This window comes from Faecalibacterium sp. 3 (assembly GCF_048323735.1).
In the GTDB taxonomy this organism is placed as follows: Bacteria; Bacillota; Clostridia; order Oscillospirales; family Ruminococcaceae; genus Faecalibacterium; species Faecalibacterium wellingii.
In genome coordinates this window covers 1-114,164 of record NZ_JBLWFN010000001.1, presented here as the reverse complement: position 1 = coordinate 114,164, position 114,164 = coordinate 1, and the positions used below count along the sequence as shown (strand labels likewise).

103 protein-coding genes, 2 tRNA genes and 1 riboswitch (1 of these 106 running past the window's edge) are annotated in these 114,164 nt (G+C 57.4%); of the genes, 71 read left to right on the top strand and 34 right to left on the bottom strand.

All coding sequences use genetic code 11. The annotated features are described in order from the left end of the window. From glp to ACNSPV_RS00485, 9 genes are all read left to right on the top strand, one after another. On the top strand, window positions 1–1,100 hold the 3' portion of the coding sequence (gene glp / locus ACNSPV_RS00525; RefSeq protein ID WP_348584970.1) for a gephyrin-like molybdotransferase Glp. It extends 139 nt beyond the left edge of the window; only the last 1,100 of its 1,239 coding nucleotides appear in the window; its start codon lies beyond the left edge, outside the window; its stop codon occupies window positions 1,098–1,100. Further along, window positions 1,090–1,608: a molybdopterin-guanine dinucleotide biosynthesis protein B gene (gene mobB, locus ACNSPV_RS00520; RefSeq protein WP_348584971.1), complete on the top strand. Its 519-nt coding sequence runs from the start codon at window positions 1,090–1,092 to the stop codon at window positions 1,606–1,608. Before glp ends, mobB begins: the two co-directional genes overlap by 11 nt. A gap of 12 nt (window positions 1,609–1,620) precedes the next feature. Then, window positions 1,621–2,640 (top strand): molybdopterin-binding protein, encoded by a 1,020-nt coding sequence (locus tag ACNSPV_RS00515; RefSeq protein ID WP_348584972.1) that lies wholly within the window; start codon window positions 1,621–1,623, stop codon window positions 2,638–2,640. 72 nt (window positions 2,641–2,712) lie between these two features. Further along, window positions 2,713–3,210 carry a cyclic pyranopterin monophosphate synthase MoaC gene (gene moaC / locus ACNSPV_RS00510; RefSeq protein WP_339395792.1) on the top strand — a complete coding sequence of 166 codons (498 nt, stop codon included), beginning with the start codon at window positions 2,713–2,715 and terminating at the stop codon, window positions 3,208–3,210. Beyond that, a complete protein-coding gene (gene moaA / locus ACNSPV_RS00505) occupies window positions 3,203–4,171 on the top strand; it encodes a GTP 3',8-cyclase MoaA (protein WP_348584973.1) in 969 nt (322 codons plus the stop codon). Before moaC ends, moaA begins: the two co-directional genes overlap by 8 nt. A gap of 6 nt (window positions 4,172–4,177) precedes the next feature. Next, window positions 4,178–5,110, top strand: a complete 933-nt coding sequence (locus ACNSPV_RS00500) for a molybdopterin-binding protein (RefSeq protein ID WP_348584974.1) — start codon at window positions 4,178–4,180, stop codon at window positions 5,108–5,110. Window positions 5,111–5,183: 73 nt separating this feature from the next. Continuing rightward, window positions 5,184–6,068 carry a molybdate ABC transporter substrate-binding protein gene (gene modA, locus ACNSPV_RS00495; RefSeq protein ID WP_348584975.1) on the top strand — a complete coding sequence of 295 codons (885 nt, stop codon included), beginning with the start codon at window positions 5,184–5,186 and terminating at the stop codon, window positions 6,066–6,068. A 10-nt stretch (window positions 6,069–6,078) separates the two neighbouring features. Next, the gene (gene modB, locus ACNSPV_RS00490) at window positions 6,079–6,750 is read left to right on the top strand and encodes a molybdate ABC transporter permease subunit (protein WP_348584976.1); all 672 of its coding nucleotides are present in this window, start codon (window positions 6,079–6,081) and stop codon (window positions 6,748–6,750) included. Continuing rightward, window positions 6,747–7,793: a sulfate/molybdate ABC transporter ATP-binding protein gene (locus ACNSPV_RS00485; protein ID WP_348584977.1), complete on the top strand. Its 1,047-nt coding sequence runs from the start codon at window positions 6,747–6,749 to the stop codon at window positions 7,791–7,793. The genes modB and ACNSPV_RS00485 overlap by 4 nt, the downstream gene beginning before the upstream one ends. A 716-nt stretch (window positions 7,794–8,509) precedes the next feature. Here the strand turns inward: ACNSPV_RS00485 and ACNSPV_RS00480 are convergent. Then, window positions 8,510–8,594: transfer RNA gene (locus tag ACNSPV_RS00480), tRNA-Tyr, on the bottom strand. 256 nt (window positions 8,595–8,850) lie between these two features. Next, a riboswitch (cobalamin riboswitch) is annotated at window positions 8,851–9,062 on the top strand. 164 nt (window positions 9,063–9,226) lie between these two features. On the opposite strand from ACNSPV_RS00480, the gene ACNSPV_RS00475 reads away from it, so the two are divergent. From ACNSPV_RS00475 to ACNSPV_RS00375, 21 genes are all read left to right on the top strand, one after another. Next, the gene (locus ACNSPV_RS00475; protein WP_348584978.1) at window positions 9,227–10,459 is read left to right on the top strand and encodes a sirohydrochlorin cobaltochelatase; all 1,233 of its coding nucleotides are present in this window, start codon (window positions 9,227–9,229) and stop codon (window positions 10,457–10,459) included. A gap of 117 nt (window positions 10,460–10,576) precedes the next feature. Then, a complete protein-coding gene (locus ACNSPV_RS00470; RefSeq protein WP_348584979.1) occupies window positions 10,577–11,425 on the top strand; it encodes an iron transporter in 849 nt (282 codons plus the stop codon). A 107-nt stretch (window positions 11,426–11,532) separates the two neighbouring features. After that, a complete protein-coding gene (locus ACNSPV_RS00465; protein WP_348584980.1) occupies window positions 11,533–12,672 on the top strand; it encodes an ABC transporter substrate-binding protein in 1,140 nt (379 codons plus the stop codon). Window positions 12,673–12,702: 30 nt separating this feature from the next. Next, window positions 12,703–13,719: a FecCD family ABC transporter permease gene (locus ACNSPV_RS00460; protein WP_249237285.1), complete on the top strand. Its 1,017-nt coding sequence runs from the start codon at window positions 12,703–12,705 to the stop codon at window positions 13,717–13,719. After that, entirely contained in the window at window positions 13,716–15,665 is a 1,950-nt protein-coding gene (cbiD, locus tag ACNSPV_RS00455; RefSeq protein ID WP_348584981.1) for a cobalt-precorrin-5B (C(1))-methyltransferase CbiD, read from the top strand. The genes ACNSPV_RS00460 and cbiD overlap by 4 nt, the downstream gene beginning before the upstream one ends. Further along, window positions 15,653–16,357, top strand: coding sequence for a precorrin-2 C(20)-methyltransferase (cobI, locus tag ACNSPV_RS00450; RefSeq protein ID WP_348584982.1), 705 nt, complete (start codon window positions 15,653–15,655; stop codon window positions 16,355–16,357). Before cbiD ends, cobI begins: the two co-directional genes overlap by 13 nt. 4 nt (window positions 16,358–16,361) lie before the next feature. Next, on the top strand, window positions 16,362–17,123 hold the full coding sequence (gene cobM / locus ACNSPV_RS00445; protein WP_249237282.1) for a precorrin-4 C(11)-methyltransferase: 762 nt from the start codon (window positions 16,362–16,364) through the stop codon (window positions 17,121–17,123). Beyond that, a complete protein-coding gene (locus ACNSPV_RS00440) occupies window positions 17,120–18,118 on the top strand; it encodes a cobalt-precorrin 5A hydrolase (protein WP_348584983.1) in 999 nt (332 codons plus the stop codon). Before cobM ends, ACNSPV_RS00440 begins: the two co-directional genes overlap by 4 nt. Beyond that, window positions 18,111–18,878 (top strand): precorrin-3B C(17)-methyltransferase, encoded by a 768-nt coding sequence (gene cobJ, locus ACNSPV_RS00435; RefSeq protein ID WP_339395779.1) that lies wholly within the window; start codon window positions 18,111–18,113, stop codon window positions 18,876–18,878. The genes ACNSPV_RS00440 and cobJ overlap by 8 nt, the downstream gene beginning before the upstream one ends. Continuing rightward, window positions 18,875–19,621, top strand: coding sequence for a precorrin-6A reductase (gene cobK, locus ACNSPV_RS00430; RefSeq protein ID WP_348584984.1), 747 nt, complete (start codon window positions 18,875–18,877; stop codon window positions 19,619–19,621). Before cobJ ends, cobK begins: the two co-directional genes overlap by 4 nt. Further along, window positions 19,609–20,805, top strand: coding sequence for a precorrin-6y C5,15-methyltransferase (decarboxylating) subunit CbiE (gene cbiE / locus ACNSPV_RS00425; RefSeq protein ID WP_348584985.1), 1,197 nt, complete (start codon window positions 19,609–19,611; stop codon window positions 20,803–20,805). Before cobK ends, cbiE begins: the two co-directional genes overlap by 13 nt. Beyond that, on the top strand, window positions 20,802–22,157 hold the full coding sequence (locus ACNSPV_RS00420; protein ID WP_348584986.1) for a cobyrinate a,c-diamide synthase: 1,356 nt from the start codon (window positions 20,802–20,804) through the stop codon (window positions 22,155–22,157). The genes cbiE and ACNSPV_RS00420 overlap by 4 nt, the downstream gene beginning before the upstream one ends. After that, window positions 22,154–23,218 (top strand): nicotinate-nucleotide--dimethylbenzimidazole phosphoribosyltransferase, encoded by a 1,065-nt coding sequence (cobT, locus tag ACNSPV_RS00415; protein ID WP_348584987.1) that lies wholly within the window; start codon window positions 22,154–22,156, stop codon window positions 23,216–23,218. The genes ACNSPV_RS00420 and cobT overlap by 4 nt, the downstream gene beginning before the upstream one ends. After that, window positions 23,212–23,733 carry a bifunctional adenosylcobinamide kinase/adenosylcobinamide-phosphate guanylyltransferase gene (locus ACNSPV_RS00410; RefSeq protein WP_348584988.1) on the top strand — a complete coding sequence of 174 codons (522 nt, stop codon included), beginning with the start codon at window positions 23,212–23,214 and terminating at the stop codon, window positions 23,731–23,733. Before cobT ends, ACNSPV_RS00410 begins: the two co-directional genes overlap by 7 nt. Next, window positions 23,730–24,482 carry an adenosylcobinamide-GDP ribazoletransferase gene (locus ACNSPV_RS00405; RefSeq protein ID WP_348584989.1) on the top strand — a complete coding sequence of 251 codons (753 nt, stop codon included), beginning with the start codon at window positions 23,730–23,732 and terminating at the stop codon, window positions 24,480–24,482. The genes ACNSPV_RS00410 and ACNSPV_RS00405 overlap by 4 nt, the downstream gene beginning before the upstream one ends. Continuing rightward, entirely contained in the window at window positions 24,479–24,799 is a 321-nt protein-coding gene (locus ACNSPV_RS00400) for a bifunctional adenosylcobinamide kinase/adenosylcobinamide-phosphate guanylyltransferase (protein WP_348584990.1), read from the top strand. Before ACNSPV_RS00405 ends, ACNSPV_RS00400 begins: the two co-directional genes overlap by 4 nt. Further along, on the top strand, window positions 24,793–25,392 hold the full coding sequence (locus ACNSPV_RS00395; RefSeq protein ID WP_348584991.1) for a histidine phosphatase family protein: 600 nt from the start codon (window positions 24,793–24,795) through the stop codon (window positions 25,390–25,392). Before ACNSPV_RS00400 ends, ACNSPV_RS00395 begins: the two co-directional genes overlap by 7 nt. Continuing rightward, window positions 25,389–26,360 (top strand): adenosylcobinamide-phosphate synthase CbiB, encoded by a 972-nt coding sequence (gene cbiB, locus ACNSPV_RS00390; RefSeq protein WP_348584992.1) that lies wholly within the window; start codon window positions 25,389–25,391, stop codon window positions 26,358–26,360. Before ACNSPV_RS00395 ends, cbiB begins: the two co-directional genes overlap by 4 nt. 180 nt (window positions 26,361–26,540) lie before the next feature. After that, on the top strand, window positions 26,541–27,608 hold the full coding sequence (locus ACNSPV_RS00385) for a pyridoxal phosphate-dependent aminotransferase (RefSeq protein WP_348584993.1): 1,068 nt from the start codon (window positions 26,541–26,543) through the stop codon (window positions 27,606–27,608). After that, entirely contained in the window at window positions 27,605–29,107 is a 1,503-nt protein-coding gene (locus tag ACNSPV_RS00380) for a cobyric acid synthase (protein ID WP_348584994.1), read from the top strand. The genes ACNSPV_RS00385 and ACNSPV_RS00380 overlap by 4 nt, the downstream gene beginning before the upstream one ends. After that, window positions 29,104–29,778 (top strand): precorrin-8X methylmutase, encoded by a 675-nt coding sequence (locus tag ACNSPV_RS00375; RefSeq protein ID WP_348584995.1) that lies wholly within the window; start codon window positions 29,104–29,106, stop codon window positions 29,776–29,778. Before ACNSPV_RS00380 ends, ACNSPV_RS00375 begins: the two co-directional genes overlap by 4 nt. A 173-nt stretch (window positions 29,779–29,951) precedes the next feature. On the opposite strand, the gene ACNSPV_RS00370 is transcribed toward ACNSPV_RS00375, so the two are convergent. Then, window positions 29,952–32,213, bottom strand: a complete 2,262-nt coding sequence (locus ACNSPV_RS00370; protein ID WP_348584996.1) for a glycogen/starch/alpha-glucan phosphorylase — start codon at window positions 32,211–32,213, stop codon at window positions 29,952–29,954. A 293-nt stretch (window positions 32,214–32,506) separates the two neighbouring features. Here ACNSPV_RS00370 and ACNSPV_RS00365 point away from each other — a divergent pair, with 293 nt between their 5' ends. Then, on the top strand, window positions 32,507–33,364 hold the full coding sequence (locus tag ACNSPV_RS00365) for an AraC family transcriptional regulator (protein WP_348584997.1): 858 nt from the start codon (window positions 32,507–32,509) through the stop codon (window positions 33,362–33,364). A 60-nt stretch (window positions 33,365–33,424) separates the two neighbouring features. Here the strand turns inward: ACNSPV_RS00365 and ACNSPV_RS00360 are convergent, their stop codons facing one another. Continuing rightward, window positions 33,425–34,450, bottom strand: coding sequence for a LacI family DNA-binding transcriptional regulator (locus ACNSPV_RS00360; RefSeq protein ID WP_348584998.1), 1,026 nt, complete (start codon window positions 34,448–34,450; stop codon window positions 33,425–33,427). A 583-nt stretch (window positions 34,451–35,033) separates the two neighbouring features. Here ACNSPV_RS00360 and ACNSPV_RS00355 point away from each other — a divergent pair. The 3 genes from ACNSPV_RS00355 to malQ are packed head-to-tail and all read left to right on the top strand — an operon-like array spanning window position 35,034 to window position 39,060. Next, on the top strand, window positions 35,034–36,716 hold the full coding sequence (locus tag ACNSPV_RS00355; RefSeq protein WP_348584999.1) for a PTS transporter subunit IIBC: 1,683 nt from the start codon (window positions 35,034–35,036) through the stop codon (window positions 36,714–36,716). A gap of 6 nt (window positions 36,717–36,722) precedes the next feature. Then, the gene (locus ACNSPV_RS00350) at window positions 36,723–37,541 is read left to right on the top strand and encodes an endonuclease/exonuclease/phosphatase family protein (RefSeq protein WP_348585000.1); all 819 of its coding nucleotides are present in this window, start codon (window positions 36,723–36,725) and stop codon (window positions 37,539–37,541) included. A gap of 16 nt (window positions 37,542–37,557) precedes the next feature. Then, window positions 37,558–39,060 carry a 4-alpha-glucanotransferase gene (gene malQ, locus ACNSPV_RS00345; protein ID WP_348585002.1) on the top strand — a complete coding sequence of 501 codons (1,503 nt, stop codon included), beginning with the start codon at window positions 37,558–37,560 and terminating at the stop codon, window positions 39,058–39,060. 708 nt (window positions 39,061–39,768) lie between these two features. On the opposite strand, the gene ACNSPV_RS00340 is transcribed toward malQ, so the two are convergent. Further along, complete coding sequence (locus ACNSPV_RS00340) at window positions 39,769–40,272, bottom strand: CarD family transcriptional regulator (RefSeq protein ID WP_348585003.1); 504 nt, start codon at window positions 40,270–40,272, stop codon at window positions 39,769–39,771. Window positions 40,273–40,577: 305 nt separating this feature from the next. On the opposite strand from ACNSPV_RS00340, the gene ACNSPV_RS00335 reads away from it, so the two are divergent. Next, window positions 40,578–41,978: an MATE family efflux transporter gene (locus tag ACNSPV_RS00335; RefSeq protein WP_348585004.1), complete on the top strand. Its 1,401-nt coding sequence runs from the start codon at window positions 40,578–40,580 to the stop codon at window positions 41,976–41,978. Then, the gene (locus ACNSPV_RS00330) at window positions 41,978–42,556 is read left to right on the top strand and encodes a cytidylate kinase-like family protein (RefSeq protein WP_348585006.1); all 579 of its coding nucleotides are present in this window, start codon (window positions 41,978–41,980) and stop codon (window positions 42,554–42,556) included. Before ACNSPV_RS00335 ends, ACNSPV_RS00330 begins: the two co-directional genes overlap by 1 nt. A gap of 285 nt (window positions 42,557–42,841) precedes the next feature. Here ACNSPV_RS00330 and ACNSPV_RS00325 read toward each other — a convergent pair whose 3' ends face one another. The 9 genes from ACNSPV_RS00325 to ACNSPV_RS00285 form a co-directional block, all read right to left on the bottom strand. Beyond that, entirely contained in the window at window positions 42,842–44,533 is a 1,692-nt protein-coding gene (locus tag ACNSPV_RS00325; RefSeq protein ID WP_348585007.1) for a recombinase family protein, read from the bottom strand. Between the two features lie 198 nt (window positions 44,534–44,731). Continuing rightward, the gene (locus tag ACNSPV_RS00320; protein WP_223387800.1) at window positions 44,732–45,469 is read right to left on the bottom strand and encodes a DUF3658 domain-containing protein; all 738 of its coding nucleotides are present in this window, start codon (window positions 45,467–45,469) and stop codon (window positions 44,732–44,734) included. Window positions 45,470–45,481: 12 nt separating this feature from the next. Then, complete coding sequence (locus ACNSPV_RS00315) at window positions 45,482–46,048, bottom strand: hypothetical protein (protein WP_005934531.1); 567 nt, start codon at window positions 46,046–46,048, stop codon at window positions 45,482–45,484. A gap of 203 nt (window positions 46,049–46,251) precedes the next feature. Further along, complete coding sequence (locus ACNSPV_RS00310; RefSeq protein WP_005943373.1) at window positions 46,252–46,533, bottom strand: hypothetical protein; 282 nt, start codon at window positions 46,531–46,533, stop codon at window positions 46,252–46,254. A 2-nt stretch (window positions 46,534–46,535) separates the two neighbouring features. Beyond that, window positions 46,536–47,300, bottom strand: a complete 765-nt coding sequence (locus tag ACNSPV_RS00305; protein WP_005934532.1) for a hypothetical protein — start codon at window positions 47,298–47,300, stop codon at window positions 46,536–46,538. Between the two features lie 47 nt (window positions 47,301–47,347). Then, window positions 47,348–47,494: a cyclic lactone autoinducer peptide gene (locus ACNSPV_RS00300; protein WP_081027705.1), complete on the bottom strand. Its 147-nt coding sequence runs from the start codon at window positions 47,492–47,494 to the stop codon at window positions 47,348–47,350. Between the two features lie 13 nt (window positions 47,495–47,507). Further along, entirely contained in the window at window positions 47,508–48,038 is a 531-nt protein-coding gene (locus ACNSPV_RS00295; RefSeq protein ID WP_005934533.1) for a DUF5626 family protein, read from the bottom strand. An 18-nt stretch (window positions 48,039–48,056) separates the two neighbouring features. After that, a complete protein-coding gene (locus tag ACNSPV_RS00290) occupies window positions 48,057–48,227 on the bottom strand; it encodes a hypothetical protein (protein ID WP_005924488.1) in 171 nt (56 codons plus the stop codon). Window positions 48,228–48,239: 12 nt separating this feature from the next. Next, on the bottom strand, window positions 48,240–48,827 hold the full coding sequence (locus ACNSPV_RS00285) for an accessory gene regulator B family protein (protein WP_005924490.1): 588 nt from the start codon (window positions 48,825–48,827) through the stop codon (window positions 48,240–48,242). Window positions 48,828–49,006: 179 nt separating this feature from the next. Between ACNSPV_RS00285 and ACNSPV_RS00280 the strand changes: the two genes are divergently transcribed. The 5 genes from ACNSPV_RS00280 (at window position 49,007) to ACNSPV_RS00260 (ending at window position 54,562) form a co-directional block, all read left to right on the top strand. Further along, window positions 49,007–49,705 (top strand): LytTR family DNA-binding domain-containing protein, encoded by a 699-nt coding sequence (locus ACNSPV_RS00280; protein WP_348585008.1) that lies wholly within the window; start codon window positions 49,007–49,009, stop codon window positions 49,703–49,705. Then, the gene (locus ACNSPV_RS00275; RefSeq protein WP_348585009.1) at window positions 49,702–50,970 is read left to right on the top strand and encodes a GHKL domain-containing protein; all 1,269 of its coding nucleotides are present in this window, start codon (window positions 49,702–49,704) and stop codon (window positions 50,968–50,970) included. Before ACNSPV_RS00280 ends, ACNSPV_RS00275 begins: the two co-directional genes overlap by 4 nt. Window positions 50,971–51,654: 684 nt before the next feature. After that, entirely contained in the window at window positions 51,655–52,089 is a 435-nt protein-coding gene (locus tag ACNSPV_RS00270) for a plasmid mobilization protein (protein ID WP_348585010.1), read from the top strand. After that, on the top strand, window positions 52,061–53,611 hold the full coding sequence (locus tag ACNSPV_RS00265) for a relaxase/mobilization nuclease domain-containing protein (protein ID WP_348585011.1): 1,551 nt from the start codon (window positions 52,061–52,063) through the stop codon (window positions 53,609–53,611). Before ACNSPV_RS00270 ends, ACNSPV_RS00265 begins: the two co-directional genes overlap by 29 nt. 12 nt (window positions 53,612–53,623) lie before the next feature. Beyond that, window positions 53,624–54,562, top strand: a complete 939-nt coding sequence (locus ACNSPV_RS00260; protein WP_005922692.1) for a hypothetical protein — start codon at window positions 53,624–53,626, stop codon at window positions 54,560–54,562. A 310-nt stretch (window positions 54,563–54,872) separates the two neighbouring features. On the opposite strand, the gene ACNSPV_RS00255 is transcribed toward ACNSPV_RS00260, so the two are convergent. Next, window positions 54,873–55,124, bottom strand: coding sequence for a DUF6061 family protein (locus ACNSPV_RS00255; RefSeq protein ID WP_005922694.1), 252 nt, complete (start codon window positions 55,122–55,124; stop codon window positions 54,873–54,875). Between the two features lie 179 nt (window positions 55,125–55,303). Then, window positions 55,304–55,390, bottom strand: a tRNA-Leu gene (locus ACNSPV_RS00250). Between the two features lie 340 nt (window positions 55,391–55,730). Between ACNSPV_RS00250 and ACNSPV_RS00245 the strand changes: the two genes are divergently transcribed. Both ACNSPV_RS00245 and ACNSPV_RS00240 read left to right on the top strand, forming a co-directional pair. Then, complete coding sequence (locus ACNSPV_RS00245) at window positions 55,731–56,105, top strand: DUF3592 domain-containing protein (protein ID WP_348585012.1); 375 nt, start codon at window positions 55,731–55,733, stop codon at window positions 56,103–56,105. A gap of 15 nt (window positions 56,106–56,120) precedes the next feature. Next, a complete protein-coding gene (locus tag ACNSPV_RS00240) occupies window positions 56,121–57,074 on the top strand; it encodes an FKBP-type peptidylprolyl isomerase (protein ID WP_348585013.1) in 954 nt (317 codons plus the stop codon). A 57-nt stretch (window positions 57,075–57,131) separates the two neighbouring features. Here ACNSPV_RS00240 and ACNSPV_RS00235 read toward each other — a convergent pair whose 3' ends face one another. Beyond that, window positions 57,132–58,907, bottom strand: coding sequence for an ABC transporter ATP-binding protein (locus ACNSPV_RS00235; RefSeq protein WP_348585014.1), 1,776 nt, complete (start codon window positions 58,905–58,907; stop codon window positions 57,132–57,134). Next, window positions 58,904–60,643 carry an ABC transporter ATP-binding protein gene (locus ACNSPV_RS00230; protein ID WP_348585015.1) on the bottom strand — a complete coding sequence of 580 codons (1,740 nt, stop codon included), beginning with the start codon at window positions 60,641–60,643 and terminating at the stop codon, window positions 58,904–58,906. Before ACNSPV_RS00230 ends, ACNSPV_RS00235 begins: the two co-directional genes overlap by 4 nt. 278 nt (window positions 60,644–60,921) lie before the next feature. Here ACNSPV_RS00230 and ACNSPV_RS00225 point away from each other — a divergent pair, with 278 nt between their 5' ends. Next, entirely contained in the window at window positions 60,922–62,022 is a 1,101-nt protein-coding gene (locus tag ACNSPV_RS00225; RefSeq protein ID WP_348585016.1) for an SseB family protein, read from the top strand. Between the two features lie 84 nt (window positions 62,023–62,106). Then, window positions 62,107–63,924, top strand: a complete 1,818-nt coding sequence (dnaK, locus tag ACNSPV_RS00220; RefSeq protein WP_348585017.1) for a molecular chaperone DnaK — start codon at window positions 62,107–62,109, stop codon at window positions 63,922–63,924. 202 nt (window positions 63,925–64,126) lie between these two features. On the opposite strand, the gene ACNSPV_RS00215 is transcribed toward dnaK, so the two are convergent. The 4 genes from ACNSPV_RS00215 to ACNSPV_RS00200 all read right to left on the bottom strand — a co-directional run bounded on the left by ACNSPV_RS00215 (window position 64,127) and on the right by ACNSPV_RS00200 (window position 67,469). After that, on the bottom strand, window positions 64,127–64,891 hold the full coding sequence (locus tag ACNSPV_RS00215; RefSeq protein ID WP_316543517.1) for an amino acid ABC transporter ATP-binding protein: 765 nt from the start codon (window positions 64,889–64,891) through the stop codon (window positions 64,127–64,129). Next, window positions 64,881–65,645 (bottom strand): amino acid ABC transporter permease, encoded by a 765-nt coding sequence (locus ACNSPV_RS00210; RefSeq protein WP_348585018.1) that lies wholly within the window; start codon window positions 65,643–65,645, stop codon window positions 64,881–64,883. The genes ACNSPV_RS00215 and ACNSPV_RS00210 overlap by 11 nt, the downstream gene beginning before the upstream one ends. A 119-nt stretch (window positions 65,646–65,764) precedes the next feature. Beyond that, window positions 65,765–66,601, bottom strand: coding sequence for an amino acid ABC transporter substrate-binding protein (locus ACNSPV_RS00205; RefSeq protein ID WP_348585019.1), 837 nt, complete (start codon window positions 66,599–66,601; stop codon window positions 65,765–65,767). A gap of 292 nt (window positions 66,602–66,893) precedes the next feature. Further along, on the bottom strand, window positions 66,894–67,469 hold the full coding sequence (locus ACNSPV_RS00200; protein WP_348585020.1) for a nitroreductase family protein: 576 nt from the start codon (window positions 67,467–67,469) through the stop codon (window positions 66,894–66,896). A gap of 200 nt (window positions 67,470–67,669) precedes the next feature. Between ACNSPV_RS00200 and ACNSPV_RS00195 the strand changes: the two genes are divergently transcribed. The 3 genes from ACNSPV_RS00195 (at window position 67,670) to ACNSPV_RS00185 (ending at window position 69,111) form a co-directional block, all read left to right on the top strand. Then, window positions 67,670–67,795, top strand: coding sequence for a hypothetical protein (locus ACNSPV_RS00195; protein ID WP_348585021.1), 126 nt, complete (start codon window positions 67,670–67,672; stop codon window positions 67,793–67,795). A gap of 187 nt (window positions 67,796–67,982) precedes the next feature. Next, window positions 67,983–68,339 (top strand): twin-arginine translocation signal domain-containing protein, encoded by a 357-nt coding sequence (locus tag ACNSPV_RS00190; RefSeq protein ID WP_339395744.1) that lies wholly within the window; start codon window positions 67,983–67,985, stop codon window positions 68,337–68,339. Window positions 68,340–68,529: 190 nt separating this feature from the next. After that, window positions 68,530–69,111 carry a twin-arginine translocation signal domain-containing protein gene (locus ACNSPV_RS00185; protein WP_339395743.1) on the top strand — a complete coding sequence of 194 codons (582 nt, stop codon included), beginning with the start codon at window positions 68,530–68,532 and terminating at the stop codon, window positions 69,109–69,111. 182 nt (window positions 69,112–69,293) lie between these two features. Here ACNSPV_RS00185 and ACNSPV_RS00180 read toward each other — a convergent pair whose 3' ends face one another. Further along, the gene (locus tag ACNSPV_RS00180) at window positions 69,294–69,752 is read right to left on the bottom strand and encodes a threonine/serine exporter family protein (protein WP_348585022.1); all 459 of its coding nucleotides are present in this window, start codon (window positions 69,750–69,752) and stop codon (window positions 69,294–69,296) included. Beyond that, a complete protein-coding gene (locus ACNSPV_RS00175) occupies window positions 69,749–70,540 on the bottom strand; it encodes a threonine/serine exporter family protein (RefSeq protein WP_348585023.1) in 792 nt (263 codons plus the stop codon). Before ACNSPV_RS00175 ends, ACNSPV_RS00180 begins: the two co-directional genes overlap by 4 nt. Before the next feature lie 535 nt (window positions 70,541–71,075). On the opposite strand from ACNSPV_RS00175, the gene ACNSPV_RS00170 reads away from it, so the two are divergent. The 5 genes from ACNSPV_RS00170 (at window position 71,076) to metA (ending at window position 76,528) form a co-directional block, all read left to right on the top strand. Next, complete coding sequence (locus ACNSPV_RS00170) at window positions 71,076–71,996, top strand: MetQ/NlpA family ABC transporter substrate-binding protein (RefSeq protein ID WP_249237238.1); 921 nt, start codon at window positions 71,076–71,078, stop codon at window positions 71,994–71,996. Window positions 71,997–72,184: 188 nt separating this feature from the next. Further along, window positions 72,185–73,198 (top strand): methionine ABC transporter ATP-binding protein, encoded by a 1,014-nt coding sequence (locus tag ACNSPV_RS00165; protein WP_249237237.1) that lies wholly within the window; start codon window positions 72,185–72,187, stop codon window positions 73,196–73,198. Next, window positions 73,195–73,851, top strand: a complete 657-nt coding sequence (locus ACNSPV_RS00160; protein ID WP_249237236.1) for a methionine ABC transporter permease — start codon at window positions 73,195–73,197, stop codon at window positions 73,849–73,851. The genes ACNSPV_RS00165 and ACNSPV_RS00160 overlap by 4 nt, the downstream gene beginning before the upstream one ends. A gap of 254 nt (window positions 73,852–74,105) precedes the next feature. Next, entirely contained in the window at window positions 74,106–75,380 is a 1,275-nt protein-coding gene (locus tag ACNSPV_RS00155; protein ID WP_249237235.1) for an O-acetylhomoserine aminocarboxypropyltransferase/cysteine synthase family protein, read from the top strand. 215 nt (window positions 75,381–75,595) lie between these two features. Beyond that, window positions 75,596–76,528, top strand: a complete 933-nt coding sequence (gene metA, locus ACNSPV_RS00150; protein WP_339395740.1) for a homoserine O-acetyltransferase MetA — start codon at window positions 75,596–75,598, stop codon at window positions 76,526–76,528. Window positions 76,529–76,879: 351 nt separating this feature from the next. Here metA and ACNSPV_RS00145 read toward each other — a convergent pair whose 3' ends face one another. The 3 genes from ACNSPV_RS00145 to ACNSPV_RS00135 form a co-directional block, all read right to left on the bottom strand. Next, window positions 76,880–77,464, bottom strand: coding sequence for a flavin reductase family protein (locus ACNSPV_RS00145; RefSeq protein ID WP_348585024.1), 585 nt, complete (start codon window positions 77,462–77,464; stop codon window positions 76,880–76,882). Further along, window positions 77,461–78,441: a glycosyltransferase family 2 protein gene (locus tag ACNSPV_RS00140; protein WP_348585025.1), complete on the bottom strand. Its 981-nt coding sequence runs from the start codon at window positions 78,439–78,441 to the stop codon at window positions 77,461–77,463. The genes ACNSPV_RS00145 and ACNSPV_RS00140 overlap by 4 nt, the downstream gene beginning before the upstream one ends. Window positions 78,442–78,605: 164 nt before the next feature. Then, window positions 78,606–79,319 carry a Crp/Fnr family transcriptional regulator gene (locus ACNSPV_RS00135; protein WP_348585026.1) on the bottom strand — a complete coding sequence of 238 codons (714 nt, stop codon included), beginning with the start codon at window positions 79,317–79,319 and terminating at the stop codon, window positions 78,606–78,608. A gap of 188 nt (window positions 79,320–79,507) precedes the next feature. Between ACNSPV_RS00135 and ACNSPV_RS00130 the strand changes: the two genes are divergently transcribed. From ACNSPV_RS00130 to ACNSPV_RS00115, 4 genes are all read left to right on the top strand, one after another. Next, window positions 79,508–80,560 carry an ABC transporter substrate-binding protein gene (locus tag ACNSPV_RS00130; RefSeq protein WP_348585027.1) on the top strand — a complete coding sequence of 351 codons (1,053 nt, stop codon included), beginning with the start codon at window positions 79,508–79,510 and terminating at the stop codon, window positions 80,558–80,560. Window positions 80,561–80,827: 267 nt separating this feature from the next. Continuing rightward, window positions 80,828–81,583: a DeoR/GlpR family DNA-binding transcription regulator gene (locus ACNSPV_RS00125; RefSeq protein ID WP_339395736.1), complete on the top strand. Its 756-nt coding sequence runs from the start codon at window positions 80,828–80,830 to the stop codon at window positions 81,581–81,583. Then, on the top strand, window positions 81,580–82,485 hold the full coding sequence (pfkB, locus tag ACNSPV_RS00120) for a 1-phosphofructokinase (RefSeq protein ID WP_348585028.1): 906 nt from the start codon (window positions 81,580–81,582) through the stop codon (window positions 82,483–82,485). Before ACNSPV_RS00125 ends, pfkB begins: the two co-directional genes overlap by 4 nt. A 48-nt stretch (window positions 82,486–82,533) precedes the next feature. Next, window positions 82,534–84,459 (top strand): fructose-specific PTS transporter subunit EIIC, encoded by a 1,926-nt coding sequence (locus tag ACNSPV_RS00115; protein WP_348585029.1) that lies wholly within the window; start codon window positions 82,534–82,536, stop codon window positions 84,457–84,459. A gap of 239 nt (window positions 84,460–84,698) precedes the next feature. On the opposite strand, the gene ACNSPV_RS00110 is transcribed toward ACNSPV_RS00115, so the two are convergent. Continuing rightward, window positions 84,699–85,907, bottom strand: coding sequence for a GNAT family N-acetyltransferase (locus tag ACNSPV_RS00110; protein ID WP_348585030.1), 1,209 nt, complete (start codon window positions 85,905–85,907; stop codon window positions 84,699–84,701). A 253-nt stretch (window positions 85,908–86,160) separates the two neighbouring features. Between ACNSPV_RS00110 and ACNSPV_RS00105 the strand changes: the two genes are divergently transcribed. After that, the gene (locus ACNSPV_RS00105) at window positions 86,161–87,654 is read left to right on the top strand and encodes a DUF1846 domain-containing protein (protein ID WP_348585031.1); all 1,494 of its coding nucleotides are present in this window, start codon (window positions 86,161–86,163) and stop codon (window positions 87,652–87,654) included. 70 nt (window positions 87,655–87,724) lie between these two features. Here the strand turns inward: ACNSPV_RS00105 and ACNSPV_RS00100 are convergent, their stop codons facing one another. Beyond that, window positions 87,725–88,414 (bottom strand): GntR family transcriptional regulator, encoded by a 690-nt coding sequence (locus tag ACNSPV_RS00100; protein WP_348585032.1) that lies wholly within the window; start codon window positions 88,412–88,414, stop codon window positions 87,725–87,727. Window positions 88,415–88,804: 390 nt separating this feature from the next. On the opposite strand from ACNSPV_RS00100, the gene ACNSPV_RS00095 reads away from it, so the two are divergent. From ACNSPV_RS00095 to ACNSPV_RS00055, 9 genes are all read left to right on the top strand, one after another. Next, window positions 88,805–89,905: a TRAP transporter substrate-binding protein gene (locus ACNSPV_RS00095; RefSeq protein ID WP_249237223.1), complete on the top strand. Its 1,101-nt coding sequence runs from the start codon at window positions 88,805–88,807 to the stop codon at window positions 89,903–89,905. Window positions 89,906–90,096: 191 nt separating this feature from the next. After that, complete coding sequence (locus ACNSPV_RS00090; protein WP_097780928.1) at window positions 90,097–90,552, top strand: TRAP transporter small permease; 456 nt, start codon at window positions 90,097–90,099, stop codon at window positions 90,550–90,552. Window positions 90,553–90,576: 24 nt separating this feature from the next. Then, on the top strand, window positions 90,577–91,869 hold the full coding sequence (locus ACNSPV_RS00085; RefSeq protein ID WP_348585033.1) for a TRAP transporter large permease: 1,293 nt from the start codon (window positions 90,577–90,579) through the stop codon (window positions 91,867–91,869). Between the two features lie 158 nt (window positions 91,870–92,027). Beyond that, window positions 92,028–93,401, top strand: a complete 1,374-nt coding sequence (locus ACNSPV_RS00080) for a sodium-dependent transporter (protein WP_339395729.1) — start codon at window positions 92,028–92,030, stop codon at window positions 93,399–93,401. A 367-nt stretch (window positions 93,402–93,768) separates the two neighbouring features. Further along, window positions 93,769–95,556: an extracellular solute-binding protein gene (locus ACNSPV_RS00075; protein WP_348585034.1), complete on the top strand. Its 1,788-nt coding sequence runs from the start codon at window positions 93,769–93,771 to the stop codon at window positions 95,554–95,556. 25 nt (window positions 95,557–95,581) lie between these two features. Continuing rightward, window positions 95,582–97,846: a hybrid sensor histidine kinase/response regulator gene (locus ACNSPV_RS00070; protein WP_348585035.1), complete on the top strand. Its 2,265-nt coding sequence runs from the start codon at window positions 95,582–95,584 to the stop codon at window positions 97,844–97,846. A 70-nt stretch (window positions 97,847–97,916) separates the two neighbouring features. Beyond that, window positions 97,917–99,656 (top strand): diguanylate cyclase, encoded by a 1,740-nt coding sequence (locus ACNSPV_RS00065; RefSeq protein WP_348585036.1) that lies wholly within the window; start codon window positions 97,917–97,919, stop codon window positions 99,654–99,656. Window positions 99,657–99,695: 39 nt separating this feature from the next. After that, window positions 99,696–100,523: an ABC transporter substrate-binding protein gene (locus ACNSPV_RS00060; protein WP_348585037.1), complete on the top strand. Its 828-nt coding sequence runs from the start codon at window positions 99,696–99,698 to the stop codon at window positions 100,521–100,523. Beyond that, window positions 100,513–103,089, top strand: a complete 2,577-nt coding sequence (locus tag ACNSPV_RS00055; protein WP_348585038.1) for a response regulator — start codon at window positions 100,513–100,515, stop codon at window positions 103,087–103,089. Before ACNSPV_RS00060 ends, ACNSPV_RS00055 begins: the two co-directional genes overlap by 11 nt. A 468-nt stretch (window positions 103,090–103,557) precedes the next feature. On the opposite strand, the gene ACNSPV_RS00050 is transcribed toward ACNSPV_RS00055, so the two are convergent. After that, a complete protein-coding gene (locus ACNSPV_RS00050; protein ID WP_249237214.1) occupies window positions 103,558–103,878 on the bottom strand; it encodes an Hpt domain-containing protein in 321 nt (106 codons plus the stop codon). A gap of 340 nt (window positions 103,879–104,218) precedes the next feature. Here ACNSPV_RS00050 and ACNSPV_RS00045 point away from each other — a divergent pair, with 340 nt between their 5' ends. From ACNSPV_RS00045 to ACNSPV_RS00030, 4 genes are all read left to right on the top strand, one after another. Next, on the top strand, window positions 104,219–104,983 hold the full coding sequence (locus tag ACNSPV_RS00045) for a MurR/RpiR family transcriptional regulator (RefSeq protein WP_348585039.1): 765 nt from the start codon (window positions 104,219–104,221) through the stop codon (window positions 104,981–104,983). 225 nt (window positions 104,984–105,208) lie between these two features. Further along, window positions 105,209–106,816: a PTS transporter subunit EIIC gene (locus tag ACNSPV_RS00040; protein WP_348585040.1), complete on the top strand. Its 1,608-nt coding sequence runs from the start codon at window positions 105,209–105,211 to the stop codon at window positions 106,814–106,816. Between the two features lie 60 nt (window positions 106,817–106,876). Next, a complete protein-coding gene (locus ACNSPV_RS00035) occupies window positions 106,877–108,202 on the top strand; it encodes a 6-phospho-alpha-glucosidase (RefSeq protein ID WP_348585041.1) in 1,326 nt (441 codons plus the stop codon). A gap of 923 nt (window positions 108,203–109,125) precedes the next feature. Then, window positions 109,126–109,530 carry an AbrB/MazE/SpoVT family DNA-binding domain-containing protein gene (locus ACNSPV_RS00030; RefSeq protein ID WP_348585042.1) on the top strand — a complete coding sequence of 135 codons (405 nt, stop codon included), beginning with the start codon at window positions 109,126–109,128 and terminating at the stop codon, window positions 109,528–109,530. A 57-nt stretch (window positions 109,531–109,587) separates the two neighbouring features. Here ACNSPV_RS00030 and ACNSPV_RS00025 read toward each other — a convergent pair whose 3' ends face one another. The 5 genes from ACNSPV_RS00025 to ACNSPV_RS00005 form a co-directional block, all read right to left on the bottom strand. Next, window positions 109,588–110,979 carry a tyrosine-type recombinase/integrase gene (locus ACNSPV_RS00025; protein ID WP_005928316.1) on the bottom strand — a complete coding sequence of 464 codons (1,392 nt, stop codon included), beginning with the start codon at window positions 110,977–110,979 and terminating at the stop codon, window positions 109,588–109,590. Next, window positions 110,979–111,869 (bottom strand): helix-turn-helix domain-containing protein, encoded by an 891-nt coding sequence (locus ACNSPV_RS00020; RefSeq protein ID WP_348585043.1) that lies wholly within the window; start codon window positions 111,867–111,869, stop codon window positions 110,979–110,981. The genes ACNSPV_RS00025 and ACNSPV_RS00020 overlap by 1 nt, the downstream gene beginning before the upstream one ends. Window positions 111,870–111,959: 90 nt before the next feature. Then, window positions 111,960–112,205, bottom strand: coding sequence for a helix-turn-helix domain-containing protein (locus ACNSPV_RS00015; protein WP_005933015.1), 246 nt, complete (start codon window positions 112,203–112,205; stop codon window positions 111,960–111,962). A gap of 30 nt (window positions 112,206–112,235) precedes the next feature. Continuing rightward, the gene (locus tag ACNSPV_RS00010) at window positions 112,236–113,021 is read right to left on the bottom strand and encodes a DUF6551 family protein (protein ID WP_005928324.1); all 786 of its coding nucleotides are present in this window, start codon (window positions 113,019–113,021) and stop codon (window positions 112,236–112,238) included. Then, a complete protein-coding gene (locus ACNSPV_RS00005) occupies window positions 113,018–113,785 on the bottom strand; it encodes a type II toxin-antitoxin system PemK/MazF family toxin (RefSeq protein WP_242651898.1) in 768 nt (255 codons plus the stop codon). The genes ACNSPV_RS00010 and ACNSPV_RS00005 overlap by 4 nt, the downstream gene beginning before the upstream one ends. Window positions 113,786–114,164: the final 379 nt, after the last annotated feature.

Genomic DNA, 114,164 nt, shown 5'->3' with positions numbered 1-114,164 from the left:
GGATGGATCAGCCCCCCTTTGACCGCAGCCCGCTGGACGGCTACGCCCTGCACAGCGCCGACACTGCCGGGGCCAGCCGCGAAACGCCGGTCGCGCTGCCTGTGACCATGAAGCTCTACGCCGGGGATGCCCCCGCCGCCGCCCTGCCTGTGGGCTGCGCGGCCCGCATCATGACCGGTGCCCCTCTGCCGGAAGGCGCGGACTGTGTGCTGATGCAGGAGCTGACCGACAGCGGCGAAGAAACGGTGCAGCTCTATTCAAGCCTGAAACCGCAGCAGAACGTGGTGTCCCGGGGCGGGGATATCGCCGCCGGAGCCATCATTGCCGCCGAGGGCACACCGCTGACCCCCGCCCATCTGGGTGTGCTGGCGGGGCAGGGCTATGCCGAGGTGCCGGTATACCGCACCCTGACCGTGGGCATTCTTTCCACCGGCAGTGAGCTGCTGGCTCCGGGTGAACCGTGGGCTCCCGGCAAGATCTACGACGCCAACGGCATCCAGAACGCCGCCCGGCTGGGGCAGCTGGGCTTTGCCGTGCAGCGGCGGCACTGCTCGGACGACCCGGAGGTCATCGCCTGCCAGCTGCGGGAACTTTTGACCGGCTGCGATGCCGTCATTACCAGCGGCGGCGTTTCGGTAGGGCAGAAGGACTATCTGCCCGCCGTGCTGGAACAGCTGGGGGCACAGATGCTCTTTGCGGGCGTGGCACAGAAGCCCGGCAGCCCCATGCTGGCGGCAGAGGTCGCCGGCAAACTGGTGTTCTGCCTGTCCGGCAACCCCTTTGCTGCGGCGGCAACCCTGGAACAGTACGCCGTCCCGGCCCTGCTGCGGGCGGCAGGGCGTCGGGAGGAAGGCTGCATTCTTCCCCGCACCACCTGCACCTTGACCACCGGCTTTTCCAAATCCAGCAAGGGCGACCGCTACCTACGGGCGAAAGCGGCAGGCGGCAGCGTGACCATCCCCGGCGAGGGCAATGCCGAAGCGCATTCGTCCGGCAGCCTTTCTGCTATGATCGGCTGCAATTGTCTGGTAAAGCTGCCCGCAGGCAGCGGCCCGGTGGCTCCGGGCGAAGAAGTGGAGGTGCTTTACTTTGTATATTGAATCCAAACAGGCTCTGGCAGAAGAACTGGAGCTCAAGCGCCCGGCGGTGCTGGCCGTCAGCGGCGTACACAACAGCGGCAAGACCACCCTGCTGGAAAAGCTGCTGCCCGTCCTGCGCAGCCGTGGGCTGAAGGTGGGCATCATCAAGCACGACGGCCACGATTTTACCCCGGATGTGCCCGGCACCGACAGCTTTCGTCTGCGGGAAGCAGGGGCCGAAGGCGTGGCGGTCTACTCCGGCACCCGCTATCTGCTGACCGAGGAAATCCGCCTGACCGAGCAGGATCTGCTGGCCCTGTTCGAGCGGCACGGCTATGATCTTGTGCTGCTGGAAGGCTTCAAATCCAGCGGCTGGCCCAAGATCGAAGTGGTGCGCAGGGAGATCGCAGATGCGCCGGTGTCGTTCCAGCCGCTGGCCGTGGTGGGCGACATCCCGGGTGCAGACTTCGGGCTGGAGGATATCCAGCCGCTGGCCGATTGGATCATTGCCCAGATGCCGACTCTGTAAGGAGAAGATAAAATGAAACTGATTCGTACCGAAGATGCGGCAGGGCAGGTGCTCTGCCATGATATCACCCAGATCATTCCCGGCGAGTTCAAGGGTGCCCGCTTCCGCAAGGGGCATGTTATCCAGCCGGAGGACATCCCGGTGCTGCTCTCCATCGGCAAGGAAAACCTCTACGTCTGGGAAAAGCACCCCGGCATCCTCCACGAGGATGAAGCCGCCGCCCTGCTGTACAAGGCCGCTGCGGGCAAAAATATCCACGGCACCGAGCCGAAGGAGGGCAAGATCGAGCTGATCGCGGACTGCGACGGCCTGCTGAAGATCCACCGCAAGGCGCTGCTGGCAGTGAACAGCCTCCCGCAGATGATGATCGCCACCATCCACGGCGATCTGCCCGTGAAAAAAGGGCAGAAGCTGGCAGGCACCCGCATCATCCCGCTGGTGATCGAGCAGGAAAAAATGGACGCCATGCAGGCCGCCGCCGGGGCAGAGCCGATCCTGAACGTGCTGCCCATGCAGGCCAAGAAAGTGGGCATCATCACCACCGGCAGCGAGGTGTTCAAGGGCCGCATTGAGGATAAATTCACCCCCATCCTGCAAAGCAAGCTGGCCGTCTACGGCTGTGAGGTGATCTTCCACAAGGTCTGCGATGACGACCCTGTCGGCATCACGGCCGCCATTCTGGAAGCCAAGGCCGCAGGGTGTGAGCTGATCTTTACCACCGGCGGCATGAGCGTGGACCCTGATGACCGCACCCCGCTGGCCATCAAGAACACCGGGGCCGATATCATCACCTACGGTGCCCCGGTGCTGCCGGGTGCCATGTTCCTTGTGAGCTATCTGGACGGTGTGCCGGTGTGCGGCCTGCCCGGCTGCGTAATGTACGCCAAGCGCACCATTTTTGACCTGCTGCTGCCCCGTCTGCTGGCGGACGACCCCATCACCGCCGAGGACATCGCCCGTCTGGGCGAGGGCGGTCTGTGCCTGAACTGCGAAGTGTGCCACTGGCCCAACTGCGGCTTTGGGCACTGCTGAAAACCCTCTCAGGCAAAGCCTTTCGGCTTTGCCTGCTCCCCCTTCGGGGGAGCTTTACTAAGGTGAAAAAATATGAACGAAAATAATCTGACCCATTTTGATGCTGCCGGGAATGCCGTGATGGTGGATGTGAGCGCAAAGCCCGTCACCACCCGGGAAGCCACTGCCCACGGCATCATCACCATGAACGCCGAAGCCTTTGCCGCCGTGCAGAGCGGCACCGTGAAAAAGGGCGATGTGCTGGGCGTGGCCCGCATTGCGGGCATCATGGCCACAAAAAGAACCAGTGAGCTGATCCCACTGTGCCATCCACTGCCGCTGACCAAGGTGAGCGTGGATTTCCGGCTGCTGCCCCAGCGGCAGGCTGTGGAAGCCCTGTGCACCGTCAAGACCGCCGGTGTCACCGGTGTGGAGATGGAAGCGCTGACCGGCGTTTCCACCGCGCTGCTCACCATCTACGATATGTGCAAGGCGGTGGACAAGGGCATGGAGCTGGGCGAGATCCATTTAGTGGAAAAGACCGGCGGCAAGAGCGGCCACTATATCCGGGCGGAGGGCGGCTATGTTTGATTCCACCCGGCGCGAGATCCACTATCTGCGCCTTTCCGTTACCGACCTGTGCAATCTGCGCTGCCGCTACTGTATGCCGGACGGCGTGGAAAAGCTGGAGCGTGAAGCTGTGCTTACCTACGAGGAGTTCCTGCGTCTGGCGGCGCTGTTCGCCCAGTGCGGCATCGACACCGTGCGGGTCACCGGCGGCGAGCCGCTGGTGCGCAAAAACGTGGCACAGCTGGTGGCCGGGCTCAAGGCCATCCCCGGCATCCGCAAAGTTACCATGACCACCAACGGCATCCTGCTGGCGCAGCAGCTGCCCGCTTTGCTGGCGGCCGGTCTGGACAGCGTGAACATCAGTCTGGACACCCTGCGCCCGGAGGTGTTCCGGCAGATCACTGCCCGGGACGAGTTTGCGGCCGTGCAGGCAGGCTTGCAGGCGGCGCTGGAAAGCGGCATCCCGGTCAAGCTGAACTGCGTGCCGCAGGCGGGCGTCAACGAGGGCGAACTGGAAGACCTTGCGGCCCTTGCCGAGAACCGCCCGCTGCAGGTGCGCTTCATTGAAATGATGCCCATTGGCTACGGCGCGGCCATGCCCTGCATCTCCGGTCCGGAGCTGCGGCAGCGGTTTGCCCGCCGCTGGCCGGAGCTGCAGCCGCTGGCAGAAGCAACCTTCGGGGACGGCCCGGCGGTATACTACACCGTGCCCGGCTGGCAGGGCAGCATCGGCTTTATTGCGGCGGTGCACGGCAAGTTCTGTGCCAGCTGCAACCGGGTGCGGCTGACCAGTCAGGGCTTTCTGCGTCCCTGCCTTGCCAGCGAAGCCGGGTGCGACCTGCGCGCCCTGCTGCGCAGCGGCGCAGACGATACGCAGCTGCTGGCCGCCATCCGGGAGACCATCTGGGCCAAACCCCGGGAACACCATTTTGAAGACAGTTCCATGCCCGCTACCCGCGGCATGTATCGCATCGGAGGATAAATTTTTATGGGAAAAATTCTGGCCATCTGCACAAGCCCCAAGCGCGGCACCGTCAAGACCGAGGTGCCCAGCGCCGTGCTGACCCCGGAGTGGGGCATCGTGAGCGATGCCCACGGCGGCAGCTGGCACCGGCAGGTCAGCCTGCTGAGCGCGGAAAAAATCGAGGCTTTCCGTAAAAAGATCTGGGTGGACTACGGTGCCTTTGGCGAAAATCTGGTCATTGAAGGCTTCGATTTCCGCAATCTGCCGGTCACCAGCCGGTTCGCCATCGGGGACGTGGTGCTGGAAATGACCCAGATCGGCAAGGAGTGCCACAACGACTGCGTCATCAAACAGCAGACCGGCGAGTGCATCATGCCCCGGGAGGGCGTGTTTGCCCGGGTGCTCACCGGCGGCGAGATCCATGTGGGGGACGAAGTGACTCTGCTGGCCCCGCTGGAAAACCCGCCCCTGCGGGCTGCAGTCATCACCCTTTCGGACAAGGGCAGCCGCGGGGAGCGGGAGGATAAGAGCGGCCCGCTCATTGTGGAGATGCTTACCGCCGCAGGATATGTGGTGGAAGAGACCATGATCCTGCCGGACGAAGCAAAGGCCCTGAAGGCTCAGCTCATCCGTCTGGCCGACGGCCGTCAGGTGAATCTGATCCTCACCACCGGCGGCACCGGCTTCTCGCCCCGGGATATCACCCCGGAAGCCACCTGTGCGGTGGCAGACCGCAACGCCCCCGGCATTGCTGAGGCCATGCGCTATCACAGCCTGAGCATCACCCCGCGGGGGATGCTCAGCCGCGGCGTCAGCGTGCTGCGCGGCAAAACGCTCATCGTCAACCTGCCGGGCAGCCCCAAGGCCGTGCAGGAAAATCTGGAGTACATCCTGCCCAGTCTGGAACACGGTGTGCGCATTGCCGCCGGTCTGGACGGCGAGTGCGCCCGCAAATAAGGTTTTCCCGCCCTGTTTTCCTTTGCGGGGCGTAGAAATAGAATGTTGTTTTACTTGAAGGAGAAAAACAGATATGAACGACCATCGCATTTCCCGCCGGAGCTTTCTGGCTGCTGCCGGCATCGCCGGTGCAGCCGCTGCCCTCACTGCCTGCGGCGGCGCTGCTTCCAGCACAGCTGCTTCCGTGGCATCCTCTGCCGCCGCTTCTTCACAAGCAGCCCAGAGCGTGGAGCTGATCGTGTTTGCTGCCGCATCCCTCACCGAGACCCTCACCGCCATCGGTGAGACCTACTCGGCAGAGAACCCGGGCGTGACCTTCCGCTTCAACTTCGATTCCTCCGGCACCCTCAAGACCCAGATCCAGGAGGGCGCGGACTGCGACCTGTTCATCTCTGCCGGTCAGAAGCAGATGGACCAGCTGGACATCATAGCTTCGGCCGATGTGAACAAGGACAGGCTGGACTTTGTGGACAGCGACACCCGCGTGGACCTGCTGGAAAACAAGGTGGTGCTCTGCGTGCCGGAGGGCAGCGACAAGGGCATCGACAGCTTTGACGCTCTGGCCGAGCACCTGGAGGCACAGGACATCCTGTTCTGCATGGGCAACAGCGATGTGCCTGTGGGCCAGTACACCCAGAAGATCCTTGCCTACTACGATCTGGACGAGGAGGCACTTGCCGCTGCCGGTGTCATCACCTACGGCTCCAACGTCAAGGAGGTCACCACCCAGATCACCGAGGCCAGCGTGGATGCCGGTGTCGTCTACTGCACCGATGCTTTCAGCGCCGGTCTGACCCCCGTGGACGAGGCCACCAAAGAGATGTGCGGTCAGGTCATCTATCCTGCCGCCGTGCTGAAGGCCGCCCCCAACGCCGAGGCCGCCAAGGAGTTTCTGGCCTATCTGCAGACCGACCGTGCCGCCACCGTGTTCGAGGGCGTGGGCTTCAGCGCCGTATAAAGGAGCAGGCATGGACTGGTATCCGTTGTGGAACAGCCTGCGCATCGCCCTTATCAGCTGCGCAGCAGTGTTCTTTCTCGGCATTTTTGCCGCTTATTATATCGCAAAGCTGCCGCGCACCGTCAAGGGCGTGCTGGACGTGCTGCTCACCCTGCCCATGGTGCTGCCGCCCACGGTGGTGGGCTACTTTCTGCTGCTGCTCTTTGGCGCAAAGCGGCCGGTGGGCATCTTCTTCATGGAGCAGTTCGGGGTCAAGCTGGTCATGAACTGGTACAGCGCCATCTTTGCCTCCATCGTGGTGGCCTTCCCGCTGATGTACCGCACCGCCCGCGGCGCCTTTGAAAGCTTTGACGAGACGCTGGCGTGGTCGGCCCAGACGCTGGGCCAGTCCAACAGCTGGATCTTCTGGCGGGTGCGGATGCCGTACTGCCGTCAGGGCATTCTGGCCGGAACTGTGCTGGCCTTTGCCCGGGCGCTGGGCGAGTACGGTGCCACCAGCATGATCGCAGGCTACACCCCCGGCAAGACCGCCACCATCGCTACCACGGTCTATCAGCTGTGGCGCACCAACGATGAGGCCGGTGCCATGCGCTGGGTGCTGGTGGATATCGCCATCTCTGCGGTGGTGCTGCTGGCCGTGAATCTTCTGGAGAAAAAACAGAAGGCGGGTGGCCGGAAATGAGTCTGGAAGTGAACATTACCAAAAAGCTGGAGGGCTTCACCCTTCGGGCCGAGTTTACCGCAGGCAGCACGGCCACCGCTCTGCTGGGGGCCTCCGGCTGCGGCAAAAGCATGACATTGCGCTGCATCGCGGGCATCGTAAAGCCGGATGCGGGCCGCATCGTGCTGGATGGCCGGGTGCTGTTTGACAGCGAACAGCACATCGACCTGCCGCCGCAGCAGCGGGGCGTGGGCCTTCTGTTCCAGAACTATGCGCTGTTCCCCAACATGACCGTGGAGCAGAACATCCTCTGCGGGCTGAAAGCGGAAAAAGACAAGGCCGTCCGCAGGGAACGCTGCGCGGAAATGCTGCGTGCCATGCGGCTGGAAGCACTGGCGAAGCGCTGCCCGGCCCAGCTTTCCGGCGGACAGCAGCAGCGCACGGCACTGGCCCGCATTCTGGTGGGCAGGCCCCGCATCCTGATGCTGGACGAGCCTTTCAGCGCGCTGGACAGCTACCTGCGGGAAGAGGTGGAGAGCGAAGTGGGCAGCCTGCTGGCGGGATTTGACGGAACGGCTCTGCTGGTGACCCACAACCGGGACGAGGCCTACCGCCTATGCCGGGAGATGGCAGTGATGGATGGCGGGCGGGTGCTGCGCACCGGCACCACCAAAGAGGTGTTTGCCGACCCGCAGAGCATTACCGCCGCACGGCTGACCGGCTGCAAAAATATTCTGCCCTGCACCCGCGTGGATGCGCATACGGTGCGGCTGACCGGCTGGGACGCCCCGCTGCGCCTTGCAGCCGAGGTGCCGGAACACTGCACTGCCGTGGGGATCCGCGCCCACGACCTTGCGCCCTGCGCACCGGGAGCGCAGAACGCGCTGCCGGTAAAGGCGATTTCCAGCAGTGAAAATCCGTTTGACTGGAATCTGATCTTCCTGGCACCCGACGGCACGACCCGCCTGTGGTGGAAGGTGAGCAAGGCAACGCTGGGGGCTGCTGCACCCGCCGCGCCGCAGTGTTTTGCCGCTGCGCCGGAAGGCATCATGCCGCTGGTATGAAAACTGCCCCTGCATGAATCGACAAAAAATAAGGCGAGATTTTGTGTAACTTTACAAAACATGAAAAAATGTGATGGCAAAGTTGTTGCAGCTTTCAGATTAAAAGAAATAACAGAAAACGCTATATTTTAGGCATCAAAGGCAAAGACGCTTCGCGAGAGATCGCAAGGCGTCTTTTTTTGTTACCCTGCAAGGCAAGGCGGCCTTGAGGGAGAGATGAAACAGGAAAAAGGGAATGCAACGTGATACGTTGAGGCTTTTTGGTGGGCGCGGGTGGATATCGCGAGCCGCACAAAATAAAAAGGAACCCGGGTCGCGGCTCCCAGCGGCTGCGTCGTGCCTTGGGCGGCACGCGCATCCTGCTGGCCGCAGCCCCAACAGCTCCTCCCTGCTTCTGCCGCTGGCAGCGGTCGTCGCTGTTGCACTGGGCTGTTTTTGCGCCGTCTTCAGCGACGTCGCCGCAGCTGTTCGAATCCACCCTTGAGGGTGAAACTTAAGATACCGGATAAAACAAAAAACCAGCGTATTTTCTACGCTGGTCTTTTTGGTGGGCGCGGGTGGATGTCGCAAGCCGCGCATCTAAAAAAGCCCCGCAGGGGCTTTTTTCCCCGCCGGACTGTTCGGCGGGTCGATGCTGTTCGAATCCACCCGCCCAGTGAGTCTGGCTTTGCTGCAAAACAAAAAACTCCAGCGTACTAAATACGCTAGAGCTTTTTTGGTGGGCGCGGGTGGATTCGAACCACCGAAGCTGAAAGCAGCAGATTTACAGTCTGTCCCCATTGGCCACTCGGGAACACGCCCATATTCATTTTTGTGCGTCCGTTCGCCGGACGACTTGCTTATTTTAGCATGGGAAATGGATTTTGTCAACTGTTTTTTACTTTTTTCTTCAAAGCTTTTTTGCACCCGTTGAAGGCGGGGTGCGGCAATGTGGATGGCTTTGTGCGAAAACGGCGGACATCCGTCTTTTTTGCTGCAAAAATATTTATTGGATAAGCGGCAGATCCGGCGGCTCCGGATTGCATTCTGCGCAATTCTATGTTATAATTTCGGACGAACTGAACAGAAAACAGCAGGTGCCTTCTGCCACTTTGCGCGGTGGGAAGGGTAAAAGGGAAGCGGGTGCAGATCCCGCACGATCTCGTCACTGTGATAAGGGAGTCCGCGTCAGGGTGCTGTGCGCACCGGCCACTGGAGCATTGCTCCGGGAAGGGGATGCCGGGCGGCGATCTTTCAGTCAGGAAACCTGCCTGCTGTTGGTACGGGGGCCTGAGCCCCAGATCACGAGGAATTGGTTGTACCAAAAAGCCCTGAAAAAATCAGAGGTCTTTTTGTCATGCCATCCGCAGGACAAAAGGGCCTCTTTTTTACCTCACTTTCCTGTACCCTTTGTTCGGTTCGGCCGCAATTTATCCACAGGAAAGGACAAGACAATGAGAAAGATCGAAACCAAAAAGCTGGCTGCAGCCGTTACGGCTCTGGCCCTGTGCGCCGGCGTGCTCACCGGCTGCGGCGGTGCTGCTTCCAGCACTGCATCCAGCACCGCTGCGTCTGCCGCTTCCAGCGAAGTGAGCAGCGAGGAGGCTGACGAAATGGCAGCAAAGAATGTGGCAGACCTGATCGATGCCATCTATGTGCAGGAGCGCAATGATGACACCGACGCTCAGTGCGAAGCCGCCAAGGCTGCATGGGATGCTTTGACCGACGCCCAGAAGGAACTGGTGGAAGGCGAGAACGCCGACCCCGACTACTTTGGCCGTGACACCGGCGATGCTTCCAAGGATGATGCCCGCAATCAGGACGACATCGGCGACAACGAGCTGCTGGTGGTCTCCTTCGGCACCTCCTTCAACGACAGCCGCGTGAAGGACATCAAGGGCATCGAGGATGCTCTGCAGGCCGCATACCCGGACTGGAGCGTGCGCCGCGCCTTCACCGCACAGATCATCATCAACCATGTGCAGGCCCGTGACGGCGAAAAGATCGATAATATGCAGCAGGCCATGGACCGCGCTGTGGCAAACGGCGTGAAGAACCTTGTCGTCCAGCCCACCCACCTGATGCACGGCGCTGAGTACGACGAAATGATGGAAATGATCGACACCTACCGCGACAAGTTTGAATCTGTCGCTGTGGCTGAGCCCCTGCTGGGTGAGGTCGGCTCCGATGCTACCATCATCAATCAGGATAAGGAAGACGTTGCCAAGGCTGTCACCGCTGCTGCCGTGAAGGAAGCCGGCTACGACAGTCTGGATGCCGCTGCTGCGGACAAGGTCGCCTTTGTCTTTATGGGCCACGGCACCTCTCACACCGCAAAGGTGAGCTACAGCCAGATGCAGACCACCATGCAGACTCTGGGCTATGACAATGTGTTCATTGGCACCGTTGAGGGTGAGCCGGAGGAAACTGCCTGCGAGAACGTCATCGAGGCTGTCAAGGCTGCAGGCTACACCAAGGTGATCCTGCGCCCGCTGATGGTGGTTGCCGGCGATCACGCCAACAACGACATGGCCGGTTCGGATGATGATTCCTGGCTGAGCATGTTCAACGCTTCCGATGCATTTGAGTCGGTTGACTGCCAGATCGCTGGTCTGGGTGAGATCGAGGATGTCCAGAAGCTGTATGTCGCCCACACCAAGGCGGCGATCGATTCTCTGAACGGTTGATCAAACGAACCCTCTCCGTTTCGCGGCCGCTTTGCGGCACCCGGTGGAGAGGGTTCATTTTTTATCGGAACAATGGTATAATAAAAGCTGATTTTCTATAATGTAGAGGTATTTCCTATGAAACGCGTTTTTTCCTGTGTTGTCGCTGCTTCTCTGGCGCTGAGCCTGCTGGCGGGCTGCGGCGCTTCTTCCACGGCATCTTCTGCGGCGTCCGGCGCTGCCAGCTCGGAGGCTGCTTCTTCCGTGGCTTCTTCTGCCGTTGAGACCGCCGCTCTTCCGGACGGTGTGTATACCGCCGACTTTGACACCGACAGCTCCATGTTCCATGCCAACGAAGCCTGCAACGGCAAGGGCACCCTGACCGTGGAGAATGGCCAGATGACCTTCCACGTCAGTCTGGCTTCCACCCACATCGTCAACCTGTATCTGGGCAAGGCTGCGGACGCCGCAGCCAACGCGTCCGACTGGCTGCAGCCCACCACCGACACCGTCACCTACTCCGATGGCACCTCGGAGGAGGTGTACGGCTTTGATATCCCGGTCACTGCTGTGGATACGGACTTTGACCTTGCCATTCTGGGCACCAAGGGCAAGTGGTACGACCATGTCGTCAGCGTGCGCAATGCGGTCCAACAGGCTGGTACCGCAGCTCCCGCCGACGGCACCTACACCTGCGATGTGACGCTGGAAGGCGGCTCTGGCCGTGCCACCGTGGAGAGCCCCGCTGCCCTGACCGTGGCAGATGGCAAAATGACCGCTACCATCGTGTGGAGCAGCCCCAACTACGACTATATGCTCGTGGACGGCGAGAAGTATCTGCCCACCAACACCGAGGGCAATTCCACCTTTGAGATCCCCGTTGCCGCGCTGGACACGGCACTGGACGTCACCGCCGACACCGTGGCCATGAGCACCCCCCACGAGATCGAGTACACACTGACCTTTGATTCCGCAAGTCTGAAGTGACTCCTCCAGTCACCTTCTTTGGCAAAAAGATAAACTTTACCGTACTGCCAAAGCCTCCCTCTATGAGGGAGGTGGCACGGCGTAAGCCGTAACGGAAGGAGTTACCTATGAAGATCACTCGAAACCAATTTCTGAAACTGATCCCCGCTGCGGCGCTGACGCTGACCGGCTGCGGCAGCAAGACTCAGCCTGCTAATACGGAAAGTCTTGTTTTCTCCCATCATTACCAACTGGACTATGCGCAGCAGTTCACAGCGGACTGCTATGAGGGCGGCTATACTATGCTGACCATTGCGGAGTCGGATACGCGGTTCCTTGTTGTGCCGGAAGATGCTGCGGAGGTGGACAGCCTGCCCGCTGACGTGACTGTGCTGCGCCAGCCGGTGGAGAATATTTATCTGGTCTCCACCTCAGTGATGGATCTGCTTTTGCATCTGGATGCACTGGACAGCGTGGCCTTTTCCGGCACCAAGGCCGAGGGCTGGTATCTGCCCGCGGTGCAGCAGGCCATGGAAGAGGGGAAAATCGCGTATGCGGGCAAGTACAGCGCCCCGGATTACGAGCAGATCCTGGCGGCGGGTTGCCGCCTTGCCATTGAGAATACCATGATCCTGCACACGCCGGAGGTAAAGGAACAGCTGGAACACTTTGGCATCCCGGTGCTGGTGGAGCGTTCCAGCTACGAGAGCGACCCGCTGGCCCGCATGGAGTGGATCAAGCTTTACGGCATCCTGCTGGGCAGGGAAGAACAGGCAGAGCGTGTGTTTTCCGCGCAGGAGACGGCCGTTCAGCCCATCCTCTCGCAGGAACCCACGGGAAAAAGCTGTGCCTTTTTCTCGCTGACCACCAACAACCTTGCCACTGTGCGCAAGGGCAGTGACTATGTGGCCCGCATGATCGAAATGGCAGGCGGCAGCTATGTCTTTGCGGACCTGACGGACAATGGCAACAGCCTTGCTACCATGAACCTGCCGCTTGAGGACTTCTATGCAGGCGCAAAGGATGCCGATGTGCTCATCTACAACAGCGCCATCGAGGGCATGATCGCATCGGTGAGCCAGCTGACCGAGCGTTTCCCGTTGCTGAACGAGTTCAAAGCGGTGCAGAACGGTCAGGTGTGGTGCACCACCCAGAGCCTGTTCCAGCAGAGCATGGAACTGGCAGACCTGATCGTGGATATGAACCGGGTGTTCACCGAGGGCACACCTGCCGCCGGTGAACTGAAATTCCTCACCCATGTGGATTAAAGAAGAGAAATTTTACAGAAAGGAAAGCTTATGACCCGTACCAGACGCCTTGCAGCCGCCTATATTGCCCTTGCGGCAGCCGTGGCGGTGCTCTTTGCGCTGAACCTGTTCTGGGGCAGCGTATCCCTTGCACCGGGTGCGGTGCTGACGGCGCTGCTGGGCAAGGGTGGCGATGCGCTTGCGGGGAACATCATCCTGCAGCTGCGCCTGCCCCGCGCGGTCATGGCGGCGCTGCTGGGGGCAGCCCTCAGTGCAGCGGGATACCTTCTGCAGACCTTTTTTGCAAACCCCATCGCCGGGCCCTTTGTCATGGGCGTTTCCAGCGGCGCAAAGCTGGCGGTGGCTCTGACCATGGTGGTGTTTCTGGACCGCGGGATGCTGACCAGCTCGGCCACCATGATCGTGGCTGCCTTTGCGGGGGCCATGGCGGCCATGGCCTTTGTGCTGGCGGTGGCCCGGCGGGTGCAGCGCATGAGCATCCTTGTCATCTGCGGTGTGATGATCGGCTACATCTGTTCCGCTGTCACCGACATCGTGGTGGCCTTTGCACAGGACTCCAACATCGTCAACCTGCACAACTGGTCGCAGGGCAGCTTTTCCGGCATGACATGGGCCAATGTGCAGGCGGCGGCGCTGGTGACGCTGCCTGTGCTGGCAGCTGCCTTTCTGCTCTCCAAACCCATGGCGGCCTACCAGATGGGCGAGGAGTACGCCCGCAGTGTGGGCGTAAACGTCAGGCTTTTCTCAGCGGTGCTGGTGCTGCTTTCCAGTCTGCTGGCCGCCTGCGTCACCGCCTTTGCGGGGCCGATCTCCTTTGTGGGCATCGCGGTGCCGCACCTTGTAAAGCAGCTGCTGGGCAGCGCAAAGCCGCTGCATGTGCTGCCCGGGTGTTGTCTGGGCGGTGCAGCCTTCTGCCTGTTCTGCGACCTGCTGGCCCGCAGTCTGTTTGCGCCCACGGAGCTGTCCATCAGCTCGGTCACGGCCGTGTTCGGCGCACCGGTGGTCATCTGGCTGCTGGTGCGGCGCAGTCAGGAGGGGGCACGATGAAGGAACATTTTTTGTGCGGAGCACAGGGTCTTGCCATCGGCTATGGCAAGACACCGCTGCTCTCCGATATTTGTCTCGGGGTGCAGCCGGGCCAGATCCTGACCCTCATCGGCCCCAACGGCGCAGGCAAATCCACCTTGCTGCGCACGCTGGCGGGTCAGCTGGCCCCCATGGGCGGCACGGTGCTGCTGGAAGGCAGAAGCCTTGCCGGTTACACCGGTACCCAGCGGGCGCAGAAGCTGGCCCTCATGGCCCCGCACAGCCGCCGGATGGAGCTGACCACCTGCTTCGACTTTGTTTCGGCGGGGCGCTATCCCTACACCGGACGGCTGGGCATTTTGTCTGCCGAGGACAGGCAGCAGGTGCACAGAGCCTTGGAGCTGGTGGGCGCGGCGCAGCTGGCAGACCGGGATTTTAACCGCATCAGCGACGGCCAGCGCCAGCGCATCCTGCTGGCCCGGGCCCTGTGCCAGCAGCCGGAAGTGATCCTGCTGGACGAACCGACCTCTTTTCTGGATATCAAGGGCAAAATTGAACTGCTCACCATCCTCGGAACGCTTGCACACACCCAAAAGCTGGCGGTGATCCTGAGCCTGCACGAGCTGGAGCTGGCCGAAAAAATAGCGGACACGGTGGTGTGCGTTTCGCCCGGCGGTGTTTCCGGCGTGCTGACCCCGGAACAGGCGTTTCAGCCGGAGAACATCCGCGCTTTGTACGGCCTGACCGAACAGCAGTACACGGCTCTGTTCGGCACACCGGAGCCGGAAGCCGAAAAGGCACCCGCCGGAAAGCCGCAGTTTGAGCATTACGTCCGCAGCGGCCAGAAGCTGCTGCGCTGCGGCTACACCACCGGCACCTGTGCCGCGCTGGGGGCTGCCGGGGCGGCGCGTCTGCTGCTGACCGGCCGCGAACCGGAAACGGTGGCCCTGCGCACGCCCAAGGGCATCGTGGTGGAGGTGGCGCCCCTCTGGTGCCGCAGAACGGACACAGGTGCCGCATGTGCCATCCGCAAGGACGGCGGCGACGATGTGGACGTGACCACGGGCCTGCCGGTGATTGCATCGGTGGTGCTGGAACCGGATGCCCCCGGTGTGCGCATCTTTGGCGGCGAGGGGGTGGGCCGGGTGACGAAGCCCGGCCTTGACCAGCCCGTAGGCGAAGCCGCCATCAACCATGTGCCGCGCCGGATGATCACCGAGGCACTGGAACGGGAAGCTGAAAATGCTGCCTACACCGGCGGCTTTGCGGTGACCATTTCCATCGAGGGCGGTGCCGAGACCGCAAAGCGCACCTTCAACCCGCACATCGGGGTGGAGGGCGGGCTTTCCGTGCTGGGCACCAGCGGCATCGTGGAGCCCATGAGCCAGCAGGCGATTCTGGATACCATCCAGCTGGAAATGAATCAGGCTGCGCTGCGGGCAAAAAATGCCCCCGGCCCCCGGCGGCTGGTGCTGGCACCCGGCAACTACGGGCTGGACTATCTGGCCTCCGCTCTGCCGCAGTTTGAGCGGTTCCCGGTGGTCAAGACCTCCAACTTCATCGGGGATACGCTGGATATGGCGGCAACGGCAGGATTTGAACAGGTGCTTCTGGTGGGACATGTGGGTAAGCTCTGCAAGCTGGCGGCAGGGGTCATGAACACCCATTCCCACACGGCAGATGGCCGTGCCGAGGTGTTCTGTGCCCATGCGGCGCTGTGCGGGGCTTCGCGCGAAGTGTGCGCTGCCCTGATGGATGCCGCCACCACGGATGCCTGCCTTGACATTCTGGACGGCGCAGGGCTGCGCGGCCCGGTGCTGGAAAGCATTCTTGCGGCCATCCAGATGCATCTGGACCGACGGGCAGGCGGGGCGTTCCGGGTGGGCGCGGTGCTCTTTTCCAACCAGCACGGCCCGCTGGGCGAGACCAAAACGGCAAAGGAGCTGATGAAGGAATGGCAGAACTGAAAGGCACCTTTTACGGCGTCAGCGTAGGCCCCGGCGACCCGGAGCTGCTGACCCTGCAGGCGGTGCGGCTGATCCGGAAATGCCCGGTGCTGGCTGCGCCGCAGACTTCTTCCGGCCAGATGCTGGCGCTGGACATCGCCCGCAGCGCGCTGGGAAAAGCGCTGGACGGCAAGACCATCATCCCGCTGCACTTTGCCATGAGCCGCGACCCGGCCGTGCTGGCGGCTTCCCACAAAGCAGCAGTGCAGGCGGTGCGGCCTTATCTGGATGCCGGGCAGGATACTGCCATGCTGAACCTTGGGGACGTTTCCATCTATGCCACCTTTGGCTATCTGCAGTGCCTTCTGGAAGCAGAGGGCTATCCCACCGCCATGGCGGCGGGTGTGCCAAGCTTCTGTGCGGCGGCGGCGCGGCTGAATGTGCCGCTGACCGGCGGCATGGATACGCCGCTCACCATTGCGCCGGGCAGCTGGGCGGGCCGCGTGCTGGAAACGCCCGGCACCAAAGTATTGATGAAGACCGGCAGGCAATTGCCTGCCTTGTTGGATACCCTGCGGCAGGCAGATAAGCTGAAAAACAGCGTCCTTGTGTGCAACTGCGGCCTGCCGGATGAACAGGTCTGCCCGGACCTTTCCCGCGGGCAGCCGCAGGTCCAGCCGGGCTATTTTACCACCGTTCTGGTAAAGGAGTGATGTTATGATACATTTTGTAGGCGCAGGCCCCGGTGCTCCGGACCTGATCACCCGGCGCGGTGCGGCCCTTCTGCAGGCAGCTGACTGCATCATCTATGCGGGCAGTCTGGTCAACCCGGCGCTGCTGGGCCTTGCCAGAGAGGACTGTGCGGTTTACAACAGCGCCGAAATGACGCTGGAACAGGTGCTGGCAGTAATGCGGCAGATGGAAGCCGCAGGCCGCACCACCGTGCGTCTGCACACCGGCGACCCCTGCCTGTACGGAGCCATCCGGGAGCAGATGGATGTGCTGGACGCCGAGGGCATCCGCTACGATGATACCCCCGGTGTTTCCAGCTTCTGCGGCGCGGCAGCGGCGCTGAACGCCGAGTACACCCTGCCCACCGTGAGCCAGACCGTCATCATCACCCGTATGGAGGGCCGCACCCCGGTGCCGGAAAAGGAAAAGCTGGCAGGCCTTGCCGCCCATGGGGCGACCATGGTGATCTTTTTGTCCATCGGCCTTGTGGAAAAGGTGCAGCAGGCGCTTCTGGCGGGTGGAGCCTACACGCCGGATACCCCGGCAGCGGTGGTGTACAAGGCCACATGGCCGGAAGAACGGACCGTCCGCTGCACTGTGGGCACGCTGGCGGAAAGCGTTCATGCAGCGGGCATCACCAAAACGGCGCTCATCGTGGTGGGTGACTTTTTGGGCCGGAACTACGAGCGCAGCAAGCTGTACGACCCGGCCTTTACCACCGAGTTCCGCAGGGGGACAGACCAGTGACCCGGGCCTACCTTGCCTTTACGGCAAAGGGCCTTGCGCTGGCGGAAAAGCTGGCCGCAGAATATCCCGGCAGCGTGGCCCGCTGCGGCCATGAGCCCGGGCAGCCGGGCCTCGCAGACTGGACGGCCCGGCAGTTTGCACACAGTGATGCCCTTATTTTTGTGGGTGCGGTGGGCATTGCGGTGCGGGCCATTGCGCCCCACTGCAAAAGCAAGGCGTCTGATCCGGCGGTGGTGGTGCTGGACGAGTGCGGACGCTTTGCGGTGCCCGTTCTCTCCGGCCATCTGGGCGGGGCCAACGAGCTGGCGCGGAGGCTGGCCGCTGTGTGCGGCGCGGTGCCGGTCATTACCACTGCCACGGACGCAAACGGTGTGTTTGCGGTGGATGAATGGGCCAGACACCAGAACTGTGCCGTGCTGGAGCCGGAGCGCATCAAAAAGGTCAGCGGCGCACTGCTGGCGGGCAGAACGGTGCGGTTCGCATCCGACTGGCCCATTGCGGGCAGCCCGCCTGCGGGCCTTGCAGAAGATGCAGCGGCCCCGGAGCTTGCCCTCACCCTGTGCCCGGCGGGAGATGCTTTGCATCTTGTGCCGCGCATCGGCGTGCTGGGGGTGGGGTGCAGGCGCGGCACCGGCGCCGACACGCTGGCCGAAGCCTTTGCGGCCTTCTGCGCACAGGCAGGCCTTGCCCCGCAGTGCATCGCGGCGGCGGCCAGCATCGATCTAAAACAGAACGAAGCGGGCCTTCTGGCCTTTTGCCAGAGTCGAGGCTGGCCTGTGGAGTTTTTCACGGCGGAACAGCTGCGGCAGGCCCCCGGCAGCTTTACGCCCTCGGCTTTTGTGCAGAGCGTCACCGGCGTGGATAACGTCTGCGAGCGGGCTGCAGTGCTGGCTGCAGGCGGGCCGCTGGTTTTTCACAAATTTGCCCGCACCGGCGTGACCTTTGCGCTGGCTGCGCGGCCCTTTGCCCCGGATTGGAGGTGGCAGCATGTCTGATATGTACGAATGGGACATGGACCGGCCCGAGAATGTTGTTTACGTGGTGGGCCTTGGCCCCGGCGATGTTTTTTATCTGACCCAGGAAGCCCAGAGCGCCCTTGAACATGCAGATGCGATCTGCGGCTACAAGCTTTACATTGATCTGATCGAGCCCGAGTTCCCCTGCGAGGAATACTATGCTACCGGCATGACGCAGGAGATCGACCGCTGCCGCTGGGCGCTGGAAAAGGCCCGCACCGGCAAGCGGGTCGCGCTGGTGTGCAGCGGCGACGCGGGCGTTTACGGCATGGCCAGCCCGCTGCTGGAGCTGGCCGAGGATTACCCGGATGTTGCCGTGGAGGTGGTGCCCGGGCTCACTGCCGCCCTCAGCGGCGGAGCGGTGCTGGGCGCACCGCTGGCCCACGATTTCTGCGTGATCTCGCTTTCCGACCGGCTCACCCCGTGGGAGGTCATCGAAAAGCGGCTGGCCTGCGCCGCGCAGGGCGATTTCTGCGTGGCACTGTACAATCCCTCTTCCAAGGGCAGGCCGGACTACCTGCAAAAGGCGGTGCGCATCCTGCGCGCAAACGGAAAGGGGCCGGAGACGGTCTGCGGCCTTGTGCGCAACATTGGCCGCGAGGGCCAGAGCGCCCGGGTGCTGACGCTGGCCGAGCTGGAAGACACGCCGGTGGATATGTTCACCACCGTGTACATCGGCAACGGGAACACCCGCGCCCTTTCGGGCCGAATGGTCACACCCCGGGGGTATCGCAAATGAAAGCTGTCGTGTTCAGCGGCACCACCGAGGGACGCCGCTTTTCCAAAAAGCTGGCGGCACTGGGGGCTGAGGTGACCGTGTGTGTGGCCACGCCGCTGGGAGCCGAGGAACAGGGTGAGATGGCGGGCATCACGGTCCACGCCGGGCGGCTGGGACCGGATGCCATGGCGGCGCTGCTGACGGGTGCAGACCTCTGCGTGGATGCCACCCATCCGTATGCGGTGGATGTGACCCGGAACATCTGCGCTGCGGCGGCACAGGCCGGCGTGGAATACCGCCGCCTGCTGCGGGCCCGGAGCCCGCTGCCCGAGGACTGCGTGGTGTTCGGGACCGCGGCGCAGGCGGCAGAGTACCTTGCCGGAACGAAGGAAAACATCCTGCTTGCCACCGGTGCCAAGGAGCTGGCAGCGTTTGCGCCGCTGGACCCGGCGCGGCTTTATCCCCGGGTCCTGCCCACGCCGGAGGGCATCGCCGCCTGCGAGGCAGCCGGGATCCCGCACCGGAACATCATTGCCATGCAGGGGCCGTTTTCCTGCCAGCTGAACAAAGCTTTGATCGAACAGTTCCACATCCGGTACCTCGTCACCAAGGACGGCGGCGCGGCGGGCGGCTTTGCCGAAAAGGTGCAGGCCGCAGCCGAGACCGGCGTACAGCTGGTGGTGCTGCGCCGTCCGGAGGAGGTCGGCGAGACCGAGGCAGGATTATTCACGCATTGTCAGGAGATTTTGAAATGGTCACACTGATCGGTATGGGAAGCGGCAGCTGGGAGACTTTGTCGGTGCAGGCGCAGGACGCTGTGCGCAGGGCAGGCCTTGTGTTTGGTGCAAAGCGGCTGCTGGCGGGCCTCCCGCCCGAGTGCACCGCCCGGCAGTTTGCCCTCTATCAGCCTGCCGAGATCCTTGAGACGCTGGCACAGGCTCCCGGGCAGGATGCCGCCGTGCTTTACAGCGGGGACACCGGGTTTTATTCCGGCGCGTCCGGCCTGCTCACGCCCCTGCGGGCGCTGGGCATCCCTGCGCGGGTGTATCCGGGCGTTTCCAGCATCCAGCTGCTGGCGGCGGTGCTGGGCCGCCCATGGCAGGACTGGAAGCTGGTGTCGGCCCACGGCTGTGCCTGCGACCCGGTGGCAGAGTGCATGACGGAGCGCTCCGTCTTTTTCCTCACCGGCGGGGCCGAAACACCCGCCACCCTCTGCCGGAAGCTGGCCGATGCCGGCATGGGCGAAGCCCACGGCGTGGTGGGCGAAAACCTTGGCACCGGGGAAGAAGCCATTCGCTACGGCTCTGCGGCGGAGCTGGCGGGGCAGAGTTTTGCACCGCTCAGCGTGCTTCTGGTGGAAAACTTCGATGTCCCGCACTTCCGCACGCCGGGCTTCCCGGACGAAAGCTTCATCCGGGGCCAGGTGCCCATGACCAAGCAGGAGGTGCGCGCTGCCGCACTGGCAAAGCTGGCCGTGAAGCCTCCGGATATCCTGTGGGATGTGGGGGCAGGCACGGGCAGTGTGAGCGTGGAGCTGGCACTGGCAGCGCCTAAAGGGCATGTGTATGCCGTGGAGTGCGATCCGGACGCCTGTGCCCTGATCCGGCAGAACCGGGCAAAGTTCCAAACTTACAACCTCACCCTCATCGAGGGCCGCGCCCCGGATGCGCTGGCAGACCTGCCTGCGCCGGACGCCGTGTTCATTGGCGGAACAAAAGGCGGCATGGAAGGCGTGCTGGATGCCGTGCTTGCCAAAAACCCGGACGCGCGCATCTGCATTTCCGCCATTGCGCTGGAAACGCTGAGCGCTGCGGCTGCCGCCCTTACCGCCCGGGGCCTTGCCGCCGAGGTGGTGCAGCTGGCGGTCAGCCGCACAAAGCAGGCAGGCCGTCTTCACCTGCTCATGGCAAATAACCCCATCTTCCTCATTACGGGTATACGCAAATGATGCAATTCCTCATCGCCGCGCCCCGGTCCGGCAGCGGCAAGACCACGATGACCTGCGCCGTGCTGGCGGCACTGAAAAAGCGCGGGGCCGACCCCTGCGCCTTCAAAAGCGGGCCGGACTACATCGACCCCATGTTCCACCGCTCCGCTCTGCAGGTGGACAGCCATAATCTGGATCTGTTCCTCTCGGACCGGCCCACGGTGCAGGCACTTTACGCCCGCTGCGCCGCCGGACACGGCGCTGCCGTGTGCGAGGGAGCCATGGGCTTTTACGACGGGCAGGGCCTGACCACCCGGGCCAGCGCATGGGAGCTGGCAGACACGCTGGGGCTTCCGGTGCTGCTGGTGGTGCAGCCCGGAGGGGCCAGCGTAACGCTGGCGGCAGAGATCCAGGGCCTTGTGCACTTCCGCAAAAACAGCCATATTTCGGGCATCCTGCTCAATAGCTGCTCCGAAAAGCTGTATAAAATGCTCAAAGACCTGCTGGAAAGCGAGACCGGCCTGCCGGTGCTGGGCTATCTGCCCCGCCTGCCGCAGGCGGCGGTGGAAAGCCGCCATCTGGGCCTGAAGACCGCAGGCGAGATCACGGACATTCAGGAAAAGATCGCTCTGCTGGCAGACCGTCTGGTGATGGACTGGGAGAAGCTGGCAGCGGTGACGGAAAGGCCGTGCCCCGAGGGCGGACGCCTTTCTCCCCGGGGAACGGCTTCCGCTTCTGTCCGCATCGCCGTGGCGAGGGACGGAGCCTTCTGTTTTACTTACGCCGAAACACTGGACGCTTTGCGGGAGGCGGGCGCAGAGCCTGTATTTTTCAGCCCGGTGCGGGATGCTGCCCTGCCGGAGGGAGTCTGCGGGCTGTATCTGCCCGGCGGCTACCCGGAGCTGTATGCGCAGGCCCTGAGCGAAAATAAAACCATGCGGGCCTCCATCCGGCAGGCTGTGAACGCCGGTCTGCCGACAGCGGCAGAGTGCGGCGGCTTTCTGTATCTCGGGCAGAGTCTGGAGGACGCCGAGGGAAAGAGCTGGCCCATGGCGGGCGTCCTGCCGGGAGCAGGCGTCCGGGCGGGCAGGCTGGTGCGGTTCGGCTATGCCGTCCTGACCGCAAAGCGGGACAGTATGCTGTTCCGCGCGGGAGAAAGCCTGCCCGTCCACGAATTTCACCACTGGGATTCCACCGCAAACGGCACTGCATTTACGGCCCGTAAAAACGAGAAAATGCAGTGGGAATGCGGCTTTGCAAACGAGAATTTCTATGCGGGCTTCCCGCATTTATACTGGGCGGGCACGCCCCTGCCGGGACGCTTTGTGCGTGCGGCAGAACGATACAGCAAAACAAAAGGACGACCAAAATGACCGAAACGGAACTGAATGCACTTTTGGCGGGTATCACCCCGGCCAACGAAGCCGCCCGCGCGGCAGCACACGCCCACTGGGCCAGCCTTGCAAAGCCTCTGGGTGGGCTGGGCCGGCTGGAGACCATGCTGGAGGACGCCGCTGCCCTCACCGGCAGTGCGGAGTTTGATCTCTCCCGCCGGGCGGTGGTGGTGCTCTGCGCGGACAACGGTGTGGTGGCGCAGGGGGTGAGCCAGACCGGGCAGGAAGTGACCCGCGCCGTGGCCGAAAACCTTGCAATGCGGCGCACCAGTGTGTGCCAGATGGCCCGCGCGGCCCACTGTGATGTGGTGCCCGTGGATATGGGCATGGCAGGCGAGCCGGTGCCCGGCGTGCGGAACTGCCGCATTGCCGCCGGGACGATGGACTTTACGGCAGGGCCCGCCATGAGCCGGGCCGAGGCGGCGCAGGCCATTGGGGAGGGCATCGCCCTTGCCCGGGAACTGGCAGAGGATGGCTACAGGCTCATCGCCACCGGCGAAATGGGCATTGGCAATACCACCACCTCCAGCGCGGTGGCGGCGGTGCTGCTGGGCCAGCCCGTGGAGCTTATGACCGGGCGCGGTGCGGGCCTTTCGGACGAGGGGCTTGCCCGCAAGGTGGATGCCATCTGCCGCGGCATCCTGAAGAATGAGCCGGACCCGGAGGACCCGCTGGATGTGCTTTCCAAGCTGGGCGGCTTTGACATCGCGGGCCTGTGCGGCATCTTTCTGGGCGGGGCGCTGGCCGGGGTGCCGGTGCTGGCAGATGGTTTTATCAGCGGGGTAGCCGCGCTGTGCGCCGTGCGGCTGTGCCCGGCGGCGGCAAAGGCCGTGTTCGCCAGCCACTGCTCCGCAGAGCCTGCGGCCCGCATGGTGCTGGAAGCACTGGGCAAGGCACCCGTCATCACCGCGGGGCTGCATCTGGGCGAGGGCACCGGTGCGGTGGCAAGCATCCCGCTGTGGGATATGGCACTGGCGGTGTACGGCGGATGCTATTCCTTTGCGGAGGGCGGCATTGAGCCGTACAAGCCCCAATGCTGACGCTGGTGCTGGGCGGTGCAGCCAGCGGCAAAAGCGAATATGCCGAGAGCCTTGTGCTCAGGACCACCGGCCCCCGCTGGTACCTTGCCACCATGCAGGTATGGGACGCCGAGTGTGCCGCCCGGGTGGAAAAGCACCGCAAAATGCGGGCCGCAAAGCAGTTTGAAACGGTGGAGTGCCCACTGCATCTGGAAAAGCTGCGTCTGCCTGCCCGGGGCACGGTCCTGCTGGAAGACCTTGGCAACCTTGCGGCCAACGAGCTGTACGACCCCGCCGGGGCAGGGGAGGATGCCGCCGCTGCCATCCTGCGGGGGCTGGACAGCCTTTCTGCCCAGTGCGAAAACCTGCTCGTGGTCTCCAACGAGGTGTTCAGCGGCGGGGCTGACTATGCCGGCGATACGGACCGCTATCTGCGGGCACTGGCGCAGGTGAACAATGCTTTTGCCGCCCGGGCAGATGCAGTGGTGCGGGTGGTATGCGGCATCCCCGTGTACTATAAAGGAGTGGAAAAATGATCGTTTTGCAGACCATCGCGGTGGCTTTTGCCATGTTTTCGGCCATCCCGGTGCCGCAGTTCGACTGGAATGAAAAAAATATGCGCTACGCCATGTGCGCCTTCCCGTTCATCGGTATGGTGATTGGGGCGGCATGGTGCGTGTGCGGGGCACTGCCTCTGCCGGGCCTTGCAAAGGCGGCGGGCTTTGCGCTGGTGCCTGTGTGGGTGACGGGCGGCATCCATCTGGACGGCTACGCCGACACCTGCGACGCCCTTTCCAGCTACGGCGACCGCACGAAAAAGCTGGAAATACTAAAAGACCCCCACTGCGGCGCCTTTGCGGTCATCCGGCTGTGCAGCTACTTTCTGGCCTATTTTGCCCTGTGCACCTGTGTGCGGTTCACCCCCCGGACGGGGGTGTTGTGGGTGCTGGCGCTGGTGCTGGAACGAGCGCTTTCGGGCTATGCGGTGGCATCGTTCCCCATGGCGAAAAACACCGGTCTTGCGCACACCTTTGCCACTGCGGCAGACAAAACCGTGGTGCGCCGGGTGCTGGCGGCGCTGGCCGCAGTGCTGTGCATGGGCATGGCGGCGCTGGGCGGCTGGGCACTGGTGCTGGCAGCGCTGGCGGTGCTCTGGCGCTACCATGCCGTGAGCCGGAAGCAGTTCGGCGGCATCACCGGCGACCTTGCCGGGTGGTTTTTGCAAAAGGCCGAGCTCTGGATGCTGGCGGCGCTGTGTGCCTGCCAGTGGGGAGGACTGCTATGATCTTTATCACCGGGCCGCTCTACAGCGGCAAGCGCACCTTTGCGCAAACACTTCCCGGCAAGCGTCTTTCGGACGTGCAGGTATTGGCTGCCGATGCCGCCGACCTGCCTGCCTTGGCAGACAAGCTTGCCCATGAATACGATATCCTCATCGCCACCGAGGTAGGCGGCGGTGTTGTGCCGATGGATCCAAAGCAGCGTGCCGACCGCGAGGCGGCGGGCAGGCTTGCCTGCCTGCTGGCCGCACGGGCAGAGTGCGTCGTGCAGATGTTCTGCGGCATCCCAACGGTTTTGAAAGGAGAATTGTCTCAATGCTGATCTATCTTCTGCGTCATGGCCAGACGGAATACAACGCCCAGAAGCGTTATCAGGGCCAGCGCGACATCCCGCTCTCACCCGAAGGCGCTGCCCAGCTGCGCCGGGCAGATTTTGACCCCGATGTGGTCTATGTTTCCACCCTGCAGCGCACCAGCCAGACGGCGCGCATCCTGTTCCCGGAGGCGAAGCTTGTGCCGGTGGACGGTCTGAAAGAGATGTGCTTTGGCAGCTTTGAGGGCCGCAATTTCATCGAGATGGAAAAGGACCCCGAGTATCAGGCATGGGTGAAGGCCAACTGCGAAAGCCCCTGCCCGGACGGAGAGCGCAAGACGGACTTTTCGGATCGCATCTGCCGCACTGTGGCAGGGCTGATCGATAAAGCCCTTGCCGCAGACGAAGAGCGGCTGGTCATTCTGGCCCACGGCGGTACCCAGATGGCCGCCATGGAGCGGTTTGCCGTCCCCCACAGGGACTACTATGCATGGTGCGGGCCCAACGCGGGCGGCTTTGTGCTGGATGCAAAGGACTGGACGGAAAAGCATCTGCTGTATCTCGTGAAGACCGTCCAGTACACAAAGGAGAGCAGGGCATGATCCTTCAGGCAGTTGTCGGCGGCTTTGTGCTGGACGCCCTCTTCGGCGACCCGGCGTGGCTGCCGCACCCGGTGGTGCTCATGGGCAGATGCATCTCCCGGCTGGAAAAGTTCCTGCGCGCCCGCCTGCCCGGCACCCCGCAGGGAGAGCTGCTGGGCGGTGCCGTGACGGCGTTCTGCCTGCCGGTGGGTACCTTTCTGGTCACGAGCCTTGTGTGTCTAGCGGCGGCAAAGCTCAGCCCGTGGCTGGGCCTTGCCGTGCAGATGTTCTGGTGCGGGCAGGCGCTGGCAGCCAGAGGCCTTGCACAGGAGAGCACAAATGTGTATAACGAACTGGTCCGGAACGACCTGCCCGCTGCCCGCAAAGCCGTGAGCCGCATCGTGGGCCGCGACACCCAGAATCTGACCGCCGAGGGCGTAACAAAGGCCGCCGTGGAAACCGTGGCCGAAAATGCCAGCGACGGCGTCATTGCGCCGCTGCTGTATATGCTCATCGGCGGGGCACCGCTGGCGCTGACCTACAAGGCCATTAACACCATGGACAGCATGCTGGGCTACAAGAACGAGAAGTACCTTTATTTTGGCCGCGCAGCCGCGAAGCTGGACGATGTGGCCAACTACATCCCCAGCCGCCTTGCCGCCCTTTTGTGGGTGGCGGCTGCGGCCTTTACCGGAAACGATGCCAAAGGTGCATGGCGCATCTGGCGGCGGGACCGGCACTGCCACGCCAGCCCCAACAGCGCCCAGACCGAAAGCGCCTGCGCCGGTGCACTGGGGGTGCAGCTGGCCGGCCCGGCTTACTATTTTGGCGAATATTACCCCAAGCCCACCATCGGCGATGCTCTGCGTCCCATTGAGCCGCAGGATATCCTGCGCGCCAACCGCATGATGTATGCGGCCAGCATACTGGCGGTGGTGCTGGGCCTTGTGATACGGGGGTGTCTTGTAACCCTCTCAGTCAAAGCCTGACGGCTTTGCCAGCTCCCCCGAAAGGGGAGCTTTATAAGTGGAACCGGAGACAAATCATCTTTTCATCGAAAGAATATCCTACCCGGCAGATGCAGAAAAGCTCGCCCTTCGGGAGAGCTGGCGAACGAATGTGAGCCTGAGAGGGTGAGGCTGCTTGTCCAAAAGCACAAAGGAGAACCTATGCAAACACTGACCCATGGCGGCGACTGGGCGGGCTACCGCGCCGAGTTCGGCCGCGACCCGCTGGATTTTTCGGCCAATGTCAGCCCGCTGGGTCTGCCCGGGGGCGTGGCAAAGGCCATTACGGCGTCCCTTGCCACGGCCGACCGCTACCCGGACCCGCTGTGCCGGGCCCTGCGTGAAAAGCTGGCGGTGGCTGAGGGTGTGCCCGCCGAATGGCTGCAGTGCGGCAACGGCGCGGCAGACCTCATCTTCCGGCTGGCGCTGGCCGAAAAGCCCCGCACCGCCCTTGTGACGGCACCCACCTTTGCCGAGTACGCCACGGCACTGGGAACTGTGGACTGCAGGGTGGAACGGCATTTCCTGCAGGAGGAAAACGATTTTGCGGTGACGGACGCCATCCTTGATGCGGTGCACCCGGGCATCGATCTGGTGTTCCTCTGTCAGCCCAACAACCCCACCGGTCAGCTGGCCCGGCCTGCCCTTGTGGAGGCGCTGCTGCGCAGATGCGAGGCCGTGGGTGCAGTGCTGGCCGTGGACGAATGCTTTCTGGATTTTCTGCCCGAGGGGCAGAGCCTTTCCGCAAAGCGGCTGCTGAGCACCAGCAGGAAGCTGATCATTCTGAAAGCCTTCACCAAGCTCTACGGCATGGCGGGCGTGCGTCTGGGCTATGCCCTGAGCGCGGACGAAAGCCGCCTTGCCCGGATGCAGGCGGCGGGCCAGCCGTGGGCGGTGTCCGGTCTGGCGCAGGCGGCAGGCATTGCTGCGCTGGACGAGACGAAATATGTGGCGCAGGTGTGTGCATTGATCGAAACACAGCGGCCTGTGCTGGCAGACGGCCTGCGGGCGCTGGGCCTGCGGGTGATCGAGGGCCGGGCCAACTATCTGCTGTTCCGGGCGCCGGAAGCGCTGGGCGCTGCGCTGCGGCACAAGGGCGCGGTGCTGCGCAGCTGCAGCAACTATCCGGGTCTGGACGCAGGCTGGTACCGCACCGCCGTGCGCACCGAGAATGAAAACCGGCAGCTGCTTGCGCTGCTGGCCGAGATCCTGCCGGAGGTGGCGCAATGAGCAAAGCAAAATGCATTATGGTGCAGGGCACCATGAGCGGTGCGGGCAAAAGCCTGCTGTGCGCGGCGCTGTGCCGCATTTTTGCGCAGGACGGCTACCGTGTGGCACCCTTTAAAAGCCAGAACATGGCTCTGAACAGCTTCGTCACCCGCGACGGCGCGGAGATGGGCCGTGCGCAGGTGGTGCAGGCACAGGCTGCGGGCACAGAACCGGATGTGCGGATGAACCCCATCCTGCTCAAGCCCAGCAGCGATGTGGGCAGTCAGGTCATTGTGAATGGCAGAGCCCGGGGCCAGATGTCCGCCGCCGATTATTTCAGGATGAAGCGCAGCCTTATCCCGGACATTCTGGAAGCCTACAACAGCCTTGCCGCCGAGAACGACATCATCGTGATCGAAGGCGCGGGCAGCCCGGCGGAGATCAACCTGAAGGCGGATGATATCGTGAACATGGGCCTTGCAAAGCTGGTGGATGCACCGGTGCTGCTGGCGGGCGATATCGACCGGGGCGGCGTGTTCGCGCAGCTGTACGGCACCGTGGAGCTGCTGGAAGCCGACGAGCGCGCCCGCATCAGGGGGCTCATCATCAACAAGTTCCGGGGCGATGTGGAGATCCTGCGGCCCGGCCTTGCCATGCTGGAAGAAAAAACGCACCTGCCCGTAGTGGGTGTGGTGCCGTATCTGCGGGTGGAGATCGAGGACGAGGATTCTCTCTCGGACCGTCTGGAAGCAAAAAGCGCCATCAAGCCGCTGGATATCGCCATCCTGCGCCTGCCGCATGTGTCCAACTTCACCGACTTTATCCCGCTGGAACAGCACCCGCTGCTGGGCGTGCGGTATGTGCAGCGCACCCGCCAGCTGGGCGCGCCGGATCTCGTCATCCTGCCCGGCACCAAGAACACCATGGATGATCTGCGCTGGCTGCGGGAAAGCGGGCTGGAAGCGGCGGTGCTCAGGCTTTCGGCAGCCGGAACGCCGGTGCTGGGTGTGTGCGGCGGCTATCAGATGCTGGGCGAACGGCTCTGCGACCCGGCAGGGGAGGAGAGCGGCACCCCCTGCACCCTGCGGGGCCTTGGCCTGCTGCCCACCACGACGGTGTTCGGCACCGAAAAGCACCTGACCCAGACCGCAGCCCGCGCTGCCGCTGCCCCCTTTGCCGGGGCAGCGCTCACGGGCTACGAGATCCACGCAGGCCGCACCGAGGTGCGGGGCAGTGCGTTCTGCACCCTTGCAGACGGCACGCCGGAGGGCTGTGTGCAGGGCAATGTGTTCGGCACCTACCTGCACGGGCTGTTCGACACCGGCGAACTGACTGAAAAACTGACCGCTTTTTTGTGCAGAAAGAAGGGGATCGACCCGGCCGGGGCCGACCTCATCCCCATGGAACAATACCGTCAGCAGCAGTTTGACCTGCTGGCAGACGGCGTGCGTGCGGCGCTGGACCTGCCTGCCGTTTACGCCGCTATGGGCCTTGCCGGCCCGAAAGGAGACAACGCATGACACCGCAGCATCATCTGCCCGCCGACATTGAACGGACGAGCATCTCCATTATCACAAGGGAACTGGACGAGCTGGGCCTGACCCCGCCGCCGGAGACGGCTGCGGTGGTCAAACGGGTCATCCATACCACTGCCGATTTCGACTACGCAAAAAATCTGCGCTTTACTCCCGGCGCGGTGCAGGCCGCTGTCAGGGCCCTGCAGAGGGGTGCGGTGATCGTCACCGACACCAACATGGCACTGGCGGGCATTTCCAGACCGGGCCTTGCAAAGCTGGGCTGTGAGGCCGTCTGCTACATGGCCGACCCCGCTGTGGCCGAAGCGGCAAAGCAGGCGGGCACCACCCGCGCCGTGGCTGCCATGCACCGCGCTGCCCGGGAGCACCCGGGGGCCATCCTTGCCGTGGGCAATGCGCCCACAGCCCTGCTGACCATCGCAGAAGAAATAGAAGCAGGGCTGCGGCCTGCGCTGGTCATCGGTGTGCCGGTGGGCTTTGTGAACGTGGTGGAAAGCAAGGAGACCCTCTTTGCAGTCTGCGAACAGCACGGCGTGCCTGCCATTGCTGCCATGGGGCGCAAGGGCGGCAGCAATGTGGCCGCAGCCATCTGCAACGCCCTAGTTTATTCTGCCGCCGAAATGCTGGACCCTTCTGCCAGAGGGTGGAGAGGATAAAGGAAAGGCCGTCAGACCGCTTTCTCCGCAAACAGCGGCAATGCCGAATAGATACAGGCTCTCCCTGCTTGACAAACAGAGAGGGCCTTTTCGTTATACAAAAAGGCTGCTGCACGCTTTTTGCCGTGCAGCAGCCTTTGAGAAAATGATGGCGAAACGCAGTTCAGGAAAAATTATTTGCCCAGATGCCAGATGTCCCGGTCGTACTCGGCAATGGTGCGGTCGGAGGAGAACATGCCGGCTTTGGCAATGTTCACCAGACACTTGCGCCGCCAGCCCTTCGGGTCGCAGGCGTAATCACTGAGGGCCTGCCCCTTGCGCACCACGTAGGCGTTGAAGTCCGGCAGGGTCTGGAACCAGTCTTTATGGATCAGCTCGTTGTGCAGGCGGGTCAGGTTTTCGGCATGACCGGCGGCCAGCATCTCCGGGCCGGTGAGGAAGTTGATGGCGCGGCGGATGTTGGCATCCCCCTCCACCCACTGGGCGGGGTCGTAGTCGCCCACGGCGTAGCGGTGGATGACCTGATCGGAGGTCTGGCCGAAGATATAGATGTTCTCCTCGCCCACCTGCTGGCTGATCTCCACATTGGCACCGTCCATGGTGCCCAGCGTCAGCGCGCCGTTCAGCATGAACTTCATGTTGCCGGTGCCGGAAGCTTCCTTGGAGGCAAGGCTGATCTGCTCGGACAGGTCACAGGCCGGGATCAGCTTTTCGGCGGCGGTGACGTTGTAGTTCTCCACAAAGACCACCTGCAGCCACTTGGACACCTCCGGGTCTGCGGCGATGACCTTGGACAGGGTCAGCAGCGCATGGATGATGTCCTTTGCAATGGTGTAGGCAGGTGCGGCCTTGGCGCCGAAGATGCTCACCAGAGGAGCAGCGGGCAGGTGCCCGGCCTTGATCTCGTAGTACTGATGGATGAGATACAGCAGGTTCAGCTGCTGGCGCTTGTACTCGTGCAGGCGCTTGGACTGGATATCGAACACGGCATCGGTGTTCACGCTCACCTTCTGGGTGCGCAGCAGCCAGTCTGCCAGAGCTTCCTTGTTGGCCTTCTTCACGGCGGTCAGCTGGTCCAGCACAGCTTCGTCATCGGCAAAAGCCAGCAGCTTTTCCAGCTCGGCAGCGTCCTTGCGGAAGCCGGAGCCGATGTGCTGTTCCAGTGCGGCGGTCAGGCGGGGGTCGCATTCCAGCAGCCAGCGGCGGAAGGTGATGCCGTTGGTCTTGTTGTTGAACTTTTCCGGGTACAGCTCGTAGAAGCCGTGCAGCTCGGAATTTTTCAAAATTTCGGTGTGCAGCGCTGCCACGCCGTTGGTGGAGTGGGTGAAGTGGATGTCCATGTGGGCCATGTGCACCCGGTCGTCCTTGTCGATGATGGCAAGGCTCTCGTCCTTGGTGCGGGTGCGGGCCAGCGCATCCAGCTTTTCGATAATGGGCATCAGCTGGGGCACAACGGCATCCAGATAGGCGCGGGGCCACTTTTCCAGTGCTTCGGCCAGAATGGTGTGGTTGGTGTAGGCGCAGGTCTTTGTGACGATCTTTACGGCTTCCTCAAATTCGATGCCCTTTTCGCCCAGCAGCCGGATCAGCTCCGGGATGACCATGCTGGGGTGGGTGTCGTTGATCTGGATAGCGGCGTAGTCGGCCAGATCATGGTAATCGCAGCCCCGGGCGGCACACTCGGCCAGAATGAGCTGGGCACCGGCAGAGACCATCAGGTACTGCTGGTACACCCGCAGGCGGCGGCCCGCCTCATCGGAATCGTCCGGGTAGAGGAAGAGGGTCAGGTTCTTGTCGATGGCGGTCTTGTCGAAGGCAATGCCGTCATGGACGATGCTCTCGTCAATGGTGTCAAGGTCAAACAGGTTCAGGGTATTGGTGCGGCCCTCGTAGCCGGTGACCGCCAGCTTGTACAGCCGGGCGGTGTATTCCTTGCCTGCCAGCTCCACCGGGTAGGTGATGTCGGTCTTTTCGGCCCAGCTGTGGGCGGTGAGCCACGGGTCGGGTTTTTCGTTCTGCACGCCGTCCTCAAAGGACTGATGGAACAGGCCGAAGTGATACCGCAGGCCCACGCCGTCGCCGGGCAGGTTCAGCGTTGCCAGAGAGTCGAGGAAGCAGGCAGCCAGACGGCCCAGACCGCCGTTGCCCAGAGAGGGTTCCGGCTCCACCTCTTCGATATCGGAAAGGCTCTTGCCGGCGGCAGCCAGTGCATCGCGGGCTTCATCGTACAGTCCCAGATTGATAAGGTTGTTGGACAGCAGCTTGCCGATGAGAAATTCGGCGCTGATATAGTACAGCTTGCGGCCGGTGACCGGCTGCACACGGTCGGCGCTCTTCTGCCGGACGAGTTCCAGCAGTGCGAGATACAGCTCCTGATTCGTGCAGTCCGCCAGCGGCTTGCCCGTGAGACCCTGTAACGTTTCGGTAAAGCTCATAAATGCATCCTCCTTTGTTAGAGTGTATCTGAAAAGTCGAAAATTTAGTCTGTTTCTACAAGCACAGCCGGATCTTGCGTGAAACAGCCTTGAGATCCACAAAGGATTCCTGCGGCTCTTTGCCTTAGAGCCCGCTGGTGCTTGTGGAATATTCGTCAGTTTCTTTGTTTTCAAATACACCTTGCGGAAAACAGGTTTGACATCTGTACTTCCAGATATACCACATAAAACAATCAAAATCTTGCCTAAAAAGCGCAGACTGTGGTACAATCCTATCATCGGGAGGTGAAACGATGCAAAATCAGGCATCTTTGCAGGAGACCAAGCAGCACGGTGCCGTGCGGTTTCCCTTCAATCTGTATCCCTGCACCATTCCGGGGGACTTTCCGCAGGTGGCGCTCCACTGGCAGGAGAGCATGGAGCTGGTCTTTGTCAAGCGGGGCACAGGGCTGGTGCAGGTGGGCGCTGAAAGCTGCCCGGCCCGCATGGGGGACATCTTTATTTTTACGCCCGGCACCCTTCATGCCCTGCGGCAGGCCGAGGGGCAGTGCATGGAATACGAAAATATCATTTTTGAGCTGGAGCTCCTGGGCGGCGCAGAGGACCTTTGTGCCGAGAAATATCTGCTTCCGCTGCAAAGCGGGCGACTGTCGCTGCCTGCGCGGCTGACCCCGAACGATTTGTGCTATCTGCAGGCTGCCGCCTGCCTGCGGGAGGTGGAGGATGCCAACCGTGCCAAGCTCCCCGGCTATGAACTGCAGGTCAAGGGGGCGCTGCTGCGGTTTCTTGCCCTGCTCCTTGCACAGGGCCGGCAGCGGCTTGCCGCCGAGACAGCCGACACCCAGCGGCTGAAAACGCTTCTGCAATGGCTCTCGGCCCATTATGCCGAGGCGCTCCGGGTCGCGGATGCCGCCGGGGTCTGCTCCTTCAGCGCCAGCCATTTTATGCGGTGGTTCCGGCAGATGACCGGACAGAGCTTTGTGACCTTTTTGAACGAGTACCGGCTCAACGCCGCCGCCGAAGCGCTGCAGGCCACGGATGAGACGGTTCTGACCATCGCTTCCCGGTGCGGGTTTGAGAACCTCTCCTATTTTAACCGGGCGTTCAAGGCACACTTCGGCATGACGCCCCGGGAGTACCGGAAAAAATAAGCAAAACGAGGCCGTTCTGCCTCTCTGGAAAAGAGAGGGAACGGCCTCGTTTTTTGCACATCAGACCTCCGGCGGCGGGCAGCAGCTCTCCCGTGGGATGAGCCGGTGCGGCACGATGATCTTGGTTGCCAGAAGATTCGGGTTCTCGATGTGGTTGATGGTCTGGCTGGCTGCTTCCATGCCCAACTGGTAGGGGTTCACGTCCACGGTGGTCAGCTGCGGGCTGGTGATGCGGGAGAACAGCGAGTTATTGAAGGACACGATGGAAAGGTCTTTCGGGACGTGCAGCCCCAGTTTGCCGCAGAACTGCTCCAGCACCACAGCAAGAATATCATCGCTGACCAGCATGGCGGTGGGGCGGTCCGGCGCGGTGAGCAGGGCCTTCAGCGTTTCTTCGTACGCATCGTTCAGGGTGTCGATCTCCATGCAGTCCTCCTCGCGGGGGGTGATGCCATGCTTGAGCAGGGACATCTGGTAACCGCGCTTACGCTCTGCCGAAAACAGCATGGCATTGCTGACACCAAAATAGGCAATGCGGCGGTGGCCCATCTCATAGAGGTAGTCGGCGGCTTCCTCTCCGGCAAGGGCGTTGTCGTTGTCGATGTAGATGGTCTGGTTGGCGGACTGTGCCGCTTTGCCCACAATGACGTGGAGCAGTCCTTCGCTACGCAGATAGGCTGCCACAGGACAGTCCTTTTTGGAATAGAGCAGGATGAAACCGTCTGCCTGCGCGTTGGCCACCATGCTCTGGATGGCGTCCAGAACCTCTGCATCATCCTGCCCAGTGATGACCGTGTTCACATACCGCCGCTGGTTGCAGAACTGCCCGATGCCGCGGATGATCTCCAGATGGAATGCATTTTCGTAGACGTCCCGCTGGGAGGAGGGCAGAATGATGCCGATGGTCTTGGAAAAAGCTTCCACTGGCTCGGCTTCAAAGTTCGGCTCATAGCCCAGCTGTGCCATGATGCGGCGCACCCGCTCCTTGGTGTCCCGGCTGATGGAAGGGCTGTCCTTGCAGGTGCGGGAAACCGTGGAGGGGGAGACCCCCGCTGCTGCGGCGACATCCTTGATGGTAACTGCCATGATCTGTTCCTCCTCGACATACAAGGAAATCAATTTTCCTCTAAAGGCTTCCCCCGGAAGGGACAGATTCTCCCCGCGACGGGGAGAAATGTCACCGTAGGTGACAAAGAGGGGAGCAGCTGTCACCGCAGGTGACTGATGAGGGCGCAGATAAGCAGCAGCTTACGGGGAATTACCCCTCATCCGGCGCTGCGCGCCACCTACTCCCCCTTTTGTCGCTATGCGACATTTTCCCCCGGTGCGGGGGAAATCTGTCCCCAAGGGGTGAAGGCTTTTGCTCTGGGTCAAGCATCAAAAGTTGATTTCCGTGTCTGGTATAGTAGTTCTATTGTAAAGCCATTTGCACGCAATGTCAATGTTTGCACAAAGAGTTGCGCAAATCGTGCAATGCGTCACTCTGCGTACCTTCGACAACTTTCACAAAGAATCCTTTGCTGCGTTGTGGAAAACGTAGAAAGTTTATTTTCGTCATAGAAAACTCTTGTAAAAATTGCGGAGTTGGATTATTCTTGTTGCGTAAAGCTACGCAAACGTGGCGCAACACTTGCGTAAAACGATGCAAAAGGAAACAAGGAGGAACATCATGGCAACAACAAAAGCGGCTCCGGGCAAAAAGGGGCTCATCAACTTCGACTTTTTACAAAAGCTGGGCAAGGTGCTGATGACGGTCATCGCCGTCATGCCCGCTGCCGGTCTGATGATCAGTCTGGGCAAGCTGGTGCAGATGGGCGGCGGCGACATCGCAGCAATCATGACCATCGGCACCACCATGGAGAACATCGGCTGGGCAGTCATCAACAACCTGCACATCCTGTTCGCTGTGGCCATCGGCGGCAGCTGGGCAAAGGAGCGCGCCGGCGGTGCCTTCGCGGCAGTGCTGGCATTTGCCCTCATCAATGTGATCACCGGCAACATCTTCGGCGTTACCAGCGCCATGCTGGCAGACCCCAATGCCGTGACCCACACCCTGTTCGGGCAGGAGATCGCCGTCAACGGCTACTTTACCTCCGTGCTGGGTGCTCCGGCCCTGAACATGGGCGTGTTCGTGGGCATCATCGCCGGTTTTGTGGGCGGTGTGGCTTACAATAAATACTACAACTTCCGCAAGCTGCCGGATGCACTGGCTTTCTTCAACGGCAAGCGCTTCGTGCCCATGGTGGTCATTGGCTACTCGGTGGTCATTTCCATCCTGCTGTCGCTGTTCTGGCCTGTGGTGCAGACCGGCATCAATAACTTCGGCATCTGGATCGCCAACTCTTCCGAGACTTCTCCCATTCTGGCTCCGTTCATCTATGGTACGCTGGAGCGTCTGCTGCTGCCCTTTGGTCTGCACCACATGCTGACCATCCCCATGAACTACACCTCCTTCGGCGGCACCTACACCATCGCCACCGGCGTCAATGCAGGCAGTCAGGTATTTGGTCAGGACCCGCTGTGGCTGGCATGGGCCAACGACCTCATCAACTTCAAGAAGGCCGGTGACATGGCTGCTTATAACAACCTGCTGGCTACCGTTACCCCCGCCCGCTTCAAGGTAGGCCAGATGATCGGCGCTACCGGTCTGCTGCTGGGCATCGCACTGGCCATGTACCGCCGTGTGGACGCCGACAAGCGCGCAAACTATAAGTCCATGTTCATCTCCACCGCACTGGCCGTGTTCCTGACCGGCGTCACCGAGCCGCTGGAATTCATGTTCATGTTCTGCGCCATGCCGCTGTACATCGTGTACGCACTGCTGCAGGGCTGTGCTTTCGCCATGGCAGGCATCATCCATCTGCGCCTGCACTCCTTCGGCAATCTGGAATTCATCACCCGTATCCCTATGTCCTTGCAGGCCGGTCTGGGCGGCGATATCATCAACTTTGTGATCTGCGTGATCGCATTCTTTGCCATCGGCTACGTTGTGGCTTACTTCATGATCGGCAAGCTCAAGCTGGCTACGCCGGGCCGTCTGGGCAACTACACCGATGACAACGCGGACGATTCTGCCGCCGCCGCAAAGACCGAGAAGAAGGCCGACAAAAAGGCTGACAACGGTCAGGCCGAGCGCATCATCGCCCTGCTGGGCGGCCGGGAGAACATCGTGCTGGTGGATGCCTGCATGACCCGTCTGCGCGTTACCGTGAAGGACCCCGCCAAGGTGGCCGACCTTGCCGCATGGAAGGCTGAGGGTGCCCTGAGCCTGCTGGTGAAGGGCGACGGCATTCAGGCTGTGTACGGCCCCAAGGCAGACGTTCTGAAATCTGATATCAACGATATTCTGTAAAAAACTATGAAACTGCTGACTTTGAATACCCACAGCCTCATCGAGCCGGACTATGAGGCCAAGCGGGAGATTTTTGTAAACTTCATCGCAGCGGAGCAGCCGGAGGTGTTCGCCCTGCAGGAGGTGAACCAGACCGCCGCCGCTCCGCTGCTGGGGGACGCTCCGACGGGGTACTATCCCTGCCCTGGCAATAGGGTGCCGCTGAAAGCGGACAACCACGCCGCAGCGGTGGCCCGGATGCTGGAACAGCGGGGCGTGCACTACTACTGGAGCTGGCTCCCGGCAAAGGTCGGCTACGATATTTACGATGAGGGCGAGGCGGTGTTCAGCCGTGCACCCATCACCGCCGCCGAAAACCTGCTGCTGAGCAAAACAAACGATTACAGCAACTGGAAGACCCGCCGCACACTGGGCGTCTGTGCAGGAGACGTCTGGTATTATACGGTGCACATGGGCTGGTGGAAGGACGAAGAGGAGCCGTTTGCTGCCCAGTGGGAAACGCTGTCGCAGGCGGCAGGCGCAAAGCAGACCGCCTTTCTGCTGGGGGACTTCAACAGTGAAGCCGACGTGCGGGGGGAAGGCTATGACCTCATCCTCCGCAGCGGCTGGCAGGACACCTATCGTCTGGCGCAGCAGCGGGATGATGGCTACACCGTTGTGCAGGCCATCGATGGCTGGCGGGACGCTCCGGATGCGGCGGCAAAAAAGCGCATCGACCAGATCTGGTGCTCCCGAGCGGCAGCCATAAAAAGCAGCCGGGTGGTGTTCAACGGCTTGCAGGAGCCGCAGGTATCCGACCATGCAGGTATTTTGATCGAATTATAAAGGAAGGGAATCGAAGATGCAGAGAAGTGCAGGCATTTTGCTGCCCATCAGCAGTCTGCCGTCCCCTTACGGCATCGGCTGCTTTTCGCAGGAGGCATACGACTTTGTGGACTGGCTCAAGGAAGCCGGGCAGACCTACTGGCAGATCCTGCCGCTGGGTGTTACCAGCTACGGCGACAGCCCGTATCAGAGCTTTTCCGCCTTTGCGGGCAATCCGTATTTCATCAGTCTGGATGCACTGGTGGAGGAAGGGGCGCTGACTGCTGACGAGTGCAAAAAGGCAAACTTCGGCCGCAAGGCAGACGACATCAACTACAGCCGCCTGTATACCGAGCGCGGCCGTCTGCTGCGGCTGGCGTACTCCCGCAGCGACATCGGGCACAACGAAGCGTTTACGGCATTCTGTGAGAAAAACAAGTGGTGGCTGGATGATTTTGCCCTGTTCATGGCAGTGAAGGACCGCTTTGAGGGCAAGCCGTGGATCGAGTGGGCCGAGGATATCCGTCTGCGCTGGCAGCCTGCCATGGACTACTACCGCCGGGAGCTGTATTTTGAGGTGGAGTACCACAAGTATCTCCAGTTCAAGTTCGACGAGCAGTGGCGCAGGCTGAAAACCTACGCCAACAGCAAAGGCATCCGGATCATCGGCGATATCCCCATCTATGTGGCGCTGGACTCGGCAGATGCATGGGCAAACCCGGGGCTGTTCCAGCTGGATCAGGAAAATCTGCCCACGGCGGTGGCGGGTGTTCCCCCGGATGGATTTTCGCCCACCGGTCAGCTCTGGGGCAATCCGCTCTACCGCTGGGAAGCTCACCGCGAAACCGGCTATCAGTGGTGGATCACCCGCCTGTGGTACTGCTTCGAGCTGTACGATGTGGTGCGCATCGACCACTTCCGCGGCTTCGATGAGTATTTTTCCATCCCCTACGGCAGCGAGACTGCGGCGGAGGGCCACTGGGAGAAAGGCCCCGGCATCGAGCTGTTCCGCGCCGTGGAGCAGGCATTGGGCAAGCGGGAAATCATTGCAGAGGACCTTGGCTATATGAGCGAGACGGTCCGTCAGCTGGTGCGGGACAGCGGCTTCCCCGGCATGAAGGTGCTGGAATTTGCCTTTGACTCCCGGGACACCGGCAGCGCCAGCGACTACCTGCCCCACAACTACACTGTAAACAGCGTGGCCTATACCGGCACCCACGACAACGAGACGCTGGTGTCGTGGTACCAGACCATCACCGATGCCGAGCGTGCCATGGTGCGGGACTACCTGTACGACTACGCCACCCCGGAAGAGCAGCTCTATAAAAGCATGATCGCACTGATCCTGCGCAGCGCAGCGGCGACCTGCATCGTTCCCATGCAGGACTGGCTGGGGCTGGACAATTCTGCCCGCATCAATCAGCCCTCCACCGTGGGCCAGAACTGGCGCTGGCGGCTGAAAAAGACCCAGCTGACAAAGAAGCTTCAAAAGGAGATCTGCCTGCTGACCACCCGCTACGGGCGGAAAAACTGGGCGTGACCGCACACGGCATAGAGCTGCTTTGGAAAATCGCGGTCATAAAATCAAAGGGGCTGCTGCAAAATACAGCACTCTTTGGTTTGACGATATTACGCGATAATTCAAACCGAGATCTCACATAAAGAAAAGCAAGTGCAACACTTTTTCTCGAAAACCAAAATTTTTGATGGAGAGGGGATGCACTTGCTTTTTATATTTTCCGCAGATTTTCAAATGGGCTCTATTCCCTGAGCGAAGCCATGCAGACCATGGATTAAAATATTTTCGCTTATTGGCAGAGTCGGCTGTTGATGTATGCCGCCCGTTCCTGTATACTGTTCTTGTTGTATCTGTTTTTTCACAACCTCAGCTTACAACAAAAAAAGAGATAGGCAACCCCTTCGGGAAAGTCTATCTTTTTTTCGTTGGGGCTATTTTGCAACAGCCCCCTGCTTTTGCTGATACTGCGCGATTTTTATAAGCCATCCTCCGGCAGCAGAAAATCGATTTTCATACTCCTGTTACAATCGAGTTCTTTTATAAATATTGGATCAGCAGCGTCATTTTTGTGGTTTCCTGCCCCGCATTGACATAGCGGTGCGGAACCGATGCATCGAAATATGCTTCTGGTCCACCTTGTTTAACGATCTCACATAAAAAAGGAGAATGCAAAGGCGATTCTACACAAAAAGAGCCTTTGCATTTGTTGGTAAAAATCACCATGCGGCTTTAGCGCAAAACCTCCAGAAGCCGTCTGCCTGCCTCCTGCTGCGATTCCCCGAAGGTCACCGCCAGCTCCTCCCGCAGGACACGCTCTACCATCTGGTAAAAGTACGCATCCATGGCGTTGATCTTTCGGCCGCGGCTTTGCTGCTGGGTCTGCTTTTGCCCCAGTTCCTTGAACAGGGTCAGGTACTGGTAAAAATCATTGGTGTGCAGCAGCGCCTGATAGTGTTCTGCCAGCGCTGTCTGTACCCCCGCCGGGATGGGCAGCTTCTCCGCTTTGATGCGTGCAAGGTCGGCTGCTGCCTGCTGTGCCGGGGTCACCGGGCGCAACGCCGCTTCCTTTTCCGTGGGGATATAGCTGCGGTCGTGAGAATCCGAAAAATAAGGCCGGAGGGTGTAATACTCTCTGGCGGGCTCATCGCAAAAGCGCCGCAGCCCGACAGCTTCCACCTCATGCACTCCCAGATTCCCGTAGACCACCAGCGCTCCCGCCTGAAACCGTGACATGGTATTTTCCTCGTTTCCTTGTATGGAAGGAGTACAAAAACAGACCTTCCAGCGTACTTTTGCTCTCTGTTATATTGTACCACGACTGGGCGGCTGGCTTCAAAGGGCATCTTCCACAAAGTTTGCCTCGTGCAATCTGCGCAGAATGCCCAGTACAAATCTTGTGCAAAACTGCCTTTGCAAATCCCCCGCGGGCAGGCTATAATAATTTCGTACAACGAGTAGCACTCATGCGTAAAACCGGTTGCATGAGGGCTGCCCGTTGTTTTTGTTTGCCCCAAAATGGAAAGGTAAAGGTGAATCCCATGGAAAGTTCCAATCAATTTCTCGGCACGGAGCGCATCGGCAAGCTGATGCAGAAATACGCAATCCCGTGCATTATTTCGCTTCTGGTGGGCGCGCTGTATAATATCGTGGACCAGATCTTTATTGCAAACGCCAGCTATCTGGGCTCCTACGGCAACGCCGCCAACACGGTCGTATTTCCGCTGACGGTGGTAGCGCTGGCCATTGCCGTGATGATCGGTGACGGCTGCTGCGCCTTCGTCAGCATCAGCCTTGGACAGAACGAGGTCCCCAAGGCAAAGCGGAGCGTCGGCAACGCAGTGGTGATGTGTCTGGTCAGCAGCATTGTGCTGGCCGCGCTCTATCTGATTTTTGCAGACAACATTCTCGCCATGTTCGGCGGAACGGTGAACGCCGAGACCTATCACCACTCCCAGGAATATTTCTTCTATATCACGCTGGGCGTCCCCTTTTATATGTTCGGGCAGGCCATGAACCCCATCATCCGCGCGGATGGCAACCCCCGTTTTGCCATGATCTCCACCCTTGCGGGTGCGGTGCTGAACATCATACTGGACCCCATCTTCATTTTCGGCTTCCGCTGGGGCATGATGGGCGCGGCAGTGGCTACCGTGATCGGTCAGCTGGTCACCGCAGCGCTGGCAGTGTGGTATCTGCTGCACATGAAGATCATCCGTCCTGAAAAGGGTGACTACCGCTTGAAAGGCTCTATCTGCGGCCGTACCCTGACCCTTGGCATGACCAGCTTTCTGTCCCAGATCAGCCTTGTGGCGGCAATGGCAGCCATCAACAACATGATCCGCAAATACGGCGCACTGGACGCCGTGTTCGGGCAGGAGCAGTACGCCCAGATCCCCATGGCGGTGGTGGGCATCGTGATGAAGTTCTTCCAGATCGTCATCTCCATTGTGGTGGGCATGGCGGCTGGCTGCATCCCCGTGGTGGGATTCAACATGGGTGCTAAAAAGCCCGCCCGTGTGAAGGAACTGTTCACCAAGCTGCTGCTGGCAGAAGCGGCCGTGGGCGTTGTTGCGCTGGTGCTGGTGGAGGGCTTCCCGCGTCAGCTGATCGCCCTGTTCGGTGCTGCCAACGAGAGCGTCTACTACACAGACTTTGCCGTGAAGTCCTTCCGCATCTACCTGTGCATGATCGTTCTGGCCTGTGTCAACAAGGCCTGCTTCATCTTTTTGCAGGCCATGGGCAAGGCGGCAGAATCCACCGCCCTGTCCATGGTGCGTGAGGTGGTGTTCGGCGTGGGCTTTGCCCTGCTGCTGCCCCGGTTCTTCGGGCTGGACGGCGTGCTGTACTCCATGCCCATGTCGGATATCCTCACCTTCCTGATCGCAGGCTATCTGATCTGCAAGACCTACCGTGAACTGAACGGGAAAGGAGAACTCTAATGGAAAAACGCATCATCACCATCAGCCGCGAGTTTGGCAGCGGCGGCAGGACCATCGGAAAGCTGGTGGCAGAGCATCTGGGCATCCAGTGCTACGACGCCGAACTGATCCAGAAACTGGCTACTGAAAGCGGCTTTGACGAGAGCTACATCAAGGAGGCCGGAGAGTACACCCCCGGCGGCTTCCTTACCTCTGCCTTTACCGACCGCAGCTTCGGCCTCACCAACGAGGACCTGCTTTGGAAGCTGCAATACCGGATCATCCGGGAGCTGGCAGAAAAAGAGCCCTGCGTCATCGTAGGACGCTGCGCCGATTTTATCCTGCAGGACCGCACCGACTGCCTGAAGGTCTTTGTCCACGCGGACATGAAGTTCCGGGCTGACCGCATCGTGCGGGTCTACGGGGAGCGGGAGAAATCTCCCGAGGCCCGTCTGAAGGAGAAGGATAAGCGCCGCGCTGCCTACTACCGCTTCTACACCGATATGAAATGGGGCGATGCCGCCAACTATCATATTGCGCTGGATAGCGGGGTCATCGGCATTGAAAAGTGTGCGGAGATCATTGAAAGCCTTGCATGAGCTGTATCCGATGCAAGTCCTACGCCAGTAGAGCAAAACACCGCCCACCTGCGTTTCATTACGCAGATAGGCGGTGTTTTTTCAATTTTAGCGGCAGGCCTCCCGGTAGACATTCCTACAGGTTGGGAACCGCAGCGGAATCTGGTGGTCAGAGCCTTACGGGTTGCGTTTACTGATTTTTCTTCAGCCCCTTGGCAGGGCTTTGAAAAATCAGAACGCGGCCCCAACAACTCCTCCCTGCTTCAGCCGCTGGCTGCGGTCGTCGTCGTTGCTGTTCAAGTCCTCTTATCCGCAGTTACTGCTAAAGGGAAACTGCCGTGTAAAACAAAAAAGACAGTGGACAGTCTGCCTCCCGGTAGACATTCCTACAGGTTGGGAACCGCGCACTAACAAAAGCCCCACTGGGGCTTTTGTTGCCCCGCCTGCGGTGGGGCCGTGCTGTTCAAGTCCTCTTCCGCACCGAAAAAGAAAAACCAGTACACATTGTGTACTGGTTTTTCTTGGTGCAGGAATGCAATCCAAATCCGAACCATTTCCCTCGGATGCAACTTCCGTCGCTTCTCCAAAAGTCACGGTCTGTGTTCCTTCTTTATAGTTGAAGGTTATCAAAACCTTATCATCGTACAGGTAAATCGAATTGATGAACGTGTCCACCAGTGCCTGCCGCTGGTCTTTCTGATTCATGTTGAGTTTACGGAACCGCAGCAGCCAAAAGCGAATGAACTCCTCCGTGACCTTGGGCTTTGCCAGCTTTTCTTCTGCAATGCGGGCTTCAAGCTCACGCTTGGTTTCTTCCAGTTGCTCCAACCGCTCCTTGGTGGAACTGGTCAGGATTCCAGCCTGAATCGCATTCAGCATATTCTGGATACCCGATTCCGCATCCCGGAGCTGCTTTTCATAAAGGGGAATGTTGGTATTCTCCTTGTTTTGCAGTTCCATCACCTTGGCGATGATAGATTCCATGGCGGCATCGTCCCGGACAAGCTGCATGGTCTGGTTCACCACCAGATCTTCCAGCCACTGTTTGCGGACAGTTTTCTTCTTGCAGCCCTTCTTCTTTTTGGCCGTGGCACATTTATAGTAGCGGTGGACTTCTCCCGTCCGGCTTGTGCCGCTTTCGCCAAACATCAGCGCACCGCAGCAACCACAGTGCAGCTTGGTTGTCAGCAGGTAATCGTCCTCTGCCTTTCTTCGGGCAGGGGCTTTCTTGTTTTTGGCAATCTTTTCCTGCACATCATCGAACAGTTCCAGCGGCACGATGGGCGGAATCGCATCCGGCACGACCACATCCCGGAATTTCAGTTCTCCGATATAACGCCGGTTTTTGAGCATGTGCTCCACGCTGTTGTAAGTAAATTCGCCTCCGACCGGGTTCTTGATGCCGTTTTCATTCAGCCAGTCCCGAATCTCTTTCATCGTGAGGCCATCCCGATACTTCGTGAACGATTCCAGCACGAAAGGGGAGGCAAGCGGGTCGATGTGAAATTTCCGCTCGGAATCCAGCGTATATCCAAACGTTCCACGACCACCGTTGCAGCGGCCTTTCAGGATGTTCTCTGTCTGTCCACGGACAACCTTTTCGGCAAGGTCGGCAGAGTAGTATTCTGCATAGCCCTCCAGAACCGATTCCAGAATAATACCCTCTGGCCCCTCGGAGATGATCTCCGTAGCCGACATGAGCTTGACACCGTTCTTCTTCAGCTGGGTCTTATACCGGGCACTGTCGTAGCGATTCCGGGCAAAGCGGTCAAGTTTCCAGACCAGAACAATATCAAACAGCTTCTTGTCGCTGTCCTTTATCATCTGTTGGAATTGAGGGCGATTATCCGTCTTGGCAGAGATGGCGCGGTCAATGTAGTGCTTGACGATAGTGATGTCATTCTTTTCGGCATAGGCCGTGCATTCACGAATCTGGCCTTCGATGGATTCTTCGCGCTGGTTATCACTGGAATAGCGGGCGTAGATCACAGCGGTCATGGCAAGCACCTCTCTTTACACGTCATTGAACGGTGGAGCGTTCTTTCAAAGCACTGTTTCGTATAATGTATATACCATGTTTTGATGGAGAAATCAAGACTTTTTATTATCTTCAGTTTTTCTTTTTGAACAATTGACCCAACAGCCACCCCTCTCGTTGAAATGAGGTGACTGTTGGGCCGACTTGCTCGGATTCCTTTATTCTTCGTTTAGCTGGACGATGGTATTATAAAAGATTTTGTTTGGAATAACGACTTGAAGAACACCCTTTTTCAAAAGTGCTTCTATGCGTTTCATGACATACCAGTCACTTACCGGAGCAGAAATCGCTTTTAATACGTCTGCGGTAAGTTCACCAACCGAAATAGGAATTCTCGATACTAAACTAATAATTCTCTGGTCGAAATAATCTATGTTAACGCTTTTAACATCGTTCGCATGCCAAATACGCATGGAGGTGTTTTCGTTTAATAGCTTTCCCCATCTTTTGGCATACTCAGTAATAGTTTCTTCCGTCAAATACTTTTGTGAGATCTTATCGGTTTTCCCTTCCATAAATTCTTTCAGACCTTCTCTGGATGCAAGCAAAATTCTATTTGTACCATACTTTGCTGCATAGTAACAAATATAATAAATGCCGCACCAACAATCGGCAGAACTCCTGACCCAAACACGCAGTGGCTTATGATTTATCATATCACATTGAACCGCATTCGCTGTACCATGATATTTCGACCACAGTTGTCTAGCTTCAATTTGGCTATCAGGATAATATTCTGAAAGGCAATTCACGAATTGTTTGCAACGATATTCTGAATCGCAAGCATATTGAAGTTCTCCCATTGATAACATAAACGGAAACAACTTTACACTTTCGACGATGCCTAAAGCTGCTAACATATTGACATCACTGGGTTCAAAAACAATTTCATCCATAGCTGGTCAAAATCATAATTTCGGGATGGTAACTTGTGTAGTTGCACTCCAATAGATTGGTTTGCTTGAGCCAACCACTCCAAAATAACACCCAACGCTGCAATCAAGATAAGTTCCAACATCATAGAAGTCATATGTATAGGTTGTATTATATATACTTTGTTCTGGAACTAGTGCTGTCGTTGAAAATGGGCAGCTTCGTTCGATGTTATCGGAATAGCTCGTGTAGTAATCCGTTCCTGAAACATTTTTTATTAAATCCGGGCCAATACCGACGGTAGTTCCACTCATATAAAAGCCCAATCCATTGGCCTTTGTATAAAGAACTCTCCATGTTCCATCAATATACGATACAACTCTTGAGCCGTCTGTATTAGAAACAGGAATGCGCATTGGAACCTCGGCCAAAACATAAAATCCGAGATTCTCTTGTTCTTGCACAGAAAGATTGAGAAGTTCTTCTATCGAATAATCATCGATCTTTCTCTTATTTCCAGTTGCAAATGCTGGCTGAATGGTCAGGAGAAATAAAACCGTGACCAATAGAATGGAAATCAGCCGTTTGATTTTGTTAGTCATAGTATACTGCCTCCTAATTTATTTTTTTTCTTCACTCAATACACTAAAGCTCCATTGGAATCACCTTCATTAAATTTTCCCCTTCAGGTGTATACTCCTCGGCAAATAAATGTGAACCATACAAATGCTGAAACTACTAGAATACTGCTGGAATAGAAAATATTGTGACCTTACACTGCTTTGGGTGATTACTTTGCTTTCCTTCATTGAATAGCTAGAACAACAGCTACTATCAAGAACAAAGTTGAAAGCCCAAGCTGAACCCATGCAATTTTTTCGTTTTCGGCATTGTTACAGCCTTTGGAGGATACTGCCACTTGGATATAATGCACTGCTACGATTCCATATGAGAAAAACAAAGAAGCCCAAGCATAAGGTACTGCGCTTTTATCTGTCAATCGGACAAGATTACTAGTCCATACTGAAATGCAGCCCCAAAGGGCAAAAGGAGCAATAAGAAAAAAGTTGCTTTTGCCTTTTTTCATTCTTAGCCTCCCACAGCTTGATGGTACGATTTTGTAGTATCCATAAGGTGTCCACCGGAATCATACGAATACAAAATATCATGATAGCAATGGGTATAGTAGCTATTATCATATGCGAAATGGACTTCATACAGCGATTGATTTATAACAACTTTCGATGGAGAAGTAGCTAGAACCACACTAACCAAAAAGGATCCAACCGTAACAGCAGTGCTTCCCGGCAAGTGCAACCCAGTAATTAAAAGGCTTGCTGCAGTTTCAACTCCACCAATCTCAATTTGCGCAATCGCCGTATTGTCAATTGTATAGCTGAGATTTGATACAAATATATGCTTATACTGTGATCCTGTAACATCACTTCCAACAGTGGCTCCCCTTGTTTGAGGCATAGATTTTGAAGTTGCTAATTTCAAAAAGACATCATAGCTTTGATTGGTCAATTTGCTTTTTTTCGTTTTTTGGGCTTTCGTATAGACAAGTTCACCTGTACCATCTTCTTTAACGCTCCGGTTCAAGGTAACATTTTGTCCATCAATATCAGTAAAGCGAGTTACTTCAATGATCGTATTTTTATCTATTTTGTAGGACACTTGCACAGTTCTTGCAACAGTAGCCACCAAATTTTCACGGTCGCTTTTAGAAATAATTTTTGTTTTACTGATTGCACTGTCTGCAAAAGCCGTTGTCATTGGCAAATTTTGTAAAGCGGCTACTGTTATGCCTAAACATAAAGTTTTCAAGAATTCTCTTCGAGATACATCTTTCATATTCTATCACCTCACATCGTTTTTGATATAATGTCTATCATATGAGTTTAGTTGCGATCAAGCGATTCAGGGACATCCGGCTGATACGCTGTAAAGCAGCAGGTGCTATTCACACTTAAGACTGCAATCGCCATTGCAAAAGCACATGTAATTTTACTCAGGAAAAAAATCAGTTTTTGTGAATTCTGTTTCATATTGTCCTCCACATTACATAGAATACGTTACATCGACTTCATTGTTTGTTCCGCGAGGAGTTCCCTTCAGCCAGCAAGTATGAGAAGCAATACCATTATAAGCGTTACTGGTAAAGGTGAGTTTTGCCGAACTGGAGTTATACGTCAAACTTGCATCACTATATGTGGAACCCAAAGTTGTAATCGAATAGTCCCATGCATTTGTGACTTTGTTATTCGTCACTGTCATATAAAAATATGCATGAATCACCACTCCCTTATACGAAACCTTCCAAGAATTCGACGATTTCGCTACACGAGAAATTGAATTGTCCACTGACTCGATAGTAATAGTTGCTGGATCACCATTACTGTCAACTACCGCAATTGCGAGCTTCTCGTTTGCCTTCAGTTGATCGAGATTGCTAAAAGTAACAACATTGTTCTTAACGGTAGCTTTCGGTGAATTCGATTCAGCGAAGGCAGACTGAACGCCAAACGACATTACAACCGCAATAAAAAGCAGACTCGCCGTAAGTTTTTTGATGAATTTTCTTGTACTCATGATCACATTTTCCTTTCCTTATTTTGATTTGATTGCTTTTACGACTAAATAAATGACCAGTATGCCGATGCAGAGCGAAATAATTGTCAATGCCTCTGCCGTTGCATTAAGGCAAGCACCAATAAAATAAACCAATACCAAAAATGCAACAAAAGCGATAAGAAGCAGCACCCATTTGTTTTTTTTCATGTTATCACCTCCCTATCTACAAAAGTTGGCATTAAATTTTTGTTGAACCAAAGGAATTGTTGAGAATACAATCAATACCCATTTGGAGAGATAGTAGCAAACTACATGACGTGTATACGGAAGCACATTAAAAATGGCAAGCAGGAAATCTATTGACGAAAGAACAGATGCGACCATCTTGTAACTTGACCGCTTCTTTTCACTTAAAGGCTTATTCTTTGCTTCGATAGGTGAGAGAAAGATAGAGATGCCCAAAAGAGCTACTGTTGTCAGGATACGGAAAAGGTGATTTGCTGCGATTGCCTTACTTAGCAAAATGCAGATAAGTGCCAGTCCGGAGAATGCCAAATAGCATCTGGTGTGCGATGTTGCATGGTATCCGCCAATGTAGATTCGCTGTGGGATAAACCCAATCAAAAATGAAAGTGCGTACCGCACATCACCACACACAACAGCGATTAAAACAACAAGCAGAACGCTCACAACAGATGATATGAGCAACTCGTACCCATAGACATACGCATCCGCCTTTGCTTCATCTATCACTTTTTGCTCGCAGAAAAGACGGACTGATTTTTGAGACAGCGTGCGTTCCCACATTGCAGTTGCGCCACCTTATCTTCTGATTTTTGCTTCACTGTATCATAAATTTCAGCAAAATCAAGAGGTTTGGCAAAACTGGTCGTTCTGGTGACAAAAGTGGTAGGTCAGGCTACTTGTAAGGAGCCTTTGCACAGTCTATAATAGTAGCAGGACATTATTTTGTGGAGGTTGTCGAAATGCTGAAGTACCACGTTGCAGTCTGCGATGATGAGAAATCAGACCTTGATGGCATTGTTCAAAGCGTCCAGCAGTACGATGTGCAAGGCTGCTTTGACATTGAAACTTACATGGATGGAAACGAACTTCTGAGCGAATTGCAAATGCAGAAGAAATCCTTTGATCTGCTTCTTCTCGATATCGAGATGCCATCCAACGGTTTTCAGCTGGCGCAGTCTTTGATTCAGATGGAGAAGCATCCTTTGGTGGTATTTGTCACGAAGCGGCATGAGTACGCTGTGCAGGGATATGGCATTGCATTCCGCTACCTTGTCAAACCTTTGGATCAGACGCTGTTCGCTGCGGCAATGGATGCCGTCCTTCAGGAACTGAACTCCAAACATTTCACGATCGAATACGATGGTGTTACCATGTCCTTGGAAACATCGGACATTTACTTTCTGGAAAGCCACGAACATAAAGTTCTGATTCACTGCAAGGAGCAAGACCTTACATTGCGAATGAGCATTCCTGAAGCCTTGGAGCAGCTTCCCAAACGGTGCTTTGTGTCACCACACAAAAGTTATCTCGTCAACATGGAACACATTGTTTACGCTACGGGAACCGCTGTTTTTCTTTCCAGCGGACATCAGCTGCCGATCAGCAGGAGGAAGCGTCAGGAGTTCAATCAGATCTTCAACGCTTATTTGGGAAGATGATGCTTTATTATTTCGTTGAGTTTGCAGGGAGCTTTGCCAACATTGCCCTGTTGCTGCTTTTTATCGGTCGGCTGTTTCCCAAAAAGGAGCCCGTCTCAAGGTGGTTCTATGCCTATGTTGCACTCTTGATTGCTGGGCAGTGTGCTTTGAGTTTATTCCCGGATTGGGTGACGCAGCGCACGATCTATCTTTTAGTTGGCGGATTTTTCCTTGCATTGCTGTTCTATGAGGTTCGACCGTGGCAGGCGGTTTTTGCAAGCGGAGCTTTCTTCACACTGATTGCTTTGGTGGAAGTGCTTGCAATGCTTCTGATTGGGCTGCGTATCCCGGATACCGACATTCTAATGCAGGCTGGGGCAGCACGGTTGGTCTATGTTGTTTTTTCAAACCTGATTCAAATTCCACTCGTAGTCCTGATCTCACATTTTTTCAGCCGAAAAGGAAATGCTCTGCGTATCCTATGGCTGCTGCCGATCATTGCGATTCAAATCGCAAGTATTGCTGTCTGTTATGTGGCACAGTATCATACTGCGGATGAGTATTTCCCGGATTATATGGTCGGTCTTATGGCGGTGCTTCTCCTTATAAACATCCTGATCGTGTTCTATGTGGAAGCTCTCCGGGAAAATGAACTGGAAAAATTCAAAGTTAAGTTCAACGAACAGCAGTACAATCTTCAAATGGAATACTACCAGCAGCTCAAAGAACGCCAGGAAGAAGTCCGTTCTCTGCGGCATGATGTGAAGAAATACATCCTGGCGATGCAGGCAGTTGCAGAACACGGTGATACCGAAGAACTTCACAAGATTGCGCAGGCTGCCACGGATGTTTTCGAGCGTTCCACAAATATTTCTGCGGTCGGAAATCCTGTTGTTGATGCTCTTTTGAATTATTACTTACGAATTGCGGAAAGGAATAACATCAACGTCAAACTGGATGTGACGATTCCTGAAGTCCTGACGATCTCATCGTTGTCTTTGAGCATCATTATCGGAAACACATTTGACAATGCCATCGAAGCCTGTTGCGACCTGCCAGCGGAACAGAGAATCATTCATCTACAGCTGCGCAAGCAGTATCGAAGCCTCTTCTATCGGCTGGAAAACCCATACAGTGATACTTCTCGCGGAATCCGCATCGGAGAGTATCACGGTTACGGACTAAAAAATATAAATCGTATCGTTCAGGAGAACCATGGTGACTTCTATACGAAAAAGAAAGACGGTGTGTTTACCGTCCAAGTCCGCCTGAACTGCGAAAATTAAAACATTCTCCTAAAACATTGCTTTGCTTTTGCTTGTACTTTGTGTGTTTCATTCATCTGATGTATTCATTATCCTGAAGTGTTGACACACATCAATACTTATGTTATCATTCCCAACAAATCCACAGCGATTTCTGTAAAGAAACGATTCTGTGCGGTTTTATTTCCTGCGAAGATTTACCGCCCCGCAACACACCCGATCATTTTGCCGTCTGTTTCACCCGACAAAATCCTTCGCCTGTACTGCGTGGGCGGTATTTTCTTTTTGGGGAAGCCGTACCTTGAGAATTTCATGAGCCGTCCGAGCGTGATACCGGCTTTTCGGCCAACGCCGCTGCAAAACAGGGGCAGGAACTTCGTTCGGAGCAAACGGCGATCAACATACACGAGCAGCGGAACTCTCTACTTATTTTTGCGTCTTAACAATTCGGAAACAACTTTCGGAAATGCGTTTTGAGCGCAGCGGTGGAGAGCAAGAACCGTCCCGTGGCCACAAATTTTCAATTCTTGAAAATGTTGTGCTCCACCGGGACTTCACATCTGCAACTCTTGCGAGTTTTGATGTGATCTTGTTGGGGCGTACCTGCCCCAAACCCTGCTCATATTCGCACCTTGCGGTGCGAAAGAACGGCGTGTCGTGCTTACATAGCTCCACCGAGGAGCTAGCGAAACGACAGGAGGTTCAATGAACAAAACGAATGTCAAAACGAAACCCAGCACGACCCACCGCCACGACACGCCGAACAACAAAACGCACATCATCAAGTTCCGTGTGACGGAAACTGAAAAGATGGAACTCCAATGCACAGCAAAACTCCTTCATCTCTCCCTGTCCACCCTCATCCGCCGTGCGCTGCACAATGCGAAGATCGAGCGCACCGTTGTCGTTGCCGGCGGCGGAGAAGAAACCCTGACTGCCGTTTCCACTCTGCTTGCCCAGTGCAGCAGGGTGGGCGGCAACCTGAACCAACTCGCACGACACTTCAACTCCGGCGGAGCAGACACCGAACAGCTCCGGGCGAAACTTCTGGACGAACTTGCAGACCTGACTGCCTTCCGGCTCAACGCCGAGAAAGTTCTGGGTAAACTGTATGGCAACGCTGAAGCATATCTCCTCTAAAAATTCGGACTACTCTGCCGCTGAGACCTATCTGGTTTACCAGCACGATGAATTTTCCGGCAAGAAAATTCTGGATGAACAGAGCAGACCCAAGCTGCGGGAATCGTACATTCTGGACACCCTTGAATGCGGCGAAGCCTCGTTTGCAATGGCCTGCCTGCTGGCAAACCGGAAGTACGACAAGAACAACCACCCGGATGACATCAAGAGTCACCAGTATATCATCAGCTTCGACCCGCGGGATGCAGCCGAAAATGGGCTGACGATGGAAAAGGCACAGGCCCTCGGCCTGAACTTCTGCAAAGAGAACTTTCCCGGTCATCCTGCTATCGTCTGCACCCACCCGGACGGACACAACCATTCGGGAAATATCCATGTCCACATCGTGATCGGCAGCGTCCGGACACGAGAAGTGGAGCGCAAGCCCTATATGCAAAAGCCCCGTGACTGGCGTGAGGGCATGAAGCATTCCAGCACAGCCCAGACCATGCGGCACCTGCGTGTCGCAGTCATGGAAATGTGTCAGGATGCCAAGCTGTACCAGATCGACCTGCTCAGCTCGAAAAAGCGTGTGAGCGAGCGTGAATACTGGATGAAACGGCGCAGTCAAATGAAACTCGACCGTGAAAACGCTGCCCTGCTTGCCGCCGGACAGCAGCCTACACAAACGGAGTTTGAAACCGCAAAGGAGACTTTGCGGAAACAGATCTCGGATGTGCTGGACAATGCAGCGAGCTTTGAAGATTTCTCGGACAGGCTCTTGCAGCAGTACGGCATCACGGTCAAGAAAAGCCGTGGGCGGCTCAGCTACCTGCCAGCCGGAAGAAAGAAGTTTATCCGGGCGCACAGCCTCGGTGACAAGTTTGAGAAAGAACTCGTGCTTGCCACCTTGAAAGAAAATGCCAAGAGCCAGCCCATTATCCTCCACAGCAATCTTGAGGAAAAACCCGACCGAATCAAGAAGCTGGTGGACATTCAGGCAAAACTGAAGCAGGGCAAGGGCATCGGCTATGAGCGTTGGGCGAAGAAGCACAACCTCAAAGCCATGGCGCAGACCTTGATTCTTTTGCAGGAGAAAGGTCTGCTCAACGAGGACGCACTCGACCAGAGAATTGCAGAGCTTGACACCAAGTTCCATGAATCGCTGGCCGTAGTGAAAGACCTCGAAACCCGCATGGCAAACAACCAAACACTGCGCCGTTATGCTGCTTCCTACAAGCAGTACCGACCGCTCGCGCAGAAACGGAACGCTGCCAAATCCCCCGCAACCTTTGAAGAACAGCATCGTGCAGAGCTGACAGCATACCGGACAGCAGCAGCCTATCTCAAGGCAAACAACATCACTAAACTGCCAAGTCCGAACAAGCTGGAAGCGGAATACTGCGCTCTTGCTTCCGAAAAGGCCCAGTTCTATGAGCAGTACAAGGAAGCCAAGATCGAACTGCTCAAGCTGAAAGATGCAAAACAGAATGTTGCCCTGTTCTTCCGGGAGGACGAACGGACGCAACATCACGAGAGATAAGGAGTTGTGCGTATGATCAATCTGAAAATCGACCCGGAGTTCCAGAATCAGATCCCGCCGCTGACGGACGATGAGTACAAGCAGCTTGAAGAAAACATCCTCAAGGAAGGCAAGCTGCTCTCTCCTTTGATCGTCTGGAACAACACCCTCGTTGACGGCCACAATCGTTATGCAATTCTCCAGAAGCACCCGGAGATTTGCTTTTCCACCATGCCGCTCCGATTTGAAAGCAGAGAAGAAGTCCTCGCATGGATCTGCAAGAATCAGTTGGGGCGGCGCAACCTCACCCCGGAGCAGAAGCTGTTCCTCATCGGGAAGCAATATGAAGCGGAAAAATCCTCTCATGGCGAAGCCCGCAAAGAATCGCATGATGAAAATGGCCGATTTCACCGGAGTTCTCAAACTGATAACTCCGGTGAAGCCATGAAAACCTGCGAACGAATCGCAGAGGAAAATGGTGTAAGCAAGGCAACTGTACTTCGCGCATCGAAGTACATGAAAGGTGTTGAAATTGCTGAATCCCTGATTCCCGGTATGCGGGAGAAGATTCTGAACAAACAGGTAAAAGTCAGCAAGGCTGATATGCACCGCCTTGCACGAGCCAACTATGATGCCCGCGCACAGACCTTGCAGGAAATCCTGCACCCGGAACTGAAAGTTGAACCGAAACCGGATGCCGATGGCATCATCCGGGAACCGGGAAAGGCACCTGTATTGCCGTTTCAGAAAATCGAATCGGTTTACGACAGCGATGCTTACCCGGAAGAAGTGCGGCATGATTATGTCGCACTGGAACACGTTACAACACGTTTCCGCACAGAGTTTGACTATCTTCTGAGAACTATGCCAGACACAGCACAGCGAGAAGTCATTCTCGAAATCATCCACAAGCACAAGGAGTACCTTGCTTCGCTGGAATCTGCGCTCGCAGAGGATGAGCAGACAGCATAACAACAGGCACATTGTATGCTGTCAACAGAAATCCAAAGGAGTGTGCGTTTGAACAAAAAGAAAAAGTCCACAAATATTTCCCCTTACCCCGATGAAGCCATCGAACGACTGGCACGGGCATTCTATCCGGCGATCCTTGCCTGCTGGAACAGCGAGGAAGGTCAACGGGAATTTGCTGCATGGCAGGCGGAACAGGCTCATATCGCAACCAAAGAAAAACAGGAAGTTCCCGTCGGGGAACTCCCTGCCTTACTTATCGTGTGTGGATTTTTGCAGGGTGCGTCCGGCAGGGCGCACCCTGTTTTTGCGTTCAGTCCTCTAATCCGTGACTTCCAGCCGCATTTCTCAGATACTCCTCTGGCTCACCGTTCAAAATTAGCTCTGCATACGCCAGCGGGTCATTGTAGATGAGGTAGTCCAGTTCAGACCTCTGCGCCATGGTAACATCCAGTGCATCCTCGACACCGGTGCAGTTGATGGAAATTTTGCGCCCATCCCGGAGCAGCAGCTCCACACAGCCGGTGCCCATGTTAAACTGACAGGCTCTTGCATCGTACTTCATAATCTTGCGTCCCTTCTGCCTTACGGCACTCTTACTGTTGTGACCTTCGTGATACGGTCTTTCTTCTGATAAGGTTTTGGACACACAGCCGTAAGGGAAGAGCCATTGTTCTCGTTTCCGAAGAAAACAAAAAATCCGAGCCCTTCTCCTATCGAGAAAAGGTTCGGATTTTCATGGTTTGGTGCGGATAAGAGGACTTGAACCTCCACCGAGTTGCCCCGATTAGAACCTGAATCTAACGCGTCTGCCAATTCCGCCATATCCGCATATTCTGTTGTGTTCGTGAGCTGTGCTGCTCGGAACGATAGTTATTATACCAGATATACGAAGAATGTCAAGCATTATTTTCAGATTTTCTCGACAAATTTTTGCGGCAAAATTGATGCACTCTGAATAGCCGCTGCAGGGCGAAATTTTCGCCAAAGTGTGATACAATAAACAAGACGCGCTGCGGGTGCTCCTGTATGCGCAGACTAAGAAGCTGCTTTTGCACACCGCAGCACACCGCTGCGCGGCCCGCTTGCTGCCATACCGGCAGTGGCGCGGTGTCGGCCCGGTGCGCCCCGGCGCGGGAAAGCGGCTGCCGAGAAAATGAGGGAAAACAGAATGTTCAATGTTATCATTTTCCTGCTGGGGGCAGGCATCATGTTCTTTATGGCGCTGCGCAGTGTGCTGGCACGGCGCAGGCTGTGCACGCAGGGGCAGAAGGTCACGGCCACGGTGGAGGGCACCGTGCAGAGCCGGGATGGTGGTGCCTATGTGCTGGCCTTTACCACCGCAGGCGGCAGCCATCGGCTGCACTACCCGAAGCCTGCGCGGGGCAAGAGCTTTGCGGTGGGGGATACCGTCACCTTATACTATGACCCCGACGCCCCGGAGAAGATGTACGTGGAAGGCGACCGGGCCACGTTGGGAGCCGAGGTGCTGTATGCCGTGCTGGGTGTGGTCCTGCTGGTGCTGACCGTGGGCATTGCCCGCTGAAAGGGGGAAAAGAGGATGAAACTGGAACATTTTGGCATGGCTGAGCCGGGCGACTGCCGACTGGTATTCACAGCAGGTGCCGAGGAACTGGCGGCAGCCATTGCACAGGTGCAGGCAGGGCCGGACGCGCCGCAGGAAGAGGACGGTCTGCTGACTGAGGCGGTGAACCGCACCATTCTGGGCGGCTTTTCGGCGCTGTATGAGCAGCTGGTGCGGGAGTACCATGTGGTGCCGGTGACCGACCCGGATTTTGAATTGCTGGCGGTGAACCGGGCTGAGGGCTTCCGGGCGGGGGCGCAGTTCTACGCGCTGCCGCCGCTGGAAGTGGGGCAGTACACCGGTTTCGTGCAGGCCGTGGAGCCGCACCCCATCCGGCAGCTGACCATTGAACTGGAAATCAACCGTCACCACGGCGACGAGGAGCGTGCAGCCGATGCTGCGGGCAAGGCTGCGCTGCGCCGGCAGGTGGCCCGGGACATCTGGGCTCAGCGCTGCGCACAGGCGGTGCAGCGTGCCCGCAGGGAGCTGGTGTGGCAGCTGGGCGATGCGGTAACGGGCACACTGCCCAAACAGCTGGTGGGCGGTAATTACTTTGCCGAGCAGCGGCAGTTCAACCTGAGCCTGCAGGCCAACGGCATCAACTTTGACCAGTTCCTCAAGGTGCGCGGTCAGACCGTGGAGGAGTTCCGCGTCTGGCTCCACACGCAGGCAGAGCGCAAGCTGCGCAGCTGGCTGGGCCTGTTGCTGGTGGCGGAAAAAGAGGGCCTTGCCCCCTCGGACGCCGAGGTGGAAGCAGCCGCTGCCCACTGGGACGCGAAGCTGGACGGCGAGCGTACCTTCCCGGCCAACGATGCACGCAAGGTGCGCCAGCGTCTGGCCCGGGAGAGGGCAGAGCAGTTCATCGTGGAGCATTCCACCCTCACTCCGCCGCCCACTGAACCCATCGTGCAAAAAGTTGAAAGCAAATAATAACAAAAAGGAGAGATGCAACGCATCTCTCCTTTTTGCTATTATTATCAGAGGCTCTCAGGTCTCCACGCCCTCGAACTGGCTGTTGTAGAGCTTGGCGTAGAAGCCGTCTGCCGCCAGCAGCTGGTCGTGATCGCCCTGCTCCACGATGCGGCCGTCCTTCATCACAAGGATGAGGTCTGCCTCCCGGATGGTGGAAAGGCGGTGGGCCACGATGAAGCTGGTGCGGCCCTGCATCATGCGGGCAAAGGCTTTCTGGATGCGCACCTCGGTGCGGGTATCGATGGAGGAGGTGGCCTCGTCCAAAATCAGCATCGGCGGCAGGCAGAGCATCACGCGGGCGATGCACAGCAGCTGCTTCTGGCCCTGACTGATATTGCCGCCGTCCTCGGCGATGACGGTGTCGTAACCCTCGGGCAGGCGGCGGATGAAGCTGTCGGCGTGGGCGGCTTTGGCTGCCGCCACCACTTCTTCCAGCGTGGCGTCCGGCTTGCCGTAGGCGATGTTCTCCCGCACGGTACCGGCCCGCAGCCAGGTGTCCTGCAGCACCATGCCGTAGCTGCCGCGCAGGGAAGCGCGGGTCACATCCCGAATGTCAGTGCCGGATACTTTGATGCTGCCGCCGTTCACGTCATAGAACCGCATGAGCAGGTTGATGAGGGTGGTCTTGCCGCAGCCCGTAGGGCCCACGATGGCGATGCGCTGACCGGGCTTCACGTCGAGGCTCAGCCCCTCGATCAGCGGGCGGTCGGGCAGGTAGCGGAAGGAGACGCTTTCCAGCTGCACATGACCGTCCGGCTGCAGTACGGGGGCGTTCGCGGCTTCCGGCACCTGATCGTCGGCGTCCAGCAGGTCGAACACGCGGGCCGCACAGGCCAGAGCGTTCTGCAGCTCCGTTACCACGCCGGAGATCTCGTTGAAGGGCTTGGTGTACTGGTTGGCGTAGCTCAAAAACACGCTCAGCTGGCCGATGGTGATGCCGCCCCGCACTGCGTACACGGCACCCACAAGGCCCACGCCTGCGTACACGATGTTGTTCACAAAGCGGGTGGCGGGGTTGGTCAGACTGGAAAAGAAGATGGCCTTCAGGCTCACATCCTGCAGACGGCTGTTCACCTCATCAAAGGCGGCAAGGCTCTCGGTCTCGTGGCCGAAGGCCTGCACCACCTTCTGGCCCTCGATCATCTCGTTGACCAGCGCGGTCTGCTCGCCGCGTACGGTGCTCTGGCTCTGGAAGTAACCATAGCTGCGCTTGGCAAGGAAGCTTGCCACCACAAGGCTGAGCGGGGTGATGCACACCACCACCAGCGTGATGGGCACGTTCTCGCTGAGCATGAAGAGCAATGTGCCCAGAATGGTCAAAATGCCGCTGAACAGCTGGGTGAAGCCCACCAGCAGGCCGTCCGCAAAGGTGTCCACATCTGCCACCATGCGGCTCACGATGTCGCCGGAGGGGTGGCTGTCCAGATAGGACAGCGGCAGGGTCTGGATCTTGCGCAGGGCTTCGTTGCGCAGGTCGCGGCTGACAAGAAAGGTGATGCGGTTGTTGCACACGCTCAGCAGCCACTGGGCCAGCGCAGCCGCTGCGGCTACCACCAGCACTTCAATCATAATGCGCATCACACCGCCAAAATCCACGGTGCCTTTGCCCAGCATCAGATCGATGGCGCTGCCGCACAGGATGGGAATATACAGCTGTGCGCCCACGCTCACGGCAGCCACCACAAGGCTGCACACTACAAACAGGGAATAAGGTCTGATCTTGCCCAGAACACGGGTCAGGGTGGCCTTGCGCTGCTGCGGGGTCAGCCTGTTTTTTGCTTTTGCACTCATTTCTGCGCATCCCCTTTCTTGAACTGGCTCTCGTAGATCTCCTCGTAGACGGGGCAGGTCTGGCGCAGCTGGTCGTGGGTGCCGATGCCCACCAGATGGCCGTCGTCCAGCACCAGAATCTGATCCGCGTGCTGCAGGCTGGCGGCACGCTGGCTCACGATGAACACGGTCAGGCTGCCGGGCAGAGCCGCCAGTGCCTTGCGCAGGGCGGCGTCGGTGGCGTAGTCCAGTGCGCTGGAGCTGTCGTCCAGAATGAGGATGTCCGGCCTGCCCACAAGGGCGCGGGCAATGGTCAGGCGCTGCTTCTGGCCGCCGGACAGGTTGCGGCCGCCCTGCTCCACAGGCTCGTCCAGCCCAAGGGGCTTCGCCCGGACAAATTCTGCCGCCTGTGCGGTCTCAAGAGCCTGCCACAGCTCTTCATCCGAGGCATTTTTGCGGCCCCACAGCAGGTTGGAGCGGATGGTGCCGCCGAACAGCTGGGCCTTCTGCATCACCACGGCCACCTTGCCGCGCAGTGCTTCGCGGGGGTAGCTGCGGACGTCGCGGCCCATGATCTCCACCCTGCCCTCGGTGGCATCGTAGAAGCGGGGGATAAGGTTTACCAGACTGGATTTGCCGCTGCCGGTGCCGCCGATGACGCCGATGGTCTGGCCCTGCTTTGCGGTAAAGCTGATGTCGGAAAGGCTGGGTGCGCCTGCGCCCGCGTAGGTCAGGCTTACGTGGTCAAAGCGAACGGCATCGCCGGTTTTTGCGGCAGGCACCTCGCCCAGAAGCTTTTCCGGGAAGGCCATGCCGGGCTGCGTGTCCAGTACAGCCTGCACGCGGCCTGCGCAGGCAAGGCCCTTGCTCACCTGCACGATGAGGTTGGCCAGCTTGACCAGCTCCACCAGGATCTGGTTCATATAGTTTACCAGAGCAATGACGTCGCCGGAGGCCATGCCGCCCACATTGATCTCAATGCTGCCCACGTACAGCAGCACCACGATGGCAATGTTGATGAGCACATAGGTCAGCGGGTTCATCAGGGCAGAAATGTGGCCCACATGCAGCTGCATCCGGGTCAGCAGGTCGTTGGCGTTCTCAAAGCGCTCCACCTCGCTGGCTTCCTTATCAAAGGCGCGCACGACACGCACACCGGTCAGGTTCTCGCGGGTCAGGCCCAGCACGCGGTCCAGACGGTTCTGCACCGTTTTATACAGGGGCCGCGTGGCTGCCATGATGCTGAACACCACCACGCTCAGCAGCGGGATGGTGACAACAAAGATCAGCGCGGCCCGGGCGTTGACCGTAAAGGCCATGACCATGGCACCGATGACCACGAACGGGCTGCGCAGGAACAGGCGCAAAAACAGGTTCAGGCCGTTCTGCACCTGATTCATGTCGCTGGTCATGCGGGTGATGAGGGTACTGGTGCCCAGCGTGTCCATCTCGGTAAAGCTCAGGGTCTGGATATGCGCAAACAGGGCATGGCGCAGGGCTGTGGAATAGCCCACCGCCGCCTTTGCGGAAAAATACTGCGCCGTCAGGCTGCAGACAAGGCCGATGAAAGCCAGCAACAGCAAAAGTCCGCACCGCACAAGGATATAGTGAAAATCGTGGGCGGCAATGCCGACGTTCACGATGTCCGCCATCACCAGCGGCACGAACAGGTCGAACGTAGCTTCCAGCATCTTGAAAAGGGGAGCAAGCGCAGCCACGCGCCTGTAGCCCTTCAGGTAGCTCAGCATCTTGTTCAAGGCGGTTCTCCTTCTTTCTGTACATTATTAAATAAAACCATCTTATTATAGCGCAGAAAAAGGCAAAATGCCATAGGAAAATAACCCTCTTAGTCTCGCGTTCGGCCGCCAAGGGGGAGTTTTCTGGTGCTTGACCGTCAGATGCATAAAAGCTCGCCCTTCGGGAGAGCTGGCAAACCCGTAGGGTTTGACTGAGAGGGTTTCAACTGTTGATTGAGAAATTGCGCAAAACCTGTTATACTGAAATAGATTACAGAAACTGGAAGAATGGTGAGCAGATGGCAAGAAGAGCAGATGGCGGCATCCGGCTGCGCCCGGTGGGCACCCACAAGCGTCGGCAGACCGCCCCGACCTACAGCCCGGCGGGGACCGGCTGCCCGGCCTTTGAGCAGGCAGTGGAAAATCTTTACAAGGGCCAGAACGAGGAAGCGTTCTGGACGCTGATGGGCGCACTGAACTATGCGCTGGAAATGGAGACCCATGTTCTGGTGCCGCTGCAGACGGCTCTGACCGTGCACAACATGCCCGCTCCATGGACGGAGCACCCGGTCCCGGCCGAAAAGGCAAAGGGCCTGCAGCTGTGGACCCTGCGCAATGACAAGGGCCGCACATGGCTGCCGCTGTTCACCTCCGGCGCTGCGGCCTGCGGCGACCGCAGCACCGCCGCCCGGCCTATGGCGGACTACACGCTGCAGGATGCTATGGAGCTGGCCCTCAGCACCCCGGGCATCGATGGCGTGGTGCTGGACCCGTGGAGCCACTCGGCTACGCTGGATGGGGCACTGCTCAACGGTCTGCTGCACGCGGGTCACACCCCCGAGGAACCCGGAGACGAGGAGGCGGACGCCGGAAAGGAAGCCGCCCGCAAGGGCTGCTGGGAACAGGCGGTGGAATGCTTTGAAAAAGCCGCCGAGCTTGGCAGCGCCATGGGACTTTCCCGGCTGGCAGACTGCATCTATAAGGGCCGCGGCACCCGGCCCGGCCGCACACAGGCCCGCCGCATGTGGAAGGAAGCCGCAGAGAGTGGCGAGGTGCTCTCCATGATCGCTTTGGGCGATGACTGCGCCGCCCGGGGTGAGACGGGCAGAGCGCTGATCTGGTACCGGAAAGCGCGGGAAGCCGCTGCCCACATGCCGGATATCGAGTACACCCCGCAGGTGTGCCTGCGCATGGCCCAGACCGAGACCCGCTACACCAGCCGCAAAAAGGCGCTGGCGCTTGCGGCAGAAGCAAGGCAGGGTTTTGCCCTTCTGGACCGGGAACAGGAGCCGGACGCGGCCCAGTGGCTGGCCGAGGCGGAACAGCTCATCCGGGAGCTGACCGCTGAGCCGCCTGCACAGCCTGCAGCCTATGACATGGATTCTTTACAATTGGACTAAAAAAGCGTCATACAGATACGCTACAATAATCAGAAAATGATAAAAATTCTGTGCAGAAACGGCACCGGAGAGGAAACAGACGATATGAGCAAAGTGATCGGCATTGATCTGGGTACGACCAATTCCTGTGTGGCAGTGGTGGAGGGCGGCAAGCCCGTGGTCATCACCAATGCGGAGGGCGAGCGCACCACCCCCAGCGTTGTGGCCTTTACCAAAGATGGGGAGCGTCTGGTGGGCGGCGCAGCCAAGCGCCAGATCGCCACGAACTCCGGGCGCACCATTTCCAGCATCAAGCGCCACATGGGCTCCGATTACCGGGTGCATATCGACGGCAAGGACCTGACCCCGCAGGAGATCAGCGCCATGATCTTAGCCAAGATCCGCCGCGATGCTGAGAGCTATCTGGGTGAGCCGGTGACCGAGGCGGTCATCACGGTGCCCGCCTACTTTGACGACAGCCAGCGCAAGGCCACGCAGGACGCGGGCCGCATCGCGGGCCTGAACGTGCTGCGCATCATCAACGAGCCTACTGCCGCTGCTGTGGCCTACGGTCTGGATAACGAAGCGGCGCAGAAGATCCTTGTCTATGATCTGGGCGGCGGCACCTTTGATGTGTCCATCATCGAGATCGAGGACGGGACTTTTACGGTGCTTGCCACCGGCGGCGACACCCATCTGGGCGGCGACGACTTCGACCAGCGCATCGTGGAGTATGCCGTGGCAGAGTTCAAGAAGTCTGACCGCATCGACCTCAGCCGCGACCCCGCTGCCATGGGCCGCCTGAAGGAAGAGGCTGAAAAGGCCAAGAAGGAGCTTTCCGCCGCGCCGTCCGCACAGCTGAACCTGCCGTTCATTGCGGTGGGCAAGGACGGTCCGCACCATCTGGACCTTTCGCTGTCCCGCCCGCAGTTTGAGATGATGACCGGCGACCTGCTGGCCCGCACAGTGGCTCCCGTGCAGAATGCCCTGCGGGACGCAGGCATTTCCGCCAGCCAGCTGGGTAAGGTGCTGCTGGTGGGCGGCAGCACCCGGATGCCTGCGGTGGAGCGTCAGGTGAAGGAGCTGCTGGGCTGCGAACCCAGTCACAACCTGAACCCCGACGAGTGCGTTGCCATGGGCGCTGCCGTGCAGGGCGGTCTGCTGCAGGGCGGCGGCAAGCTGGCCGGTGCCACCGGCGCAGCCGCGCAGGGCCTTGTGCTGATGGATGTGACCCCGCTGACCCTCTCCATTGAGACGCTGGGCGGCGTAGCAACCCCTCTGATTACCCGCAACAGCATGATTCCCACCCGCAAGAGCCAGATCTTCACCACCGCACGGCCCATGCAGACCAGCGTGGAGATCAACGTGCTGCAGGGCGAGCGCCATTTTGCCCGCGACAACAAGAGTCTGGGCAAATTCAAGCTCACCGGCATCCGGGCAAGCTTTTCTTCCAAGCCGCAGATCGAAGTTACCTTTGATATCGACGTGAACGGCGTGGTGAAGGTATCTGCCAAGGACCTTGGCACCGGCCGGGAGCAGAACATCACCATCACCGGCAGCACGAACCTTTCTGAGAACGAGATCCAGCGCGCCATGGCGGACGCTGCCGCCTACGAGGCCGAGGACAGCCGCCGCAAGGAGCGGCTGGACCTGCACAATCAGGCCGAGGTGCTGGCCTACAAGGTGGACGAGGCTCTTTCCAAATGCAAAAAGGAGCTGGACAAGGACGAGAAGAACCGCGTCAAAACGGATCTCGCCAACCTCCGCCGCTGCCTGCGCAAGGATAAGCCCGAAAAGATGAATGAAAACGAGGAAGCCGCCCTGCGTCAGGCCAAGACCCAGCTGGAAGAGAGTGCAAACCATCTGATGGTGCTTTATACCAGTGAGCAGGACGGCAGCGATAACGGAGAAAATAATCTGTAACTTTATCAGCAGGACGGCAGATAGTTTCCTAAGCAAATGATCCGCTGGGGTGGGACCCTGTTGCCGCAGGCAATAGGGCAGGCGATGGAATGGCCCGTTGCGTTTGCGTGGAAAGCTATCTGATGGCCTGCATTATAAGAATAACAAAAAACCTCCGCTGTGTTTTGCACGGCGGAGGTTTTTGCTATGTGGTGGAAAAATATTACAGCATCTTGGAAAGGAACGCTTTCAGTCTGGGATGCTTCGGGTTGGTGAACAGTTCCTGCGGCGGCTCGTCCTCCTGGATCTTGCCGTCGTCGATGAAGATGACGCGGTTGGACACCTCGCGGGCAAAGCCCATTTCATGGGTGACCACCAGCATGGTGATGCCGGTGTGGGCCAGCTCCTTCATCAGTTCCAGAACCTCGCCCACCATTTCGGGGTCGAGGGCGCTGGTGGGCTCGTCGAACAGGATCACGTCCGGGTCCATGGCAAGGGCACGGGCAATGGCAATGCGCTGCTGCTGGCCGCCGGAAAGGCTCTTGGGGTAGGCGTCGGCCTTGTCGGACAGGCCCACGCGGGCCAGCAGCTCATCGGCCTTGTCGGAAATGGCCTGCTTATCCTTGAGCTTGAGCAGGGTGGGGGCCAGCTCAAGGTTCTTCTTCACGGTCAGGTGGGGGAAGAGGTTGAAGTGCTGGAACACCATGCCCATCTTCTGGCGCACAGCGTCGATGTGGGCTTCATCCACCTCGGTGCCCTCAAATTTGATGCTGCCGGAGGAGGGGATCTCCAACCGGTTCAGGCAGCGCAGAAAGGTGGATTTGCCGCAGCCGGAGGGGCCGATCAGGCAGACCACGTCGCCGCGGTAGATATCGATGTCAATGCCCTTCAGCACGTCCAGAGTGGGGGTGGGCTGCTTTGCGCCCTGCTTTTTTTCGCCGCCGTAGGTCTTTGTCAGGCCGCGGACTTCCAGAATCTTATCGGTCACTTTGAGCAAGCCTCCTCTCAAACTTTGCCAGCAGACGGGTGAACAGCATGACCAGCACAAGGTAGATCAGTGCAACGCCCAGCAGCGGGAACATGGCCTCGTAGGTGCGGTTCATGATGCCCTGTGCGGCGTACAGCAGCTCCTTGCCGCCGATGACCGTGATCAGGGAGGTATCCTTCAACAGGACGATGAACTCGTTGCCCAGTGCGGGCAGCACCGCACGGATGGCCTGCGGGATGATGATGACCACCATGGTGGTCATGTAGTTCAGGCCAAGGCTGCGTCCGGCCTCCATCTGGCCGGGGTCAACGGCCATCAGGCCGCCGCGGATGATCTCCGAAACATAGGCACCCGAGTTGATGCCCAGTGCCAGCGCACCCACCATGGTAAAGTTGCGGCTGTTGGCAAAGATGACCATGCTCATGATGAGCAGCTGCACCATCATGGGCGTGCCGCGGATGATGGTGGTGTACACCTGACACACCGCATTGAAGAAGCCCAGCACCGGGTTTCTGCGGCCGGGACGCTGCTGGTCGTGTGCCACACGCACCAGTGCCACCACGCTGCCCAGCACGATGCCCAGTGCCAGCGCAATGGCAGTGACCAGCAGGGTGGTGCCCACGCCGTTGATGTACTGGAGCCAGCGGTCTTTCAGGATGAACGCCTGATAAAACTTGAAAAAGAATTCCTGCTCGAAGTTGAGCGTAGTGCCGCTGTTGAGCAGCTCTTTGAGCAGTTCGTACTGTGCAGCCATTCGCATCCTCACTTTCCTGTTCTGATTTTGTTAATCTTTTGTAACCACTTATTTCCAAAAAAGGGGAGGTGCCCCAGTTGGGGGGCTGCCTCCCCGTGGCTCAGATGTCAGCCGCCGGATTATTCAGCGGTGATGTACTTGTCCACGATGGCCTGCAGGGTGCCGTCAGCCTTCAGCTCTTCCAGAACGGAGTTGACAGCGTCCTCCAGCGGAGAGTTCTTTGCCATGCCGATGGCGTAGTCTTCCTCGGCGTAGCTGGTATCCAGGATCTTCAGGCCGGGGTTGGCAGCAATGAACTCCTGGGCGGGAGCGTTGTCGATGACAACGGCATCCACCTGACCGTTGTTCAGAGCCTGCACAGCGGTCAGACCGTCGTCGTAAGCCACAACACTGTCGTCGCCGAAGTCATCGGAGCAGTAGATGTAGCCAGTGGTGCCGCGCTGGGTGCCGATCTTCTTGCCTGCCAGATCATCCGGGGAAGCAATGTCGGAGCCCTCGGGAACGATGATGGACTGGATGCCGGTAGCGTAGCTGTCGGAGAAGTCCATCACAGCCTTGCGCTCGTCGGTAACGGTGACGCCGGCCATAACGATGTCGGCCTTACCCTGCTGCACGCTCAGCAGAGCGGCGTCAAAGTCCATATCATCGATCTGCAGCTCCAGACCCAGCTTATCAGCGATGGCCTGAGCAGTCTCGATGTCGATACCCTCAAAATCGCCTGCATCGGTGGTCATTTCGTACGGAGGGAAGGCTGCATTGGTGGCCATGGTCAGCTTGCCGGCCTCAACGGTGGTCAGCTCGCCAGCGGCAGCGCTGGTGGAAGCAGCTGCGGAAGAAGCAGAGCTTGCCACGGAGGAAGCCACGCTGGAAGCGGAACCGCCGCAGGCGGTCAGAGCCAGAGCAGCAACGGACAGACCGGCAGCAGCCAGAAAGCTGCGACGAGAGATCTTTTTCATATTCAAACACTCCTCAAATGTACTGTATAGTTTCCGGCCCACCGGAACGATGCGATTCATCGAACAACCGGTGAACGGATTTAGTATAGATTGTACAAATTGAAAAGTCAATACTTGTGCAAAAAATCTGACGATTTGAAACCGAATTGATAACAATTATGCATTGCGGAGAAAGAAAAACTGCATATATACAAAAACTCCTTCCGCCACGGCGGATGCCGTGCCACCTCCCTCGCTGCGGGAGCTGGCGCACGAAGTGCGACGGAAGGAGTCTGGACGAGGCCGTTTCCCGTTACAGATACCTTGCGATCTCTTCCCTGCTCCGCTTGGGCACGCAGTAATCCCGGTTTTCGTCCAGATAATACTTCACGCCGGTCTGTTCGGTCAGCGGCACGATGCCGGCCTTGTGGGCCGGGTAGCCAAAGGCCACCATGAACGCCAGCTTCTGCGGCTCTTCAATGCCCAGCAGTTGGGTGAGCGCGGGCTTGTTGATGGCACCCATGATGCAGCTGCCCACGCCCTTGGCCCATGCGGCAAGGGTCATGTTGGCAAGCGCGATGCCGGTATCGGTGGCAAGGTCGCCGGGGATGGAGGCGTCCTGCACCACTGCCACGTACAGAGTGGGCAGCTCGTCCGCCTTGGGCGTGCCCTGCTCCGGCGGCAGATAGGCGGCCCACTTGACCAGCGGCTGCACCTTGGCCACGTCCTCGGGCCTGTTCACCACCACCAGACGCACGGCCTGACGGTTGGCCCCGCAGGAGGAAAGCCGGAGGGCCTCGATGATATCCTCCACCACGTCCTGCGGCACCGCTTTCTGCTCAAAGCGGCGGTAGGTGCGGCGGGAAGCAAGAAGTTCCATGACAGACATAAAATTACCTCGTTTCGTTGAAAAACTCATAAAATCGTGGCATACTGACAGCAGTATAGCAGATGCGGCAGGGCTGTGCAACACTGCAGCGGAAAAACAGTGCGCCCGGGCAGAAAAATTTGCGGCGCACGACAGGCTTTGACCCCAGCTGACAAAGGGAACATGGTAAACTGTGAAAAACAAAGAAGGAGGAAGAAACCATGAAACTGGTGGTTGGACTTGTGCTTTTTTTGGTGGGGATCAATGTGGGCTTTGTGACGGCAGGCCTGATGCATGCGGCAAGAGGGGAACATGAGCAGACAGAAGATGAAAACGGGACATGCTGAGGATGAATAAAAATAACACAGATGCGCTTGAAAAGTTGTGGTGGATTAACTTGCTGTGAAAATCTTGACAATCGGAAAATGGTATGGTATCTTGCTGTTTGTTAAAGCGAACTAACCACGACATTCTTGGTTAGTCTGTTTCGCTATGGAAAAGTACAAATAGCAGGAAAATCAGGAGGATAAAACGATGTCTAAGATTTCTCGCCGCAATTTCATCAAGGGCGCAGGCGTGGCTGCTCTGGCTGTGGCTGCTGCCGGTATGCTGGCTGGCTGTGGTTCCAGCGCTCCGGAAATGGTGGATGTTACTGTGAAGTATACCAAATGGAGCGATATCTTTCAGAAGTATATCACGATCGGCAAGGAAGGTGAGTATGACGAGACCATCAGCGTTGTGAAGGGTCAGAAAACCATCAAGAAAGAGCAGCTGAAGAATCTGGGTTCTGTGTGCACGAACTCGGGCTGCAGCGCTGAGGAGGCACCGAAGGAAATTGAAATCGACTGGACGGGCAAGACTCCGGTCGCTCAGGTCATTCTGTCCCTCTAATAAAATAAGAAAAATCAAAATGCACAAAAGGGCGGTAGTCACAGGACTGCCGCCCTTTTTCTGCATCCGGCGGCCAAAGATGCCAAAAACCACTTGACAAACTATTACCGGGGGGGGGGTATTATATAGGAAAAGCAGGCTCCACAAAAAGTGATCGGGGCATGCAGAAAAGATTGTGAGGTTGATTCTTATGTCTAACATTTCTCGTCGTAAGTTCCTCAAGGGCGCAGGCGTGGCTGCTCTGGCTGTGGCGGCTGCCGGTGTTCTGGCTGGCTGCTCCGATCAGAGCACGCCCGATACGGGCAAAAAGCGTCCGATCACGCTGAAGTACATGGTGACCAAGGGCGCAAGCATCGTCAAGGAAGTGCCCTATTCGGTTCCTGCTCTGGCTGAGACCGTGTCTTTTAAGACTATTCAGGATAATGTGCCTGCCGATCTGAAAGACTATGAGTTCGAAAGCACTGAGGACAAGAAGATCCCCGCCGATGGCGTTGTCGTCATTAAGATGCACAAGAAGGCAGCTGCAAAGCCTATGAAGAAGGTTACGATTAAGTATACTACTGGCACCAGCGAGGTCATCAGCACAGACTTTAAGTTCTATGAGCTGGAGGTTGATGAGAATGCAACGGCCCTCACTCAGGAGCAGCTGGATAGTCTGCCTTCTGAGAACTGCGCTTATAGGATTCTGAAGGCTGACGAGAAGTTCTTTGGTTATTCTCAGGGCGTCATTAAGGACGGCGTTGCAACCGTTTACGTTGAGGCGAAGAACTGAATCGCTCATAAAGCAGTATGAAAAAGAGAGCTGCCGTAAAACAGCTCCCTGAATCGATCATGCACAAAACCCGGAACCTTTTCGGGGCCTGAATGGCTCAGAAGGGTTCCGGGTTTCTGCTTTTTTTTTGCAGGATGCCGATGCGTTTTTATTTTGTAGCAGATATGCTGTATCCGTAAACATCACACTTTGTTCCGATGCCGCTTTGGAATGGGCACGCTGAGCACCAGACTGATGCCGATGGCCAGCGCAACGGCTACCTTAAAGGTGCTGATGCCGTTGGAAAGGGCCAGCGCATTGTTGCCCTGTATAAAATAGTAGGCGGTGTAGTAGATGCCCGCGCCGGGCACCAGTGGGAAGATGCCGGACAGCAGGAACACTGTCACCGGCATTTTGAGGGTGATGGCGAACACCCGGGTGAGCAGGGTAAGGGGGATCACCGCCAGCAGGGAGGCTGCAGCACTGTCTGCCCCCAGCATTACGGCCAGCTCGTAGACGAACCAGCCCACGGCACCCACCAGCCCGCAGAAGAACAGGCTTTTGCGGGGGCACGCAAACAGGACGGCAAAGCACAGGGTGCCGACCCCTGCAATGAAGAACTGCGCCGCCAGCTCTCCGATCTGTGTACTGGTGAGCATCATGCGACCACCACCCCCGTAAAGAATGTATAAAGGCTCAGCACAAGGCCGGTGCCAATGGCAATGCTGGCCGCAATGAGCAGTGCATCGATCATACGGATGGTGCCGGAAAGGTAGTCGCCTTGCACGAAATCCCGGATGCCCATGGTGAACGCGATGCCCGGCGTCAGGATCATCAGTGAACCAATGATAGCGTGGCTGGCAGAGGTGCCCAGCAGGCTGCAGCCCAGAATGCACGTCAGCGTGATGAGCGCCGCACAGCTGATCTTGCAAAAGCCGCCGGGCAGGTCGTGCCGGCCGCACAGCAGCAGATACCCGTTGGCAAGAAAGCCTGCCAGTGCCGCCGCCAATGCGCTGCGCAGCGTGCCGCCGAAGATCAGCGCAAAGCAGAACGCGCCGCACATGCCGGAGACCAGCTGCACCCAGTCCTTGGGGAAGGGAATGCGCCGTGCCAGCACAAGGCGGCTCTCGGCCTCGTCCAGAGTCATATTCCCCTCGGCGATCTCGCGGGAGAGGGCGTTCACTGCCGCCACCCGGCTCAGATGGGTGGTGCGGCTGGGCACATTGCGCACCTCGCTGATCTCGGCGGTGCCCGCACTGGCAAAGATGCCGTTGGTCAGCACATAAACGTGGAACTCCCGCAGATGGAACGACCGGGCCATGATCTCCATGGTCTGCTCCACCCGGAACACCTCGGCACCGTTTTCCAGCAGTGTCTGCCCCGCCGCCATGATAAAATCCATGATGCGGCGGCGCAGCTCCTCGTCCGGGAAAACCTCGCGGCTGTTCATTGCCGCACCTCCTTTATAAATAATGCTGTCTTATTCTACCATGTCCACGGCTGGCGCACAAGATAAAAAATCGCAATTCCCTACCGAAAAACTTCGTTTTGCCTGTTGACAAATCCGGCAGATGGGGTTATTATAAATGCAATATCACAAAAATGGCTGTGAAGAGAAGAGTAGGCCTTCGCATTGATCCTTACCAGAAAGCCCGGGCGATGGAAAAGGGCGGGAAACAGGAAGCTGAAAATGGTCTCGGAGCCGTGTGGGCGAGGCGCATGAGTGCTAAGTCTGCAACGGGAGCGCCCGTTACAGCGTCCGGCTGTAAGCAGCATGGCTGCCGCAGCATCGAGGCTGTGCCCGTGAGGGTACGGTGAACCAAGGTGGTACCACGGAAGTATGTTATGCTCCCGTCCTTGCTGAGCGTTATGGCGCAAAGTCAAGGACGGGAGCTTTTTTCATGCTTGCGTTCACAGGCCGCGTGCGGAACTGTGCCGTGCGGGCCGCAGTACATTTTATTAAGCAATAGAGAGGGAACAAAACTATGATTACTCGTCGTGATTTTCTGAAGGTTTCTGGCGTCGCAGCTGCTGCAGCTGCCCTGACCGCATGCGGCGGCTCTTCTTCCACCGCATCTTCCGCTGCTTCCGGCACTGCTTCTTCTGCAGCTGCTTCCACTGCAGCAAAGCTGGATAAGGTGAAGGTGGCTGTGCCCAACGATACCACCAACGAGGCACGTGCTCTGACCCTGCTGGAGAAGAACGGCTTCTTTAAGCTGAAGGCAGACGCCGGCCTGACCGCTACCAAGAACGACATCGAGGAGAACCCCCTGAATGTTACCGTCGATGAGGTGGAGGCCGCTCAGGTGCCCAACGTCCTGCAGGATGAGGACTACGCCGTTATCAACTCCAACTACGCAATTCCTGCTGGTCTGGACCCCATGACCGACGCTCTGGCAATGGAGGACGGCTCTTCTGATTACGTCAACGTGCTGGTCTGCAAGGAGGGCAACGAGAACGAGCCCAAGATCAAGGCTCTGGTGGCTGCTCTGCAGAGCCAGCAGGTCAAGGATTTCATGGATGAAAACTACAAGGGTGCTGTGGTCTCTGTTGTGGAGAACCCTACCGACGGCTACGACTCTTCCATCGACTACGATGCACTGAACGGCGAGACCGTCAGCTGCGCTGCTACCCCGGCTCCCCACTGCGAGGTGCTGGAGGTCTGCAAGGACATTCTGGCTGCCAAGGGCATCACTCTGGACATTCAGGAGTACGATGACTATGTGATCCCCAACACCATCGTTGAGGACGGCCAGTGCGACACCAACTACTTCCAGCATCAGCCGTATCTGGACAACTTCAACGAGGAAAAGGGCACCCATCTGGTGACCGTTGCCGGCATCCATGTGGAGCCCATGGGCATCTACGGCGGCAAGCAGGACAGCCTGGCACCGATCCAGGGCTAAGCAAACCCTCTCAGCCTCACTTCGTTCGGCAGCTCCCCCGATGGGGGAGCTTTATGAGCTGGTGCAGTAAAATATCACTTCTCATCAGAAGGAATCCCTTTCCGTCAGAAGCAAAAAGCTCGCCCTTCGGGAGAGCTGGCACGGCGTAAGCCGTGACTGAGAGGGCTTCCATACAAGGAGCAATTTCTGTGATCGAGATCAAACATCTTTCCAAGACCTTCCAGATGAAGGACGGCGCAGTGAATGCGCTGAAGGACATCAACCTCACCATTCCGGATGGTTCGATTTACGGCATCATTGGCATGTCCGGTGCGGGCAAATCCACGCTGGTGCGCTGCATCAATCTGCTGGAGCGCCCCACCGAGGGCAGCGTTGTCATTGACGGCACCGCGATGGAGACCCTGAACCCGGCCCAGCTGCGTGAGCGCCGCCGTGAGATCACCATGATCTTCCAGCAGTTCAACCTGCTGATGCAGCGCAGCTGCCTGAAGAACATCTGCTTCCCCATGGAGCTGGCCGGTGTGAAGAAGGCGGATGCCGAAAAGCGTGCCAGAGAGCTGCTGGAGGTGGTGGGCCTGCCCGATAAGGCCAACGCCTACCCGGCACAGCTGTCCGGCGGTCAGAAGCAGCGCATCGCCATTGCCCGCGCACTGGCAACGGATCCCAAGGTCCTGCTGTGCGACGAGGCCACCAGTGCGCTGGACCCCAACACCACCCATGCCATCCTGACCCTGATCAAGGACATCAACAAGAAGCTGGGCATCACGGTGGTGGTCATCACCCATCAGATGAGCGTTGTGGAGGAGATCTGCGATCACGTTGCCATTCTGGACGGCGGCGTCGTGGTGGAGGAGGGCTCCGTGCAGGAGATCTTCTCGAACCCCAAAACGCCCGCAGCAAGGCGTCTGGTGGCCCCCAACGGCGGCAGCGCTGCGCGGGACCTTTCCAGCTTTGCCCCGGACGACCATGTGGTGCGCGTCACCTTCAACGGTTCGTCCACGGCAAAGCCGCTGGTGGCAAGCCTTGCTGCAGAAAAAGGCATTCTGGTGTCGGTGCTCAGCGCCGATACCCGCGACCTGAGCGGTCAGTGCTACGGCTCTATGCTGCTCAAGCTGCCCGCTGATGTGGAGCAGGCAAAGCAGGCTGCGGCCTATATGCGCGCCCAGCCCGGCATTACGGTAGAGGAGGTGACCGGCGAATGAGTATTGCAGATTACGGCTTTGCCATCTGGGAGACCTTTTACGTAACGGTCCTTTCCACCGCGTTTGCGCTGGTGCTGGGCCTGCCGCTGGGTGTGCTGCTGGTAGCGGGTGATAAGGACGGCGTCCTGCCGCTGCCCGGCTGGCTGATGCATACCCTGAACATCATCATCAACATCCTGCGCAGTGTGCCGTTCCTGATCTTGATGATCTGCGTGTTCCCGCTCACCCGTGCCATTGTGGGCACCACGGTGGGCACCACGGCCACCATCGTTCCGCTGGTGGTGGCAGCCTTCCCGTTCGTGGCGCGTCTAGTGGAGACCAGCCTGCGCGAGCTGGACGAGGGCGTGGTGGAAGCCGCCCAGAGCATGGGCGCGACCCCCTTCCAGATCATTACCAAGGTGATGATCCCGGAGTGCCTGCCGGGCCTGATCTCCAGCATGACCACCGCCCTGACCACCATTCTGGGCTACTCGGCCATGTCCGGTGTCATCGGCGGCGGCGGTCTGGGCAAGATCGCTTTGTCCTACGGCTATTACCGCTATCAGACCAACATCATGATCGTCTGTGTCGTGCTGCTGGTGCTGATGGTCCAGGTGTTCCAGACGGTGGGCACCGCATGGGCCACCAGAAGCGATAAGAGGCTGCGGAAGTAACTCCTTCAGTCGCACTTCGTGCGCCAGCTCCCTCGGAGAGGGAGCCTCTGGCGAAGAGAAAAACTTTTCGGCATTGCCAAAGCCTCCCTCTTTGAGGGAGGTGGCAAAGCCGACAGGCTTTGACGGAAGGAGTTTTCTCCTCATTTCGCCCCCGACGGGAAGTAAAATTTAACGTTTCAATTCCCCGCCGGAGGCTGCTGCACTCCTGCGGGGAATTGTGTTATACAGACAAACCCAGTAAAGGAGTATGTAGTATGAATCGTGATACCATCTGTGTGCAGGGCGGTTATACCCCCGGCAATGGCGAACCCCGCCAGATCCCCATTATCCAGTCCACCACCTTTAAGTACGCCACCAGCGAGGATATGGGCAAGCTGTTCGATCTGGAAGCCGACGGCTATTTCTATTCCCGTCTGCAGAACCCCACCTGCGACCTTGTGGCCAAAAAGATCTGTGAGCTGGAAGGCGGCACGGCCGCAATGCTGACCAGCAGCGGTCAGGCTGCAAACTTCTTTGCCCTGTTCAACCTCTGCGAAGCAGGCGACCATATCGTGGCATCCAGCACCATTTACGGCGGTACCTTCAACCTGATCTCGGTCACCATGAAGAAGATGGGCATTGAAGCCACCTTCGTGGACCCGCTGTGCACCGAGGAAGAGCTGAACGCCGCATTCCGGCCCAATACCAAGGTAGTGTTCGGCGAGACCATCGCAAACCCGGCCCTGACCGTGCTGGACATCGAGAAGTTTGCCAAGGCTGCTCACGCCCACGGCGTGCCGCTGATCGTGGACAACACCTTCCCCACGCCGGTCAACTGCCGCCCCTTTGAGTGGGGCGCGGACATCGTCACCCACTCCACCACCAAGTACATGGACGGCCACGGCGCAGTGCTGGGCGGTGCCATCGTGGACGGCGGCAAATTCGACTGGATGGCCCACGCCGACAAGTTCCCTGGCCTGTGCACCCCGGACGACAGCTACCACGGCATTACCTACGCCGAGCGCTTCGGCAAAGAGGGAGCGTTCATTACCAAGGCGACCGCTCAGCTGATGCGGGACTTTGGCTCCATGCAGTCGCCCATGAACGCCTACATGCTGAACCTCGGTCTGGAAAGCCTGCATGTCCGGATGCAGCGCCACTGCGCCAACGGCATGGCCGTGGCAGAGTTCCTTGAGAGCCATCCCAAGGTGGCCTACGTGAACTACTGCGGTCTGGAGTCCAGCCCGTACCATGCACTGGCGGAGAAGTATCTGCCGAATGGCAGCTGCGGCGTGGTCAGCTTTGGTCTGGCCGGCGGCCGTGAGGCTGCAAGCATCTTTATGAAGAATCTGAAGCTGGCAGCCATCGAGACCCATGTGGCCGATGCCCGCACCTGCTGCCTGAACCCTGCATCCAGCACCCACCGCCAGATGAACGATGAGCAGCTGAAGGCTGCCGGTGTGCCCGCAGAGCTGGTGCGCATGAGCTGCGGTCTGGAAAGCAGCGAGGATCTCATTGCGGATATCGCACAGGCGCTGGATAAGATCTAAAAGGCAAACGGGTTCGCCCTCTCAGCTTCACTTCGTTCAGCAGCTCCCCCCAAAGGGTGAGCTTTATGCATCTGCCGGTTTGGGCCCCTCTCCATAAAAAGGTACTCCAGAAAAGCCCGCAGGCTTTTCTGGAGTACAAAGTACAAAAATAAATTCCGCTGAAGATAGCCAGAGCGTCAGCGGAGGCTATTCTAAATCGTTAGGAGTACGACACTATGCCGCTGATCATTCCCAAGACTCTGCCTGCCTACGATGCCCTGTACAAGGAGAACGTCTTTGTCATGCACCGCGAGCGCGCCCTCGCCCAGCATATCCGGCCGCTGGAGATCCTGATCCTGAACCTGATGCCCACCAAGATCACCACCGAGACCCAGATCGCCCGTCTGCTGGCAAATACCCCGCTGCAGGTGCACATGACCCTGCTGCAGACGGCCAGCCATGCGGCGACCCACGTTTCGGCGGCACACCTCGAATCGTTCTATAAGAACTTTGACGAGGTAAAGAACAACCGCTACGATGGCATGATCATCACCGGTGCACCGGTGGAGACCATGGACTTTGAGCAGGTGGATTACTGGCAGGAACTGTGCGAGATCATGGACTTCAGCGAGACGAATGTCTACTCCACCCTGCATGTGTGCTGGGGCGCGCAGGCGGGCCTGTACTACCACTACGGCGTGCACAAGCAGCTGCTGCCGGAAAAGATGTTCGGCGTATTCGAGCACCGGGTCGTCCGCCCGTCGAACCCGCTGGTGCGCGGCTTTGACGAGGTGTTCTATGCGCCCCACAGCCGCCACACCGGCATCAGCCGCGAGGATGTGGACAACTGCAAGGCTCTGCGCATCCTTGCCGAGAGCGATGTGGCCGGGCCCTTCCTCATGAGCACCGAGAACGGACGGCAGATCTTTGTCACCGGCCACCCGGAGTACGACAAGTACACGCTGGATTCAGAGTACCGCCGCGATGTGGACAAGGGCCTGCCCATCCATGTGCCGGTGAATTACTACCCGGATGATGACCCGTCCAAACCGCCGCTGTTCCGCTGGCGTGCCCACGCCCACCTGCTGTATGAGAACTGGCTGAACTACTATGTCTACCAGAACACCCCCTATGATCTGGGCGAGATCCAGCGCGTAAAGCACGAATAAATGCAAAAGAAAACCGGTATTGCGTCAAAATTGCGCGATACCGGTTTTTGTGCTATACTGTTCCTGCGGCCCTTCTCCATTCCCCTAACCGCGGAAAGGAGGTGGTAACCAATGGAAGCCTTCATCTCATTTATACAGACTGTCGGAGCAGAGGTAGTTGCCTACTATCTGTGCAAGTGGCTTGACAGCCTGTTCTTCAAGGGCAGTAAGCACTAACTCAAGAAGCCCCCCGGTAGTATCAGTACCGGGGGGCTTTTGGTTTTTTCGTGGTAACCACGGAACAGGCCTTCATCTCATTGCCTATCTTTAGTATATGCAGTTTTGAGCAAAAGTCAAGCGATGAAATGTAAATTATTTTTTACGCCTTACCGGCTTTTTCTTGCGCACGCTGTAGCCAAAGGTGCCCAGCTTTTTGCCCAGTGCCAGATATTCACCGTGGCTGTAGACGATGAGTTTTGCCTTTTCGAGACACAGCTTGCCGCTTTCGTCCAGCAGGCTTTCGTCCACATCACAGGCCACCACTTCGGCAAGGAACAGATCGTGGCTGCCCAGTGGGATCACCTGGGTCACTCTGCACTCAAGATTCACCGGGCTTTCTTCCAGAATGGGGCAGTCGGTCAGTACAGTGCCGGGGGCGGCGTGCAGGCCGCAGGCGGCAAACTTGTCCACGTCACGGCCGCTTTTCACGCCGCACCAGTCCACCGAACGCACCAGCGCTTCGGTGGGCAGATTGATGGCAAACTGTCCGCTTTCCTGAATGAGGTGGTGGCTGTAGCGTTCCGGCCGAACGCTGATGGATACCATGCTGGGCTGGGTGCAGATGGTGCCCGTCCAGCCGATGGTGATGAGATTGGGCTTTTCCAGCCCGCCGCAGGACACCAGTACCGGCGGTTCCGGGTTCAGCAGGGTGCTGCCGCGCCAGCTCTGTTTGCTCATCCGTGATACTTCCTTTCGTAGGGGGCCCAGGTGCGCTCGCTGATGATGTAGCGCGGACGGGCCTTGGTCTCCATATAGATCTTACCGATATATTCGCCGATAACGCCCAGACACACCAGCTGCACGCCGCTCATGAAGCAGACGATGCACACGATGGAGGCCCAGCCGGCCACGCTGCTGCCCATGGCGGCGCACACGATGGCCCAGATGACCCCGATAAAGCCGATCAGGCTCACGGCAATGCCCGCCCCGGTAATGATGCGGATAGGCTTGTTGGAAAGGCTGGTGATGCCGTCAAAGGCCAGTGCCAGCATCTTGCTCAGGGGGTAGTGGCTCTCACCGGCAAGGCGCTCATGGCGCTCGTAGGTGACAACATCGCTCCGGAAGCCTACCAGAGGCACCATGCCGCGCAGGAAAATGTTCACTTCCCTGTAGTCGGCAAAGCTTTCCAGCACACGGGTGCTGATGAGGCGGTAGTCTGCGTGGTTGAACACGATGTCCGCACCCAGAGCGTTCATCACATGGTAAAAACCCTCGGCGGTGAACCGCTTGAAGAAGGTGTCCGTATCGCGGCGGCTGCGCACACCGTAGACCACCTCGGCACCGTCCAGATACTTTTTTACCATCTCGTCCATGGCGTTGATGTCGTCCTGACCATCGCAGTCGATGGAAATAGTAATATCGCAGGTGCCGCTGTGCAGCGCCTCCATCAGACCGGCCAGCACGGCGTTCTGGTGGCCGCGGTTGCGGCTCTGGGCGATGCCGATATAGTGCTCGTCCTGCGCGGCAAAACTCTGGATCAGCTCCCATGTCTTGTCTTTGGAGCCGTCGTTCACGAACAGCACCCGGCTCTTCTCGCTCACAAGGCCCTGTGCGGCCAGAGAATGGATCTTTTCCAGAAACATGGGTGCTGTGATGGGCAGCACCTGCTCTTCGTTGTAGCAGGGGATCACGATCCATAAAATCGGTTTTGACATATTTAAAAATACTCCTTAAAAATAACAAGATAATGCCGCTGACGGTTACGGCCTTCCAGTGAAAAAGAGTTTTAGAAAAATCCGCAGATTTTTCTAAAACTCAAATATAAAAATAAAATTTCCGCTGAATACAGCCAAAGCGCACGCGGCGGCTATTCAAATGGTCACTGCACCATCTGCTTCAACACCTCGGGTTTCAGCAGTTTGAAGCTGCTCTTGTAGGTGTCCAGCAGGCCGTCCCGCTGCATCTGGCTCAGCTCACGGCTGAGGGCGCTGCGGTCACAGTTCAGGTAATCTGCCAGCTGGATGCGGGAGAACGGGATGCTGAAGGTCAGGCTTCCGGCCCGTTCGCTCTCGCTCAGAAGATAGGCGCACACCTTGGCCCGCAGGCTCTTGAGCACCAGCAGGTCTACCCGGCGGGAGAGGGAAAAATATTTATCGCTGATGGTGCGCACCAGATTGCGCAGCGCCAGCTGATGCGCCGGGCTGCCGTCCGACAGCAGAAGCTGCTCGTAAGGGATGAGCAGCACCTCACAGGGTACCGATGCCACCACCGTGACCGGACTGGTCCGGCTGGAACCGCCCAGCACATCGCCGAACACCCCGCCCGGCTCCATGTGGGTGATGGGGATGCGGGCGCCCTGCGGCCCGGGACGGTAGGCTTCCAGCTCGCCGTTCAGCACAATGCCTACCCGACGGCTGGGTTCGCCCGCCAGCACAAGGGCCTCGCCCTTGCCGTAGCTGCGCACCACGGCGCCCAGCTGGCTCAGCAGGGTCTGCAGCTCTTCGGCGGTCAGACCATTGAATAATGAGGTGGAGCATAACAGCGAAAGATAGTTTTTCATCGCAAATTTGTGGGAAAGACCTGGGGTCTCCACAGCCCTCCTGCAATTCCGTTGCACACGCAACGGTATTTTTGATTCTATTATAGTAAACTTAGACCCGCAAAGCAAATGATTTTGCAAATTTGCTTTGTAAAAAATATAAAAAGACAGTCCGATGATTCTGTGCAAAGTTTTGCGGCACAGGGATCGCGCTGTCTGATGAGGAAAAGAGGGAACCCCGCATGAAAAAACTGACATCTGTGCTGCTGACTCTGGCCCTTGCCCTGAGCCTTGCCGCCTGCGGCGGCGCAGCATCCAGCTCCACTGCTTCCAGCGCTGCCTCTGGCGAAGCCGTCTCCGAAGCTGCTTCCAGCGAGGAAGCCAAGGAGCTGTCCACCACCGATGCTCTGCGCATCGCCGGCCTGAAGGGCCCCACCACCATGGGTCTGGTGAACCTGCTGAGCATGGAAGAGGACGGTACCGCTTCCATGGACTACGATCTGCAGCTCTACGGTGCTGCCGATGAGATCGTGCCCCTGCTGATGAAGGGCGAGCTGGACATGGCTGCCATCCCGGCAAATCTGGCTGCGACTCTGTATCAGAAGACGGAGGGCGGCATTCAGGCTGTTGCCGTCAACACGCTGGGCGTGCTGTACGTAGTGGAAAAGGGCGGCGATACGGTCCAGTCCATGGCAGACCTTGCAGGCCGTACCATCCTGTCCACCGGCAAGGGCACCACGCCCGAGTATGTGCTGCGCTACCTGCTGGCTCAGAATGGCATTGACCCGGACAAGGACGTGACCATTGAATACTACAGCGAGGCCACCGAGGTCACGGCCCAGATGGCCAATACCGAGGATGCCATTGCCGTCCTGCCCCAGCCCTATGTGACTGCAGCAGGCCTGCAGGACGACACCCTGCGTGTGGCACTGGACCTGACCGAGGAGTGGAACAAGGTGGCCGATACCCAGCTCATCACGGGCGTGACCGTGGTGCGCAAGGAGTATGCCGAGGAACACCCGGACGTGGTGGCTGCATTCCTGACCGACTACGCCAAGAGCGTGGAAGCTGCCAATACCGATCTGGACGGCACCGCTGCTTTGTGCGAGGAGCAGGGCGTTGTGGCCAAGGCTGCGATCGCCAAGAAGGCTCTGCCCGAGTGCAACATCGTATGCCTGACCGGCGACGAGCTCAAGACCAACGCATCCGCTTATCTGCAGGTGCTGTTTGACGCCGACCCCAAGGCGGTGGGCGGCGCAATGCCCGGCGATGATTTCTACTGGGCTGCCGAGTAAGCCTTTCCTGAACCAGACCTTCTCTCCGGCCGCTGTGCGATTGGTACGCACGGCGGCTTTTTTGTTTGCACAGAATGCTTGTATCCCAGCTTTTGTGCTCCCTGCACAAATTTCAAGACAATTTTTTGTGAACGAAAATGAACGAAAGCGACTGAAAATGATTGATTTTGGCACTATATTTGCTATAATAAAGATACGATCAACCAAAACAATGCATAAACGGTCACAAACCGTCAAACAAAAATAAAGCCCAAGGAGAGGATGCAGATGCTGGCAGAAGAACGCTTCAGCCTGATCATGGAACAGCTGGACCGCAAACGCACCGTCACGGTGCAGGAGCTGTGTGAGGCGCTGAACACCAGCGAATCCACCATCCGCCGCGACCTGACCGAGCTGGATCGGCAGGGCAAGCTGAACAAGGTGCATGGCGGTGCCACGCTGCCGGACAGCCGCTTTCTGGCAGACGAACCCACCATGGAAGCAAAGGAAACGCTGGCGGTGGAGCAGAAGCGCAGCATCGCACAGGCTGCGGCGCAGCTCATCAACGCGAACGATTTTGTGTTCATCGATGCCGGTTCCACCACGCTGGAGCTGGTGCGGGCCCTGACCGGGGATGCCCTCAAGGCCAGCTATCTGACCAACGGCGTGGCCCACGCCCGGGCGCTGGCCCAGAAGGGCTGTCGGGTGTATCTGCCCGGAGGACTGCTGCGGCCCCAGACCGAGGCCATTGTGGGTGCGCCTACCGTGAGCATTATCCAGCAATACAATTTCACCAAGGCCTTCATGGGCGCCAACGGTGTGGCGCTGGAAGCAGGCTTTACCACCCCGGACCCGGAAGAAGCCGCCGTCAAGGCGGCAGCGGCGCACCGGGCACAGGAAACATGGTTCCTTGTGGATGACGCCAAGTTTGCCCGCATCTACCCGGCGGTCATCGCCGACCTGCAGGGCGGTGCCATCCTCACCAACCGCTGCCCCAATCCGAAATACAAACAGTTCACACTGGTAAAGGAGACGGAAGTATGATCTACACAGTTACATTCAATCCGGCCATCGATTATGTGGTGCGCTTGGAAGCACCGCTGGAAGTAGGCGAGGTGAACCGCGCAGCCGGTGAGGACTGCGTGCTGGGCGGCAAGGGCATCAACGTGTCCGGCGTGCTGGCACAGCTGGGCTGCGGGAACGTGGCACTGGGCTTTGTGGCGGGCGAGACCGGTGCATGGCTGGAGCGGGGCCTTGCGGCACAGGGCATGAAGACCGACTTTGTGCATCTGGAGCAGGGCATGACCCGCATCAATGTAAAGATCAAAGCCGGGCAGGAGACCGAGCTGAACGGGGCGGGCCCCGACATCCCGGAGAGCGCCATGCAGGAGCTGGAAAAGAAACTGGACAGCCTGAACGAGGATGATATCCTCATTCTGGCGGGCAGCATTCCCAAGAGTCTGCCGCAGGATACCTACGAGCGGCTGCTGGCCCGGCTGCAGGGCAGGGGCGTGCGCGCGGTGGTGGATGCCACCCGCGACCTGCTGGTGAATGTTCTGCAGTATCACCCCTTCCTCATCAAACCCAACAATCACGAGCTGGGCGAGATCGTGGGCAAGGTGCTGAAAACAGAGGAAGAGATCATTGCTGCGGCCCGCACCCTGCAGGAAAAGGGCGCCCGCAACGTGCTGGTGAGCATGGCGGGGGACGGTGCTCTGCTGGTGGACGAGCAGGGACAGGTACACCGCATCGGCTGCCCCAAGGGCAAGGTTGTAAACAGCGTGGGCGCAGGTGACAGCATGGTGGCCGGCTTTGTGGCTGGCTGGATGCAGACCCGGAGCTATTCCTTTGCACTGCGTCTGGGCACCGCCTGCGGCAGCGCCACGGCGTTCAGTCTGGGTCTTGCTACCAAAGAAAAAATCGACGAACTGATGAAGGAAATCTGACCCTCTGTGACGGAGAGGGTTGCAGTTATACAGGAAGGGAGAAAAATCATGCGTATTACGGAATTATTCACCGCGCAGTCCATCGCACTGGATGAGGCTCTGACCGATCAGGAGCAGATCATCAGCCGTCTGGTGGAGCTGCAGGCCACCCATGGCAACATCACGGACAAGGAAGCCTACAAAAAGGCCCTTTATGCCCGTGAGGCGGAGGGCTCCACCTATGTGGACAACGGCATCACGGTGCCCCACGCCAAGACCAATGTAGTCACCCGGCCCAGTCTGGCGGCGCTGCGGTTGAGCAGCCCGGTGCAGTACAATGCCGAGGACGACGGCACCACCGACCTGCTGTTTGCCATTGCAGCGCCGGAAAACGGAAGCCTGCATGTGGACATGCTGGCCCGTATGATGCAGATGCTGATGAACGAGGACTTTGTAGAAAAGCTGAAGGCCGCAAAGACCCCGGCAGAGTTCCTTGACTGCATCGATGCACAGGAGGAGGCTCAGTTCGGTGCGGAGAGCTTCACCCAGCAGGAGATCCCCCAGAACGGCTACCGCATTCTGGCTGTCACGGCCTGCGTCAACGGCATTGCCCACACCTATATGGCCGCCGAAGCCCTGACCAAGGCCGGTGACAAGCTGGGCCTGCCCACCAAGGTGGAGACCAATGGCTCGGACGGTGCCAAGAACATCCTCACCAGAGAAGAGATCGCAAACTGCGATGGCATCATCGTGGCGGCAGAAAAGAAGGTGGAGACCGCCCGCTTCGACGGCAAGCCGGTGCTGTTCACCCGGGTGGACGATGGCATCCACAAGCCGGAGGAGCTCATCAAGAAGATCGTGCACGGCGAGGTGCCTGTTTACCACGCCGAGGGAGGCGCACAGGCCGCCGAGGATGCTTCCGGCAAGGACAGCTTTGGCCGCACCCTGTACAAGAACCTGATGAACGGTGTCTCCCACATGCTGCCCTTCGTGGTGGGCGGCGGCATCATGATCGCACTGGCGTTCCTGCTGGACGATTACACCATCGATCCCTCCAACTTTGGCATGAACACCCCGGCCGCTGCCTTCTTTAAGACGGTGGGCAACGCAGCCTTCGGTTACATGCTGCCCATTCTGTCGGCCTTCATCGCCATGTCCATTGCAGACCGTCCGGGTCTGGCAGTCGGCTTTGCGGGCGGTGTGCTGGCCATGAACGGCACCAACTTTGCAGGCATTGCAGCGGGTGAGACCACCGGTGTTTCCGGCGGCTTCCTTGCGGCGCTGCTGGCCGGTTTTGCTGCAGGCTACATCGTTGAGCTGCTGAAAAAGATCACCGAAAAGCTGCCTGCCAGCCTGAACGGCATCCGCCCCATGCTCATCTATCCGCTGGGCGGTATGCTCATCCTCGGCGCGGTGATGTGCGGCATCAACCCGGTCATGGGCATGATCAACACGGCCATGACCGATTGCCTGAACGCCATGGGCGGCACCTCCAAGGTGCTGCTGGGTGCCATCGTGGCCGGTATGATGAGCATTGATATGGGCGGCCCCTTCAACAAGGCAGCTTACGTCTTTGGCACGGCAGCCCTTGCCTCCGGCAACTATGAGGTGATGGCCGCTGTCATGGTGGGCGGCATGGTCCCTCCCATCGCCATCGCCCTGTCCACCACCTTCTGCCCCAAGAAGTGGACGGCCGACGAGCGCCGCAACGGCATCGTGAACTACGTCATGGGCCTGTGCTTCGTTACCGAGGGCGCGATCCCTTATGCAGCAGCAGATCCCCTGCGCGTCCTGCCCAGCTGCGTGGCCGGTGCAGCGGTGGCCGGTGCGCTCTCCATGACCTTCGGCTGCGCTCTGCGTGCACCGCACGGCGGCATCTTCGTGTTCCCTGTGGTTGACCACGCAGTGCTGTACTGTGTGGCACTGGCCGTGGGCAGCGTGCTGGGTGCCGTGATCCTGAGCCTGCTCAAGAAAAACCGTACCGACGCAGAATAAACGCTATTTCCTCCATATTCGAGATACTTCATAAAGCCGCAGCAAGCCCCCGGGGAGACCCGGGGGCTTGCTGTATTACGCGAAGGATAAAAAGAAAAAGTAACCGCCCACGACTCCCAATCTAAGCGGTTACTTTTCTTTTGAAATTTAATTGCCGGTAAGGGGTCTGCCGTTTGCGGGCAGTGCCTTTTCCTGTCTTCACTATAGACGCTGGTGTGTACTTTGTCAAGTATGAGCCATCAGATATAATCCGAAATGTACGGGATCTTATGGAACAGTACATCGTCCAGCCGTTCCACGGCTTCCTCCCGGCCCTCGATGCGTTCCAGCTCAAACAGGCGTTCTGCGGTCTTGTAGCCCAGCAGCAGGGTGGAAAGGGTGCCGATGCCCATTTTCAGGTGGTATTCGGCGGGGGCATTAGTCAGCTTGCAGCCGCCGTCTGCAAATCGGATGCGGAAGGTGCGGTCGTTCCAGGGCAGAAGAGTGTCCGCGATCTCCAACTCGATGCATAGCTCACCGCCGTCCGGGTCGCAGGGGTAATCCTCCAGAAAGCCGGCCACATCCACGATACGGCCCATGGCATAGGGGCGGATGGCCTCCTTGATGTCGCCGTCGTCCATTTCAAAGGCGATGGGCTCACTGAAATAGGTGTTGCCGTGCACCTCATCGATCATGGAATCGTGGGCATGGATGTACTCCCACAGGCCCTTCTGGGCCTCGCGGTTCAGGTAGATCATTTCCTTGATGTGCATGATGTCGTTCTTAATGAGGTACACCATGTAGCCGCAGGGCTTGTCCTTTACATTATAATAGACGGCAACGTTGGTGTCGTCCTCATCCCAGCGCCAGTATTCTTCCCATGCCAGCGCGTTGCGGAACAGGCACCCGTGCGTGATGGAAGCAAAGTGCGAGTGCAGCTCGTGGAATTCGGTGTTGTCCCATGCGACGCGCCGCACATAGCCGGGCGCGGAGACCTTTGTGGGAATCTGCCGGTCCTTGATGTTGAAGGAGATCTTGTTGGAGATGATCTCCCACCCAAGGTGATGGTACAGCGGGATGGAGTAGGGGTAGAGCAGGGCGAAGCTCTTGCCCTCCTTGTGCATCTGGGTCAGTCCCTGGATCATCAGCCGCTTCATGATACCGTTGCCGGTGTACTCCGGGTAGGTACACACGCTGGTCACAAAGCCTACGTGATATACCGTGTCGTAGATGTTCATTTTCAGCGGGTAGACCGCGAACTGCGAGACGAGGTTTTTGCCGTCAAAGCAGCCCAGCACATCGGCGCGTTCCAGCACAGGAAACTTGGACTGCTTGATCTCGTCGTCCTTCCAGCCGGTGGCGGTAAGCTCTTCCTCGGTCACCTGAAAGGTATAGCGCAGCAGGGCGTTATACTGATCGAGATCGTCGGTCTCAAGATAACGGTATGTATAATCCTCGGCAGAGTTCATGATAGACTTCCTCTCTGTTTTCAAAGGCGTTTGCCGAACAGCTCCATTATACACCCGTTGTCAAAAAGGCGGCAAGAACCATTTTCACAAAAAACAGGGCAAAGAATAAGGCGAAACGCCGCATTTGCTGGAAAAAGCCTCTCGGGCCTCCTTTTGGATTGCACCCGGTTTTTGAGTGTGGTATACTGTTTCTGTTATGGAAAAGTTCCGGTGCGGTGTGCCGGGCACAGCAAAGAGGAAAAGGAAACGAACGATGAAAATTGGATTTGACAACGATAAATATCTTTCGATGCAGTCGGAGCACATCCGTGAGCGCATCAAGAAGTTCGACAACAAGCTCTATCTGGAATTCGGCGGCAAGCTGTTCGATGATTACCATGCATCCCGCGTGCTGCCGGGTTTTCAGCCCGATTCCAAACTGCAGATGCTGCTTCAGCTGAAGGATCAGGCCGAGGTGGTCATCGTTATCAGCGCCGAGGACATCATCAGCAACAAGATCCGCGGCGACTACGGCATCACCTACGATCTGGACGTGCTGCGCCTGATCGACGCGTTTCAGGAGGTGGGCCTGTATGTGGGCAGCGTGTGCGTGACCAAGTACGCCGCCGCACCGGAGGTGGAGGCCTTTGAAAAGCGGCTGAACGGTCTGGGCATCCGCACCTTCCGCCACTACAAAATTCCCGGCTACCCCAACGATGTGGCCCGCATCGTCAGCGACGAGGGCTACGGCAAGAACGATTACATCGAGACTCAGCGCCCGCTGGTGGTCATCACGGCCCCCGGCCCCGGCAGCGGCAAAATGGCGACCTGCCTTTCCCAGCTGTACCACGAGTACAAGCGCGGCGTGAAGGCCGGTTACGCCAAGTTCGAGACCTTCCCCATCTGGAACATTCCTCTCAAGCACCCGGTGAATCTGGCCTACGAGGCCGCCACGGCCGACCTGAACGATGTGAACATGATCGACCCGTTCCATCTGGAAGCCTACGGCGTGACCACCGTCAACTACAACCGCGACATCGAGATCTTCCCGGTGGTGAACGCCATGTTCGAGCTCATCGCGGGCAAGAGCCCCTACAAGAGCCCCACGGATATGGGCGTCAACATGGCAGGCAACTGCATCGTGGACGATGCAGTCTGCCGCGAAGCATCCCGCAAGGAGATCCTGCGCCGTTACTTCAAGTGCCTGTGTGAGCAGAAGATCACCGGTACGGTCAAGGAGACCGAGCGCTACAAGCTGGAACTACTGCTGAATCAGGCCGACCTGACCGTGGGCCAGCGCGAAGTGGAAAAGCAGGCTCATGCCCGCAGCGAGAGCACCGGCGGGGCCCCTGCTGCCGCCATTGAGCTGCCGGACGGCACCGTTGTCACCGGCAAGACCGGCCCCCTGCTGGGTGCGGCTGCATCTGCCCTGATGAACGCCCTCAAGGTGCTGGCCGGCATCCCGCAGGAGACCGACCTTGTGAGTGCGGCTTCCATTGAGCCCATCCAGACCCTCAAGACCAACTATCTGGGCGGCAAGAATCCCCGCCTGCACACCGACGAGATCCTCATTGCCCTGTCCAGCTCTGCAGCCGACAACGAGCAGGCTGCAGCGGCCATGCATCAGCTGCCCAACCTCAAGGGCTGCGATGTGCACTCCACCGTGCTGCTCTCGGGTGTGGATACCAGCACCCTGAACCGGCTGGGAATGTACCTGACCTGTGACCCTGTTTACGAGGAAGAGGACCGCAAGTACCACAAGCAGTAAATTATACAAAAAACGAAACAGGCGCATCCAAAGGCCGAAAGGTTGGCGGATGCGCCTGTTTTTCATTGGTTCAGATGCCGGTAAAATAAGGTCTGTACTTTTCTGCGTACAGCTGGGTGCCCATGCGGCGCAGGCCGCCGTACAGGTGCCGCCGGATCAGCGGTTCAATGGCATCCAGGTCTTTTTCCCGGATCACCCGCAAAATTTCCCGGTGCTCGCTCAGCACATCCGGCACATTGTTTGCCCGCACCACATCCAGACGGGTGAAGCGGGAGTAGTCCGGCTGCGGCTTTGTCAGGTTCTGCCAGATGTACCATTTGTTCATGCTGCAAAACCAGATGGCGTGCATTTCCAGATCCAGCGTCAGGAAGGCATTGATATCCACATTGTCCGGGTCGGTCATGGTCTGTGCCATCTCTTCCAGCAGGTCATACTTATGCTTGATCTCAATGTACTCTTTGGGCGAACAGACCTGAATGAAATCGCGCAGCACCGTGCTTTCAACGGCTGTGCGCTGGTATACGATCTGATCCACGATATCCAGATTGATGGGGGTGACGATGGTGCCCTTGCAGGGAATGATCTGCACAAAGCCGTTCTGTTCCAGCCGCTGCAGGGCAGCGCGCACCGGCGTGCGCGAAATGCCGAACCGTTTGCACAGCTGATTTTCGCTGATGGTCTCTCCGGGCTTGATCTTCAGCGTAACGATATCGTGTTCCAACGTCTGGTAGATGTCCTCCGGATGCAGCTGTTCAGCCATGTGCTCACACTCCATTTACACAGTTGATGATAAGATATTTCTATTTTAGCCTGCCCAAAAGAGATTGTCAACGTATGAGGATGAAGTATACAATAGCCTGTATACAAGTATAGGAAAAGCTCCGAAATTTATCATTTTTGACGAAAATTGATATATCAGATGAAAATGAACGGAATTGTGTCATCGAATTGTAACAGTTTCCACGAGAAACGGATAAGATTGTTAGTTATGCACAAAGAAACTTTACGAAGTTGGTGAAGTTTGGCTCTTGTGCGGATGTGAATTTTCTGTTACGATTAGCGTGCAATGAAAATGCTGTATACAGGGGCATACAAAAAACTTTGCTGGCGTATGAGGCAAAACGGCACCCCTGAAACAAGGAGGAAGATTATGAAAAAGATCTCTCGTCGCAATTTCCTGAAGGTATCTGGTGCAATGGCAGCTGCAGGTGCTCTGGCAGCCTGCGGCGGTTCCGGTGCATCCACTCCGGCTGCTTCCGGTGCAGCATCCACCAGCACTGCAGCAAGTGCCGCAGCAGCCGGTGAGGACAAGTTTGCATCTCTGGGCGATTTCACCATGACCGTGGGTCATGCACAGCCCGAGGGCAACCCCCGCTTTGTTTCCATGGAGCAGTTTGCCGCCGATGTGGCAGAGGCCACCAACGGCCATGTGAAGATCGAAGTTTACGGCAACGGCCAGCTGGGCACCGAGAAGGAGATGCTGGAGCAGGTCGTGGCCGGTACCGTGCAGGGCATGCGCGGTGGTCAGTTCGACTTCAGCCCCCGTCTGCTGATGTTCACCCTGCCCTTCCTGACCAACACCCGTGCACAGGTCACGGCTCTGCTGCAGAGCGATCTGGCACAGAAGGTGTGCGCTGAGGCCGAGGGCGAGACCGGCACCGTCATCATCAACCTGTGCGATGCAGGCGGCTACCGCCAGTTCTCCAACTCCAAGCATGCCATCAAGGCTCCCGCAGACCTGAAGGGCCTGAAGATGCGCACAAACGGCATGAAGACCATTGACATGACCTTCCAGGCAATGGGCGCTACCACCACCACCATCCCGTACTCCGACCTGTACATGGGCCTGAAGACCGGCGTTGCAGACGGTCAGGAGAACCCCTGGGTCAACGTGGAAGGCATGAAGTTCTATGAAGTGCAGAAGTACTTCACCGAGGTCAACTACCAGTTCCATCCGGATCCCTTCTATGTGAACGCAGCATGGTGGAACGGCCTGCCCGAGGAGTACCGCGATATCATTACCGAGTGCGCCACCAAGATGGGCGAATACAACGACGAGCTGATCGACAAGAACTCCAGCGCCGCAAAGCAGACCATCGTGGACTACGGCTGCGAAGTCTACGAGCCCTCTGCCGATGAGCTGAAGGCCTTCCAGGCCGCTGTGCAGTCCGTGTACGACCAGTGTGTCACCGAGGGCATCTGCACCGCCGACGAGATCAAGGAAATGCAGGATATCGTTGCAAAGGCATAAGCAGAAACGACCAAAGGCAAAAACGGCCATGTTACGGTAAAGGCGAGAGGGCAGCCTGCGGGCTGCCCTCTGCTGTAACAGGCCAATGGAAAAAGTTGTAAAATAACCGAAAGGGGCTGAGCACCATCGAAAAGCTGAAAAAAATCGGCAAGAAGCTGTTTGACATATACTTTACCATCGGCGTGATCGCCATGGCACTGCTGGCAGCTCTTGTGATCTTTACCGTTATTGCGCGCTACTGCTTCTCCCTGAGCTGGAAGCAGCTGGCAGAGTTCAACACCACCCTGTTTGCCTTTACCACCTTCTGGGGCATGGGCATCAACGTGATCAAGGACGAGCACGTCATGATCGACATCCTTTACGACGGTGTTAAGCCTGCCCGCAAGCGCTGGCTTGCCATCATCAACTACCTCATCGTGCTGGCTGTGGTGCTGGTGTTCACCTATCAGGGCTTCAAGTATGTGGGCGTTGCCGGTAAGCAGATCAGTCAGGGCATGGAGATCCCCATGATGTATATGTACGGCATCATGCCGGTGTGCGGCATCATCTGTGCCATCTGCGTCGTGATCAAGATCATCACCCTGTACAAGGCCGACATTTCCTACTTTGCGCCCAAGAATCAGGCGCTGAGCCGTGACGACGCATAAGCGGAAAGGGGAGAATACACAACTATGGCAATGCTCATCCTTCTGGTGCTGCTGATCTTCTTTGCCGCGCTGGGCATCCCGCTGGCCTTCGCCATCGGCGCTTCCTGCGTGACCTACATCCTGATCTATGCACCTACCTTTATCACCATGCTGCCGCAGCGCGTGTGGAACGGTGCCTACAGTGAGCTGATGATCGCCATGCCGCTGTTCATGCTGGCTGGTGAACTGATGAACACCGGCGGCATCACCCAGCGCATCATCAACTTCTGCATGGAGCTGCTGCGCCCCGTCCGCGGCGGTCTGGGCGAAGTGAACATCGTGGCTTCCATGATCTTCGGCGGCATTTCCGGTTCCTCGGTGGCCGACACATCGGCTCTGGGTTCCATCCTGATCCCCGCCATGGAGAAGGAAGGCTACCCGCCGGAAGCATCTGCGGGCATCACGGTGGCATCCTCCACCATGGGCATGATCATCCCGCCCTCTACGCCCATGATCGTTTACTCCATGATCTCCGGCGCATCGGTGGGTGCGCTGTTCGTGGCAGGTGCCGTGCCCGGCATCCTGATCGGCCTGACCCAGCTGGTGCTGGTGTACATCATCAGCGCCAAGAAGGGCTGGCACCCGGAAAAGGTCAAGTTTGACGGCAAGCGCGCCGCAAAGAGCCTGCTTTCCGGCATCCCTGCCCTCATCATGCCGCTGTTCATCATCATCTGCGTTTCCTTCGGTGTGTGCACTGCATCTGAAAGTGCCGGTGTGGCCGTGCTGTATTCCATGCTGGTGGGCTTCTTCGTCTACAGGGAGCTGACATGGAAGGGCGTCTGGGAGGCCCTGAAAAAGACCCTGATCTCCTCCTCTTCCATCATGCTCATCATTGGCTTTACCACCATCTTCACATGGGTGCTGACCATGCAGAAGGTGCCGCAGACGGTAGGTGCCTTCTTCATGTCCTTGAACATGCCCGCGTGGGCCATTGCGCTGATCTTTGATGTGCTGATCCTGATGATCGGCACCTTCATCGACGTCAGCCCGGCCATCCTGCTGCTCACCCCCATCCTGCTGCCGGTCATGGTGCAGTACGGCTTCTCGCCGCTGCAGTTCGGTGCCATGATGATCACCGGTCTGGCCATTGGTCTGGTCACCCCGCCGGTCGGCATGTGCCTGAACGCCTGCAACAAGATCAACCGCATGCCCATCATCGAGATCTTCAAGGGCGCAGCGCCCTACGTGATCTGCAATGTGATCGTTCTGATCTCCATCAGCCTGTGGGGCCCGCTTACCACCGCCCTGCCGCAGCTGCTGGGTTACAGCATCTTCTGAGCTCAACGCGTATACCTCTTATAAAGACAGGCAGCGCTCCCTTGCGGGGCGCTGTTTGTTTTTTGTACGCAAACAGGCGGAACCGTTGTATTTGGCCGACAGATATGGTACACTAAGACCACTTGTGTATAGGAATATAGGAAAAGAGGATCTGCAACATGGATACACAAAAACAAAAGCGCAGCGCTTTTTCCGGCAAGATCGGCTTTGTGCTGTCGGCCGCAGGCGCTTCGGTGGGCCTTGGCAACATCTGGCGGTTTCCGTATCTCGCCGCGAAATACGGCGGCGGCATTTTTCTGCTGGTGTACATCGTGCTGGCCGTCACCTTTGGCTACACGATGATCGTGGCCGAAACGGCACTGGGCCGCATGACCCACAAAAGCCCGGTGGGTGCCTTTGGCGCCTTTGGCAAAAAGGGCGGCCTGCGGTTCGGCGGCTGGATCAATGCGGTCATCCCCATTCTGATCGTGCCGTACTATTCAGTCATCGGCGGCTGGGTCATCCGCTATCTGTCGGAGTATATCAGCGGCCATGGCAGTGAGCTTTCGCAGGACGGTTATTTTTCCAATTTCATTTCCAGCGGACTGTCGGCAGAGGTGTGCTTTCTGATCTTCACGGCCTTTACGCTGGCCATCATCTTTGCCGGTGTGCGCAACGGCGTGGAGCGTGTTTCCAAGGTGATGATGCCGGTGCTGGTGGTGCTTTCGGTGGTCATTGCGGGCTATTCGGTCACGCGCCCGGGCGCACTGGCCGGCGTCAGATATTTCCTGGTGCCGAACGTGGCAAACTTCTCCTGGATGACGGTGGTCACAGCCATGGGTCAGATGTTCTATTCGCTGTCCATCGCCATGGGCATTCTGGTCACTTTTGGCTCCTATATGAAAAAGGATGTCTCCATTGAGGAATCCACCGAGAACGTGGAACTGTTCGACACGGCCATTGCCATCATGGCGGGCCTGATGATCATTCCGGCGGTGTTCTCCTTCTCCGGCGGCGACCCGGATACCCTGCAGGCCGGTCCGGCGCTGATGTTCATTACCATCCCCAAGGTGTTCGAGAGCATGGGTTTTGGCCACGTGGTGGGCGTCCTGTTCTTTTTGCTGGTGCTGTTTGCAGCTGTGACCAGCTCCATTGCCCTGACCGAGAGCGCTGTCTCCACCTTTGAGGACGAGCTGGGCTGGAGCCGCGAGCGCGCAACGGCACTGATCGGCCTGATCATGGTGGCGCTGGGCAGTCTGTCTGCGCTGGGCTACGGCCCGCTGGCGGGCGTGACGGTGTTCGGGATGCAGTTTCTGGATTTCTTCGATTTCCTCACCAACTCTGTCATGATGCCCATTGCAGCCATTGCCACCTGCCTGCTGGTGTCCCGCGTCATCGGCGTGCAGAAGATCGAAGAAGAGGTGACGCTGGACGGCAAGCCCTTCCGCCGCAAAAAGATCTTCAACTTTATGATCCGCTATCTGTGCCCCATCTTTGCGGCCATCATTCTGGTCAGCTCGGTGGCAAATGCCCTTGGCTGGATCGCCATGTAAGCAGCCGTTACCATCGGGTAGAATGCTGAAAACACAGCGATAAATAACAGAAAAGTCGTGCAAAGCTGAGCATCTGTGAAAGAACAGGTGCTCAGCTTTTTGCGTTTTTTGCCGCACCGGAAGGAAAATAACGATAAAAAGCCCGGAATTTACCCTTTTAAGTGCGAAAAATTCCCAAATAGCTTGAAACGCTTTTGTTGCAGTGTTAAAATAATAACACTGTTTTTATGGGGTAATCGACGCAAAACTCAGTGCGGTCTGCTCGCAAGCGTCGGAGTTCCTATGGGATGTGTAAGAATCGCTAAAGCAGCACTGCGCTACTGCACTTGCGTGGTACTGCCTCCGAAAATGTGAGGAAAATATTCGTATGATGAAAAAGATCTCCCGCCGCTCGTTTTTGCAGGTTTGCGGCATTACGGCGGCAACGGCAGCGCTGACCGCCTGCGGCGGCGGTAAGACCGAAACGGCGAAAAAAGACGATGCGCACGAAGCCATCACCTTTATGGCACCTTATAAGGAGATAGAAGCCTTTATTGAGCAGGTGCACAGTGTTTACCCGGAAGTGAACATCGAGGTCGTGCCCTACAGCGGCGATAACACCACCACCTGTTTGCAGAATATGTTTGCGGCGGGCGACCTGCCGGACGTCTGCACCTTGACCTACTACGACCCCCGGATCGATCTGGTCTCCGACAAACTGCTGGACCTTTCCGGCTACGATTTTACGGATAACTATGTGGAGTCCCGCTTGCAGGACGTGTTCGACAACGGTGCCATCTACCTGCTGCCCTCGACCTACAACTGCTACGGCATCACCTACAACAAGACCCTGCTGAAGAAATACGGCTGGGAGCTGCCCAATTCTTTCGCTGAGCTGGAAGCACTGGCGGCAAAGGCCAAGGAAGCCGGGGTCGATCTCTGTCTGCCGCAGATCCAGTATCCGGGCTACGGGTTCCAGTACCTGTGCAACATTGCAGACGCCGATTTCCTCGGCACACTGGACGGCAGGCTGTGGCAGCGGGATTATCTGTCCGGTAAGGCGAATGTCAGCAATACCCCCGGCATGATGCAGGCGATGGCCTATGTCCAGAAGTGGAAGGATATCGGGATGCTGAACGGCTCCGGCGACGCTCTTGACGACAATGTGACCCGGCAGAGGATGACCGAGGGCAACACCCTGTTTCTGATGGGCGGCACCAACGGCATCGTGGAGGCAGAGGGCAACGCCGATAAATACGGGCTGATGCCGTTTCTCTCGGAGGACGGCACCCAGAACGTTTTTGTGCTGAATGTGAACCGCTTCTACGGTCTGAATAAAAAGCTGGAGCAGGACCCCCAGAAGCTGGAAGATGCGCTCAAGGTGATGCGTGTGCTTTCCACCGTTGCAGGCACCAGCGCTCTGCAGCCCGCAACGGCGCTGAAAAGCAGCCTGCTGCCCTTTAAGGACGCAAAAGCGGACGGCACCTACTATGCCGACATCGCCGATGCCCTGAACGCAGGCAATACCGCGCCCTTTATCTATTCCGGCTGGGAAAACACCATCGTGACCACCGGCCTTAAAATGCTGGACTTCATGAAGGGCAACGCCACCATGGAGGATGTGATCCATCAGCTGGACGAGGATCAGGATAGTGTGGTGAACAACACCCTAGATACCATCACTACCGTCACCGAGGAGCTTTCGCAGGAGGACTGCGCCATGCTGGTGGGCCGCTGCTTTGCACAGGCTACCGGCAGCGACCTTGCGCTGGTGTCGCTGAGCACATGGATCCCCGGCAACCCGTCCGAACAGAACCGCCAAGGCGTCGCTGCCAAGCTGTACGCCAAGGGCATTACGGATTACGACCTTTCGGTGATCCTGCCCACCGGCTGGAACCGCACCATCCAGACCGTTGACCTGACCGGGCAGCAGATCAACGACCTGCTTGCTTCTGGTTATGATGCCTACGGCAACGGCAAGGGCTATCCCTATGTGCTGGTAAGCCCGGTGCAGCCGGATGCGGGCAAGACCTATCAGGTTGCCATCTGCGGCGTGAGCGACCAGCTGGCTGCGGAGACCACGGTCACAGACAGCGGCGTGGTGGGCATGGATGCTGCAAAAGCCTTCTTTGGTGCATACACCACCATCAGCCGGGCAGATACCGCATGGAGCTGAATAGAACAGACAGGAGATACTGGATGTGAACAACAAACTATATAAAAAGCTGCTTTGGGGCATCGGCGTTGTCATCGTTGCGGTCATCCTGACCCTTTTTATCATGAGCCGGACCTACATCCAGAACCTTGTCTACCATGAGCGGCTGAACCAGATGGAAGAGGTCACCCACCAGATGTTCCGCAGTCTGGAGGATGTGATCGACACCCATTGGAGCGAGGTGAATGTACAATGCAATTATTTGTACTGCACTCCGTTAAAGACCGATACCGAGTTCTATCGCTATCTGAAAAAGCTGTCGGAGCTTTCCAATTACCATGAAAGACAGATCGAACTGATTGCCGTGGACTCTGCCGGACATTACTATACTGAGAATGGCCGCATGGGGCTGCTGCGAGGAATGAAGTATCTGGAAAGCGCACCGCAGCGGATCAGCTACGTTTCCAACTCGCTGACCGTGGACGACTCCCGGATGGTGTTCCTGAAACAGCTCTCCACCCCCATCACACTGCAAAGCGGAGAAAAAGAGATCACCCTGCGCTACTTTGGCATTTCGCAGAGCATGACCCAGCTGAACGATTATTTCCGCTGTGATGCCTACGAAAATAACAACAGCGTCTATGTGCTGGATGACGATGGTTTCAAGCTGTTCAACGCCAACGATACCGAACTGCTGAAGGGACACAACGTATACACCGTGCTCTCCCGGATGTCCTATCTGCACGGTTCTTCCTTTGCGGAGGCAAAGGAGCGGCTTGACCGAACAGGCTCCTGTTATTCCAACGCCGTGCTGGACGGCACCGAGTATTTCTACGCCCTGAAGCAGATGGAAAACGCCCGGTGGACGCTGGCATTCCTTGTTCCGGCAGAATACGTGGCCGTGAATACCCAAAAGCTGGTCAACATCGTCATGGTCATCATCATCGTCATTGCGATGGTGTTCTCGGTCATAACAGTTTTTGTCGGCTGGTCTCTCCTGCGGCAAAAGCAGCAGCAGGAGCTGCAGGCAGAAAAAGAAGCGAACCTCCGTCTGGAGCAATACAACATCCAGCTGACGCAGGCAAACGACGAGATGCGGCGGGCGCAGGATGCTGCCGCAGAGGCGCTGCAGTCCGCAGAGCGTGCCAGCAAGGCCAAGACGGACTTCCTTGCCAATATGAGCCACGATATCCGCACCCCCATGAACGCCATCATCGGCATTACCACCCTGATGAAAAACGAGCTGCACCAGCCGGAAAAGCTGGCCGAGCATCTGGGCAAGCTGGAAAACTCCGGCCAGCTGCTGCTGGGCATCATCAACGATATTCTGGATATGAGCCGCATCGAGAGCGGCAAGACCACCCTGAATGAGGAAAAAATGAATCTGCCCCAGCAAATCAGCCAGCTGGACAGCATCATCCGCCAGCAGGCAGGTCAGCGCCGCCAGACCTTTACGGTAAACATCCATCTGCAGCACGAAAATGTGCTGGCAGACCCCAACCGTCTGAATCGGGTGCTGATGAATATTCTCTCCAACGCAGTCAAGTACACACCCACCGGCGGACATATCCGGTTTGAGGTGGACGAGCTGCCCCGGAACGAGCACTACGCCCGATACCGCTTTGTGGTGCAGGATGACGGCATCGGCATGAGCGAGGCCTACCAGAAGACTCTTTTTGACCCCTTTACCCGGGAGGAGCGCTCCGGCACCAACAAGGTGCAGGGCACCGGCCTTGGCATGGCCATCACCAAGAGCATTGTGGACCTGATGGGCGGCTCCATCGGCGTGGAGAGCGCCACCGGCAAGGGCACCCGCTTTGAGGTGGTGCTGGAATTTCCCATTGATGCCGAGGCAGACCATGCGCAGCAGGTGCAGGCCCTGCCGGAGGAAGCGGAAGAAACTTCGCCCCTGTGTGGCATGAAGTTCCTCTGCGCCGAGGATAACGCCATCAACGCCGAAATTCTGGAAATGCTGCTGGAAACCAAGGGTGCAAGCTGCACCATCTGCTCCAACGGTCAGGAGATCGTGGATGCCTTTGCCAGCGTAAAGCCCGGCGATTATGACATGATCCTGATGGATGTGCAGATGCCGGTGATGGACGGCTTGGAAGCCACCCGCCGCATCCGCAGCGGCGAAAACCCGCTGGGCAGGATCATCCCCATCCTTGCCATGACCGCCAACGCCTTCCTTGAGGATATGCAGAAGAGCAGGGAAGCCGGTATGGACGAGCATCTGTCCAAACCCGTGGATATCGCTGCGCTGGAACAGACAGTAAAACGCTTTCGTGTTACCCCCCCCCCCCGAAAATAAATAGCGGACAAGCGCGTTTCCGCAGAGGAAGCACACAAACGATGTAAATGATGCAGGAGAAGGTTAGAACGTGAATACACTTTCCGAGATCGAGGGCTATTACAAAAAGCGCGAGCGGCGGCTGATCGAAAAGCTCCACAAACAGGAAGCAGCCCTTGCCGCAGCGAATCAGAAGCTGAAACAATTGACCGAAAATCAGAGAGCACCGGTGGACGAAACCGCCGAGCAGCATGCTGCACGGGAGCAGAAGCTCAAAGAAGAGCTTTATCGGGACCCGCTGACAGGAGCCTACAACCGCCGCTATTACGAAGAGGTCGTCCGCAAGATCATCGGCCCGGCGGGGGTCGCACTGCTGGATGTGGACGATTTCAAGATCTGCAACGATACCTATGGGCATCATGCCGGAGATATGGCGCTGAAAACGGCGGCAAACGCCATTCAATCCCGCATCCGGAAGTCGGACCTGCTCATCCGCTGCGGCGGGGACGAGTTTTTGCTGGTGCTGCCCGGCATTCCGGGAGATTTTCTGCGCACCAAACTGGAACAGATCTGCACCGCCGTGCAGATGGCGTCCGTACCCGGCTACTCGCATTTCCGTATCTCGCTGAGCATCGGCGGAACCATGCAGTCCATCACCGACCCGATGGAAAATGTGGTCCGCCGTGCAGACCGGCTGATGTATCAGGCAAAGCGCCGCAAGAATACCGTCACGGTGGAGGTCCCGGGGCAGGATCTGGCTGCGCTGGAAAGACTTTTGCAGGAAAAATCGCAGATCCTGCTGGTGGATGACTCCGAAATGAACCGCGTGATGCTGTCGGAGATCCTGGGGCAGGAGTACCGCATTCTGGAAGCGAAGGACGGACAGGAATGCATGGAAAAACTGCGGGAGGAAGCCGGAAACATTGCACTGGTGCTGCTGGATATCAATATGCCGTTCATGGACGGTTTTGAGGTGCTGAGGGCCATGAATGCCAACCACACCATCGAGGATACCCCGGTCATCATGATCTCCAGCGAGGACTCCGAAGATGCGATCCGACGGTCCTATGAGCTGGGTGCGAGCGACTATGTCAACCGTCCCTTTGATGCACGCATCGTATACCGCCGGGTGACCAACATCATCAAGCTGTACGCCAAGCAGCGGCGGCTGGTACAGATGGTGTCGGATCAGATCCGCGCCCGCGAAAACGATACGGATATTCTGGTGGGCGTGCTGAGCCACATCGTGGAGTTCCGCAACGGCGAAAGCGGGCCCCATGTGCGGCACATCCGCACCATCACTGAACTGCTGCTCCACCATCTGCTGGACATCAGCAGCAGGTATCCGCTCACGGCGGAGCAGCAGGATCATATCCCGCTGGCCTCTGCCCTGCACGACATTGGCAAGATCGCCATTGACGAAAAGGTGCTCAACAAACCCGGCAGGCTGACCCCGGAGGAATTTGAGCTGGTCAAGACCCACAGTATGCGGGGCGCCGAGATGCTGCATGATTTGGATAATTTTGGCGAGCAGCCGCTGCTGCAGACCGCCTACGAGATCGCCCGCTGGCACCACGAACGCTGGGATGGCCGCGGCTACCCGGATGGGCTGAAGGGCGATGAGATCCCCATCAGCGCACAGCTGGTCTCGCTGGCCGATGTGTACGATGCACTGACCAGCGACCGCTGCTACAAAAAAGCCTACCCCCACGAAAAAGCCGTGCAGATGATCCTGAACGGCGAGTGCGGGGCGTTCAATCCGCTGCTGCTGCAATGCCTGACGGATATCCAGACCGACCTGAAAGAAGAGCTACAGGGGCATCCCGACTGAGCTGTGGATGCGATCAAAACAGGAGTATAAAAAGCCCGAATGAAACACAGAATCTCACGCCGTGCATTCCTGAACGGATGCACGCTGATGGCGGCAGCTGCTGCCGTAGGCAGTCTGACTTCCTGCGGAGGAAAGGAAGCAAAAGACCGCGGTCTTGCACAACTCGTTGTGGGAAGCGACACCTACCCGCCTTATATCTATCTGAACAATGACGGTGTTCCCACCGGGATCGATGTGGAGATCGCCACCGAGGCGTTCCGCCGCATGGGGTATGCTGCCCGGTTTGAAACGATCGACTGGGAGCAGAAAACAAATCTTGTGGAAAGCGGTGCCATCGACTGCATCTGGGGCTGCTTTTCCATGGATGGACGCGAAGATGCATACTGCTGGGCGGGGCCTTACATGGTGAGCCGTCAGGTGGTTGCGGTGGATGCCGACAGCAGCATCCGATCCCTCAGCGACCTTGCCGGCAAGACCATCGCCGTGCAGAGCACCGGCAAGCCGGAGGAGATCTTTCTCAGCGGCTCCGACCCGCGCATCCCGCAGACGGTGGAGGTGCTCAGCATCGAAAACCGCAGTGTGCAGTACGCAATGCTGGCCTGCGGCTATGTGGACGGCATTGCCGCCCACGAGACAGGCATCCTGCAATATATGAAGGACAATGCTGTAGACTTCCGCATTTTGGAGGAACCGCTGCTGGTCACCGGGCTGGGCATCGCCTTTGCCAAGAACGACACCCGCGGGCTGGACAGCCAGCTGACCGATACCCTTGCGCAGATGCGCGCGGACGGCACGCTGGAGCGGATCATTGGCCGATACCTTGAAAATGCTGCGCAGTATCTGGAGGTGGACACCATTGGCGCGTAAAAACAGAACCACCCCGGATAAAAGGAGATGGGAGGGCTATCTGATCGTCGGCATGCTCTTGATGATCGGTGTGATATTTCTTTCCGGCTGGCGGGCAATGCGCACAGCGGAGGAGCGCTTTTGCCAGACCCTTGAGTTTGTCAAATCCCAGTCCACCAGCTTTGAAAAGTACAATGATACCATCACGGCAAAGACACTGCGCCGCACGGCGGTCGCGGTCCATCAGCTGGCAGAGGACCCTGCCCTCGACCTCTCCGACCCGCAGTGCCTGAACAGGCAGGCAGAAAAGCTCTGGCTCACCGGCATTTCGGTTCTGGGGCCGGACGGCACGCTCCGGTGCGAGTCCACGACCAACGGCATCGGCTATGCCCGGTTTGGCGGCCAGCTGAAAAATGACGCCGTTCTGGACGTTTTATCTTACCCGCGAAAGACCTATGTAAAGCGCGTCCTGCTGAAAGATGGCTCTGCTGTGGATGTTGCGGCACACCGGGCAGAAAGCGCAGAGCTGCTCCTGCTTGCCTACCGGTATACCCCGGCGGAATTTGTGGAGGAAACGGCGCTGTCCATCCAGAGCGTACTGGACGGATACCCGGCAGAAACCAGCGGCACGCTGTTCATCGTGCAGAACAATCAGGTCATTGCCGCAAACAGCCCGGAGCTGATCGGGCAGGATACTGCGGACAGCCCGCTGGTGCAGGGGCTCCGCAAAGCCGGTGCCGCAGAGAAGCTGACCCATACCCAGGACTGGAACGGCTCCGGCTGCTATTTCGGGATGTTCTGCCATGGCAGATCCTTCGATCTCTATGCGTATACGGACGAAAAAATGATCTTCCGGGAGTCGCTTTCGCTGGTCCTGACGGCGCTGGTCGGCTACAGCCTGCTTGTAATGGTCCTTCAGCTGCTGCGCCGCCGCTCCGTGCAGGAGATGGAACAGCAGAAAAAAGAGCAGGAGAGGAAGTATCAGACCCAGCTGGAAGAGCAGAACCGCAAGCTGGAGATCGCGCTTCAGCACGAGGGAGCGGCAAACCGCGCCAAGCGGGAGTTCCTGTTCAATATGAGCCACGATATCCGCACCCCCATGAACGCCATCATCGGCTTCACCTCGCTGGCTGCGACCCATATCGACAATAGGGAACAGGTGCTGGACTACCTGAAAAAGATCTCCACTTCCAGCCAGCATCTGCTTTCCCTCATCAATGATGTACTGGATATGAGCCGTATCGAGAGCGGAAAGGTAAAGATCGAGGAAAAAGCGGTGCATCTGCCGAACCTCATCCACGATGTGCGCTCCATCATCCAGCCCAATATTTCGGCAAAGCGGCTGTCGCTTTTCATTGATACCATGGATGTGGAGAACGAGGATATCATCACCGACCCGCTGCGGCTGAACCAGATCCTGCTGAACATTTTGTCCAATGCCATCAAGTTTACCCCCACAGGCGGCATGATCAGCATTCGCATTGCTGAGAAAAACGGTGCGCCTGCGGGCCGGGCCTGCTATGAGTTCCGCATCAAGGACACCGGCATCGGCATGAGCGAGGAGTTCCAGAAGCACATCTTTGAGGAGTTCACCCGTGAGGAAAACTCCACCGTCAGCGGCATTCAGGGCACCGGCCTCGGCATGTCCATCACCAAGAACATTGTGGACCTGATGGGCGGCACCATCGCCATTGAGAGCGAGCCGGGCAAGGGCAGCGAGTTCATCGTGAATCTCTGCTTTGCGCTCAGCGGACAAAAGGTGGAGCTCAGACAGCTCCCGCAGCTGGAAGGGCTGCGGGCACTGGTGGCGGACGACGATACCGACACCTGTCTGAGCGTCAGCACCATGCTCTCCAAGATCGGGATGCGGCCGGAGTGGACGATCTCCGGCAGGGAAGCGGTGATCCGCACCCGGTACGCCATGGAGCAGGGGGATGAATTCAGTGTTTACATCATCGACTGGCTGATCCCCGATATGAACGGCATCGAGATCGTGCGGCAGATCCGCAAGGTGATTGGAAAAAGCTGCCCTATCATCATCCTGACCGCCTACGACTGGGCCGATATTGAAGAGGAAGCCCGCGCTGCCGGTGTTACCGCCTTCTGCGAAAAGCCGCTGTTCCTCTCGGAGCTGCGCAGAGTGCTGGCAGGGCCGTTCGGTGCAGAGCCTGCCTGCAGGCCGGTGCAGCTGAACGCGGAGGCCTTCAAAGGGAAAAAGATCCTGCTGGTGGAGGACAACGAGCTGAACCGTGAGATCGCAGTGGAGATCCTGAAGGAAGCGGGATTTGAGGTGGAATCGGCCGAGGATGGCGAGATCGCCGTCCGGAAGATGAAGCAGGCGGCAGACGGACAGTATGACCTGATCCTCATGGACATCCAGATGCCCAACATGGACGGCTACGAGGCAACGCGGCAGATCCGTGCGCTGCCGGATGCTGCAAAGGCGGGCATCCCCATCTTTGCAATGACGGCAAATGCCTTTGAGGAAGACCGTCAGAACGCGCTGAAGGCCGGCATGAACGGCCATATTGCAAAGCCGCTGGATATTCCGCACCTGCTGCAGGTCCTTGCAGATGTACTGAAATAAACAGCGCCCAAAAGCAAAAGCACCCACAGCAAGTGCCACAGAGGTTTTGACCTCCGGTGAGCAAATTGCTGTGGGTGCTTTATTTTTTATGCCTGACAGGCGGCTTGTTACAAAATTTTGCGCAGCTCCTGCACAAGATCGCCGATCACGATGGGTTTGGACAAAAAGCCATTCATGCCGTTTTCCGGCAAAGCTGCTTTGGCCTACTTGTCGTACATCACTGCTCGCAAGAGTGTACGCTGTAAAACCCGCCCACGGAAAGGATGCCGCAAATATTTTGCGTGTGTCCTGTTTTGTACTCTCCCTCTACCGCGAAAGGGCAGAGAATGACAGAAACATAAAAATATTTTACTACTGCCATGAAGGATTTTCAATGAATTTCCACGTATTTATACATAAAAACTACGCGTGTCCGATTTCTTTGCATCGGCGCACATGGCGGGCGGAAAACTGTGGGGACAGCCTGCGTTACTGCACTCCACGGATGGCATCCGTCGTGATCTTGTACTGTTCCGTTACACGGGCAAACCATTCCCCGGAGCCTTCCAGTGTGCCCGCACGCAGAACCTCGGTCAGCTCATAGGCAGGCTGATAGAGATTGGTGAAGCCAAGGTTCTGGCATACACCCTTGAGCGTGTGTGCCGCACGGAATGCTTCCTGTGCGTTTCCTTCCTTCAGCGACTGCTCCAGCTTTGGATAGCTGTCGTCGTTCAAAAACATCAGCGCAAATTTACGGACCATACTTTCACGGGGCAGCCGATGAAATACCTCTTCATAGTCTGCGCCCATTTCTTTATAACACTCCTGAATCGTCATAATCCCCTGCACGGCCTTTCCTATTTCTTTCTGCGCACGGCACTGCATCGTCACAAAAGTGCCACGCGGATTTGTTGCAGTTTGTTATGTTATCAATATACCATTTATTAAGTAGGATTTCAATTCATTTGCAGCGGTATTTTATAAAAATAAGGGCCGCTGTACATTATTTTGTGCAGCAGCCCCCTTTGCAGGATGTCCTGCCGCTGTGAAATCTGTTCTTGACGTCCGTGCGAGTAAGCGGTACGATACAAGCATAGACCGGAACGGCAAACGGATGATACAGAACGATCACGTACAGGAGGATGCTTTTGTGAACATTGAAAAGATCACGCAGGGGAAGAACCTGACCGATACAGAGCAGACCGTGCTGGAGTACATTCTGGATCATCTGGACACGGTGCAGACCGAGGGCGTGCGCGGGGTGGCGCGGGCAAACTATACCTCCACCTCCACCATCATGCGGCTGGCGCGCAAGATGGATTACAGCGGTTTTGTGGATATGTGCTACAAGCTGCGCTCCTTTACCGAGACGCCGCACCAGACGATGAAGGAGGAAGAAAACTTTCTCAACAGCTTTGGCGTGGAGTCGCTGCTGAACTACAATACCTATACGCAGCTTAAAGCCTGTGCGGAAAAGATCCTGGAGCAGAAAGACAAGATCATCTTTGTCTACGGCACCGGCTTTTCCGGTACGGTGTGCACCTACCTGACCCAGAAGCTGGTCAACATGGGCATTTTGTGCGTCAGCGCCACGGGCGGCGACTCTGTGGGCATCTTTGAGAATACGCTGGAGCGGATGGGGATGTTTTTCTGCATCTCCAAATCCGGCGAGACCTCGATGGTGCGCGACAAGATCAAGACTGCACAGGAAAACGGCGTGTGCACCGTAGCCATTACCGGCGAGCAGAAAAACAGCATCGGACAGTTTGCAGACCTGTGGTTTCGGATAGAGAACCCGTGGAAGCTGGATGACCAGAACACCATGCCCAGCACCTTTTTTCCGCAGACCATGATGCTGATCGAGCTGATTGCCTACGAATACCGCCGTCTGTGCCTTGGAAAAGACATGAAATAACGAGTATTTGTGCAGAATGTGCAAAAAAGACTCCGTTTTTTGCACAGAAGCGCCAGAAACGCGTTACCGCTTTTGGTAACGCGTTTCCTTCTGTTCAAAATTTGTTTACATCTGTAAATTTTTGTGCGATAGTAATGGCACAGATCCGGCCGGATATGTGTGGATGGACGCATCCCGCGCAAGAACGATATCTGAAAAATGTGAAACGAAAGAAGGAGTCAACCCATGAAGGATAAGGTAATGGATGCATTGCAGCGGTTCTCCAAAGCAATGTTCATCCCCGTTCTGATCCTGCCCATTGCCGGTATTCTCATCGCTGTGGGCAACCTGTTCACCAATGTCCGGCTGCAGGCAGTGCTGCCGTTTCTGAACAACCCGGTCACCATCGGCTTCGGCACGCTGCTGTCCGGTTCGCTCAACGCCATCCTGGGCAATCTGGGCGTTATCTTCTGCGTGGGCCTCAGCGTGGGCCTGGCCAACAAGAAAAAGTCTGAGGCAGGCTTTATCTCTCTGCTGGCATTCCTGGTGTTCCTCAATGCCATGAACAAATTCATGAACATGCGCGGTATGCTGGTAGAGGGCAGCCTTTCCGGCACCGGTCAGGCCATGGTTCTGGGCGTTCAGGTCCTGGACATGGGCGTGTTCATCGGCCTGCTGCTGGGCATCGTGGTCGCATGGGTGCACAACCGCTTCTGCGAGACTGAGTTCAACAACGCTTTCCAGATCTACGGCGGCACTCGTTTTGTGTTCATCGTTCTGATCCCGGTCATGGTGGTTCTGGCTGTGCTGTTCACCTTTGTGTGGCCGTATGCACAGGCTGGCATCAACGCTCTGGGCGGCTTTATCCGCGGCGCAGGCAACTTCGGCCTGTTTGTCTACGGCACGCTGGAGCGTCTGCTGATCCCCACCGGTCTGCACCATCTGGTCTACACCCCGTTCCTGTACACCTCTCTGGGCGGCACTGCCACTGTGGGCGGTCAGGTGCTGGAGGGTGCCCGCAACATCTACTACGCCGAGATCGCAGATCCCTCCGTTGCTGTGCTGAGCCAGTCTGTCATCTGGGATGCCCGCGGCATTTCCAAGATGTTTGGTCTGATCGGTGCTTGCCTGGCCATGTACCAGACTGCACGTTCTGAGAACCGCGAAAAGATCAAGCCCGTGCTGATCACCGCTGCTGTCACCTCCTTTATCGCCGGTGTCACCGAGCCCATCGAGTTCAGCTTCCTGTTCGTGGCTCCCGTCCTGTTCGTTGTGCACGCTGTGCTGGCCGGTTCCAGCTTTGTGGTGCTGAACCTGCTGGGCTGCCGCGCCATCGGCCCCAACGGCTTTATCGATTTCCTGCTGTACAACCTGCCGCTGGGCATTGGCAAGACCCGCTGGCCCATCTACATTGGCGTAGGCGTTCTGTACTTCTTCCTGTACTATGTGATCTTCCGCGTGCTGATCGTCAAGCTGAACCTCCACACGCTGGGCCGTGAGGCGGACGGCATGGAGATGAAGCTCCACACCAAGGCTGAGTACAAGGCCAAGACTGCTGCCACTGCTGGGAACGGCACCGCTGCTGCGCCCGCACAGGACACTGCCGTGGACGCTGCCACCATCGTGGAGGCACTGGGCGGCAAGGAGAACATCCTGAAGGTGACCAACTGCTACACCCGTCTGCGCACCGAGCTGGCAGACCCCGACAAGGTGCAGGATGATGTGCTGAAGAACCAGACCGGCGCTTCTGCCGTCATCCACAAGGGCAAAAATGTGCAGGTAGTGTATGGCCTGAAGGTCAACGCCGTGCGCAAGGCCGTGGATGCAGAGCTTGGCCTGAGCGGCGAAGATTAACCAATTGCGTTTCTTGAATTGAATTATAGAAAACATCCATAAGAAGGAGGGCATTTTTCCATGAAAAAGTTTTCTATTGTGATCGCCGGCGGCGGCAGCACCTATACGCCGGGCATCGTTATGATGCTGATGCATAGTCTGGATCGCTTCCCGATCCGCAGCCTGAAGCTGTACGATAACAACCCCGAGCGTCAGAAGACCATTGCCGATGCTGTGGCACTGGCTATGAAGAAGGTCGCCCCGGATGTGGCATTCAGCTATACCACCGACCCCGAAGAGGCCTTCACCGACGTGGATTTCTGCATGGCACACATCCGCAGCGGCGGCTATCCCATGCGTGAAAAGGACGAAAAGATCCCCCTGAGCCACGGCGTAGTGGGTCAGGAGACCTGCGGCCCCGGCGGCATCGCCTATGGTATGCGCAGCATCCCTGACATCATGCAGCTGATCGACTATATGGAGAAATACAGCCCCAACTGCTGGATGCTCAATTACTCCAACCCTGCGTCCATCGTCGCAGAAGCCTGCCGTGTGCTTCGTCCTCACTCCAAGATCATCAACATCTGCGATATGCCGGTGGGCACATTGCGCCGCATGAGCTACATCGTGGGCAAGACCCCGAAGGATCTGGACGTGCGTTACTACGGTCTGAATCACTTTGGCTGGTGGACCAGTGTCAAGGACAAAGATGGCACCGACTACACCCCGCAGCTGATCGACTACGTGAGCAAAAACGGCTATCTGACCCAGAAGGCCATTGAGACTCAGCACATGGATGCCAGCTGGCAGGAGACCCACCGCAAGGCCGCCGATCTGCTGGCGGTCACTCCGGACTGCCTGCCCAACACCTACCTGAAGTACTACCTGTACCCGGACTACGTGGTGGAGCACAGCGACCCCAACTACACCCGCGCCAACGAGGTGATCGATGGCCGCGAAAAGAATGTCTTCGGTGCAGCACGCGCCATTACCGCTTCGGGCGAGTTTAAGGGTGACGAGTTCAACATCGACAACCACGCCAGCTTTATCGTCGATCTGGCTCGCGCCATTGCCTACAATACCCACGAGCGGATGCTCTGCATCGTGGAGAACAAGGGTGCTATCAGTAACTTTGATCCCCACGCCATGGTGGAGGTCCCCTGTCTGGTGGGCAACGATGGTCCGGAGCCCCTGTGTCAGGGTGAGATCCCGACCTTCCAGCTGGGCATGATGAACCAGCAGGTCGCCGTGGAAAAGCTGGTGGTCGAGGCCTACTGCGAGCACAGCTACCAGAAGATGTGGCAGGCATTGACCCTGAGCAAGACCGTGCCCAGCGCCAAGGTAGCCAAGGAGATCCTGGACGACCTGATCGTAGCCAACAAGGACTACTGGCCTGAGCTGCACTAAAGTCTGCGCTTGTGAAGCGCTGTCCCGAATATCCCCATTTTTCATGAACTGAAAGGGGCTGCTGCACCGCGATGTGCAGCAGCCCTTTCGTTTTTGCAGAGAGTTCAGAAACTTTCTCTGCCGGATTTTCTTTCGGGTGGCAATGTCCTGAAAACAGAAATGGCCCGGCTGATGCCGGGGCTGGGTGTACTTGAACAGCATCCCGTCCAGATAGATTGACACCGGTTTATAGGGAGCGCCTGCCTATTTTAGCAGAAAGCATAGAAAACGGCGATTTTGGCTTCAATTAGCTGGAAAGCCGATTTTATTAGCTGAAACCGAAAATTCTGCTAATGGCATTCGCTGGCTGATTTTGGCGATAGGTTCAAAATGAAAAATGCGAAGATCGTCTTTCCCATGGAAAAATGACCTTCGCATTTTCTTGAAATGGCGTCCCCGATGTGATTCGAACACACGGCCTTCCGCTTAGGAGTAGGGGCTGAAGCCATAAATCCTAGGCAAAAGTAGGTAAAACAAGTAACGTTTTATCAATTGATTTTTTGTTGCGCTGTCAATCTGAGTAAAGAACACAAACCCCGAAATAAAACGAGTAAAAGGCTTTTCATTAGCAGAAAATTAGCAGAGCTAATGAAAAGTGGAAGGTTCATTGTAAAATGCCCACCTTTCATTAGCTGGGAAGTGTACGTTTCCCTACGGATATTTGCTTGTTTAGCATTCGTGAACCAGACCATACAGCCGTAGCTGGTGTGATGGACAAATGTTTTCAATAGAAAAAGACCAGAGCTTTCTGCGAGAAAACTCTGGTCTATGTAACAGTGCGAATGGAAATGCGCATTGTCTTGTAAAAGGAAGGGGCTTATGGTATTCTTACGGGAGTAAAGGCACTGGATGCAAGGAACTTTGCGTGATTTTAGGAGTGTGCGATGGAAAAGAAATTTAATATTGTAGTCGGTGAAGATGGAACTGTAAAACTCCCAGATGCGGTTCTGGAAAAACTTGAAGTCAAACCCGGAGAGGAAGTTCGCTTCGAGGTAGATGACAATTTCTATGCAGTCAGGCTTCTATCGCGGATAGAAGCTGAACGCTTGGATTACTTGAATTGGATGCATAATAAACATTGCTCCTCTATTGAGGAAATGATTGCAGAGTCGAGAAAACAAGCCACTCAGAACATTGTGATCTCCCGTATCCTTGATGGGATGCCGGCAGAAAAAATCGCAGAAGGCTATGAAGTTTCACTCGATTATGTAAAACAGCTTACACATCAGCTGAAGATGGACATAGAGGAAGCTAAGACGAAAAAACACAAAGAAACGGGATCATCCTAAAACAGATAGCGGCAGTTTTCCATATACGGAAAACTGCCGCTGTTTATGTATAGAGGCTTATAGGTTCTTTGCAAGATTTTTAATGAGTGTAGCCATAGAGGGGTCAGCCAGCAGTTTAGCAAGAGCTGCTACCGCATCTGTATCGACTGGGCTGGCTTTGGGAGTGGATTGCTCTGCGCGAGGGAGGGCTTCAGGCTCTGCACCATGATGCTGATAGAAGAAATCGTCGAATCGTTGTGCGTTCAAACGCCGATCATCATCCAGAATGTGTGCGTACTGCTCGGTGACCATCGAAGCCTGTGCATGACCGGAATCGCCCTGCACGGCTTTGATATCGCCGCCGTTCAGCTTGAGCTTGTATGTAATGCTGGAGTGTCGGAAGCTGTGGAAAACCACTTTGGGGAGATCGTTTTCCTCAATCAGCTGCTTCAATGCACCGTTAATGGTGGATTGTTCGGTCGGCATTCCCAGCGGGCCGGCAACCACGAGATTATAGTCTGCATACTCTGCACCCAGTGCGTCCTTTGTCATGTCCTGCTCGGCTTTATAGTGGACAAGCATTTCGGCAACTGTTTTGGGGAGAAAAATGGTTCGGATACTGCTGTCTGTTTTAGGACTTTTCAGAACCTGGACCGTGGTGCAGCGGGAACTCAGCGAGGGAAAACGAGTGATGACATTTTTATTTTCCAAGGCGTTCAGCGAAGCAATATCTACACGCTGCAATTCCTTATTTATGTAAATGGAGGCTCGCCCGGCTTCAATGCTTTCGGGGGAGATATCCACACAATCCCATGTCAGACCGAGCAATTCCCCTAAGCGCAGGGAACAAGAGAAGGAGAGGTTGATGCAAAGCCGGAGCCGTGGATCATCACAGACTTCTAAGGCATGGAACAGGGTCTCGGCAGTCCAGATATCACGCTTCTTTGCAGTGTATTTGGGCAAGGTGGCATAAATACAGGGATTCTTTTCCATAAGTTCCCACTTTACGGCCTGCTCAAAGGCACTTCTCAAAATTTTGTGAACCGAACGAACTGTGCCGGGAGAAACGTATTGATGCTGACGCTTTCCACACATAGGGTCAACGGCTTCGTATTTAAGCAGCCGCTGATAATATCCCTCAATTACGCGGGTGGTGAGATCTTGCAGCTTCATTGAGCCGATAAGCGGTTCTATGTAGTTTGAAATCAGTGCAGTGTTTGATTGATAGGTTGAAAGTGCCCATTTGGTTCTTCCGTACAGGGTGACGTATTCTTTAAGCAGGTCTTTTAGAGTTCGGCACTGGGGTGCCACAAAGGTACCGACGGATTCTTTGTATTCGACCTCTTTCTTACGGTTTTTGGCATCTGCAAGGTCGGTAAAGGTTTCCCATTTCTGCTTTAGCGTTCCATTAGTGTGTTTGTAGGTATAGACAACGCAGTATCGGTTATTGCGTTTGACAATGCTAGCCATTATACATCCTCCTCTACTTTACGTTTGGACTTCAGAACTTCATCGAAAGCATCTTTTTGGATGCGTTTTACCCTTCCCAACTTCATCGTTGGAATTCCTTCTTTGAGAACCCACGAGTCAAGTGTTGGGCGGCTGATTCCGTAAAAAGCCTGAATTTCCTGAAAACTGTAGTATTTCCCATTCTTGGGACATTGCAGTTTTAGCGGCGGCTCCTCATGCGTTTCTTTTTTCGGTTTTTGAAGTTGGTATGTAGATTGGCTTTTAAGCCATGCCTTAAAACTTTTTTTGGTAATGCGCGGCCTGTCGGCCACGCGCTCAATGACGAAACAATCTCGGTATTTTTTGCAATCAAGAATCCCATAAACATTCTTGCGTGGGATACCGAGTAGTTTTGCCATTTCCGGGATGGAGATGGTTTGCGCTTCAATCTCCCGGTCACGCTCCCGGTCAGCTGCTGTGCGGTAGCGGCTTTGTGACCGGTACCACCGCTCAAATTCCTCTTTGGGAATCCTCATACAGAAGTCTGTCGTTTCTGTTTTCAACTTGCCCTGTCGGATGAGTGTATAGATCGTTTCGGGTTTCACCTTCAATATCTCGGCGGCATCAGGAACGGAATAGGATCGTTTGCAAAGTTCCTCGCCCGGTGGTGGGCCATTGACCTTATGATATTTGACCTGATTGGTATACCATTTCTCAAAGCTGGAAATAACGATACGCCTTTTTTCGTTTATCAGAATGACTTCAAAGAGATTCTTATGAAGCAGCCAATAGCTGTCTGTTTTGCCAAGGCCGAGAAGCTGCCGCATCTCACGAACCGACATGGTGGTTTTGGTAGTGGCAGGTTCAGCTTTTCCGTATAAGGGAGCCGAAGTATTCCGCATATCATCCATGAAAGACACCTCTCTATCTATGTAAAAGTTTAGCCGGGATTTCTCATCCCGGCTAAAGAATAGCAGATTTCGCGTGAAATGTTGAGGATGTCAAACAGCAGGATTGCGTTCAACAGTGCCATCATTGAGCCATGCTTCAAAGCTGGCTTTGGAAATACGGTAAGCGCCGCTTACCTTGAACCAGCGGAATTCGTTCTGCTTCAGTAGACGGTAGACAGTGGGACGGCTCAGGAGCAGCATTTCCATCAGGTCTTCTACGGTATAGCAGCGGCTGTCCTTTGCTGTGGAAACAGGGGAGGAAACCGAGTTGGGCGAAGGTTCTTCATGGATAATCATTGGATAATACCTCGTTAAATATACTTAAAGTTAAAACTTGAGCGGCAATGCAGCCCGGCGGCTGCCACCATTATAAATAGTATAGACCTGCTGGAGGTACTTCGTCTTGCCGGGAAGGCTTACGCCTGCGGTTCGTGCAAGGCGAAAAATCGTGAATGCATCGACCTGCCGCAGTTTGGCAATCAGACGGCTTTTACTGTATTCGGAGTGGTACAGTTCTACAAAGCGGCAGATGCCGAGCAGATTTGCGGAACTCATGGAATCAGGTTCTCCGTCCCACGCATTCAGCAAAACATCAAGGGATTCGATATACAGTTCAGGACCAAGCCGGATGAATTCGTGATAGGCGGTTGCGATGCAGCTGATCCGCTGCTTGCCCCGGCCTTCTTCAAAAGAAAGATGAACGCCAGCCAATTCGGTGGCCTGCTGGAATGCAACGGCAGCAGGCTCCCCTGCAAAAATCAGGGCACGGAGCTTCTGCCCTGCACTCAGCCGTTCCGAAATGCCTGTCTGCTGTGCAAACAGGAGGGCTTCTTCCTGCTCGGTCATGTTAAAGTAGACCTTGCAGCGAATCTGCAGATCATCACCACCGTTCAGGAACTTCCGGGCAGCGATGGTGTTCTGCCCGTCCATCACATAGTAGTGACCATCCCGGAAGCTGATCTTCGGCTCATTGGCAACCCGCTCGTCAAATTCTTTTGCGATACGGGCAACACGAGCGGGGTGAAGAGCACGCTGATAAGTGTCGCGCGGCACGATCAGCTCACTGCTGTTCAGGCACATTTCATGGTAAGGTTTTACAACTGCGTTCATCATAAAGGAACCTCCTTCTTTTTTTGCAGAAAATCAATTCCTGATTGGATAATCGAACCGATTTTCTTCTTTTCGTTATCGGATAAGCGGAAAGCGGAATACCGTTCATAACAGATATTCCAGCGGAACATAAGCGATTGAAGCGCATCATCCAGTTCTGCAACCATGAACTCAACAGAAGATTCCGTCGGGGTGGAGAGCATCCTTTCCGATATCTGCTCAATGCTATGTAGATCGCCTTTTGTGTGCTTGGCGAGAGCAGGGGGCTGACTGTTCAGCACCCGAAGATTCTGAAACTGCTGGGAGAGCAGCTCTTTTGCAGCGGCGAGAACATCCTCCTGCGGAGGAGCCGTAAGGTATTTTCGGAATGACTTGTATCCAATGAACCCAAAGCTGTATTGCAGACACACTGACACTTGCCGCATTTCATATTTGGACAGGTGCCCAAGGTAGCTTAACACTCTGGATTTATCTGCGGGGCGCGGGCTTTCGCAAATCGCCATAGATGGCGCACTCAAAAAACGATTGTGCAGAATAAAATGCGTTGGCATATTTCGCTTTTTGATCTGTGTTGTCAGTGGAACGACCAGAAGAACATTGGAATAAAAATTACCGTCATCGTTTTGGACAACAATGGCAGGTCGGATGCCGCCTTGCTCGGAACCGCTGTAAGGATTCAGATCCATCATGTAGACATCCCCGCGCTTGTACATCCAGTTTGCGGGCATAGGCGGATACTCTTTCTCTTTTTTACCTCGTGTGGCCAATTTGGATTTCTCCTTTCTATCCGTATATGTAACAGTGGGCTGCTCGCACAGCCCACCCTACTATCTCAAACAGCAAATTGCTGTGATTTATAGTTCTATACCTTTCCGTATTTGTCCCCGACATCCCCGGAAACCGAAAACTCAGTTTTCGTGTGGGAAATCTTTCAGCCGTCCGGCAGCGTACCGAATCCATAGGGTTCTCACCTCTCCGTGGTTCTCACCGAGCTGCCCGAAGGCAGAAGTATCATTATTCTGTGATGGCTCTTAGCTATGGAGAAGCTGTCATCCATTTACCGTCAACCTACCGCTCATTCCCTCAGTGGGAGATCATCGCATTTGTTACGGACGTGGCTCATCATCACAGGAACGTGACTGAAGA

Excerpts from the sequence above, each read along its gene's own strand:
- ACNSPV_RS00285 (WP_005924490.1), bottom strand. The coding sequence starts at position 48,827 with ATGTGGGAACGCACGCTGTCTCAAAAATCAGTCCGTCTTTTCTGCGAG.
- ACNSPV_RS00305 (WP_005934532.1), bottom strand. The coding sequence starts at position 47,300 with ATGAAAGATGTATCTCGAAGAGAATTCTTGAAAACTTTATGTTTAGGC.
- ACNSPV_RS00050 (WP_249237214.1), bottom strand. The coding sequence starts at position 103,878 with ATGGGCGCAGACTATGAAGAGGTATTTCATCGGCTGCCCCGTGAAAGT.
- ACNSPV_RS00030 (WP_348585042.1), top strand. The coding sequence starts at position 109,126 with ATGGAAAAGAAATTTAATATTGTAGTCGGTGAAGATGGAACTGTAAAA.
- ACNSPV_RS00140 (WP_348585025.1), bottom strand. The coding sequence starts at position 78,441 with ATGTCAAAACCGATTTTATGGATCGTGATCCCCTGCTACAACGAAGAG.
- ACNSPV_RS00235 (WP_348585014.1), bottom strand. The coding sequence starts at position 58,907 with ATGAGTGCAAAAGCAAAAAACAGGCTGACCCCGCAGCAGCGCAAGGCC.
- ACNSPV_RS00095 (WP_249237223.1), top strand. The coding sequence starts at position 88,805 with ATGAAAAAGATCTCTCGTCGCAATTTCCTGAAGGTATCTGGTGCAATG.
- malQ (WP_348585002.1), top strand. The coding sequence starts at position 37,558 with ATGCAGAGAAGTGCAGGCATTTTGCTGCCCATCAGCAGTCTGCCGTCC.
- ACNSPV_RS00340 (WP_348585003.1), bottom strand. The coding sequence starts at position 40,272 with ATGTCACGGTTTCAGGCGGGAGCGCTGGTGGTCTACGGGAATCTGGGA.
- ACNSPV_RS00040 (WP_348585040.1), top strand. The coding sequence starts at position 105,209 with ATGAAGGATAAGGTAATGGATGCATTGCAGCGGTTCTCCAAAGCAATG.
- cobK (WP_348584984.1), top strand. The coding sequence starts at position 18,875 with ATGAAAGCTGTCGTGTTCAGCGGCACCACCGAGGGACGCCGCTTTTCC.
- ACNSPV_RS00085 (WP_348585033.1), top strand. The coding sequence starts at position 90,577 with ATGGCAATGCTCATCCTTCTGGTGCTGCTGATCTTCTTTGCCGCGCTG.
- ACNSPV_RS00460 (WP_249237285.1), top strand. The coding sequence starts at position 12,703 with ATGACCCGTACCAGACGCCTTGCAGCCGCCTATATTGCCCTTGCGGCA.
- moaA (WP_348584973.1), top strand. The coding sequence starts at position 3,203 with ATGTTTGATTCCACCCGGCGCGAGATCCACTATCTGCGCCTTTCCGTT.
- ACNSPV_RS00010 (WP_005928324.1), bottom strand. The coding sequence starts at position 113,021 with ATGATGAACGCAGTTGTAAAACCTTACCATGAAATGTGCCTGAACAGC.
- cobM (WP_249237282.1), top strand. The coding sequence starts at position 16,362 with ATGATACATTTTGTAGGCGCAGGCCCCGGTGCTCCGGACCTGATCACC.
- ACNSPV_RS00210 (WP_348585018.1), bottom strand. The coding sequence starts at position 65,645 with ATGGCTGCACAGTACGAACTGCTCAAAGAGCTGCTCAACAGCGGCACT.
- ACNSPV_RS00265 (WP_348585011.1), top strand. The coding sequence starts at position 52,061 with ATGGCAACGCTGAAGCATATCTCCTCTAAAAATTCGGACTACTCTGCC.
- ACNSPV_RS00355 (WP_348584999.1), top strand. The coding sequence starts at position 35,034 with ATGGCAACAACAAAAGCGGCTCCGGGCAAAAAGGGGCTCATCAACTTC.
- ACNSPV_RS00260 (WP_005922692.1), top strand. The coding sequence starts at position 53,624 with ATGATCAATCTGAAAATCGACCCGGAGTTCCAGAATCAGATCCCGCCG.
- ACNSPV_RS00125 (WP_339395736.1), top strand. The coding sequence starts at position 80,828 with ATGCTGGCAGAAGAACGCTTCAGCCTGATCATGGAACAGCTGGACCGC.
- ACNSPV_RS00385 (WP_348584993.1), top strand. The coding sequence starts at position 26,541 with ATGCAAACACTGACCCATGGCGGCGACTGGGCGGGCTACCGCGCCGAG.
- ACNSPV_RS00060 (WP_348585037.1), top strand. The coding sequence starts at position 99,696 with ATGAAACACAGAATCTCACGCCGTGCATTCCTGAACGGATGCACGCTG.
- ACNSPV_RS00225 (WP_348585016.1), top strand. The coding sequence starts at position 60,922 with ATGGCAAGAAGAGCAGATGGCGGCATCCGGCTGCGCCCGGTGGGCACC.
- ACNSPV_RS00350 (WP_348585000.1), top strand. The coding sequence starts at position 36,723 with ATGAAACTGCTGACTTTGAATACCCACAGCCTCATCGAGCCGGACTAT.
- ACNSPV_RS00105 (WP_348585031.1), top strand. The coding sequence starts at position 86,161 with ATGAAAATTGGATTTGACAACGATAAATATCTTTCGATGCAGTCGGAG.
- ACNSPV_RS00405 (WP_348584989.1), top strand. The coding sequence starts at position 23,730 with ATGATCGTTTTGCAGACCATCGCGGTGGCTTTTGCCATGTTTTCGGCC.
- ACNSPV_RS00015 (WP_005933015.1), bottom strand. The coding sequence starts at position 112,205 with ATGATTATCCATGAAGAACCTTCGCCCAACTCGGTTTCCTCCCCTGTT.
- ACNSPV_RS00205 (WP_348585019.1), bottom strand. The coding sequence starts at position 66,601 with ATGAAAAAGATCTCTCGTCGCAGCTTTCTGGCTGCTGCCGGTCTGTCC.
- ACNSPV_RS00280 (WP_348585008.1), top strand. The coding sequence starts at position 49,007 with ATGCTGAAGTACCACGTTGCAGTCTGCGATGATGAGAAATCAGACCTT.
- ACNSPV_RS00330 (WP_348585006.1), top strand. The coding sequence starts at position 41,978 with ATGGAAAAACGCATCATCACCATCAGCCGCGAGTTTGGCAGCGGCGGC.
- ACNSPV_RS00155 (WP_249237235.1), top strand. The coding sequence starts at position 74,106 with ATGAATCGTGATACCATCTGTGTGCAGGGCGGTTATACCCCCGGCAAT.
- ACNSPV_RS00380 (WP_348584994.1), top strand. The coding sequence starts at position 27,605 with ATGAGCAAAGCAAAATGCATTATGGTGCAGGGCACCATGAGCGGTGCG.
- ACNSPV_RS00320 (WP_223387800.1), bottom strand. The coding sequence starts at position 45,469 with ATGGATGAAATTGTTTTTGAACCCAGTGATGTCAATATGTTAGCAGCT.
- ACNSPV_RS00115 (WP_348585029.1), top strand. The coding sequence starts at position 82,534 with ATGCGTATTACGGAATTATTCACCGCGCAGTCCATCGCACTGGATGAG.
- modA (WP_348584975.1), top strand. The coding sequence starts at position 5,184 with ATGAACGACCATCGCATTTCCCGCCGGAGCTTTCTGGCTGCTGCCGGC.
- ACNSPV_RS00475 (WP_348584978.1), top strand. The coding sequence starts at position 9,227 with ATGAGAAAGATCGAAACCAAAAAGCTGGCTGCAGCCGTTACGGCTCTG.
- ACNSPV_RS00110 (WP_348585030.1), bottom strand. The coding sequence starts at position 85,907 with ATGAACTCTGCCGAGGATTATACATACCGTTATCTTGAGACCGACGAT.
- ACNSPV_RS00145 (WP_348585024.1), bottom strand. The coding sequence starts at position 77,464 with ATGAGCAAACAGAGCTGGCGCGGCAGCACCCTGCTGAACCCGGAACCG.
- ACNSPV_RS00255 (WP_005922694.1), bottom strand. The coding sequence starts at position 55,124 with ATGAAGTACGATGCAAGAGCCTGTCAGTTTAACATGGGCACCGGCTGT.
- ACNSPV_RS00470 (WP_348584979.1), top strand. The coding sequence starts at position 10,577 with ATGAAACGCGTTTTTTCCTGTGTTGTCGCTGCTTCTCTGGCGCTGAGC.
- ACNSPV_RS00270 (WP_348585010.1), top strand. The coding sequence starts at position 51,655 with ATGAACAAAACGAATGTCAAAACGAAACCCAGCACGACCCACCGCCAC.
- cbiD (WP_348584981.1), top strand. The coding sequence starts at position 13,716 with ATGAAGGAACATTTTTTGTGCGGAGCACAGGGTCTTGCCATCGGCTAT.
- ACNSPV_RS00020 (WP_348585043.1), bottom strand. The coding sequence starts at position 111,869 with ATGGATGATATGCGGAATACTTCGGCTCCCTTATACGGAAAAGCTGAA.
- metA (WP_339395740.1), top strand. The coding sequence starts at position 75,596 with ATGCCGCTGATCATTCCCAAGACTCTGCCTGCCTACGATGCCCTGTAC.
- ACNSPV_RS00365 (WP_348584997.1), top strand. The coding sequence starts at position 32,507 with ATGCAAAATCAGGCATCTTTGCAGGAGACCAAGCAGCACGGTGCCGTG.
- pfkB (WP_348585028.1), top strand. The coding sequence starts at position 81,580 with ATGATCTACACAGTTACATTCAATCCGGCCATCGATTATGTGGTGCGC.
- ACNSPV_RS00400 (WP_348584990.1), top strand. The coding sequence starts at position 24,479 with ATGATCTTTATCACCGGGCCGCTCTACAGCGGCAAGCGCACCTTTGCG.
- ACNSPV_RS00325 (WP_348585007.1), bottom strand. The coding sequence starts at position 44,533 with ATGACCGCTGTGATCTACGCCCGCTATTCCAGTGATAACCAGCGCGAA.
- ACNSPV_RS00295 (WP_005934533.1), bottom strand. The coding sequence starts at position 48,038 with ATGAGTACAAGAAAATTCATCAAAAAACTTACGGCGAGTCTGCTTTTT.
- ACNSPV_RS00190 (WP_339395744.1), top strand. The coding sequence starts at position 67,983 with ATGTCTAAGATTTCTCGCCGCAATTTCATCAAGGGCGCAGGCGTGGCT.
- ACNSPV_RS00300 (WP_081027705.1), bottom strand. The coding sequence starts at position 47,494 with ATGAAACAGAATTCACAAAAACTGATTTTTTTCCTGAGTAAAATTACA.
- ACNSPV_RS00180 (WP_348585022.1), bottom strand. The coding sequence starts at position 69,752 with ATGATGCTCACCAGTACACAGATCGGAGAGCTGGCGGCGCAGTTCTTC.
- ACNSPV_RS00420 (WP_348584986.1), top strand. The coding sequence starts at position 20,802 with ATGATGCAATTCCTCATCGCCGCGCCCCGGTCCGGCAGCGGCAAGACC.
- ACNSPV_RS00200 (WP_348585020.1), bottom strand. The coding sequence starts at position 67,469 with ATGTCTGTCATGGAACTTCTTGCTTCCCGCCGCACCTACCGCCGCTTT.
- ACNSPV_RS00035 (WP_348585041.1), top strand. The coding sequence starts at position 106,877 with ATGAAAAAGTTTTCTATTGTGATCGCCGGCGGCGGCAGCACCTATACG.
- ACNSPV_RS00240 (WP_348585013.1), top strand. The coding sequence starts at position 56,121 with ATGAAACTGGAACATTTTGGCATGGCTGAGCCGGGCGACTGCCGACTG.
- ACNSPV_RS00080 (WP_339395729.1), top strand. The coding sequence starts at position 92,028 with ATGGATACACAAAAACAAAAGCGCAGCGCTTTTTCCGGCAAGATCGGC.
- moaC (WP_339395792.1), top strand. The coding sequence starts at position 2,713 with ATGAACGAAAATAATCTGACCCATTTTGATGCTGCCGGGAATGCCGTG.
- ACNSPV_RS00500 (WP_348584974.1), top strand. The coding sequence starts at position 4,178 with ATGGGAAAAATTCTGGCCATCTGCACAAGCCCCAAGCGCGGCACCGTC.
- cobJ (WP_339395779.1), top strand. The coding sequence starts at position 18,111 with ATGTCTGATATGTACGAATGGGACATGGACCGGCCCGAGAATGTTGTT.
- ACNSPV_RS00275 (WP_348585009.1), top strand. The coding sequence starts at position 49,702 with ATGATGCTTTATTATTTCGTTGAGTTTGCAGGGAGCTTTGCCAACATT.
- ACNSPV_RS00410 (WP_348584988.1), top strand. The coding sequence starts at position 23,212 with ATGCTGACGCTGGTGCTGGGCGGTGCAGCCAGCGGCAAAAGCGAATAT.
- ACNSPV_RS00310 (WP_005943373.1), bottom strand. The coding sequence starts at position 46,533 with ATGAAAAAAGGCAAAAGCAACTTTTTTCTTATTGCTCCTTTTGCCCTT.
- ACNSPV_RS00185 (WP_339395743.1), top strand. The coding sequence starts at position 68,530 with ATGTCTAACATTTCTCGTCGTAAGTTCCTCAAGGGCGCAGGCGTGGCT.
- ACNSPV_RS00130 (WP_348585027.1), top strand. The coding sequence starts at position 79,508 with ATGAAAAAACTGACATCTGTGCTGCTGACTCTGGCCCTTGCCCTGAGC.
- ACNSPV_RS00100 (WP_348585032.1), bottom strand. The coding sequence starts at position 88,414 with ATGGCTGAACAGCTGCATCCGGAGGACATCTACCAGACGTTGGAACAC.
- ACNSPV_RS00025 (WP_005928316.1), bottom strand. The coding sequence starts at position 110,979 with ATGGCTAGCATTGTCAAACGCAATAACCGATACTGCGTTGTCTATACC.
- ACNSPV_RS00395 (WP_348584991.1), top strand. The coding sequence starts at position 24,793 with ATGCTGATCTATCTTCTGCGTCATGGCCAGACGGAATACAACGCCCAG.
- cobI (WP_348584982.1), top strand. The coding sequence starts at position 15,653 with ATGGCAGAACTGAAAGGCACCTTTTACGGCGTCAGCGTAGGCCCCGGC.
- ACNSPV_RS00465 (WP_348584980.1), top strand. The coding sequence starts at position 11,533 with ATGAAGATCACTCGAAACCAATTTCTGAAACTGATCCCCGCTGCGGCG.
- ACNSPV_RS00175 (WP_348585023.1), bottom strand. The coding sequence starts at position 70,540 with ATGAACAGCCGCGAGGTTTTCCCGGACGAGGAGCTGCGCCGCCGCATC.
- ACNSPV_RS00290 (WP_005924488.1), bottom strand. The coding sequence starts at position 48,227 with ATGAAAAAAAACAAATGGGTGCTGCTTCTTATCGCTTTTGTTGCATTT.
- ACNSPV_RS00315 (WP_005934531.1), bottom strand. The coding sequence starts at position 46,048 with ATGACTAACAAAATCAAACGGCTGATTTCCATTCTATTGGTCACGGTT.
- ACNSPV_RS00485 (WP_348584977.1), top strand. The coding sequence starts at position 6,747 with ATGAGTCTGGAAGTGAACATTACCAAAAAGCTGGAGGGCTTCACCCTT.
- ACNSPV_RS00170 (WP_249237238.1), top strand. The coding sequence starts at position 71,076 with ATGATTACTCGTCGTGATTTTCTGAAGGTTTCTGGCGTCGCAGCTGCT.
- ACNSPV_RS00090 (WP_097780928.1), top strand. The coding sequence starts at position 90,097 with ATGGCACTGCTGGCAGCTCTTGTGATCTTTACCGTTATTGCGCGCTAC.
- ACNSPV_RS00515 (WP_348584972.1), top strand. The coding sequence starts at position 1,621 with ATGAAACTGATTCGTACCGAAGATGCGGCAGGGCAGGTGCTCTGCCAT.
- ACNSPV_RS00360 (WP_348584998.1), bottom strand. The coding sequence starts at position 34,450 with ATGGCAGTTACCATCAAGGATGTCGCCGCAGCAGCGGGGGTCTCCCCC.
- cbiB (WP_348584992.1), top strand. The coding sequence starts at position 25,389 with ATGATCCTTCAGGCAGTTGTCGGCGGCTTTGTGCTGGACGCCCTCTTC.
- ACNSPV_RS00075 (WP_348585034.1), top strand. The coding sequence starts at position 93,769 with ATGATGAAAAAGATCTCCCGCCGCTCGTTTTTGCAGGTTTGCGGCATT.
- ACNSPV_RS00335 (WP_348585004.1), top strand. The coding sequence starts at position 40,578 with ATGGAAAGTTCCAATCAATTTCTCGGCACGGAGCGCATCGGCAAGCTG.
- cobT (WP_348584987.1), top strand. The coding sequence starts at position 22,154 with ATGACCGAAACGGAACTGAATGCACTTTTGGCGGGTATCACCCCGGCC.
- ACNSPV_RS00375 (WP_348584995.1), top strand. The coding sequence starts at position 29,104 with ATGACACCGCAGCATCATCTGCCCGCCGACATTGAACGGACGAGCATC.
- ACNSPV_RS00245 (WP_348585012.1), top strand. The coding sequence starts at position 55,731 with ATGTTCAATGTTATCATTTTCCTGCTGGGGGCAGGCATCATGTTCTTT.
- cbiE (WP_348584985.1), top strand. The coding sequence starts at position 19,609 with ATGGTCACACTGATCGGTATGGGAAGCGGCAGCTGGGAGACTTTGTCG.
- ACNSPV_RS00160 (WP_249237236.1), top strand. The coding sequence starts at position 73,195 with ATGAGTATTGCAGATTACGGCTTTGCCATCTGGGAGACCTTTTACGTA.
- ACNSPV_RS00370 (WP_348584996.1), bottom strand. The coding sequence starts at position 32,213 with ATGAGCTTTACCGAAACGTTACAGGGTCTCACGGGCAAGCCGCTGGCG.
- ACNSPV_RS00195 (WP_348585021.1), top strand. The coding sequence starts at position 67,670 with ATGAAACTGGTGGTTGGACTTGTGCTTTTTTTGGTGGGGATCAATGTG.
- dnaK (WP_348585017.1), top strand. The coding sequence starts at position 62,107 with ATGAGCAAAGTGATCGGCATTGATCTGGGTACGACCAATTCCTGTGTG.
- modB (WP_348584976.1), top strand. The coding sequence starts at position 6,079 with ATGGACTGGTATCCGTTGTGGAACAGCCTGCGCATCGCCCTTATCAGC.